The organism is Streptomyces sp. LUP47B, from assembly GCF_001746295.1.
GTDB lineage: Bacteria > Actinomycetota > Actinomycetes > Streptomycetales > Streptomycetaceae > Streptomyces.
In genome coordinates, this window is the sequence record NZ_MJAH01000015.1 from 1 (window position 1) to 112,618 (window position 112,618).

Annotated in this window: 101 protein-coding genes and 3 pseudogenes (1 of these 104 cut by a window edge); 59 read left to right on the forward strand and 45 right to left on the reverse strand. The window is 70.9% G+C overall.

The window, feature by feature from the left end; all coding sequences use genetic code 11:
* Positions 1-1,062: 2-oxoglutarate dehydrogenase, E2 component, dihydrolipoamide succinyltransferase (gene sucB, locus BFN33_RS35475; RefSeq protein WP_069764309.1), on the forward strand; the 1,062-nt coding region annotated here is incomplete at its 5' end.
* Positions 1,063-1,121: 59 nt separating this feature from the next.
* Here sucB and BFN33_RS35480 read toward each other — a convergent pair.
* The gene (locus BFN33_RS35480; protein ID WP_069764310.1) at positions 1,122-1,784 is read right to left on the reverse strand and encodes a hypothetical protein; all 663 of its coding nucleotides are present in this window, start codon (positions 1,782-1,784) and stop codon (positions 1,122-1,124) included.
* A 212-nt stretch (positions 1,785-1,996) separates the two neighbouring features.
* On the opposite strand from BFN33_RS35480, the gene BFN33_RS35485 reads away from it, so the two are divergent.
* The 4 genes from BFN33_RS35485 (at position 1,997) to BFN33_RS35500 (ending at position 7,233) form a co-directional block, all read left to right on the forward strand.
* Positions 1,997-2,620 (forward strand): GntR family transcriptional regulator, encoded by a 624-nt coding sequence (locus BFN33_RS35485; RefSeq protein ID WP_020115869.1) that lies wholly within the window; start codon positions 1,997-1,999, stop codon positions 2,618-2,620.
* 261 nt (positions 2,621-2,881) lie between these two features.
* On the forward strand, positions 2,882-5,584 hold the full coding sequence (gene aceE, locus BFN33_RS35490; RefSeq protein ID WP_069764311.1) for a pyruvate dehydrogenase (acetyl-transferring), homodimeric type: 2,703 nt from the start codon (positions 2,882-2,884) through the stop codon (positions 5,582-5,584).
* Between the two features lie 75 nt (positions 5,585-5,659).
* Positions 5,660-6,658 (forward strand): YafY family protein, encoded by a 999-nt coding sequence (locus BFN33_RS35495; protein ID WP_069764312.1) that lies wholly within the window; start codon positions 5,660-5,662, stop codon positions 6,656-6,658.
* Between the two features lie 56 nt (positions 6,659-6,714).
* Positions 6,715-7,233: a DUF4240 domain-containing protein gene (locus BFN33_RS35500; protein ID WP_069764313.1), complete on the forward strand. Its 519-nt coding sequence runs from the start codon at positions 6,715-6,717 to the stop codon at positions 7,231-7,233.
* A gap of 25 nt (positions 7,234-7,258) precedes the next feature.
* On the opposite strand, the gene BFN33_RS35505 is transcribed toward BFN33_RS35500, so the two are convergent.
* Positions 7,259-7,504 carry a hypothetical protein gene (locus BFN33_RS35505; protein WP_069764314.1) on the reverse strand — a complete coding sequence of 82 codons (246 nt, stop codon included), beginning with the start codon at positions 7,502-7,504 and terminating at the stop codon, positions 7,259-7,261.
* A 159-nt stretch (positions 7,505-7,663) separates the two neighbouring features.
* Between BFN33_RS35505 and BFN33_RS35510 the strand changes: the two genes are divergently transcribed.
* Positions 7,664-8,791, forward strand: coding sequence for a peptidoglycan bridge formation glycyltransferase FemA/FemB family protein (locus BFN33_RS35510; RefSeq protein WP_069764315.1), 1,128 nt, complete (start codon positions 7,664-7,666; stop codon positions 8,789-8,791).
* Positions 8,792-8,822: 31 nt separating this feature from the next.
* On the opposite strand, the gene BFN33_RS35515 is transcribed toward BFN33_RS35510, so the two are convergent.
* The gene (locus BFN33_RS35515; protein WP_370743348.1) at positions 8,823-9,488 is read right to left on the reverse strand and encodes a peptidoglycan recognition protein; all 666 of its coding nucleotides are present in this window, start codon (positions 9,486-9,488) and stop codon (positions 8,823-8,825) included.
* A 680-nt stretch (positions 9,489-10,168) separates the two neighbouring features.
* Here BFN33_RS35515 and BFN33_RS35520 point away from each other — a divergent pair.
* Positions 10,169-11,353, forward strand: coding sequence for a MarP family serine protease (locus tag BFN33_RS35520; protein ID WP_069764317.1), 1,185 nt, complete (start codon positions 10,169-10,171; stop codon positions 11,351-11,353).
* A gap of 181 nt (positions 11,354-11,534) precedes the next feature.
* Here the strand turns inward: BFN33_RS35520 and BFN33_RS35525 are convergent, their stop codons facing one another.
* Positions 11,535-12,023 (reverse strand): GNAT family N-acetyltransferase, encoded by a 489-nt coding sequence (locus BFN33_RS35525; RefSeq protein ID WP_069764318.1) that lies wholly within the window; start codon positions 12,021-12,023, stop codon positions 11,535-11,537.
* Positions 12,024-12,094: 71 nt separating this feature from the next.
* Between BFN33_RS35525 and BFN33_RS35530 the strand changes: the two genes are divergently transcribed.
* A complete protein-coding gene (locus tag BFN33_RS35530; RefSeq protein ID WP_176742537.1) occupies positions 12,095-12,988 on the forward strand; it encodes a TIGR01777 family oxidoreductase in 894 nt (297 codons plus the stop codon).
* 171 nt (positions 12,989-13,159) lie between these two features.
* Entirely contained in the window at positions 13,160-14,593 is a 1,434-nt protein-coding gene (locus BFN33_RS35535; protein ID WP_069764320.1) for an NAD(P)/FAD-dependent oxidoreductase, read from the forward strand.
* Between the two features lie 122 nt (positions 14,594-14,715).
* Here BFN33_RS35535 and BFN33_RS35540 read toward each other — a convergent pair whose 3' ends face one another.
* Complete coding sequence (locus BFN33_RS35540; protein WP_069764321.1) at positions 14,716-16,149, reverse strand: regulator; 1,434 nt, start codon at positions 16,147-16,149, stop codon at positions 14,716-14,718.
* A gap of 243 nt (positions 16,150-16,392) precedes the next feature.
* On the opposite strand from BFN33_RS35540, the gene lipB reads away from it, so the two are divergent.
* The 4 genes from lipB (at position 16,393) to BFN33_RS35560 (ending at position 19,490) form a co-directional block, all read left to right on the forward strand.
* On the forward strand, positions 16,393-17,193 hold the full coding sequence (lipB, locus tag BFN33_RS35545) for a lipoyl(octanoyl) transferase LipB (protein ID WP_069764322.1): 801 nt from the start codon (positions 16,393-16,395) through the stop codon (positions 17,191-17,193).
* Positions 17,194-17,266: 73 nt separating this feature from the next.
* A complete protein-coding gene (lipA, locus tag BFN33_RS35550; protein ID WP_069764323.1) occupies positions 17,267-18,232 on the forward strand; it encodes a lipoyl synthase in 966 nt (321 codons plus the stop codon).
* 278 nt (positions 18,233-18,510) lie between these two features.
* The gene (locus BFN33_RS35555; protein ID WP_062037662.1) at positions 18,511-18,723 is read left to right on the forward strand and encodes a hypothetical protein; all 213 of its coding nucleotides are present in this window, start codon (positions 18,511-18,513) and stop codon (positions 18,721-18,723) included.
* A gap of 65 nt (positions 18,724-18,788) precedes the next feature.
* Positions 18,789-19,490, forward strand: a complete 702-nt coding sequence (locus BFN33_RS35560; RefSeq protein ID WP_069764324.1) for a DUF4191 domain-containing protein — start codon at positions 18,789-18,791, stop codon at positions 19,488-19,490.
* Positions 19,491-19,568: 78 nt separating this feature from the next.
* Here BFN33_RS35560 and BFN33_RS35565 read toward each other — a convergent pair whose 3' ends face one another.
* Positions 19,569-20,039, reverse strand: a complete 471-nt coding sequence (locus BFN33_RS35565; protein WP_069764325.1) for an RDD family protein — start codon at positions 20,037-20,039, stop codon at positions 19,569-19,571.
* A gap of 200 nt (positions 20,040-20,239) precedes the next feature.
* On the opposite strand from BFN33_RS35565, the gene glnA (BFN33_RS35570) reads away from it, so the two are divergent.
* The 5 genes from glnA (BFN33_RS35570) (at position 20,240) to BFN33_RS35590 (ending at position 25,078) form a co-directional block, all read left to right on the forward strand.
* Positions 20,240-21,649, forward strand: a complete 1,410-nt coding sequence (gene glnA, locus BFN33_RS35570) for a type I glutamate--ammonia ligase (RefSeq protein WP_057611742.1) — start codon at positions 20,240-20,242, stop codon at positions 21,647-21,649.
* A gap of 122 nt (positions 21,650-21,771) precedes the next feature.
* Complete coding sequence (locus BFN33_RS35575) at positions 21,772-22,029, forward strand: hypothetical protein (RefSeq protein ID WP_069764326.1); 258 nt, start codon at positions 21,772-21,774, stop codon at positions 22,027-22,029.
* 97 nt (positions 22,030-22,126) lie between these two features.
* Positions 22,127-23,470, forward strand: coding sequence for a hypothetical protein (locus BFN33_RS35580; RefSeq protein ID WP_069764688.1), 1,344 nt, complete (start codon positions 22,127-22,129; stop codon positions 23,468-23,470).
* A gap of 97 nt (positions 23,471-23,567) precedes the next feature.
* Positions 23,568-24,491, forward strand: coding sequence for a zinc metalloprotease HtpX (htpX, locus tag BFN33_RS35585; protein WP_069764689.1), 924 nt, complete (start codon positions 23,568-23,570; stop codon positions 24,489-24,491).
* 2 nt (positions 24,492-24,493) lie between these two features.
* Entirely contained in the window at positions 24,494-25,078 is a 585-nt protein-coding gene (locus tag BFN33_RS35590) for a hypothetical protein (RefSeq protein WP_069764327.1), read from the forward strand.
* Between the two features lie 16 nt (positions 25,079-25,094).
* Here the strand turns inward: BFN33_RS35590 and BFN33_RS35595 are convergent, their stop codons facing one another.
* Positions 25,095-25,385 (reverse strand): hypothetical protein, encoded by a 291-nt coding sequence (locus tag BFN33_RS35595; protein ID WP_069764328.1) that lies wholly within the window; start codon positions 25,383-25,385, stop codon positions 25,095-25,097.
* A 94-nt stretch (positions 25,386-25,479) separates the two neighbouring features.
* On the reverse strand, positions 25,480-26,826 hold the full coding sequence (locus BFN33_RS35600) for a DUF2252 domain-containing protein (protein WP_069764329.1): 1,347 nt from the start codon (positions 26,824-26,826) through the stop codon (positions 25,480-25,482).
* A 210-nt stretch (positions 26,827-27,036) separates the two neighbouring features.
* Here BFN33_RS35600 and BFN33_RS35605 point away from each other — a divergent pair, with 210 nt between their 5' ends.
* Entirely contained in the window at positions 27,037-28,236 is a 1,200-nt protein-coding gene (locus BFN33_RS35605; protein WP_069764330.1) for a winged helix DNA-binding domain-containing protein, read from the forward strand.
* A gap of 3 nt (positions 28,237-28,239) precedes the next feature.
* Here BFN33_RS35605 and BFN33_RS54720 read toward each other — a convergent pair.
* Positions 28,240-28,417 (reverse strand): annotated as a pseudogene (locus BFN33_RS54720) (alpha-galactosidase); the annotation flags it as partial.
* Between the two features lie 45 nt (positions 28,418-28,462).
* Complete coding sequence (locus tag BFN33_RS35610) at positions 28,463-28,777, reverse strand: hypothetical protein (RefSeq protein WP_007381544.1); 315 nt, start codon at positions 28,775-28,777, stop codon at positions 28,463-28,465.
* Positions 28,778-28,942: 165 nt separating this feature from the next.
* On the opposite strand from BFN33_RS35610, the gene BFN33_RS35615 reads away from it, so the two are divergent.
* Together BFN33_RS35615 and BFN33_RS35620 are read left to right on the forward strand one after the other, a co-directional pair.
* Complete coding sequence (locus tag BFN33_RS35615) at positions 28,943-29,305, forward strand: arsenate reductase family protein (RefSeq protein ID WP_059206334.1); 363 nt, start codon at positions 28,943-28,945, stop codon at positions 29,303-29,305.
* Positions 29,306-29,412: 107 nt separating this feature from the next.
* On the forward strand, positions 29,413-30,078 hold the full coding sequence (locus tag BFN33_RS35620; protein ID WP_069764331.1) for a hypothetical protein: 666 nt from the start codon (positions 29,413-29,415) through the stop codon (positions 30,076-30,078).
* A gap of 2 nt (positions 30,079-30,080) precedes the next feature.
* Here BFN33_RS35620 and BFN33_RS35625 read toward each other — a convergent pair whose 3' ends face one another.
* Positions 30,081-30,947, reverse strand: a complete 867-nt coding sequence (locus BFN33_RS35625; RefSeq protein WP_069764332.1) for an alpha/beta fold hydrolase — start codon at positions 30,945-30,947, stop codon at positions 30,081-30,083.
* Between the two features lie 66 nt (positions 30,948-31,013).
* Between BFN33_RS35625 and BFN33_RS35630 the strand changes: the two genes are divergently transcribed.
* Positions 31,014-31,463: a MarR family winged helix-turn-helix transcriptional regulator gene (locus BFN33_RS35630; protein WP_069764333.1), complete on the forward strand. Its 450-nt coding sequence runs from the start codon at positions 31,014-31,016 to the stop codon at positions 31,461-31,463.
* Between the two features lie 21 nt (positions 31,464-31,484).
* On the opposite strand, the gene BFN33_RS35635 is transcribed toward BFN33_RS35630, so the two are convergent.
* The 3 genes from BFN33_RS35635 to glnII form a co-directional block, all read right to left on the reverse strand.
* A complete protein-coding gene (locus BFN33_RS35635) occupies positions 31,485-32,492 on the reverse strand; it encodes an SDR family oxidoreductase (RefSeq protein WP_176742539.1) in 1,008 nt (335 codons plus the stop codon).
* A gap of 60 nt (positions 32,493-32,552) precedes the next feature.
* A complete protein-coding gene (locus BFN33_RS35640) occupies positions 32,553-33,113 on the reverse strand; it encodes a winged helix-turn-helix domain-containing protein (protein WP_069764334.1) in 561 nt (186 codons plus the stop codon).
* A 344-nt stretch (positions 33,114-33,457) separates the two neighbouring features.
* Positions 33,458-34,486, reverse strand: coding sequence for a glutamine synthetase (gene glnII / locus BFN33_RS35645; RefSeq protein ID WP_069764335.1), 1,029 nt, complete (start codon positions 34,484-34,486; stop codon positions 33,458-33,460).
* A 257-nt stretch (positions 34,487-34,743) separates the two neighbouring features.
* Between glnII and BFN33_RS35650 the strand changes: the two genes are divergently transcribed.
* From BFN33_RS35650 to BFN33_RS35660, 3 genes are all read left to right on the forward strand, one after another.
* Positions 34,744-36,009 (forward strand): sensor histidine kinase, encoded by a 1,266-nt coding sequence (locus BFN33_RS35650; protein WP_069764336.1) that lies wholly within the window; start codon positions 34,744-34,746, stop codon positions 36,007-36,009.
* A complete protein-coding gene (locus BFN33_RS35655; RefSeq protein ID WP_069764337.1) occupies positions 36,000-36,653 on the forward strand; it encodes a response regulator transcription factor in 654 nt (217 codons plus the stop codon). The genes BFN33_RS35650 and BFN33_RS35655 overlap by 10 nt, the downstream gene beginning before the upstream one ends.
* A gap of 182 nt (positions 36,654-36,835) precedes the next feature.
* The gene (locus tag BFN33_RS35660; RefSeq protein ID WP_069764338.1) at positions 36,836-38,425 is read left to right on the forward strand and encodes a DUF1996 domain-containing protein; all 1,590 of its coding nucleotides are present in this window, start codon (positions 36,836-36,838) and stop codon (positions 38,423-38,425) included.
* A 61-nt stretch (positions 38,426-38,486) separates the two neighbouring features.
* Here the strand turns inward: BFN33_RS35660 and BFN33_RS35665 are convergent, their stop codons facing one another.
* Entirely contained in the window at positions 38,487-38,921 is a 435-nt protein-coding gene (locus tag BFN33_RS35665) for a hypothetical protein (protein ID WP_069764339.1), read from the reverse strand.
* Positions 38,922-39,049: 128 nt separating this feature from the next.
* Between BFN33_RS35665 and BFN33_RS35670 the strand changes: the two genes are divergently transcribed.
* The 3 genes from BFN33_RS35670 to BFN33_RS35680 all read left to right on the forward strand — a co-directional run bounded on the left by BFN33_RS35670 (position 39,050) and on the right by BFN33_RS35680 (position 42,319).
* On the forward strand, positions 39,050-39,559 hold the full coding sequence (locus BFN33_RS35670) for a tetratricopeptide repeat protein (protein WP_256122941.1): 510 nt from the start codon (positions 39,050-39,052) through the stop codon (positions 39,557-39,559).
* 49 nt (positions 39,560-39,608) lie between these two features.
* Complete coding sequence (locus tag BFN33_RS35675; RefSeq protein ID WP_069764340.1) at positions 39,609-41,534, forward strand: hypothetical protein; 1,926 nt, start codon at positions 39,609-39,611, stop codon at positions 41,532-41,534.
* A gap of 95 nt (positions 41,535-41,629) precedes the next feature.
* Positions 41,630-42,319: a TetR/AcrR family transcriptional regulator gene (locus tag BFN33_RS35680; RefSeq protein WP_088245462.1), complete on the forward strand. Its 690-nt coding sequence runs from the start codon at positions 41,630-41,632 to the stop codon at positions 42,317-42,319.
* On the opposite strand, the gene BFN33_RS35685 is transcribed toward BFN33_RS35680, so the two are convergent.
* From BFN33_RS35685 to BFN33_RS35725, 9 genes are all read right to left on the reverse strand, one after another.
* Positions 42,316-42,669, reverse strand: coding sequence for a 5-carboxymethyl-2-hydroxymuconate Delta-isomerase (locus BFN33_RS35685; protein ID WP_069764342.1), 354 nt, complete (start codon positions 42,667-42,669; stop codon positions 42,316-42,318). The genes BFN33_RS35680 and BFN33_RS35685 overlap by 4 nt on opposite strands.
* A 28-nt stretch (positions 42,670-42,697) precedes the next feature.
* Entirely contained in the window at positions 42,698-44,317 is a 1,620-nt protein-coding gene (locus tag BFN33_RS35690; protein WP_069764692.1) for a fused response regulator/phosphatase, read from the reverse strand.
* A 73-nt stretch (positions 44,318-44,390) separates the two neighbouring features.
* Positions 44,391-49,790 carry a pullulanase-type alpha-1,6-glucosidase gene (gene pulA, locus BFN33_RS35695; protein ID WP_069764343.1) on the reverse strand — a complete coding sequence of 1,800 codons (5,400 nt, stop codon included), beginning with the start codon at positions 49,788-49,790 and terminating at the stop codon, positions 44,391-44,393.
* Positions 49,791-49,915: 125 nt separating this feature from the next.
* On the reverse strand, positions 49,916-51,298 hold the full coding sequence (locus BFN33_RS35700; RefSeq protein WP_069764344.1) for an alpha-amylase family protein: 1,383 nt from the start codon (positions 51,296-51,298) through the stop codon (positions 49,916-49,918).
* Positions 51,299-51,420: 122 nt separating this feature from the next.
* Positions 51,421-51,987 (reverse strand): dihydrofolate reductase family protein, encoded by a 567-nt coding sequence (locus tag BFN33_RS35705; protein WP_069764345.1) that lies wholly within the window; start codon positions 51,985-51,987, stop codon positions 51,421-51,423.
* Positions 51,988-52,114: 127 nt separating this feature from the next.
* Entirely contained in the window at positions 52,115-53,776 is a 1,662-nt protein-coding gene (locus BFN33_RS35710) for a glycoside hydrolase family 13 protein (protein ID WP_069764346.1), read from the reverse strand.
* A 208-nt stretch (positions 53,777-53,984) separates the two neighbouring features.
* Complete coding sequence (locus tag BFN33_RS35715) at positions 53,985-54,893, reverse strand: sugar ABC transporter permease (protein WP_069764347.1); 909 nt, start codon at positions 54,891-54,893, stop codon at positions 53,985-53,987.
* 13 nt (positions 54,894-54,906) lie between these two features.
* The gene (locus BFN33_RS35720; RefSeq protein ID WP_069764348.1) at positions 54,907-55,911 is read right to left on the reverse strand and encodes a carbohydrate ABC transporter permease; all 1,005 of its coding nucleotides are present in this window, start codon (positions 55,909-55,911) and stop codon (positions 54,907-54,909) included.
* A 132-nt stretch (positions 55,912-56,043) separates the two neighbouring features.
* A complete protein-coding gene (locus tag BFN33_RS35725; protein ID WP_069764349.1) occupies positions 56,044-57,312 on the reverse strand; it encodes an extracellular solute-binding protein in 1,269 nt (422 codons plus the stop codon).
* Positions 57,313-57,671: 359 nt separating this feature from the next.
* Here BFN33_RS35725 and BFN33_RS35730 point away from each other — a divergent pair, with 359 nt between their 5' ends.
* A complete protein-coding gene (locus BFN33_RS35730; protein WP_305144239.1) occupies positions 57,672-58,706 on the forward strand; it encodes a LacI family DNA-binding transcriptional regulator in 1,035 nt (344 codons plus the stop codon).
* Positions 58,707-58,837: 131 nt separating this feature from the next.
* Entirely contained in the window at positions 58,838-59,698 is an 861-nt protein-coding gene (locus BFN33_RS35735) for a phosphatase PAP2 family protein (protein ID WP_069764351.1), read from the forward strand.
* Positions 59,699-60,208: 510 nt separating this feature from the next.
* Here BFN33_RS35735 and BFN33_RS35740 read toward each other — a convergent pair.
* Positions 60,209-61,090 (reverse strand): LysR family transcriptional regulator, encoded by an 882-nt coding sequence (locus BFN33_RS35740; RefSeq protein WP_069764352.1) that lies wholly within the window; start codon positions 61,088-61,090, stop codon positions 60,209-60,211.
* Positions 61,091-61,162: 72 nt separating this feature from the next.
* Here BFN33_RS35740 and BFN33_RS35745 point away from each other — a divergent pair, with 72 nt between their 5' ends.
* Complete coding sequence (locus tag BFN33_RS35745; protein ID WP_069764353.1) at positions 61,163-62,086, forward strand: DMT family transporter; 924 nt, start codon at positions 61,163-61,165, stop codon at positions 62,084-62,086.
* Here BFN33_RS35745 and BFN33_RS35750 read toward each other — a convergent pair.
* Both BFN33_RS35750 and BFN33_RS35755 read right to left on the reverse strand, forming a co-directional pair.
* Positions 62,074-65,061 (reverse strand): bifunctional [glutamine synthetase] adenylyltransferase/[glutamine synthetase]-adenylyl-L-tyrosine phosphorylase, encoded by a 2,988-nt coding sequence (locus BFN33_RS35750; protein ID WP_069764354.1) that lies wholly within the window; start codon positions 65,059-65,061, stop codon positions 62,074-62,076. The two genes, BFN33_RS35745 and BFN33_RS35750, sit on opposite strands and share 13 nt — an antisense overlap.
* A gap of 118 nt (positions 65,062-65,179) precedes the next feature.
* A complete protein-coding gene (locus BFN33_RS35755) occupies positions 65,180-65,815 on the reverse strand; it encodes a hypothetical protein (protein ID WP_069764355.1) in 636 nt (211 codons plus the stop codon).
* 321 nt (positions 65,816-66,136) lie between these two features.
* Between BFN33_RS35755 and BFN33_RS35760 the strand changes: the two genes are divergently transcribed.
* Together BFN33_RS35760 and BFN33_RS35765 are read left to right on the forward strand one after the other, a co-directional pair.
* Positions 66,137-66,646: a pyridoxamine 5'-phosphate oxidase family protein gene (locus tag BFN33_RS35760; protein ID WP_069764356.1), complete on the forward strand. Its 510-nt coding sequence runs from the start codon at positions 66,137-66,139 to the stop codon at positions 66,644-66,646.
* Positions 66,647-66,686: 40 nt separating this feature from the next.
* Positions 66,687-67,121 (forward strand): VOC family protein, encoded by a 435-nt coding sequence (locus tag BFN33_RS35765; RefSeq protein WP_057611706.1) that lies wholly within the window; start codon positions 66,687-66,689, stop codon positions 67,119-67,121.
* A gap of 49 nt (positions 67,122-67,170) precedes the next feature.
* On the opposite strand, the gene glnA (BFN33_RS35770) is transcribed toward BFN33_RS35765, so the two are convergent.
* Positions 67,171-68,532 (reverse strand): type I glutamate--ammonia ligase, encoded by a 1,362-nt coding sequence (gene glnA / locus BFN33_RS35770; RefSeq protein ID WP_057611816.1) that lies wholly within the window; start codon positions 68,530-68,532, stop codon positions 67,171-67,173.
* A gap of 338 nt (positions 68,533-68,870) precedes the next feature.
* Between glnA (BFN33_RS35770) and BFN33_RS35775 the strand changes: the two genes are divergently transcribed.
* The 3 genes from BFN33_RS35775 to BFN33_RS35785 all read left to right on the forward strand — a co-directional run bounded on the left by BFN33_RS35775 (position 68,871) and on the right by BFN33_RS35785 (position 72,256).
* Complete coding sequence (locus BFN33_RS35775; RefSeq protein WP_069764357.1) at positions 68,871-69,530, forward strand: DUF3105 domain-containing protein; 660 nt, start codon at positions 68,871-68,873, stop codon at positions 69,528-69,530.
* An 11-nt stretch (positions 69,531-69,541) separates the two neighbouring features.
* Positions 69,542-70,144, forward strand: a complete 603-nt coding sequence (locus BFN33_RS35780) for a DUF305 domain-containing protein (protein WP_176742540.1) — start codon at positions 69,542-69,544, stop codon at positions 70,142-70,144.
* 171 nt (positions 70,145-70,315) lie between these two features.
* A complete protein-coding gene (locus BFN33_RS35785; protein ID WP_069764359.1) occupies positions 70,316-72,256 on the forward strand; it encodes a protease pro-enzyme activation domain-containing protein in 1,941 nt (646 codons plus the stop codon).
* A 75-nt stretch (positions 72,257-72,331) separates the two neighbouring features.
* Here the strand turns inward: BFN33_RS35785 and BFN33_RS35790 are convergent, their stop codons facing one another.
* Positions 72,332-72,760, reverse strand: coding sequence for a hypothetical protein (locus BFN33_RS35790; RefSeq protein ID WP_256122943.1), 429 nt, complete (start codon positions 72,758-72,760; stop codon positions 72,332-72,334).
* A gap of 102 nt (positions 72,761-72,862) precedes the next feature.
* Here BFN33_RS35790 and BFN33_RS35795 point away from each other — a divergent pair, with 102 nt between their 5' ends.
* The gene (locus BFN33_RS35795) at positions 72,863-74,905 is read left to right on the forward strand and encodes an NAD(+) synthase (RefSeq protein WP_069764361.1); all 2,043 of its coding nucleotides are present in this window, start codon (positions 72,863-72,865) and stop codon (positions 74,903-74,905) included.
* A gap of 84 nt (positions 74,906-74,989) precedes the next feature.
* Here the strand turns inward: BFN33_RS35795 and panB are convergent, their stop codons facing one another.
* A complete protein-coding gene (gene panB, locus BFN33_RS35800; protein ID WP_069764362.1) occupies positions 74,990-75,856 on the reverse strand; it encodes a 3-methyl-2-oxobutanoate hydroxymethyltransferase in 867 nt (288 codons plus the stop codon).
* A 181-nt stretch (positions 75,857-76,037) separates the two neighbouring features.
* Between panB and BFN33_RS35805 the strand changes: the two genes are divergently transcribed.
* The 6 genes from BFN33_RS35805 (at position 76,038) to BFN33_RS35830 (ending at position 83,178) form a co-directional block, all read left to right on the forward strand.
* Positions 76,038-77,624, forward strand: a complete 1,587-nt coding sequence (locus BFN33_RS35805; RefSeq protein WP_069764363.1) for an MFS transporter — start codon at positions 76,038-76,040, stop codon at positions 77,622-77,624.
* A gap of 364 nt (positions 77,625-77,988) precedes the next feature.
* Complete coding sequence (locus tag BFN33_RS35810; protein ID WP_069764364.1) at positions 77,989-78,612, forward strand: TetR/AcrR family transcriptional regulator; 624 nt, start codon at positions 77,989-77,991, stop codon at positions 78,610-78,612.
* 224 nt (positions 78,613-78,836) lie between these two features.
* On the forward strand, positions 78,837-79,886 hold the full coding sequence (locus BFN33_RS35815) for an endonuclease/exonuclease/phosphatase family protein (RefSeq protein ID WP_069764365.1): 1,050 nt from the start codon (positions 78,837-78,839) through the stop codon (positions 79,884-79,886).
* A 103-nt stretch (positions 79,887-79,989) separates the two neighbouring features.
* Positions 79,990-81,210, forward strand: coding sequence for an MFS transporter (locus BFN33_RS35820; protein WP_069764366.1), 1,221 nt, complete (start codon positions 79,990-79,992; stop codon positions 81,208-81,210).
* A gap of 130 nt (positions 81,211-81,340) precedes the next feature.
* Positions 81,341-82,366 carry an ATP-binding cassette domain-containing protein gene (locus BFN33_RS35825; RefSeq protein WP_069764367.1) on the forward strand — a complete coding sequence of 342 codons (1,026 nt, stop codon included), beginning with the start codon at positions 81,341-81,343 and terminating at the stop codon, positions 82,364-82,366.
* A complete protein-coding gene (locus BFN33_RS35830) occupies positions 82,363-83,178 on the forward strand; it encodes an ABC transporter permease (protein WP_069764368.1) in 816 nt (271 codons plus the stop codon). The genes BFN33_RS35825 and BFN33_RS35830 overlap by 4 nt, the downstream gene beginning before the upstream one ends.
* 19 nt (positions 83,179-83,197) lie before the next feature.
* Here the strand turns inward: BFN33_RS35830 and BFN33_RS35835 are convergent, their stop codons facing one another.
* Positions 83,198-86,542 carry a BTAD domain-containing putative transcriptional regulator gene (locus tag BFN33_RS35835; protein ID WP_256122944.1) on the reverse strand — a complete coding sequence of 1,115 codons (3,345 nt, stop codon included), beginning with the start codon at positions 86,540-86,542 and terminating at the stop codon, positions 83,198-83,200.
* Between the two features lie 574 nt (positions 86,543-87,116).
* Entirely contained in the window at positions 87,117-87,740 is a 624-nt protein-coding gene (locus tag BFN33_RS35840) for a DUF6578 domain-containing protein (RefSeq protein ID WP_069764370.1), read from the reverse strand.
* A 106-nt stretch (positions 87,741-87,846) separates the two neighbouring features.
* Here BFN33_RS35840 and BFN33_RS35845 point away from each other — a divergent pair, with 106 nt between their 5' ends.
* Positions 87,847-88,614, forward strand: a complete 768-nt coding sequence (locus BFN33_RS35845; protein WP_069764371.1) for a site-2 protease family protein — start codon at positions 87,847-87,849, stop codon at positions 88,612-88,614.
* Here the strand turns inward: BFN33_RS35845 and BFN33_RS35850 are convergent.
* Positions 88,599-88,835, reverse strand: coding sequence for a hypothetical protein (locus tag BFN33_RS35850; protein WP_079141163.1), 237 nt, complete (start codon positions 88,833-88,835; stop codon positions 88,599-88,601). The two genes, BFN33_RS35845 and BFN33_RS35850, sit on opposite strands and share 16 nt — an antisense overlap.
* A 4-nt stretch (positions 88,836-88,839) precedes the next feature.
* A complete protein-coding gene (npdG, locus tag BFN33_RS35855; RefSeq protein WP_069764373.1) occupies positions 88,840-89,547 on the reverse strand; it encodes an NADPH-dependent F420 reductase in 708 nt (235 codons plus the stop codon).
* A 310-nt stretch (positions 89,548-89,857) separates the two neighbouring features.
* Between npdG and BFN33_RS35860 the strand changes: the two genes are divergently transcribed.
* Together BFN33_RS35860 and BFN33_RS35865 are read left to right on the forward strand one after the other, a co-directional pair.
* On the forward strand, positions 89,858-90,460 hold the full coding sequence (locus BFN33_RS35860; RefSeq protein WP_069764374.1) for a hypothetical protein: 603 nt from the start codon (positions 89,858-89,860) through the stop codon (positions 90,458-90,460).
* A gap of 51 nt (positions 90,461-90,511) precedes the next feature.
* Positions 90,512-91,810: an MFS transporter gene (locus BFN33_RS35865; RefSeq protein ID WP_069764375.1), complete on the forward strand. Its 1,299-nt coding sequence runs from the start codon at positions 90,512-90,514 to the stop codon at positions 91,808-91,810.
* Here the strand turns inward: BFN33_RS35865 and BFN33_RS35870 are convergent, their stop codons facing one another.
* A complete protein-coding gene (locus tag BFN33_RS35870) occupies positions 91,811-92,041 on the reverse strand; it encodes a hypothetical protein (RefSeq protein WP_069764376.1) in 231 nt (76 codons plus the stop codon). It lies immediately after the preceding gene.
* Between the two features lie 58 nt (positions 92,042-92,099).
* Between BFN33_RS35870 and map the strand changes: the two genes are divergently transcribed.
* On the forward strand, positions 92,100-92,957 hold the full coding sequence (gene map, locus BFN33_RS35875; protein WP_069764377.1) for a type I methionyl aminopeptidase: 858 nt from the start codon (positions 92,100-92,102) through the stop codon (positions 92,955-92,957).
* A 12-nt stretch (positions 92,958-92,969) separates the two neighbouring features.
* Here map and BFN33_RS35880 read toward each other — a convergent pair whose 3' ends face one another.
* The gene (locus BFN33_RS35880) at positions 92,970-93,614 is read right to left on the reverse strand and encodes a PhzF family phenazine biosynthesis protein (protein WP_069764693.1); all 645 of its coding nucleotides are present in this window, start codon (positions 93,612-93,614) and stop codon (positions 92,970-92,972) included.
* Between the two features lie 159 nt (positions 93,615-93,773).
* Here BFN33_RS35880 and efeO point away from each other — a divergent pair, with 159 nt between their 5' ends.
* From efeO to BFN33_RS35900, 4 genes are read left to right on the forward strand one after another with little or no spacing between them, the layout of a single operon-like run.
* Complete coding sequence (efeO, locus tag BFN33_RS35885) at positions 93,774-94,919, forward strand: iron uptake system protein EfeO (RefSeq protein WP_069764378.1); 1,146 nt, start codon at positions 93,774-93,776, stop codon at positions 94,917-94,919.
* Positions 94,920-94,929: 10 nt separating this feature from the next.
* Positions 94,930-96,189 (forward strand): iron uptake transporter deferrochelatase/peroxidase subunit, encoded by a 1,260-nt coding sequence (gene efeB / locus BFN33_RS35890; RefSeq protein WP_069764379.1) that lies wholly within the window; start codon positions 94,930-94,932, stop codon positions 96,187-96,189.
* 3 nt (positions 96,190-96,192) lie between these two features.
* Entirely contained in the window at positions 96,193-97,065 is an 873-nt protein-coding gene (gene efeU, locus BFN33_RS35895) for an iron uptake transporter permease EfeU (RefSeq protein WP_069764380.1), read from the forward strand.
* A complete protein-coding gene (locus BFN33_RS35900; RefSeq protein WP_079141165.1) occupies positions 97,025-98,023 on the forward strand; it encodes a hypothetical protein in 999 nt (332 codons plus the stop codon). Before efeU ends, BFN33_RS35900 begins: the two co-directional genes overlap by 41 nt.
* Positions 98,024-98,038: 15 nt before the next feature.
* Here BFN33_RS35900 and BFN33_RS35905 read toward each other — a convergent pair whose 3' ends face one another.
* Both BFN33_RS35905 and BFN33_RS35910 read right to left on the reverse strand, forming a co-directional pair.
* Positions 98,039-98,776: a bifunctional DNA primase/polymerase gene (locus BFN33_RS35905; RefSeq protein WP_069764382.1), complete on the reverse strand. Its 738-nt coding sequence runs from the start codon at positions 98,774-98,776 to the stop codon at positions 98,039-98,041.
* 90 nt (positions 98,777-98,866) lie between these two features.
* Entirely contained in the window at positions 98,867-99,499 is a 633-nt protein-coding gene (locus tag BFN33_RS35910) for a TetR/AcrR family transcriptional regulator (protein WP_069764383.1), read from the reverse strand.
* Between the two features lie 106 nt (positions 99,500-99,605).
* Between BFN33_RS35910 and BFN33_RS52760 the strand changes: the two genes are divergently transcribed.
* Positions 99,606-99,800 carry a DUF6243 family protein gene (locus BFN33_RS52760; RefSeq protein WP_141758019.1) on the forward strand — a complete coding sequence of 65 codons (195 nt, stop codon included), beginning with the start codon at positions 99,606-99,608 and terminating at the stop codon, positions 99,798-99,800.
* A 21-nt stretch (positions 99,801-99,821) separates the two neighbouring features.
* Here BFN33_RS52760 and BFN33_RS35915 read toward each other — a convergent pair whose 3' ends face one another.
* The 3 genes from BFN33_RS35915 to BFN33_RS35925 all read right to left on the reverse strand — a co-directional run bounded on the left by BFN33_RS35915 (position 99,822) and on the right by BFN33_RS35925 (position 103,449).
* Positions 99,822-100,814, reverse strand: coding sequence for a small ribosomal subunit Rsm22 family protein (locus BFN33_RS35915; protein ID WP_069764384.1), 993 nt, complete (start codon positions 100,812-100,814; stop codon positions 99,822-99,824).
* Positions 100,815-101,020: 206 nt separating this feature from the next.
* A complete protein-coding gene (locus BFN33_RS35920; protein ID WP_069764385.1) occupies positions 101,021-102,196 on the reverse strand; it encodes a serine hydrolase in 1,176 nt (391 codons plus the stop codon).
* Positions 102,148-103,449 carry a multidrug effflux MFS transporter gene (locus BFN33_RS35925; protein ID WP_069764386.1) on the reverse strand — a complete coding sequence of 434 codons (1,302 nt, stop codon included), beginning with the start codon at positions 103,447-103,449 and terminating at the stop codon, positions 102,148-102,150. Before BFN33_RS35925 ends, BFN33_RS35920 begins: the two co-directional genes overlap by 49 nt.
* A gap of 116 nt (positions 103,450-103,565) precedes the next feature.
* Between BFN33_RS35925 and BFN33_RS35930 the strand changes: the two genes are divergently transcribed.
* From BFN33_RS35930 to BFN33_RS35945, 4 genes are all read left to right on the forward strand, one after another.
* Positions 103,566-104,576, forward strand: a complete 1,011-nt coding sequence (locus BFN33_RS35930; protein ID WP_069764387.1) for a Gfo/Idh/MocA family protein — start codon at positions 103,566-103,568, stop codon at positions 104,574-104,576.
* 28 nt (positions 104,577-104,604) lie between these two features.
* Complete coding sequence (locus BFN33_RS35935) at positions 104,605-105,363, forward strand: SDR family oxidoreductase (RefSeq protein WP_069764388.1); 759 nt, start codon at positions 104,605-104,607, stop codon at positions 105,361-105,363.
* A 342-nt stretch (positions 105,364-105,705) separates the two neighbouring features.
* On the forward strand, positions 105,706-107,169 hold the full coding sequence (locus BFN33_RS35940) for an ABC transporter permease (RefSeq protein ID WP_069764389.1): 1,464 nt from the start codon (positions 105,706-105,708) through the stop codon (positions 107,167-107,169).
* Between the two features lie 41 nt (positions 107,170-107,210).
* A complete protein-coding gene (locus BFN33_RS35945) occupies positions 107,211-107,900 on the forward strand; it encodes an ABC transporter ATP-binding protein (RefSeq protein ID WP_069764390.1) in 690 nt (229 codons plus the stop codon).
* A gap of 22 nt (positions 107,901-107,922) precedes the next feature.
* Here BFN33_RS35945 and BFN33_RS35950 read toward each other — a convergent pair whose 3' ends face one another.
* Together BFN33_RS35950 and BFN33_RS35955 are read right to left on the reverse strand one after the other, a co-directional pair.
* The gene (locus tag BFN33_RS35950) at positions 107,923-108,903 is read right to left on the reverse strand and encodes an aldo/keto reductase (RefSeq protein WP_069764391.1); all 981 of its coding nucleotides are present in this window, start codon (positions 108,901-108,903) and stop codon (positions 107,923-107,925) included.
* A 56-nt stretch (positions 108,904-108,959) separates the two neighbouring features.
* Positions 108,960-109,286 (reverse strand): hypothetical protein, encoded by a 327-nt coding sequence (locus BFN33_RS35955; RefSeq protein ID WP_069764392.1) that lies wholly within the window; start codon positions 109,284-109,286, stop codon positions 108,960-108,962.
* A gap of 129 nt (positions 109,287-109,415) precedes the next feature.
* On the opposite strand from BFN33_RS35955, the gene BFN33_RS35960 reads away from it, so the two are divergent.
* The 3 genes and pseudogenes from BFN33_RS35960 to BFN33_RS50455 form a co-directional block, all read left to right on the forward strand.
* A complete protein-coding gene (locus BFN33_RS35960) occupies positions 109,416-109,991 on the forward strand; it encodes a DoxX family protein (protein ID WP_069764694.1) in 576 nt (191 codons plus the stop codon).
* 36 nt (positions 109,992-110,027) lie between these two features.
* A pseudogene (locus BFN33_RS35965) lies at positions 110,028-110,357 on the forward strand (MazG-like family protein); the annotation flags it as partial.
* 55 nt (positions 110,358-110,412) lie between these two features.
* Positions 110,413-110,723, forward strand: a pseudogene (locus BFN33_RS50455) (M24 family metallopeptidase); the annotation flags it as partial.
* A 22-nt stretch (positions 110,724-110,745) separates the two neighbouring features.
* Here BFN33_RS50455 and BFN33_RS35970 read toward each other — a convergent pair.
* Positions 110,746-112,035 (reverse strand): FAD-binding oxidoreductase, encoded by a 1,290-nt coding sequence (locus tag BFN33_RS35970; protein ID WP_256122945.1) that lies wholly within the window; start codon positions 112,033-112,035, stop codon positions 110,746-110,748.
* A protein-coding gene (locus BFN33_RS35975; RefSeq protein ID WP_069764393.1) for an amino acid ABC transporter ATP-binding protein crosses the window boundary here: on the reverse strand, positions 112,032-112,618 show its 3' portion. Its footprint extends 208 nt past the window's final position; 587 of the gene's 795 nt are visible here — the last part of the coding sequence; its start codon lies off the right edge, out of view — the gene reads right to left on this strand; its stop codon occupies positions 112,032-112,034. Before BFN33_RS35975 ends, BFN33_RS35970 begins: the two co-directional genes overlap by 4 nt.

The window sequence follows — 112,618 nt, forward strand, 5'->3', positions numbered from 1 at the left end:
GCCCCGCAGGCGCCCTCGGCTCCGGCCCCGCAGCAGCAGACGGCTCCGGCTCCCGACCCGGCGCCCGCCGCTCCGGCTCCCGCCCCCGTCACCCCGGCCCCGGCTCCCGCCGCGACCTCCGGTGACGACGGCGCCTACGTGACCCCGCTGGTGCGCAAGCTCGCCGCCGAGAACGGCGTCGACCTGGCAACCGTCAAGGGTACCGGCGTCGGCGGCCGGGTCCGCAAGCAGGACGTCATCGCCGCCGCCGAGGCCGCGAAGGCCGCTGCTGCCGCTCCGGCTCCCGCCGCTGCCGCCGCTCCGGCCGCCGCCAAGAAGGCGCCGACGCTGGAGGCCTCTCCCCTCCGTGGCCAGACCGTCAAGATGCCCCGCATCCGCAAGGTCATCGGCGACAACATGGTCAAGGCGCTGCACGAGCAGGCGCAGCTGTCCTCGGTCGTCGAGGTCGACGTCACCCGCCTGATGAAGCTGCGCGCCCGGGCCAAGGACGCGTTCGCGGCCCGCGAGGGCGTCAAGCTCTCCCCGATGCCGTTCTTCGTCAAGGCCGCGGCCCAGGCGCTGAAGGCGCACGCTCCCGTCAACGCGCGGATCAACGTGGACGAGGGCACGATCACCTACTTCGACACCGAGAACATCGGTATCGCGGTGGACTCGGAGAAGGGCCTGATGACCCCGGTCATCAAGCACGCCGGTGACCTCAACATCGCCGGTATCGCCAAGGCCACGGCCGACCTGGCGGGCAAGGTCCGCGCCAACAAGATCACGCCCGACGAGCTGTCCGGCGCGACCTTCACCATCTCCAACACCGGTTCGCGCGGTGCGCTCTTCGACACGATCATCGTGCCGCCGGGCCAGGTCGCGATCCTCGGTATCGGTGCCACGGTCAAGCGTCCGGCGGTCATCGAGACCGAGGAGGGCACGGTCATCGGCATCCGCGACATGACCTACCTGACCCTCTCCTACGACCACCGTCTGGTGGACGGCGCCGACGCGGCCCGTTACCTGACCGCGGTCAAGGCGATCCTTGAGGCGGGCGAGTTCGAGGTCGAGCTCGGTCTGTAAGCCTCAGCAGTGCCTGTACGGTGCCCCGTCCGGAGCTCTCCGGACGGGGCACCGTCGTCTCACCGGGGCGTCAGCGTCCGGTCCGACCAGCCCCACAGCTCCTCCACCCACACGTTGGGGACGGAGAGCTCGGGCGCGGGTGGGAGGTGCCTCGTGCGGTACGCCTTCAGGACGTCGTAGGTGGCGTCCAGGCAGTCGCGCGAGGTGAGCTTCCCGGTCCTCGGGTCGACCCCGACGAGGAAGCCGCGGGCTTCGACCCTGCGGATCATGGCGCGGGCGTTGTTGACGTCGTGGGACGAGGACCTGGTGCAGCGGTAGCGGCTGTAGGGGTGTTCGGAGGTGCCCGGGTAGTAGGCGTCGGTGGACATGTCGCTGAGCATGCGGTCGTACGAACCCTCCGCGTGCCAGGCCCCGATGTCCCCGCTCGGCGGGGTGTACAGCTTCGCGCTCGGGTTCTCGACGGCGCCGTAGACCCAGCGTCCGGTGCCCGGGACCTTGAAGCCCCAGCCGACGTGCCCGAACTTCTGCGCCCCGTCGGGCTTGACGAAGACGCAGGCGGCGCCGGTGCCGCGGGTGGCACCGGCCAGGTGGGCGATGGCCTCGGTACTGCTCGGTGTCACGTCGGCCGTCGCCCGTGTGACCGACTGGCCGCAGCCCGTCACGGCGACGACCGCCCCGATCACGGCCGCGAACGCCAGCCCGCGCTGTCCCCCGATGTTCATGCGCCCCCCTGTGGTGCGAAGGGGCGCCCCGCGCGGGAACCCCTGACCAACGCGACACTTCTCGCAGCCGTGGGGTTCCGTGCCTTGACAGAAGTCGTGCGGCTGGGAGCGTGTAAGCCTCGTCTCACCTGCATGAAAGCGCCCCCGTGCGCCCCTCCCGGACGGGCACTCGGCCTTATTGTCTAAACGTCAAACGCCCTTAAGGAGCTCTCATGACCGCGCCCGTCGTCCACTCGCTGCGCGAACAGATCCGCGAGCACATCGTGGAGGGGATCGTCAGCGGGCGCTGGCAGCCGGGCGAGCGGATCGTGGAGCGCCGTATCGCGACCGAGCTGGAGGTCAGCCAGACGCCGGTGCGGGAGGCGCTGCGCGAGCTGGAGTCGCTGCGGCTGATCGAGTCGGCGCCGAACAAGGGCGTACGGGTGCGGAATCTGACGGCGGCCGACCTGGAGGAGAGCTACCCCGTGCGGGCCGGTCTGGAGGCCATCGCGGCGGAGCTGGCGGCGGAGCGGCTGGCGCAGGACTGCTCGGCGCTGGAACCGCATGTCGCCGCACTCTACGAGGCCGACCGCGACTCGGACGGCACGGGGCAGGTGCGGCACACGGTGGGTTTCCACCGCGAGCTGGTGCGGGCGGCCGGCAACTCGGTGCTGCTGCACACCTGGGAGGGCCTGGGCATCGAGGTCTTCACCGCCCTGTCGATCCGCTGGCTTGGGACGGTCCAGCAGTCGTACGCGGAGGAGCACGAGGAGCTGGTGGCGGCGTTCAAGCGCCGGGACCCGCGGATCCCGGAGATCGTGAAGGCGCACGTCCTGGGCTGCGCGCCACGGGCCTGAGGCAGTCGAGCACACCCGCGCTCACCTGCGAAAACCCTTCAAAATCAAGGCACCCGGTGTCTCCGTCCGAGGCACCCCGTGCCTACTTTCTCGTCATCGAGAAGTTTTGCCTCTCAACCCTTTGATCGATCATCGATCAGCGAGTTACAGTCGTCGCAGGGCCCTTACCGGGGCCCTCCGCCCTGTCCTGCCAAAGACAAAGGGCACCCCCGAAACCCTGCCTGATTGAGGGAACCCCCTTCGACTGAGGAAGGCGGCGACATGACCGACCCCATCGCCATCCAGCCGAGCGAGCTCGACCAGCTCCCCGACCGGGACCCCGAGGAGACCGCCGAATGGCAGGCCTCCCTGGACGCGGTCGCCAAGGCGGCCGGCCCGCACCGAGCCGCGTACCTGATGCGCCGCACGCTGGAGAGGGCGGAGGGCAACGGCATCGCGCTGCCGAAGCTCCTCGAGACCGACTACGTCAACACCATCCCCACCGCCGCCGAGCCGTCCGCGCCCGGTGACGAGGAGATGGAGCGGAAGATCACCGCGTGGAACCGCTGGAACGCGGCCGCGATGGTCACCCGCGGCTCCAAGTACGGCGTCGGCGGCCACATCGCCACCTTCGCCTCCGCGGCCTGGCTCTACGAGACCGGCTTCAACCACTTCTTCAAGGGCAAGGAGGCCGACGGGTCCGGCGACCAGCTCTACATCCAGGGCCACGCCTCCCCCGGCATCTACGCCCGCGCCTTCCTCGACGGTCGGCTGGACGAGCAGCAGCTCGACAACTTCCGCCGCGAGTCGGGCGGCAACGGCCTCCCGTCGTACCCGCACCCCCGCCGGCTGCCCTGGCTGTGGGAGTTCCCGACGGTGTCGATGGGCCTCGGCCCGCTCTCCGCGATCTACCAGGCGCGCTTCAACCGCTACCTGACGGCCCGCGGCATCAAGGACGTCTCGGAATCCCACGTCTGGGCCTTCCTCGGCGACGGCGAGATGGACGAGCCGGAGTCCACGGCGGCACTCGCGCTCGCAAGCCGCGAGGGACTCGACAACCTCACCTTCGTCATCAACTGCAACCTGCAGCGCCTCGACGGCCCGGTCCGCGCGAACTTCAAGATCGTGCAGGAGCTGGAGGCCCAGTTCCGCGGCGCCGGCTGGAACGTCATCAAGTCGCTGTGGGGCAACGCCTGGGACGAGCTGTTCCGGCTCGACACCACGGGCGCGCTCGTACGACGGCTCCGCGAGGTACCCGACGCGCAGGTGCAGACGTACCAGACGCGCGACGCCGCCTACATCCGCCAGGACTTCTTCGGCAAGGACCCGGCCCTCGTCGAGATGGCGAAGCTGCTGTCCGACGACAAGATCCTCGAGTGTTTCCACTTCTCCCGCGGTGGCCACGAGGCGCGCAAGGTGTACGCCGCCTACAAGGCCGCCGTCGAGTTCAAGGGCGCGCCGACGGTCATCCTGGCCCAGACGGTCAAGGGCCACACCCTCGGCGAGGGCTTCGCGTCGAAGAACGCCAACCACCAGATGAAGAAGCTGACGGTGGACGAGTTCAAGACCATGCGTGACCTGCTTGAACTGCCCATCAGGGACAGTGACTTCGTCGACGGCGTGGTCCCTTACGGCCACCCGGGCGCCGACTCCCCCGAGGTCCGCTACCTCCAGGAGCGCCGCGCGGCCCTCGGCGGTCCGGCCCCGGCCCGCCGTGTGCACCCGGTGGCCCCGCTGCCGGCCCCGGCGGACAAGGCGTTCGCGTCCTTCGACAAGGGCTCGGGTACGCAGAACGTCGCGACGACGATGGCCTTCGTACGGCTCATCAAGGACCTGGTCCGCGACAAGGAGACCGGCAAGCGCTGGGTGCCGATCGTCCCCGACGAGGCGCGCACCTTCGGTATGGAGTCGCTGTTCCCGTCGCTCGGGATCTACTCCCCCAAGGGCCAGACGTACGAGCCGGTCGACCGCGACCAGCTGATGTACTACAAGGAGGCCCAGAACGGCCAGATCCTCAACGAGGGGATCACCGAGGCCGGTTCGATGGCCGACTTCATCGCCGCGTCCACCGCGTACGCGACGCACGGCGAGGCGATGATCCCGTTCTACATCTTCTACTCGATGTTCGGCTGGCAGCGCACGGCCGACCAGATGTGGCAGCTCGGCGACCAGCTGGGCCGCGGCTTCCTGGTCGGTGCCACCGCAGGCCGTACCACGCTGACGGGCGAGGGCCTGCAGCACGCGGACGGCCACTCGCCGGTGATCGCGGCGACGAACCCGGCGGCGCTGTCGTACGACCCGGCGTTCGCCTACGAGGTCGCCACGATCGTGCGCGACGGCATCCGCCGTATGTACGGCGAGGCGGCGCCCGGCGAGGACCCGAACGTCTTCTACTACCTGACGGTCTACAACGAGCCGCTTCCGCAGCCCGCCAAGCCGTCCGTTCCCGGCATCGACGAGGGCATCGTCAAGGGCCTGTACCGCTTCAACACGGCGGAGTCCGCGGGCCTCTCCCCGGTCGCCAACGCCCCGCGCATCCAGCTGCTGGGCTCCGGCACGGCGATCCACTGGGTGCTGAAGGCGCAGCGGATGCTGGCCGAGGAGTGGGGTGTGGCGGCCGACGTGTGGTCCGCGACGTCCTGGACGGAACTGCGCCGTGACGCGTTGGAGGCCGACGCCGGTCTGCTGCGCGGCGAGGAGCGGGTCCCGTACGTCCGTCAGGCGCTGCACGGCGCCGAGGGCCCGGTCCTCGCGGTCTCCGACTACATGCGCCAGGTCCCGGACCAGATCGCGCAGTGGGTCGAGCAGGACTGGTCCTCGCTCGGCGCGGACGGCTTCGGCCTCTCCGACACCCGCGAGGGCGCCCGCCGCCACTTCGGCGTCGACGCGGAGTCCGTCGTGGTCGCGGCTCTGGCCCAGCTCGCCCGGCGCGGTGAGGTGAAGGCAACGGCCGTGAAGGAAGCGCGGGAGAAGTACGGGCTGTGAGAGCCCGAGCGTGATGAAGGGGTACGGCGGCCGCCGTACCCCTTCGCTGTCAGTGGCCCCCGGCATCATGGCCCCATGCGTGCTGCCCGGCTCATCAAAATGGTGCTGCTCCTCCAATCCCGTCCCTCCATGACCGCCGCCGAGCTGGCGCGGGAGCTGGAGGTGTCGGAGCGAACGGTCACGCGGGACGCGCAGGCGTTGTCGGAGGCCGGGGTTCCGGTGTACGCGGACCGGGGCAGGGCGGGCGGCTACCGCCTCATCGGCGGCTACCGCACCCGCCTCACCGGGCTGGCCCGCGGCGAGGCGGAGGCGCTGTTCCTGTCCGGCGTGCCGGGCGCGCTGCGCGAGATGGGGCTCGAGGACGCCGCCTCCGCCGCCCGGCTGAAGGTGTCCGCCGCGCTGCTCCCCTCCCTCAGCGACGCCTCCCGTACGGCCGCTCAGCGGTTCCATCTCGACGCGCCCAACTGGTTCACCGAGCCGAAGTCCCCCGAGCTGCTGCCCGCCGTCGCCGACGCCGTGTGGGACGACAGAAGGGTCACCGCGCGCTACCGCGGCCGGGAGCGCGCGGTGGAGCGGGAGCTGGAGCCGTACGGGCTCGTGCTCAAGGCGGGCGTCTGGTACCTGTGCGCGCGGATCCCGGGGAACGGCTCCTTCCGCATGTACCGCATCGACCGGTTCATCGCGGTGACGGCCGCCGAGGAACGCTTCGTGCGCGACGAGGAGTTCGACCTGCCCGCCTTCTGGGAGGAGCGCGCCGAACAGTTCGCGCGCTCGATCCTGCGGGCCGAGGTCGTCGTACGACTGTCCGGAGCAGGGGCGCGTGGACTGCCGTACGTTTTCGACCCCGCCGGTCCCGCCCGGGAGGCACTGGCGGCCGCCGGACCGCCGGACGACGACGGGTGGGTGACGGTGACCCTGCCGGTGGAGTCCGAGGAGGTCGCCCACGCGCAGCTCGCGTCGCTGGGGCCGGAGGCCGAGGTGCTGGCTCCGGAGAGCCTGCGGGCGCGGTTCGCGAGTGACGCCGTACGTCTGGTGGGGCTCTACGGCAGGGACACGACCCTGTTCGGGACATAACAATCCGCCGCACTCCACGTGCGCCCCACCCCTCCAGGCCCGATGCTGGACCCGTGATGGACGAGACGGAGTTCTGGGAGCTGGTGGACGCCACCCGCGAGGCCGCCGAGGGAGACCCCGAGGACCAGGCCGACCTGCTCGTGGACCGGCTCCTGGCGCTGGACCCGGAGATGGTCCTCGACTTCGCCCGTCACTTCGAGGCCCGCTTCAACCGTGCGTACACCTGGGACCTGTGGGGCGCCGCCTGGATCCTGCTGGACGGGGTGAGCGACGACGCCTTCGACTCCTTCCGGTGCTGGCTGATCGGCCAGGGGCGCGAGGTGTACGAGGGTGGCGTGCACGATCCCGACTCGCTCGCCGATCTGCTGGCCGACTTCGACGAGGAGATCGACGGCGACGGCGAGGAACTGGGCTACGCGGCCGACGAGGCCTACGAGCAGCTCACCGGTACCGTCGCTCCCGATCTGGGCATCCCGCCCGCGACCTCGGAGCCGCTCGGCGCGCCGGTCGACCTGGAGAGCGACCGGGTGCTGGCGGAGCGGTATCCCAAGCTGTGGGAGCGGTTCAGGGGCTGAGTCCCGGTCAGGCCACTGGCGCTGTTCAGGCCGCCGCCGTGGCCCTGCGCCGGGTCGTGTCCGCCGGGATGTACGCCTGTGTCCGATCGGCCTTCACCGCGTGGTGCATCGGGGCCGCGTTGGCCTGGTCGAGCGCGGACGCGGTGACGGCGGCCGGGCCGAGGATCACGGCCGCGACGGCGCAGAGGACCGCCCAGGGGCCGCGGGCGGTCCGGGTCCAGCCGCCGCCCTTCTCCGTGGTGTCCGTCTTATTCGTGTGACTGCTGTTCATTTCTTCCCCACCTCCAGTCAGTGCGTGTGCATGACGATAGGGCGGCTGTTTCGGAGTGGTCCTTGAGTCGCCTACGAGAAACCTGTGAGGGCTGGGCCTCTTGACCCCTGCCGTGACTCCCGGCTTACCGTGGCCGCCCCGAACAGGAGCACCCCGCCTATGACCAGCCCGTACGTGCGCGAGATCACGCGCGAGGAACATCTCGCCCACCTGCGGCTGCACCCCGACGCGAGCCATCTCCAGATCCCCGAGTGGGCCGACGTGAAGCCCGACTGGCTGGCGGAGAGCGTCGGCTGGTTCGAGGGCGAGGCGAGCGTCGCGACGGCACTGGTCCTGTACCGGCCGCTGCCCGGCACCCGGCGCTGTCTGGCCTATCTCCCCGACGGGCCCGCGATCGACTGGCGCGACCCGCGACCGGAGCGCCTGCTGGACCCCCTGGTCGCCCACCTGGAGAAGCGCGGGGCGTTCTCGGTGCGGATCGGCCCGCCCGTCGTCGTGCGCCACTGGGACGCCGAGACGGTGACGGCGGGCATCGCCGACCCCGACGTACGCCATGTGCGCGAGGTGCCCGCGGCCGGCGTCGACGGGTTCGCGCTGGACGCCGGGGAGCGGCTGCGCGGGCTGGGGTGGCGGCGGTGCGCGCAGGACGAGGACAGCGGGTTCGGGCTCGGGCAGCCGCGCTACGGCTGTCACATCCCGCTCGCGGGCCGCTCGGTGGACGAGCTGCGCGAAGCCCTCGCACCGCACTTCGAGCAGTCCCTGCGCACGGCCGAGTCGGCGGGTGTCCGGGTCTCCTGGGGGACGGCCGCCGATCTGCCCGACTTCTACCGCCTCTATGCCTCGACGGCCGCCCGCGACGGCTTCCGGGCCCGCCCGCCGGTGTACTTCCGGCGCATGTGGGAGGCCATGAACGCCGAGGACTCCGACCGGCTGCGGCTCTATCTCGCCGAGTACGACGGCGAGGTGCTCTCCGCCGCGCTGATGATCAACGTGGGTTCCCGCGTCTGGCACTCCTACGCCGCGTCCGGTCGCCGGGGGCGGGAAGTGCGGCCCAGCAGCGCGCTGTTGTGGCGGATGCTGTGCGATGCGCGGGCGGCCGGTGCCGAGACGTACGACCTGCGTTCCGTGAACCCCTCCCTCGGCGAGGACCGACTGCTGGGCCGGCTCCGCTTCAAGACGGGGGCGGGCGGCCGGGTCGTGGAGTACCTCGGCGAGTGGGAACGGCCGGTGGGGCTCCAGGGCAGGGTGCTGCAGCGGGCGTTGGGGGTGTATCTGGGGCGCAGATGACCCGGCGACGGGACTCTGGGATGTCGGCGGCTCAGGTACGACCCTGGAGGCGGGCGGCCCTCTGCCTGATCTCCGGCAGGCGTGCCCGGAGGGCGGCGCCGGGGCAGGTCGTCATGTAGCCGTCGCCGTGGCCGGCGAGGGCGGGCAGCTTCGCGGTGGTGCCGGCGGCGTAGCGGCTGAGGCTGTTGCTGGAGGTGAGACGGACGGTGGTGCGCGGGTCGATGCCGGTGAGGCCGAGTTTCCAGGCGGCCAGTGCGGCGATCGCGTCGGTCATCGCCCGCGGGACGGACACGCCCGCGGTGAAGGTGCCGATGGCGGCGATGCCCGCCGTGCGGTGGTTGAAGCCCTGGGTGTGGGCACCGGTGACGGGCCGGTCGACGCCGCCCGCACGGCCCTCGTAGATGGTGCCGCAGCGGTCGACGAGGAAGTTGTAGCCGATGTCGTCCCAGTCCCGGGCGCCGGTCTGGCCGGCGGCGATATAGCGGATGATGCGGGGTACGTCGGCGCAGTCGTAGTCGTTGGGCGAGTCGGTGTGGTGCACGAAGACCGCGATCACCTTGTCGTCGTAGTGCGGGGGCGGTGGGGTGCGGGCGGCGGAGTTCGCCTCACCGGTGCCGGCGGCCCACACCGACCGCGGCACGATGTGCGGCTTGGCAGCGTGGTGCGCCACGAGCCCGTGCCGGGCCGGTTCGGCCACCCGGGCGGGCCCGGCGTCGACCGAGCGCTCGACGCCGCTGACACACAGCACAAGCCCGAGAACGGCACCGAGCCCGGGAACACACCCGAGCAACACACGCAGGGCAGACGGGCGCACCCGTACCGCCCGAACACGGCCGGCGGGAAGACTGCGGGTCTCGGGCTTGGCGGGGGCCGCCGGGTCGGCGGGAACGGCGGGTCGGACGGGGACCGCCGGGTCGGCAGGAACGGTGGGTCGGACGGGGACCGCCGGGTCAGCGGGGGCCGCGGGCTGTGGCCGCTGCTGGGGAGGGGGTGCCTGCCGGTCCTGCGGTCCCTTCACGTCCGGCGGCGGCCGATGGGCCTGCGGCGATGAGCGGTGTTTGTGGGGGAGGCGGTTTTGGAGCGCGAGGCTTGCGTGGCGTATTCGGGCGGCGAGTCCTGTCCGGCTCGCCTCACGTATTCGGGGCGTCCGCCGCCGTCGCACACCCCGCGCTCTTCGGACACGCATGGTTCCACTCTCGGCCCGATCCGCTCCGTCCGCGATGTGGGCTGTGCCACCCGGTGGAACCATCGTCCTGGTCCGCGACGTTTTTGCAGGTGCACGCGCGCGTACCGCCGGGAACCGGCCACGCGTGCGCGTAGCTGATCACTGGACGCCTCGCCTGCGTACTGAAGGTTCCGAGAGAGAAGGGCGGCTCCGTGGACGTGCTCGACATCCTGCTGTTGCTGGTGATCGCCGCCTATGCGGCCTCCGGCTACCGGCGCGGCCTGGTGGCCGGCTGCGTCTCGCTCGCCGGATTCGTCGGCGGCGCGATCGTGGGCGTGTGGGTGCTGCCGTGGATGATGGACCTGGTGGCCCCGGGCAGCACGGCCGCGACGGTGACCGCGGTGCTGACCGTGCTGGTCCCGGCCGCGGTGGGGCACGAGCTGGCGGGCCGGCTGGCGCTCAGGCTGCGCCGGGAGCTGGACCAGGGGCCGCTGAGGGTCGCGGACGGGGTCGGCGGGGCCGCCGCCAACTCCGTGGCCGTGCTCATCGTGGCCTGGGTCGCCGCAAGCGTGCTCGGCGCCTCCTCGTCCCCGCTGGTCACCACCGCCATCCGGGACTCCGCCCTGCTCGGCGCCGTCCAGGACTCCATGCCGGAGACCACACCGAACTGGTTCTCCCGGGCCACCTCCGCGCTGACCGAGGCGGGCTTCCCGCAGGTCTTCAACCCGTTCGAGAACGAGTCGACGGCCGAGGTCGCCAAGCCCACCGGCGACAGCGTCACGGCCGCCGCCACCAACGCGGCCAAGCTCAGCACCGTCAAGATCGAGGGCGCCTCCGGCACCCAGGGCCGCGAGGGCAGCGGCTTCGTGTACGCCCCGCAGCACGTGATGACCAACGCCCACGTCGTGGCCGGCATCGACGAGCCGAGCGTCCGGGTCGGCGGGGTCGGGCAGCCGTACAGGGCACGGGTGGTGCTGTTCGATCCGAACAGGGACGTGGCCGTGCTGTACGTCCCGGATCTCCGGGCGCCGGTGCTGCGCTTCGACGACAGCGCCTCGCGGGGCGACTCCGCGGTGGTCGCGGGCTATCCGCAGGACGGTGACCTGAACCTCCAGGCGGCCACGGTGGCCAACCGGGTCAAGGCGACCGGCCAGAACATCTACAGCGACGCCACCGTCACCCGCGAGATCTACTCGATCCGCTCGACCGTCCGCCCCGGCAACTCCGGCGGCCCGCTGCTGACCACATCCGGCCAGGTCTACGGCGTGGTCTTCGCCCGCTCCACCTCCGACGACGAGACGGGCTATGTCCTGACGGTCGACGAGGTCGCGGGCGACGCCCGGCAGGCGGCGGACGCCACGTCGCCGGTGGACACGGGCGAGCTGGTCACGTCGTAGCGCGGCGGCCTCCCGGATGATGGGGCGACGGTCTCGCACGGCACCGGTCCCGCACCGGTTCCGCATGGCACCCCGGAGGCTCCCGTGCCGGTGTTCTTCCTGATCTCGCTGCTCGTGGCGGGGGTCGCGCTCTGCCTCGTGGTGCGCAGACGCCGTACGACCGCCGCGGCCGACCAGGTCCTCAGAGACGGCGCCCCATGAGCACGTCGTCGACGTACTCCCCCGCCAGCAGGAACTCCTCGGGCAGCACGCCCTCGACCGCGAAGCCCTCGGACTCGTAGAGCGCCCGCGCGGGCGTGTTGTGCCCGAGGACGCGCAGGGTGAGACGGCGGGCGCCCCGGCGCCGGGCCTCCTCGGTGATCGCGCGGATCAGGGCCCGGCCGACACCGCGGCCCCGGGCCCGGGCGCTGACGACGAAGCCCTGGATCTGGCGCACATGGGCGCTCGCCTCGAGCCCGGTCGGGAAACCCAGACGGATGTATCCCAGGATGCGGCGGTCGGCCTCGGCGACCAGACAGTCGTCGGGGAGGTGCCGCTCGTCGAAGAACGGCCGGTAGGGCGGCTGTTGCTCGGGCAGGACGTCGTGCAGGGGCGACCATTCGGCACGCTCCAGGCGGGCCAGTTCCTCTTCGTCGTCGGGGAGGGCGAGGCGTATGGACAGCTGGGACATGACCGTCACCCTACGGTGGGTGTACCGGAACCAGACATCGCCCTTACGCACCCACCAGGCAGGATGAAGTCATGCAACTTTCAAGAATCGCGGTGGCCGGAGCATCCGGACTGATCGGCTCGGCCCTGACGCGGTCCCTGACCGCGGACGGGCACGAAGTGGTGCGGCTGGTGCGCCGGGAGCCCCGGGACGACACCGAGGTCCGGTGGGACCCCGAGGCCGGGCGGGTCGACACGGCCGGGCTCGCCGGATGCGACGCCGTGGTCAACCTCGCCGGGGCGGGGGTCGGTTCGCGCCGCTGGACGGACGCGTACAAGAAGCGGATCCACGACAGCCGGGTCAACGGCACGACCGCCCTCGCCAAGGCCGTCGCCTCCCTGGACAAGCCGCCCCGGGTCTTCGTGAACGGCAGCGCCATGGGCTACTACGGCGAGACCGGCGACCGGGTCGTCGACGAGAACTCCCCCGCAGGACAGGGCTTCCTGCCCGAGCTGTGCGTGGAGTGGGAGGGAGCGGCCGCGCCCGCACAACAGGCCGGCGTACGGACCGCGTTCACCCGCACCGGGCTCGTGGTGGGCCGCGGGGGCGGGGCCTGGGGCAAGCTGTTCCCGCTGTTCCAGGCGGGGCTCGGCGGGCGGATGGGCGACGGGCGGCAGTACTGGTCGTTCATCGCGCTGCACGACGAGGTGGCCGCGATCCGCCATCTCCTGGAGACCGACGGGCTGTCCGGACCCTTCAACCTCACCGCCCCAGAGCCCCTGACGAACCGTGAGATCACCGAGGCCATGGGCCGCGTGCTGCACCGGCCGACCCTTTTCGCCGTCCCCGCGCCGGTACTGCGGTCAGTCCTCGGCGAGATGGCCGGTGATGTGCTGGGCAGCGCACGGGTGCGTCCGACGCGGCTGCTGGAGTCGGGGTTCACGTTCGCGTTCCCGGACATCGAGGGGGCGATCCGGGCGGCGTGAGGGTGCCGGTGGCCGTGTGTGACGACATGCGACCGGTGTGCGACCGTGCTCTGTCGATGCGCGACTGTTCCTGACCGTTCACCGCCCTACCCTCGACCCGAACTCGGGTATCCCCGGAGCCTGTTGGGGGCATGACGTCTCCACCGGCCGCGCAACCTCGAGGAGGGGCACGTGCTTGAGCCCGCGTACCAGGCGGACGTCGTGATCGTGGGAGCCGGGGTCGCCGGACTCTCCGCGGCGCATCGGCTGACCAGCCAAGGAGTGACCGTCGCGGTGTTGGAGGCCGCCCCGTGTGTGGGCGGCCGGATGTCGACCGAGAAGGTCGACGGCTTCCGGCTCGACCGGATCGGACAGCTGCTGTCCACGGCGTATCCCGAACTCCGGCTCGCACCCGGGCTCGACGGGCTGGTGCTGCGGCCCTTCGCGCCGGGCGTCCTGCTGCACGGCGACGGACGTCATCACCGGGTGGACGCTCCGGCGGGCGCCCGGAGCGCAAGGGGCGCACTGCATGCGGTGCGCGCCCTGGCGAGCGCCCCTCGGGGGATGCCGGGGCCGAGGTTGGTGGCCGCGTCCCGGCGGGCCGCGTCCCGCAGGGCCACGTTCCGGGTGCTGCCAGGTCAGGGGACCGCGTCCAGGGCCGCCCGCGCGACCGCGCCACTCGGCGGTGCCGTCGACCAGGCCCGGCTCGGTGCCGCGCTCACCCGGTACTCCACCGTGCCCGTCGAACGCCTCCTCGCCCGTCCCGAGTTGCCGGCCGGGCAGGCGCTCGCGGCCCGGGGGCTGCCCGCGCGCACGATCGACGGCTTCCTGCGTCCCCTGCTTGCCGCACTGCTGTGCGACCCCGCGCTGACGACGTCCAGCCGATGCGCCGACCTCGCGCTGCGGGCCTTCGCGGGTGGGCGGCTGTGTGTGCCCGAGGGTGGCGCGGAGACGCTTCCTGAGCTGCTCGCGCAGACGCTGCCGGCGGGAACCGTGCACACAGGGGTGCGGGTCACGTCCGTCGCGACGACGTCGGTGACCACGGCCGAGCACGGCGAGATCCGGTGCCGGGCGGTGCTGCTGGCGACGGACGCCCGGGCCGCGGCCGAGCTGCTGCCGGGGCTGCGGGTGCCGGACTTCCACCCGGTCACGGTCGTCCACCACACGACGGAGGAACCGCCCCGCACGGGTACCGCGCTGCTGCTCGACGCCGACCGGGGTGGCCCGGTGGCCCACACGGCGGTGATCAGCGAGGTCGACCCGAGCCGGGCCCCGTCCGGCCGGGCCCTGATCTCCTCGACGGTCCTGGGCACGCCCCCCGCGGACCTGGAGACGGCCGTACGCACCCATCTGGCCCGCCTGTACGGCATCCCCACGCACCGCTGGGAGACCCTCGCGGTCCACCACACCCCGGAGGCGGTCCCGGCCATGCCCGCCCCGCACGACCTGCGCCGCACGGTACGCCTGCTGGCCGGCCTGTACGTCTGCGGCGACCACCGCGACACCAGCACGGTCCAGGGCGCCCTGCACTCGGCCCACAGGGCGGCCACGGCAATCCTGAAGGACCTGGGCGCGTCGGGCTCCATGCATCGAGCAGACCCGACTCCTACGGCTCAAGCAGCGTAAGGGTCACCCGCGCCCCTTCAGGGGCGCGGGGCTGTATCCATATGCGGCTCCGCCGCGTGGGCGCGACAAGCCACAGCGGACCGGCACTCAGCACACAACGGTACGGAGTTACGGCGAGACCCCTACCCCAGTGCCGCGACCTTGTCCCGATAACTCCGAACCGGCGCCGCATCCTTGTACGGCTCCAACCGCCGCTCGAAGTCCCGCACATACTCCACCGCCCGCACCGACCGCATCTCCGCCGCCTGCCCGGCTGCCTCCGCGGCCAGCGAACAGGCCTGGTCCAACTCCCCCAGCCCCAGCCGCGCAGAGGCAAGCACCACCCGGCAGAACAACCGGCTCCGCGCATACGCCGGCGCACGCAACTGCAGGGACCGCTCGGCGTGTTGCGCCGCCGCCCGGAACTGCTGCAGATCCCGGTGGCAGTGCCCGAACTCGTCCGCCAGCTGCGCCTCGTCGAAGAACCGCGCCCAGTGCGGGACCTCGTCGCCGGGACGCGCCGCCTCCAGGGCCCGCTCCGCGCGGACCAGTGACGCCGTGCACGCCCGCACCTCGCCCAGCACCCCGTGTCCCCGCGCCTCGGCCGAGTGCAGCAGTGCCTGCACGACCGGCGGGGCCGTCGTACCGACGCCCTGCTGGGCCACCCGCGCGAGCTGGATCGCCTCCCGGCCGTGCCCCAGATACACGGCCTGCCGGCTCATCGTGACCAGCACATACGCCCCGTACGCCCGGTCCCCCGCCGACTGCGCGAGCCGCAGCGCCTGCACGAAGTACCGCTGCGCGAGCCCGTGCGCCGCGATGTCGTACGACGTCCAGCCCGCGAGCCGGGTCAGGTCCGCCGCCGCGGCGAACAGCCTGCGGCCGGTCGTCTCCCCGTAGGTGCCGCGCAGCATCGGCTCGCACTCGTGCTCCAGATAGCGCACCAGGGCCTGCCGGGCGTGGCCGCCGCCGTACTGGTCGTCGAGGGTGCGGAAGAGCTCGCCGACCGAGCCGAGCGCGGCGATGTCGCCCCCGGTGACCTTCTGACCGGGCGCGCGCTCGGCCTGGCCGCGCTGCCGTGGCACCACCGGGCGTCCCTGGGGAGGGATCCGGACCGGCTCGCCGCGGGCGACCCGGTCGTCGGGGCGGCCGATCAGCCAGTCACGGCTCGGCACGACCAGTCCGGCGGGGGTGAAGGCGATCTTGCGCAGTTCGGCGTGGCTGCCGGAGTCCTTGCGCCACAGCCCGCTGACGATGTCGACGGCCTCCTCGGGACCCGCGGCGAACTCCAGGCCGGCATAGACCGGCGCGCAGGCGTCGAGGCCCAGGTCCTGCGCCGAGAGCCGGCGGCCGAGACGCCGGGTGAAGACCTCCGCGATGAGGGCGGGCGTGGTGCCGCGGGGCTGTTGCCCGCGCAGCCACCGGGTCACGGACGTCTTGTCGTATCTGAGATCCAGCCCGTGTTCGAGACCGAGCTGGTCCACGCGTCGGGCGAGACCCGCGTTGGAGAACCCCGCTTCTGCGATGAGCGCGGCGAGCTGTCGGTTGGGAGTGCGCTGCGCGGGTCGTTCCGTCATCTGCGGTGCGGTCTCCTGCCTTTCGGGCCGTCACGTGGTCACGTGGTGCCCGGATTCCCTGTGAGCAGCCCCTATGGCCTGCGCGAACGGCGAATGTAGCGGAGAGTGAGCAGACGATCGCACGCTTCGACGTTCGTTCATCCGATCGTGTGAGGATTGCCCCCGGAGCTGACGCCCGCGGGCCGGACGTACAGTGGCGTGGGCACCGTTCGTGCCTTACGACCTTCTAGGGAGGCGCTTGCCGTGAGTGGGTTGCGGTTCGTCCGTATGGGCTTCGGTGCGGACGCGGTCGAGTACCAGGAGGCGTGGGACGAGCAGCGCCGGGTGCACGCGGCGCGGTTCGAGGACGAGATCCCCGACACGGTCCTGCTGCTCGAACACCCCCCTGTGTATACGGCGGGCCGGCGCACCGCGGACAGCGAGCGCCCCCTCGACGGCACCCCCGTCATCGACGTGGACCGCGGCGGCAAGATCACCTGGCACGGTCCGGGCCAGCTCGTGGGCTACCCGATCCAGAAGCTCCCGCGTCCGGTGGACGTGGTGGCGCACGTACGGCGCCTGGAAGAGGCCCTGATCCGCACGTGCGCGGAGTTCGGCCTGGAGACCAGCCGGGTCGAGGGCCGCAGTGGTGTATGGGTGCTGGGCGACCCGGTCGAGACGCGTCCGGCGATCGGCGGGCTGTCCCTGGACTTCGACCCCCGGCTCATGGACGAGGAGTTCGACCCGCGCATGAACGGCCCGGAGTACGCCCCGTCCAACGCCGGGCAGCGCCGCGAGGACCGCAAGATCGCGGCGATCGGCATCCGGGTCGCCAAGGGCGTGACCATGCACGGCTTCGCGCTGAACGTGAACCCGGACAACAAGTGGTTCGACCGGATCATCCCCTGCGGCATCCGTGACGCGGGGGTCGCCTCCCTCGCGGGCGAGCTCGGCCGGGACGTGACCATCGGCGAGGTCCTGCCGGTCGTCGAGCGGCATCTGAAGGACGTACTCGAGAACGCGGAACTGAAGCCGAGAGTGATCGAGAAGACACCGGCAGCCTGAACACCGCCTCGGGCTTTCAAATCCACGGGCGTACCCTTGAGCACGCCGAAGAATCAACGCTAGGGAGCCGGTCGTGTCCGCAATCGCACCCGACGGACGCAAGATGCTGCGCCTGGAGGTCCGCAACGCCCAGACCCCCATCGAGCGCAAGCCCGAGTGGATCAAGACCCGGGCGAAAATGGGTCCCGAGTACACCGCGATGCAGAAACTCGTGAAGAGCGAGGGCCTGCACACGGTCTGCCAGGAAGCCGGCTGCCCCAACATCTACGAGTGCTGGGAGGACCGCGAGGCGACCTTCCTCATCGGCGGCGACCAGTGCACCCGGCGTTGCGACTTCTGCCAGATCGACACCGGCAAGCCCGAGGCGCTGGACCGTGACGAGCCGCGCCGCGTCGGCGAGTCCGTGGTCACCATGGACCTGAACTACGCCACCATCACCGGCGTCGCGCGTGACGACCTGGAGGACGGCGGCGCGTGGCTGTACGCCGAGACCGTTCGGCAGATCCACGAGCAGACCGCGGGCCGTGAGGCCGGACGGACCAAGGTCGAGCTGCTGGCTCCCGACTTCAACGCCGTGCCGGAGCTGCTCCAGCAGGTCTTCGAGTCCCGCCCCGAGGTCTTCGCGCACAACGTCGAGACGGTCCCCCGGATCTTCAAGCGCATCCGCCCCGGCTTCCGCTACGAGCGCTCCCTGAAGGTCATCACCGAGGCCCGCGACTTCGGCCTGGTGACCAAGTCCAACCTGATCCTCGGCATGGGCGAGACCCGCGAGGAGGTCAGCGAGGCGCTCCAGCAGCTGCACGACGCCGGCTGCGAGCTCGTCACCATCACCCAGTACCTGCGTCCGTCCGTGCGCCACCACCCCGTGGAACGCTGGGTCAAGCCGCAGGAGTTCGTGGAGCTGAAGGACGAGGCCGAGCAGATCGGCTTCTCCGGTGTGATGTCCGGGCCGCTCGTCCGTTCCTCCTACCGGGCGGGCCGGCTCTACCAGATGGCCGTAGAGAAGCGTGGTTCTTACGTCGCTTCGCAGGCCGTCTGAGCACCGGCTGAGCACCTCCGGATGGCACGGAGTGCCACTCCAAACGTGTGAATCCAAGCACAAGCAACTACCGCTCGGTAGTGGCCGATTGACGCGGTCCCGGACATCCCCGCAGATAGGGGGGTCTTAGGGGCCGCGTCTGTGTTTTCGGGCGGCACATCAAGGCTTCATGGGCGTTTGACCGGTCGGTCACGCCCTGGTAACACCATTCAGTGACCCTGGCTGTACAGCCCGTGCACCAATCACCAGAGCCGCCACTCCCGAGGGGGACCCCCATCATGCAGGCCGCGCCGGTTCGCGCCACCGCCATCCCGTCGTTCACCGATGCACTCCGTGCCGTCGAGTCCGTGCTCATGAGCAGCGGTCAGCGGACCGCCCGCCGCAATGCCTGGACGTCGGTCCTGGAGGACCGCCGTCGCGCCAAGGACAGGGTCGAGGCGCAGCGTGTCCTGGAGCAGACGCTCACCGAGACGGTCATCGCCCGCTCCTGAACCGTCCCCTTCGACGGCGGACACTGCCGTCGTCGGCGCCCGCGGGGCCACGTAGACTTCGGGGCATGGCGAGAAGTGACAGTGCGGCGGATGCCGCGAACCCCGGGCGACTGAAGCAGATCGCCCTGACGTACAAGATGACCCGCAAGGCCGACAAGAAGATCGGCCTGGTACTCGCGGGTGTCTTCATCCTCATCCTCGGTGTCTTTCTCGCGATCGGTTTCCTGATCGGTCACCCGGTCTACCTCGGCATCCTGGGCCTCCTGCTCGCCTTCCTCGGGACGGCGATCATCTTCGGACGCCGGGCCGAGCGGGCCGCGTTCGGGCAGATGGAGGGGCAGCCTGGCGCCGCGGCGGCCGTGCTGGACAACATCGGCCGGGGCTGGACGACGACCCCCGCGGTGGCGATGAACCGCAGTCAGGACGTGGTGCACCGGGCCGTCGGCAAGGCCGGCATCGTCCTGGTCGCCGAGGGCAACCCGAACCGGGTCAAGAGCCTGCTGGCCGCCGAGAAGAAGAAGATGAACCGCATCGTCGCGGATGTGCCGGTGCACGACATCGTCGTGGGCACGGGTGAGGGCCAGGTCCCGCTCAAGAAGGTGCGGACCGCCATGCTCAAGCTGCCGCGCGTGCTGACCGGCCCCCAGGTGACCGCCACGAACGACCGCCTGCGGGCGTTGGGCGACCTGATGAGCAACATGCCGTTGCCGAAGGGCCCCATGCCCAAGGGCATGAAACTCCCGAAGGGTGGGCCCAAGGCCCGCTGAATCCTCTCCTACGACGATGGGGGCGCCCGGTGTGACACCGGGCGCCCCCATCGTCGTAACGGATGCGGATCGGCCTCGTCAGATACGTACTTCCACGGTCTTCGCCAGCCGGTCGTGCAGGCCCCTGCCGTCGCGGTCCCAGATCAGGGCCGGCAGGGCGAGGCAGAGCAGGACCGTGCGCAGGAGGGCGCGCGCCGGGTTCACGCGACCGGTGTCGAGGGCGATCACCCGCAGGCCGAAGAGGCGCTTGCCGGGGGTGAAGCCGATGGTGCCGACGGTGAGGACGCCCATCACGAAGAAGACGAGCAGCGACCAGTTCGAGGTCGACGGGCCGCCGTAGCTCTGAGTGATCAACTGGGATGCAATCAGGACGCTCATCGCCCAGTCCACGGCGAGTGCGCCCAGCCGCCGTCCGGGGCGGGCGATCGAGCCCGGCCCCTCCTCCGGCAAACCGAGCTGCTGTCCGCGGTATCCGAAGTCGACACCGGCATCCTCGGCGGCCGCGCGGGGCCCCGAGAGCCACGATCCGATTGCATCCCTCTTGTCCACGCGTCCACGGTACCGCCGGCGTTTCGGGATACGGACAGGTGGGGCGGGACCCACGATGTCCGGTTAACTTGTGCGAAACAAATGGGTCACGCCCGAGAAACCACCCGTCCCTAGGGTCGTGGACAGCGTGTGCCACCGCACTGGCCGCACGAACGAACTACCACCCCGGTCCAGGAACGGTCGGGAGTAGGAGGAGCTGGATGTTCCAGAACGCCGACGAGGCCAAGAAGTTCATCGCGGACGAGGACGTCAAGTTCGTCGACGTCCGCTTCTGCGACCTGCCGGGCGTCATGCAGCACTTCACGCTGCCCGTCGAGGCGTTCGACCCGGACGAGGAGCTCGCGTTCGACGGCTCGTCCATCCGTGGCTTCCAGGCCATCCACGAGTCCGACATGGCGCTGCGCGCGGACCTGTCGACCGCCCGGGTCGACTCCTTCCGCCGCGACAAGACGCTGAACATCAACTTCTTCATCCACGACCCGATCACCGGCGAGCAGTACAGCCGTGACCCGCGCAACGTGGCGAAGAAGGCCGAGGCGTACCTCGCGTCGACGGGCATCGCCGACACGGCCTACTTCGGCCCCGAGGCGGAGTTCTACGTCTTCGACAGCGTGCGCTTCGCCACCTCGTCGAACGAGTCCTTCTACCACATCGACTCCGAGGCGGGCGCCTGGAACACCGGTGCGCTGGAGGACAACCGCGGTTACAAGGTCCGCTACAAGGGCGGCTACTTCCCGGTTCCGCCGGTCGACCACTTCGCCGACCTGCGTGCCGAGATCTCCCTCGAGCTGGCCAAGTCCGGTCTCCAGGTCGAGCGCCAGCACCACGAGGTGGGCACCGCCGGCCAGGCCGAGATCAACTACAAGTTCAACACGCTGCTCGCCGCGGCCGACGACCTCCAGCTCTTCAAGTACATCGTGAAGAACGTCGCCTGGCGCAACGGCAAGACCGCGACCTTCATGCCGAAGCCGATCTTCGGTGACAACGGCTCGGGCATGCACGTCCACCAGTCGCTGTGGACCGGCGGCCAGCCGCTCTTCTACGACGAGGCCGGTTACGCGGGCCTGTCGGACACCGCCCGCTACTACATCGGCGGCATCCTCAAGCACGCCCCGTCGCTGCTGGCCTTCACCAACCCGACGGTGAACTCGTACCACCGTCTGGTGCCGGGCTTCGAGGCGCCGATCAACCTGGTGTACTCGCAGCGCAACCGCTCCGCGGCCATGCGTATCCCGATCACGGGCTCCAACCCGAAGGCCAAGCGCGTCGAGTTCCGTGCGCCCGACTCCTCCGGCAACCCGTACCTGGCCTTCTCGGCGCTGCTGCTCGCGGGCCTCGACGGCATCAAGAACAAGATCGAGCCGGCCGAGCCGATCGACAAGGACCTGTACGAGCTGGCTCCCGAGGAGCACGCGAACGTCGCCCAGGTCCCGACCTCCCTCCCGGCCGTCCTCGACCGCCTCGAGGCCGACCACGAGTTCCTCCTCCAGGGCGACGTCTTCACGCCGGACCTGATCGAGACGTGGATCGACTTCAAGCGGACGAACGAGATCGCCCCGCTCCAGCTGCGTCCGCACCCGCACGAGTTCGAGCTGTACTTCGACGTGTGACCGGCCCGTAGGCCAGTCCTACGGCGGCTTCGCGGCGCCCCCGTTCCCGTTTCCCGGGACGGGGGCGCCGTCGTATCGTTTCCTGCACAGCTGTTCGACAGGCGACGACGGGGGATACGGGGATGTCCGCGCAGGACGAGCACGGCGAGCGGGAGTTCGACATCAAGTGGGCCGACGGGGCCGAGCTCAAGGAGCCCTCTGCCCGGGCCCGGATGCTCGCCGCCCGCTGGAAGGAGAACCCGCCGAAGCCGCAGCCGTTCCGTGCCGACCCGGAGCCGAGGACACCGAGCCGCTCGTCCTGGAGGTCGACGGCCATCGTCCTCGGGACCGTGGCAGTGATCATTCTGGTGCTGGGCTATGCGGACTTCCGTCCGTTCTAGCGCGCTGAGCAGGCAAGGGGCGGACGTGCGGGACAGTATCTGGAACGGGGAGCAGGCGGCGGCACGCCTCGCGAAGGGGGCCGTACTCAGGGAGGCCATGTTCGACGTGGCCGACCCGGCTGTCTGGATCGCGCTGGACGAGGCGGTGCGGCACAGTGCCTGGTCCTCGGCCGACGGCACCTGGCTGCCGGCCTGGCAGCGGACCGAACAGGGGTGGACGCTGACCGACGGCCAGATCGCGCTCGGCCTGTGCCAACGGGACGGCAGGATCCGCGAGTGGGCCCTGGGAGAGGTCGCGGGGCGGCCGGAGTTGTTGCCGTTGGTCGTGATCCGGTGCGCGGACTGGGCCGAACCGGTGCGGGACCGGGCCCGGACGCGGTGGGCCGAGGCGGTCACCGTGGAGACCGCGGTCGCGCTGGCCCCGCTCGCCCTGCGCATCGGCATCCGGCACCGGGGTGACTTCGCCCTCGGCCTGATCGACAAGGTGCTGCGCTCGGCGGACCGTGAGGCGCTGCTTCCGCTCCTCACCCATGCCGACCGCACCGTGCGCCGCTTCGCCCACCGGCTCGCCGTCGAGGAGGGTTTCCTCTCCCCCGTCGAGCTGGCCCGCAGCGCCGCCCGGGACAGCGACACGGTCGTCCAAGGGCTCTGCGCGGAGGCCGTCCTGGCCGCCTTGGCGGAGGGCGACGCGGACGACGACGTACTCGAACCGCTGCTCGCCGCCCGCAATCCGCGGGTGCGGTCGGCCGGGGTGACCGCGTTGCGGCGGGCCGGGCGCGGGCAGCGGGCGGTCGGGTTTCTTGACGACCGGGCCCCGGTGGTGCGGGCCTGTGCGCGGTATGTCGTACGGCAGTGCGGGGGCGAGCCGGTGGAGTGGTACCGGCGGCGGTGTGCCGAGGCCGGCGATGCCGCGCTGTCGGCGGGCGCAGTGAGCGGGCTCGCGGAGTGCGGGGACCGGCGGGACGCCGAGGCGCTGTGGGCGCTGACCTCGTATCCGGATCCGGTGGTCAGGGCGCGCGCCGTGGGCGGGTTGCGGGCGCTGGACGTCCTGGACGTACGGCGGCTGCGGGCGCTGCTCGACGATCCCGCGCCCGGTGTGGTGCGGGAGGCGACCCTGGCGCTGGTGCCGTCCGCGCGGATGCTGGACGACGGGTGGCTGCTGGAGCGGCTGGCGGTGGAGCGGGCCCGGGAGACGCGGGTCTCCGCGTTCCGGCTGCTCAACGCGCACGGCGGGCTCGTGAGGCTGCGGGCCGCCGTCGCGCTGGTCGACGATCGGGACGACAAGTTGCGGCAGTGGGCCCGGCAGTCCGTACTGCGCTGGCATCCGACGGCGGAGGTGCCGCGCGGGTCGGCGGAGGTGGGTGAGCTGCTGGACCGGGCGGGTCTGTTCGACGCGTACGGGTTGAGGACGCTCAAGTGGGAGGCCGGTCTCAAGGTCTGAGCCTTTGCCGGCCCCAGGGCTGATCGCGACCGCTTCATGGGCCGGGCCGGGTGCACACTGGACGATGGGACGAGTGCCTGACTGCGGGGTGGTGCAGATGCGGAGTCGTTTCCGGAGCGACCGGCGCTTGACCGTGCGGATGACGGTCACCATGTTCCTGCTCGGACTGCTGTACGTGGCCTTCTTCGCCGCGTTGATCGTGTTGCTGAAGTCCTGGCTGCTGGTCGTGGCCCTGATCGCCGTGATGTTCGTGGCGCAATTCTGGTTCTCCGACAAGATCGCGATGTTCGCGATGCGCGGGAAGGTCGTGGGGCGCGAGGAGTATCCCGAGCTGCATGCGGTGGTCGACCGGCTGTGTGCCATCGCGGACATGCCCAAGCCCGTGATCGCGGTGTCCACGATGGACATGCCCAACGCGTTCGCCACCGGCCGGAACCCGGACAACGCCGTGGTGTGTGTGACCACGGGGCTGCTGCGGCGGCTGGATCCCGCCGAGCTGGAGGGTGTGCTCGCACACGAGCTGTCGCACGTGGCGCACAAGGACGTCGCCGTGATCACCATCGCCTCGTTCCTGGGCGTGATCGCCGGGCTGATCGTGCGGTTCGCGTTCTACAGCCAGCTGTTCGGCGGGCGGAAGGACCAGAACACCGCCGTGATCTTCGCCGCCGTGATGGGTGTCTCGGCGGCCGTGTACGCACTCAGCTTCCTGCTGATCAGGGCCCTGTCCCGGTACCGGGAGCTGGCGGCGGACCGGGCGGCGGCCCTCCTCACCGGCCGGCCCTCGGCACTCGCCTCCGCGCTCACCAAGGTCTCCGGCGAGATCGCCCGTATCCCCACCAAGGACCTGCGCACCGCCCAGGCCTTCAACGCCTTCTACTTCACCCCCGCCACCGGCAAGGAGCCCGGCATCGAGCGGATCTTCTCGACCCACCCGTCCCTGGAACAGCGGCTGGAGCAACTGGGGCGGATCTCCACGGAGTTGGGTGAGGCGGCGACGCCCGGGAAAGGTGAGGCGGGCTGAGGATGGGGCTGCTGGACATCCTGCTCGGGCGCACGAAGCCCGTCGCGCCCGATCTCGACCAGCTCTTCGCGCTGCCGTCGGCGGCCATCACGCTGGAGGCGGCCGCGTCCTTCACGCCGACCGGACGCGGGGCGGTGTGCTTCGCCACGGTCGAGGGGGCGGCCTTCGAGCAGACGCACCGGGAGGTCCAGGCACTGCTGGACGCGGACGCCGACCGGGACGGCCCGCCGGTGGAACTGCGGCGGGACGACTTCGGGTACTCCTGGCTGGTCTCCGAGCGCACCCCGGACCAGTTGCCGCAACTGGTCAACGACCTGCATGCGGTGAACAGTTCGATGGAGGTCAACGGCTTCGGGCCGCAACTGCTGTGCTCGCTCGCCGGGTTCCAGGACAGCGAGGGCCGCTCTCTCGCGCTGGTCTACCTCTACAAGCGCGGCAGCTTCTACCCCTTCGCGCCGCTCCCCGGCGAGGCACAGCGGCGCGACAACTCGCTGGAACTGCGGGTGAAGGCCGCGCTGACGAACGATCTGCGCATCGAACAGGACCTGAACCGCTGGTTCCCCCTGTGGGGCGCCCCCGGCCTCTGAGGCCCCGGCTCCTGTCTCACGAGCTCTTTCTCTCGCGTGCCTGCCGACGGGACTCCAGGGGGTGCTCGCGGCGGTAACGGCGGTCCCACCGGGCCTGCTTGTCACGGCGGTCGCGGTACGCCCGGTAGCTGCCGGGCGCGGCCCCCGAGGCGCCGCCGGACGAGCCGCCCGGCGAGGACGCCGAGGTACCGCCCCGGCCGTACTGCATGTACGCGAAGAGCAGGGCGACGGCTACGAGCCACCAGATGTGGTTCCCGAAGCCCAGGATGACCAGGACGACGGTCCCGGAAATGACGATGGTGCCCATGACGGGCCTCCGTGTGCGTGGGTGTGGTGTAGAAGAGTAGCCGCGGAGGGGCGGCGTGATGCCTGCCCTGCGCGAAGCTCTTTCCCGCCGGGGGTCACTCGCCCGGGGCCGCCGTGACGACGCCTGCCGCGATGGCGGCGGAGAGGGCCGCGTGGTCGCTCGTGGTCCGGTCGGCGTAGGTGAGCGCGAAGTCGGCGACCGACTGGTCGAAGGTGTCGGCGGTGCCCAGGTACGCGGCGATGGCGATGCGGTCGCCGGAGCGGGCGTGCGCGCGGGCCAGGGTGGTGCCGCACAGGCGGGCGTAGGCCCTGAGGTCGGCCGGGGGCATGCCGGCCACGTCCGCGGAGCTCTTCATGTCACGCAGCCGGCGCCAGTAGAAGGCGCGCCCCTGCGGCCCGCTCATCCAGCCCAGGAAGATGTCGCTCGCAGCCTGGAGCAGACGCTGGCCCACGACCACACGGCGGCCGGCATGGTCGTAGGGGCCATGCGGCAGATGTTCCTCCAGTACGGATTCCCGCGCCTCCTTGATCTGCAGGAACAGCGGATCGTCGACGTCCCGCCCCTCCAGCAGCACGATGAAGCAGCGCAGGCCGACGCTCCCGACGCCGACGACCTTGCGGGCCGCGTCGACGAAGCGGTAGCGGTCCAGGAGCAGCCGGCGTTCCTCGGAGAGCGTGGAGCGGTAGTCGCTGAAGATCTTGCGCAGGCTGGCCATGTCGGACGCGCCGGCCGGTTCGAGGAGTGGCGGGTCGTGGACGATGCGGCGGCGGCCTTCGACGACCTCCGTGAGCTTGCCGAGCGCCTGGATGCTGGTGCGGCGGCGGGCCCGGGTGAGGCTGGACTCCACGTGCCGGCGGTGACGGGCGGAACGCACGAGGGGCAGCAGGCTGTCGGCGTCGGCGCTCGCGTACCAGACCTCCAGCTCGCCCAGGCGGGCCAGCCGGCGCATGGCCGTGCGGTACGCGGTGACGGCCTCCCCCGCCGCCCGGTGGGCCTTGGCCTCGCTGTGGCCGTTCTCGCGGGCGGCCACGGCGACGCTCGCGGCGAGCCGTTTGACGTCCCACTCGAAGGGGCCGAGGAAGGTCTCGTCGAAGTCGTTGAGGTCGAAGTGGAGGGAGCGGGAGCGTTCCGGGGAGGCGTACAGGCCGAAGTTGAGCAGGTGGGCGTCGCCGCAGAGCTGCACGGTGAGGCCGGTGTGGGGCTGGGCGGCGAGATCGGCGGCCATCACGGCGGCCGCGCCGCGCAGGAAGGCGAGGGGGGAGGCGGACATCCTGCCGTAGCGGATCGGCAGCAGCTCCGGGAGCCGGTCGCGGCCCTGCCGTTCCAGTACGGCGACGGGGTCGGGGCGGTCGACGGACGGGATCCAGACGGCGTGGGCGGAACGGGGGACGAGCTTGCGGGCGGTGCGGCCGCGCTCCGCGCGGGTGGCGGGGGTGTTCATGTGCCCTGTCTCCGGGTCACGCTCGCCTCCTGGTCGCCGGTGTCGTTCACCTCCTCATCGCAGTGAAGGGCCGGAGGGGGAGGGTGCGCATGCGGGGTACGGCGATCGGGTGACGTGTGCGTCGGGGTGCGGTGTGTCGTCGTGGCTGGTCGCGCCGGTCCCGCGCCCCTTTGGGGCGCGTTGTCAGTGGCCTGCGTCAAGATGGGCCGTATGGCTACGGGTGGCGGGGAGCGGTACATCGGGGTGGATGAGCGGCGGGCTCGGCTGGGCTTGCGGCAGCAGCTTGCCGGGGCGGCTCGGGTGAGGAGTCCCGAGGAGGTGGCCGACGCTCTGGTCGCGCTGCACGGGTCCGATCCCGCGACCGTGTATCTGGCGATCGGCGCGCGGCTCGTGGATCCTTCGGGGACCGTCGCCGAGACCGAGCGGGCGTTGTACGAGGACCGGTCGTTGGTGCGGATGCACGGGATGCGGCACACCGTGTTCGCGTTCCCGACCGAGCTCACCGCCGTCGTGCACGCCTCGACCGGCCTCACGGTCGCCGCGCGGGAACGGGCCGCGCTGCTCAAGGACATGGCGAAGGCCGGGGCCCCGGACGCAACCTGGCTGAAGGAGGTCGAGGAGTCGACGCTGGCCGCACTCGCCCGGCGCGGCCAGGCGACGGCGACGGAGCTCACCCAGGACGAGCCGAGGCTGCGCGAGCAGTTCGTGTACGCGGCCGGGAAGAGCTACGAGGGCGTCCACTCCGTCTCGAGCCGTCTGCTGAGGGTGCTCGGCGTGGAGGGCAAGGTGGTCCGCGGCCGGCCGCTCGGCTCCTGGATCTCCACGCAGTTCCGCTGGGCGGTGGCGCCCCCGCATCCCGAACTCGACGTGGCCGAGGCCCAGGCCGCGTTGCTGCGGCGGTGGCTCACCGTGTGCGGCCCCGCCACCGAGGCCGACCTGAAGTGGTGGACGGGCTGGAAGGTGACCGACGTCCGCCGCGCGCTCACGGCGATCCGCGCGGTCCGGGTGTCCGTCGACGAGGGCCCGGCGTACGTCGTCGACGGCGACGCCGACCCGGTCGCGGGACCCGTGGAGCCCTGGGCGGCGTTGCTGCCCGGCCTCGATCCGACGGCGATGGGCTGGCAGCAGCGGGACTGGTATCTGGCACCGGCGCTGCGGCCCGCGCTGTTCGACCGCAGCGGCAACGTGGGACCGACGGTGTGGTGGAACGGGCGGGTGGTGGGGGGTTGGGGACAGCAGCCCGACGGGGAGATCGTCTGGCGGTTGCTGGACACGGAGGGCGTGGGAAGCGAGGCCGAGGCGGCCATCGCGGTGGAGGCCGCCCGGTTGCGGGACTGGGTGGGGGCGACTCGGGTGCGGCCCCGGTTCCAGACGCCGTTGGAGAAGGAACTGGCCGAACTCGCGGGCTGACCGGAACGCGGGGTGCTCGGCGGCCGGGTCACTGGCCGGGTCGACCCGGAAGGGGCCGTCCAGATCCCGGCGCGGCGGCCCCGCGCCCGGATCGCGTCGGCGATGCCCGCGCGGGAGCGGAAGCGGCCGGAGAGGGTGAGCCAGTCGCCGAGGGCTTGCGGTAGCCATCGCCGATCTGGACGAACGCCGGGCGCCCTGAGGGATCAGGGACACCCGGCGCCACGGCCTATCGCGAGTAACGCATCAGCGCCCGCACCATGTGGCACGTCGTGTCCGACGGTGGGTGGACGCCGATCATCTCCGCCGCGTCCCGGATCGTCTCGTTGCGGGCCTGGTTCGGCACGTAGACGCCGGAGTCGAGCAGGGCGATCGCCAGCCGCATCGCCTTGAGGCGGCGGTTGTGGGTGACATACCACTCGCGGGGACGGCCCGGCGGCAACGGGCGCTTCTCCACGGGGGTGTACGGCAGGTCGAGCAGCACGGGGTGCTTCGCGGTGGACTGGGTCGGGAACGGCTTCGGCTTCAGTGCGGCAGCGGGCACAGGCATCCTCCTGTCGCGGTAAGGACGACCACCGGATGACCCGGCGACGCCCTCGAACACTGGTTTTATTCTACCGTCCGCCACTGACAAAAGCCCCTGGCCACAAGGGCTTTCGGGGGTGCTGTGACGCAGGTGGAAGACGGGTTTTCGCGTACCGTGGAGACCATGGAGATCTGGATCAATCCGGCCTGTTCGAAGTGCCGCAGCGCGATCAGTCTGCTCGACGCGGAGGGTGCCGAGTACACCGTCCGCCGCTATCTGGAGGACGTCCCGAGCGAGGACGAGATCCGTGAGGTGCTCGACCGGCTCGGGCTCGAACCGTGGGACATCACCCGCACCCAGGAAGCCGCCGCCAAGGAGCTCGGCCTCAAGGAGTGGGCCCGGGACGACAGTTCACGCGATCGCTGGATCACCGCGCTCGCCGAACATCCGAAGCTGATCCAGCGGCCCCTCATCACGGCGGACGACGGCTCCGCGGTGGTCGGGCGCACCGAGGACGCCGTACGGGACGCCTTGGCCAGGAAATAGCGGGGTGTGACGCAGGTTACGTCAGCTGACTCCTGTAACCGCTGAGTAACCTCGTTCGGTATCTCGTACATAGCGGCGTACGCTCCCCTAGCTCTCAGGAGGCGCGGATGTCGCGCAGGAGAACACTCGGTACGAAGAAGAAGGTCGCGCTGCTGGTGAGCGCGGCGGCGGTGGCGGGTGGTGGGGCCTTCGTGATGGCCTCCACCTCGAACGCCGCGACCCCGCAGACGGCGGCGGAGTCGACGGTCTGCCAGGGCCTCGCCACCGCGCTCGGCAACAACCAGCGGTTCATCGAGGGACAACGCTCCGCTCCCGACGCCCAGTCGGCGGCCCGGATCGCCAACCGGGAAGCGGTGATCGCACAGATCAAGGTGCAGCAGGAGGCGTCCGGTTGCGCGGTCGGGGAGTCGGCTCAGGGCTCCCAGGCCGCCGCGGGACAGCCCTCACAGGCCGCGTCGGCGTCTGCGCCTGCATCCACGTCCCCGCCCGCCGCTCAGGCTCCCCCTGCCGGGAACGCCGCCTCCGGGCAGCAGGTCTGCAACGGCTCTACCGTCACGCTCTCCGGTGAGGCCGGCGCGCCCGCCGCGTCCAGCAACCAGTTCCCGGCCGGCACGAAGCTGAAGGTCACCAACCTGGACAACAACAAGTCCACGACGGTGGAGGTCACTTCGGTCTCCGGCAGCTGTGCCCTGCTCAACAACGCGGCCTTCGAACAGGTGCGGGAGCCCGGCAAGTTCCTCATCCGCCGGGCTCTGATCGAGAAGGTGGGCTGAGGTCATTCGGGGCGTTCGCCCAGGAACTCGCTGAGGCGGCGGGCCAGTTCGGGAGGTGCGGACTGCGGCAGCGCGTGGTGGGAGACGCCGGGGACGACGTCGATCTCCGCCCGCGGCAGCAGTTCGCCGGCCCGGGCCGTCACCTTGTAGGGGTCGTGGGCAATGCTGTTCGCGGCCACGAGCAGCAGGACCGGCGTGTTCAGGACGCGCAGTGCGTCCGGGGCGAGGCGGGGACCGGTGACCGGTCGGGCGGCGGGGAAACCGGCGGCGGCCTCCTGGAGGCGGAGCCAGTCGGGGTCCAGGCCGGCCGCTCCCCCGGTCTCCCAGTCCAGGAAGGCGCGCACCCGGGCCGGCGTGGGTCGCAGCAGCATCGGCAGGGCGTGCAGCAGATACGCCGCCTTGAACCCGGCGAAGCACTGGGTCGGGTCCAGGAGGAACAGGCGGCGCATCCGGTCGGGGGCGCGCACGGCGTGGTGCAGGGCGATCCAGGCACCGTACGAGTGTCCGCCGAAGTCGGCCTCCGTGACGCCGAGTCCGTCGAGGAGGGCGTCCAGCCAGGCGGCCAGGTCGGCGACCGTACGAGGGTGACGGTCGGCGGCCGGTTCGCTGCGGCCGGGGGCTCCGATCAGGTCGACGGCGAGGACCCGGTGGGTGCGGGCGAGGTGGGCGGCCTGGGCGTACCAGGACGTGGAGGTCGCTCCACCGCCGCCCGGCAGCAGGACGAGCGGGGGCGCGTCGGCCGGGCCGCACGCGTTGACGTGAGTGGTGCCGAACGGGGTCGGCACCCGGAGCGCCTCCCGGTCGGCGGGCCACTTGGACAGCACCTTGTCGTAGGCGGCCTGGAACGCGTCGCCGTCGTATCTGCCCATCGATCCCTCCCGTATTATCTCGCTCAGCAAGATACTCGATGAGCGAGATAATACGGGAGGGTGCACATGTCGTCCCCGGGACCTGAGATGGAGATCGTCCATCTCCTGCGCGCGGTGGCCGTCGAACTCGGCCTGCACAGTGCCCGGTTCGCCCAGCGCAACGCCATGCATCCGACGGACGTCCGTGCTCTGATCGCCCTGATGGACGCCTCCCGCGCGGGCGAGGAGATGACGGCGGGGCGGCTCGGCACGGAGCTCGGGCTCAACTCGGCGGGGACGACCTCGCTGCTCGACCGGTTGGAGCGGGCCGGTCATGTGCGGCGGGTGCGGGGGCGGGAGGACCGGCGCAAGGTGGTCGTCGAGGTGGACGAACGCGCGGTGGAGCTGGGGCAGGCCTTCTTCGGACCGCTGATCGGGCGGGCGGTGGAGCTGCTCCAGGGGTACGACGAGGGGGAGCGGGCGGCCATCCGTGGCTTCTTGGCGGGCGTGCGGGACGCGGCGGCCGAGGAGGCCTGACGCGCGGACCGGCCGCTCCACTCAGTGGCGTTCGCCGGCCGCGAGTGCCTTCGCCTCCGTCTCCTCGTCGATTCCCAGTACCGGCCGGTCCGGGCGCTGCGGCGCCACCCCGCCGATCTCCCGCAGCCAGCGCCAGGTGTCGGACACCGTCTCGGTGACCGGACGGCAGCGCAGGCCGGCCGCGGCGGCCCGGGAGGTGTCCCCGCCATGGAGGCTGGTGTGCAGGTCGGTACCGGGCGGGACCCACACCGGCAGGCCGGTCCAGGGTTCGATGCCCGCGCCGAGGACGACGTCCGGGTCGGTCCACCGCAGTTCGGCGTCCGACCCGGTCACGGCCACGCAAGCGCCGAGGAGTTCGGCCATGGTGGTGTGGCCGGGCGGGCCGACCAGGTTGTACGGGCCGTTCAGCTCCGCCTCGGCGGCGCTCAGCGTCCACCGCGCCAGGTCGCGGACGTCGACGTACTGGAGAGGGAGGTCCTGTGGCCCCGGTGCGAGGACCTGCCCGCCGCGGGCGATACGGCCCAGCCACCACGGGAGCCGGCCGATGTTCTCGTACGGGCCGAGGATCAGCCCGGCCCGTACGAGCAGGGAGCGGTCCGTGCCGAACGCCTCGACGGCGGCCAGTTCTCCGCCCCGTTTGTCCCGGGCGTAGTCGGTCTGCTCCGCGTCGGCCGCGGCGCCCTCGACCAGGGGCGCGTCCTCGGTGTGTCCGGCCGGCTGCGGCCACGCGTACACCGAGCGACTCGACACGTACGCGTACCGGTCGGCGCGGCCCCGCAGCAGCCGCGCCGCGTCCCGGACCGCGCGGGGCGCCGCCGACCAGGTGTCGACGACCAGGTCCCAGGGGCCCCCGTCGGCCAGGGCCGTGAGTCCGTCGGGCGCGGTGCGGTCGCCGTGCAGCGACCGCACCCCGGCCACGGGCGCGTGCCGTCCCCGGTGGAAGACGGTCACGTCCCAGCCGCGTTCCAGGGCCGCCTCGGCGACGGCCCGGCCGACGAACTCCGTACCACCCAGCAGAAGAAGTCTCATGCCCGTGACTGTGCCCGCCGGAGCGCCGCGGGGGAACCCGGATCTGCCCTGGGCAGACGGTCAGCCGCCGGTCGGCGGGGTGTACTTGTAACCGACCCGGCGCACGGTCTGGATCGCGCCCCGGAACTCCGCGCCCAGCTTGCGGCGCAGCCGGGCGATGTGGACGTCGACGGTACGGCCGTCGCCCACGTGACCGTAGCCCCAGACCGTGGTGACCAGCTGGTCGCGGGTGTGCACCCGGTGGGGGTTCTGGACGAGGTGGGCGAGGAGCTCGAACTCCAGGTAGGTGAGGTCGAGTTGACTGCCGTTCACCTCGGCGGTGCGCTGCACGGTGTCGATCCGTACGAGGGGGGCGCCGGCGTCCGCGTCGGTGACCGTGGGGTGCGGCCGGAAGGGCTGGTGCTGGTCGGCCGGGACGAGCACCAGGTAGCCGATCATCGGGGGCCGGCCCGGCAGGACGGGCAGGGTGTGCTGGGGAGCGGGAAGCCAGGTGGCGCCCGGAGGAAGGAACTCCGGCGCTTCGGGGACCTCGTCGGGGCGGACGGCTCGGAGTCGGTGCCGTGCGCCGTTCTCGGACGGGGTGGCGAGGGGAGCGGTGGAGAGAGAACGAGTGGTCGCCATGAGATCAGCTCTTTCGCGCGAGAGGGTCGTCGGGAGACGTACGTCTGCGCGCTGGCCGAAGGCCGGGGTATACGGCTTTAGAGGGCCTGCGCGTTCATCGCGCGGCAACACACCCGGTCGAAGTCGTGGTGCTGACGGGAAGGCCAGAAGGGCTCGAGGTCATGGCGACCCGTCGCGCTGCACTTCCGGAAGATGGCCATGAGCCCATTGAAGCAGACACGGGCCCGCGACAGGAGCCTTCTCTCACTGCTCGGACACTTCCCCGGCGGGCCCGCCCACCGACAACACGCCGAGGGGCGCCCACCGTGGCCGGTGGGCGCCCCTCGGGAAGCTGAAGGCGGGGATCAGACCTGGCCGGCCTTCTCCAGCGCGGAGCAGCAGGTGTCGACGATCAGCCGCGTCACCACGTACGGGTCGACATTGGCGTTCGGACGGCGGTCCTCGATGTAGCCCTTGCCGTCCTTCTCGACCTGCCACGGGATACGCACCGAGGCACCACGGTTGGAGACACCGTAGGAGTACTCGTTCCACGGGGCGGTCTCGTGCAGGCCGGTCAGGCGGTCGTCGATGCCGGCGCCGTAGTTCTTGACGTGGTCGAGCGGCTTGGAGCCCTCACCGAGCGACTCGGCGGCGGTGATGATCGCGTCGTAGGTCTCGCGCATCGCCTTGGTGGAGAAGTTGGTGTGCGCGCCGGCGCCGTTCCAGTCGCCCTTGACCGGCTTGGGGTCGAGGGTCGCGGCGACACCGAAGTCCTCGGCGGTGCGGTAGAGCAGCCAGCGGGCCACCCACAGGTGGTCGGAGACCTCCAGCGGGGAGACCGGGCCGACCTGGAACTCCCACTGGCCGGGCATGACCTCGGCGTTGATGCCGGAGATGGCCAGACCCGCCTTGAGGCAGTTCTCCAGGTGGGCCTCGACGATGTCACGGCCGAAGATCTCGTCGGCGCCGACACCGCAGTAGTAGCCGCCCTGCGGGGCCGGGAAGCCGCCCTTGGGGAAGCCGAGCGGGTAGCCGTCCTTGAAGAAGGTGTACTCCTGCTCGATGCCGAAGATCGGCTCCTGGGCGGCGAACTTCTCGGCGACCTCGGTGAGCGCGGCACGGGTGTTGGACTCGTGCGGCGTCATGTCGATGTTGAGGACCTCGCACAGGACGAGGATGTCGTCGCCGCCGCGGATCGGGTCCGGGCAGGAGAAGACCGGCTTGAGGACACGGTCCGAGGAGTGGCCTTCGGCCTGGTTCGTGGACGACCCGTCGAAGCCCCAGATACCCAGCTCGGCGCCCTTGGCGTCGTCCGCCAGGATCTTCGTCTTGGAACGGAGCTTGGCGGTCGGCTGGGTGCCGTCGATCCAGATGTACTCAGCCTTGAAGGTCACGGGCCACTTCCTTCGGGGATGTGTCTACGCACTGCGGGTGCTGCGGCGCTGCGGCACTGAAACGCCGCCTCTTTGATGCCCGCGAGCCTGTCAACAGGCGATTTCCCGGTCATTGCTCGAATGTGAACCCCGTGTTACCGGGTGGTGCTGTGGCGCGATTCACGGTGTGAGCGCGGGAGCGGGTGTATCTGGCACCACTCCCGGACAGGGCGGCCAGGCCCAGTGACCCGCGTCGCCCCCTCGGCGAGACTGACCGTATGACCATGCAGACGGGGAACGGCAGCTGGGGTACGAGGGCGCGGGGCATCGGGCTCGCGGCCGTGCGGGGGCTCGCGCTGGCACTGGTGACGCTGCCGGGCGCGCTGCTCGGATTCACGCTCGGCCTGGTGTCCATCTCCCTCGTCCCGGTCGGGATCGGGGTCGTCACGACCCCCTGGGTGCTGACGGGCGTGCGTGCCTTCGCGGACTGGCGGCGGGTGCTCGCAGCCGAGTGGTACGGGGTGCGGATCCCGTCGGCGTACCGGCCGACACCGAAGAACGCCAACCCCTGGGCCCGCACCTACGCGATGCTGCTCGACCCGGCGACCTGGCGGGATCTGCGGTGGCTGCAGGTGGACATGACGGCGGGGTTCGTGACGGCGCTGTTGTCGGCGGTGCTCGTCCTCTACCCCCTGGAGGGACTGGCGGTCGCGGCCGGGCTGTGGCGGCCGCTCGTGGAGCTGGGCGGCGGCTACTGGTACGGCTTCGTGCATGTCACCGACCAGGCCTCCGCGCTGGCCGCCGGCGCCCTGGGTATCGCCCTGCTGCCCCTCGCCTTGCTCGCCCCGCGAATGCTGACCGCCCACTTCCGGCTCACCCGCGTCGTACTCGGCGCCGGTCAGGGCGAGTTGGCCGAACGCGTCCGCGTCCTGACCGAGACCCGGCGGGACGCCGTGGACACCTCCGCTGCCGAACTGCGGCGCATCGAGCGGGACCTGCACGACGGGGCGCAGGCCCGTCTGGTCGCCATGGGCATGGACCTCGGCACCATCGAGATGCTCCTCGACAAGGACCCCGAGCAGGCGAAGCGACTCCTGGCACAGGCCCGTCAGTCCTCGGTGGACGCCCTGACCGAACTGCGCGACCTGGTTCGCGGCATCCATCCGCCGGTGCTGGCCGAGCGCGGACTGGGCGACGCCGTACGGGCGTTGGCGCTGCGGCTGCCGGTACCGACCGAGGTGACCGTGGAGCTGGACGGCCGGCCGGACGCGCCCGTGGAGTCGGCCGCCTACTTCGCGGTCAGCGAGGTCCTCACCAACGCGGTCAAGCACTCCGGCGCCGACCGGATCTGGATCGACCTGCATCGGACCGAGGGGATGCTGCGGATCACCGTCACCGACAACGGCCGGGGCGGCGCGCTGATCACGGCCGGTTCGGGACTGGCCGGAGTGGAGCGGCGGCTGGGTACATTCGACGGCGTCCTGGCCGTCGGCTCACCCGCGGGCGGTCCCACCATGGTGACCATGGAGATCCCTTGCGCGTAGTCCTGGCCGAAGACCTCTTCCTGCTGCGCGACGGTCTCGTTCGGCTCCTTCAGGCGCACGACTTCGAGATCGCCGCGGCCGTCGAGAGCGGGCCCGAGCTGGCCCGGGCGCTGGCCGAACTGGAACCGGACGTCGCCGTGGTCGACGTCCGGCTGCCGCCGACGCACACCGACGAGGGGCTGCAGTGCGCGCTGAACGCCCGGCGGGACAGACCCGGGCTGCCGGTGCTGGTGCTGTCGCAGCACGTGGAGCAGCTGTACGCGCGCGAGTTGCTGGCCGACGGCACCGGCGGGGTGGGCTATCTGCTCAAGGACCGGGTGTTCGACGCGGAACAGTTCGTGGATGCCGTACGACGGGTCGCGGCGGGCGGTACGGCGATGGACCCGCAGGTGATCCAGCAGCTGCTGACCCGGCGGGCGGCCGACGACCAGCCGCTCGCCCGGATCACGCCCCGCGAGCGGGAGGTGCTGGAACTGATGGCACAGGGGCGGTCGAACGCGGCGATCGCCGGCAAGCTCGTCGTCACAGAACGGGCCATTGCCAAGCACACCGCCAACATCTTCGCCAAACTGGGTCTTGAGGTGTCGGACGATGACAATCGGCGCGTGCTGGCGGTGCTCGCGTATCTCGACCAGGGCCGGTGAGCGACCCCTCATTCTCTGTAACTCCTGCTGCTCAACGGGCTGTTGTCGGCCCGGTTCCCGGTAAACCTCTGATTTGTTTGTGGGACGGCTGAACACCCCTGGGACGGCATCCGTAAGCAAGGGAGCCGCTTCACTCCTGTCGGGCGCCTCGATGGCCCGGAAAAGGAAGTCAGAGGAGTTCCATGGGACGCAATACACGTAAACGCCGCTCGTCGATGGCCAGCAAGGCCATAGCCGCGTCGGCGGCCCTAGCGCTCGGTGGGGGCGGGCTGATCTGGGCGAACTTCTACGCCTCGGCGCACGAGTCCAACAACAACGGCTGGTCTCAGAACCAGACCAAGGCCGCCGCCGCGCAGGTGGCGACCATCTCCTGCCCCGATGTCGGCCAGAAGCTGACGAATGTGCCTCAGCAGGCGCGTCAGGGTGTGGCCACCGAGCTGGCCAATCTGGACAAGCAGATCACCGAGGCCTACGCCAGGCTCGCCTCGACGCGACAGGCTCAGGCGGGTGACTCGGGCTTCGTCCAGAACGCCATCGTCGGCCCCCTGAAGGAGAAGCGGGCGGCCACGATCGACCGGATCCGCATCGACGTCCAGCGGGTCGGTGGCCAGTTCAACACGGCGCTCAGCCAGTTGGCCGCCTGCACCACGCAGAACGCGGCCCCGCAGACCAACGCCGGCGGGAACGGCGGCCAGCAGAACGGTGGCCAGCAGAACAACGGCGGTCAGCAGCAGAACGGCGGCCAGCAAAACAACGGCGGTCAGCAGCAGAACGGTGGCCAGCAGAACGGCGGTCAGCAGCAGGGCGGCCAGCAGCAGGGCAACGGCGGTCAGGGCGGCAACGGCCCGGTGGCGGCCGACTTCGTGGACATCACCAAGGTCCAGGGCAACGCCCAGCTCGGCGTGGGAGCCAACGGCCTTCCGGCCAACGGCAACTCGGGCTCGAAGGGCAGCTTCACCACCAAGTGCGGCACCAACGCGAACAAGAACCACAACACGGACAACGTGATCGTGGCTCCCGGTGTCGCCAACGGTGCCCACCACCTGCACGACTACGTCGGCAACCAGAGCAACGACGCCTTCGCGAGCGACCAGGAGCTGGCGGCGGCCACGACCACCTGCCAGAACCAGGGCGACAAGTCCTCGTACTTCTGGCCGGTGCTGCGCCTCCAGGACGGTTCGCAGGACTTCGACCAGAACAACGACGGCGGTGGCAAGGAAGGCAACGTCGGCAAGATCCTGCAGGCCTCCCAGGCGCAGATCAAGTTCGTCGGCAACAAGAAGGGCAACGTCGTCGCGATGCCGACCGCCCTGCGCATCATCACCGGTGACGCGAAGGCCTTCGTCAACGGCAACGCCAACGCCAACGTGAACTGGTCCTGCACCGGCTTCGAGAACAAGGTGCAGCTGCACGACAAGTACCCGATCTGCCCGCAGGGCAGCCAGGTGGTGCGCACGACCGACTTCCAGAGCTGCTGGGACGGTCAGAACATCGACAGCGCCAACCACCGCACCCACGTGGCGTTCGCCGCGGCCGACGGCAGTTGCGCCAACGGCTTCAAGGCAATCCCGCAGCTCCAGGTCCGGCTCGTCTACAACGTCCCGGCCCCGAAGCTGCAGAACGGCACGGTCGTCAACCCCTACGCGGTGGACACCTTCCCGGAGAACCTGCACAAGCCGATCACCGACCACAACGACTTCATCAACTTCTTCTCGCAGAACACGATGAACCAGATGGTCAACTGCATCAACACCGGCAAGAAGTGCCAGTGACGCACTGAGAAAGCCGGCGGTGAGAATCTCTCACCGCCGGCTTTCTCGTGTTCGCGCTTCCTCAGTGGGCCGAATGCGTGGCGCCCATCTTCGAGTGGTCCGTGCCCTCCTCGATGTCCCCGCCGAGCGTCTTGCGCAGCACCGTCACCGTCTTGGTGGTGTCACCGACGGCGACCCATTTGCGGCCGACCAGGAAGTGCCCGCCGTAGTCCTTGGCGCCGTTGATCCACTCGCGCTGGCCGCGGTCGGTGGCGAAGGTGGCGATGATGAACTTGCCGTCGGCGTCCTTGGACTTCTTGCACACCGCCTGGCGCAGTTCGTCGGCGTCGATCTGGATGTTGGGCGTGCACTTCACCTCGGCGGCCAGGTGCTCCAGACTGCCGGTGGCCGCGGAGGGCACCGCGGCGGCCTTCGCGTCACCGCCGGATCCGCAGCCCGCCAGCGCCAGCACCGCGGCCGCGCCGGTCAGCGCGAGCATCGGTCGGGTCAACCTCATCTGTTCCTCCGGTCACGGGTCACCTCGGACGGGCCCCGGCGGGGGTCCGTCTCCTCCCATACGGCTGCGAGGCGCGGGACGCTCAAATTCTGGTGTCACCACGGGTACGGCTGTGCGAAAGTGTGCCGGTGAACGAGGACTGGGAACAGCGCGTGGTCGCCGCCTGGGCGACGTTGGACGAGTATCCGGAGGAACGGGCGGCCGAGTTCCGGGCCCTGATCGACGCGCTCGTGGCCGAGCTGCCGGACGGCAGTCCGCTCGGTCTGTTCGAGCAGGCCTCCGCCTGGGACTCGACGGGGCACTCGGACAAGGCGGTCCCGCTGTACCGGGAGGCGCTCGCGCGGGGGCTCAGCCGGGAGAGCGGCTACAAGGGGCGGCGCGCCAAGATCCAGCTGTCCAGTTCGCTCCGGAACACGGGGCAGGCGGAGGAGGGCGTCAAGCTGCTCACTCCCGAACTGGACGGCCCGTCCGACGAGTTGGACGATGCCGTACGGGCCACCTTGGCGCTGTGCCTGTCCAGCCTCGGCCGGGACCGCGAGGGACTGTCGCTGGTCCTGGGTGCGCTCGCCCCGCATCTGCCGCGCTACCAGCGCTCGATGGCCCGCTACGCCCGCGCGCTGGTCGAACCGGAGGACTGATTCACCCGGGGGGCGGTGACCAACCAACGATTCGCTCGTTCTGCTGAACGTGCAGTCACAGGATGTCGCCCCGCGCCCCGCACCCGCTTCCGGCTCCGCCTCCGACCCCGTCGTCGACGTCGAACAGGCCGAGGCCGCGCTCGTCGAGCACTATCCCCGGCTGGTCCGGCTCGCCTATCTGGTGCTGCCGCCGGGCCTCGGCCGCAACCGGCGGGTCCTGACCGCGCACGCCCTCACCCAGCGTGCCCTGCCCCGGGGCCGCACGGCGACACCCGTGATCCCGGCCCAGTCGGACGGCCGCGAGGGCGACCCCGGCTACGCCTTCGTCCGCCTCCAGGTGGTGCGTACGGCCCTGGAGGCGGGCCTGCCGCTCCGGCGCAGGGCGTGGCCCAAGCGTTCCCAGCTCCCGCCGCTGCTCCCCCAGGTGTGGGGCCTGCGGCTCTTCCCGCGCTCCGGGGGCGCCGACGAACTCGCCCTGGACCAGCGCCTGTCGGCCCTGACGGGACCGGCCCGTGCCGCCTACGTCCTGCGCGGCCTGGAGAAGCTTCCCGACAGCGACGTACGCGGTCTGCTGACGGCGGCGGGCGTGGCGGACGCGGACGCGGCCCTCGACGAGGCCGACTCCGCGCAGGCCGAGTACGCCCTGCTCGACTCCCCCGAGTTCGACCCCTGCTCGCTCCAGGCCCGGCCCACCGACCTGATGCGGCGCAGGCAGCACATGAAGGCCGCGCTCGCCGCCGCGGCGGCCGTCGCCGTGTGCGGGGCGCTGCTCGGCATGCCGGGCGACGGCTGGGGACCGGACGGCGCGGCCGCACCCCCTTACGCGCAGAACCCCGCCGCCAAGGCAGCCCTGGACCCGGCCCTGCTGCTGAAGGTCCCGGCCGCCGCGTGGGAGTCCTCCGCCCGCACCGACTTCTCCGTGTGGCCCGCGCGCGGCGACCTCACCGGCGACTCGGCCCTCCTGCGCCGCGCTCTCGCTGTCTGGGCCCGCCCCGGCGAGACCGTCCAGGTCTCCGCGACCCCCGGCACCCCCTCGGGCGGCCCCTCCGGCCCGCCGCAGCTGCTGTACGCCGGAACCGTTGACAACGCGCGCGTGGTGATCCTCTACGACGGTCTGCGCATCGTCCGCTACGCCGAACCGCGGGACAACGCGAAGGGCGCCGCCCTCGACTTCGCGCGGGTCGACGGCGCCGACCGGGCGGAGGCGAGCGCGGTCGTTCTGGGCCGGGCCGACGGCAACGTCCGCTATCTGACGGCCCCTTGGGTGACCAAGGCCGCCGACCGGGACCTGCTGAAGCCGGGCTCCGACGCCACGGGCCTCGCGCTGACCGGCGGCACCACCGCGCCGATGGCGGGCCCCGCGCAGAGCGGCCCCTGCACCTCCTGGAACGTGCTCCAGCTGACGGACGCCTCCGGCACCCGGCTGCTGACCGACCTCGGCGAACTGGTCCCGGCCCGCCTCACCACCGGCCGTCCCGGGTCCGTGAAGGACGCGTCAGGCGCGGGCGCGCTGCGCGCCTGGGCGCCGTACGCCTGCTCGCTGGGCGCGATGCGCTCCGCGGGCGTGCGCAGTGTGAACACCTGGACGTACGCGGCGCAGCCGCTGCCCGACGCGAGCGGGACGGCCGACTGGGTGTGCACCCGGGCCGAGACCTGGCAGGGCGGCGGGGAGCGGGTGCTGGCCCAGTTCCACACGCCCGGCGGACGGTACGCGGCGGTCGCGGCGAAGGCCGAGAACGTGCCGGCGTGCGGGGCGAAGGATCCGCAGGTGCTGGCCGGGGTGCTGTGGAAGTCGGGGACCGGTACCTGGTACCTGCTGGCGGCGGGGAGCCGGGGCACGTCCTCGGTCAACGCGTCGGGCGGGATCCGTGCGACGGCGAACGGCAATCTGCTGGCCGCGAAGGCGAAGCAGGGGGCCCAGGCCGAGCTGAAGGGGACCCTGGTGGACGGGCGGGCGGTCAGCGGGCTCCGGTAGAGCTGGTCGATGTGCCCGCAGTGGCGTGCGTGTATGTGAAAGCCGCTGGTCGATCCAGCCCGTTCCAGGCCGGATCCGATCGGTAAGGTGTTCGTATGACTACCGGGGTCCGTCGAAGAATGGGCGTCGAGGAACGGCGTCAGCAGTTGATCGGCGTCGCCCTCGAACTGTTCGCCCGCCGCTCGCCCGACGAGGTCTCCATCGACGAGATAGCCGCGGCGGCCGGTATCTCGCGGCCACTGGTCTATCACTACTTCCCCGGCAAACTCAGCCTGTACGAGGCCGCGTTGAAGCGCGCGGCGCAGGACCTGGCGAGCCGGTTCGAGGAACCGCACGAGGGGTCGCTGGGCGGTCGACTGCTGCGCGTGATGCGCCGGTTCTTCGACTTCGTGGACGAACACGGCCCGGGTTTCTCGGCGTTGATGCGCGGCGGGCCCGCGGTCGGCTCCTCGGCGACGAACGCGCTCATCGACTCCGTACGGCAGGTCGCCTATGAGCAGATCCTGTCGCATCTGCGGGTGACGGACCCGCCCGCCCGGCTGGAACTGCTCATCCGCTCGTGGATCTCGCTCGTCGAGTCGACGGCCCTGATCTGGCTGGACGGCCGGCGCATCCCGCGCGCCGAACTGGAGACACAGCTCGTCCACGGCTTCGCCGCGCTGGCCGCGGTGAGCGCGGCCTACGACGAGGAGATGACCGCGCTGCTGCGCCACATGCTCAGGGACGAGCCGGCCGACGGCCCGTTCACCGACCTCGCCGCCCGGCTGATCGCGCTGGCCTCCTAGAGGACGGCCTTGGTGTAGGAGGGGTCCAGGTCGCGTACCTCGGCGGAGAGGTGCACGGTGAGGCCTTCCGCGGGGCCGACGTGCTTGCGCAGCAGTTCCACGACGGCCTCGGTGAGCTTCGCCTTGGTCTCCTCGGACCGTCCGGCGAGCAGGGCGAGCGTGACGTTCACGATCGCGTGGTTCCTGATCTCGCCGCCGACCGCCTCGTCCTCGGTGCGCAGGACGCGGGTCTTGCACGCCTCGAGCTTCGCGGCCGCCGTCTCGACGACGACCGGGTGCAGCGCCAGGGCGAACTCCTCCCAGTCGACATGGTCGAGATACGGGGAGTGTTCGACGGTGATCTGCGGCATGAGGACTCCTGTTCTACGACGGCACAGGTCACCCTAGCCGCAGCGCCAGCATGGCGATGTCGTCCTCCCGGTCGTGGCCGAAGGTGTCCAGGAGGGTGTCGCACAGGGCGTCCAGGCCGGGCAGGGCGCCGGAGGAGGCCGCGCGCAGGTGTTCCAGGGAGGCCGAGAGGTCGGTCCCCCGGGTCTCGATGAGGCCGTCGGTGACCATGAGGAGCCGGTCGGTGGGTTCGAGGAACAGCTCGGTGGCCGGCGGATGGGGCAGGCCGACCCCGAGCAACGGTCCCGCCGCCTTGGCGTAGTCGGCGGTGCCGGTGTCGCGGACGATCAGCGGCGGGATGTGGCCGGCGTTGGCGATCCGGGTGCGCCCGGTGTCCGGGTCGATCAGGGCCAGGCAGACGGTGGCGGTGGTGTCGGGGTGGTAGCGCTGGAGCGTCCGGTCCAGGCGCTCGGCGAGCACGGCCGGATCGCTCTCGTCCACGGCGTAGGCGCGCAGCGCGTGCCGGAGCTCGACCATGACGGTCGCCGCGTCCAGCGAGTGCCCGACGACGTCGCCGACCGCGGTGAGCACTCCCTCGTCCACGCGCAGGGCGGCGTAGAAGTCGCCGCCGATCTCGGTCTGCCGGGAGGCGGGGACATAGCGGACCACGACGTCGATGCCCGGCAGTTCCGGCAGCCGGTGCGGCTGGGGCAGGAAGCTGTGCTGGAGGGTGAGGGCGACATGCCGCTCGACCTTGTACATGAGCAGCGGCTGGGCGGCGAGCGCGGTGGCCTGCGCCAGCTGGGCCAGCAGGGTCTCGCCTTCCAGGCCCACCCTGCGCATCCCGCGCGCGGGCGCGGCCAGGCACACCGGTGCCCGGCCGTCCTGGGTGACGACGAGCGCGAGCCGGGCGTCGTGCTCGACGCCGGGCCGGAAGAACCCGGCGGGCCACAGCGGCGCGGGCACGGTGGTGAGCTGCACCCCGGCCTGCCCCCGGGTGAGCCGGCGCAGCAGGGCGGCCACGGCCCGGTCGGCGTCCTCGTCGGGCAGGGCGACGGGGATGCGGTCGCGGGACAGGCCGCGGTAGAGCATGTCCTCCTGGTCGAGGACGAAGACGGCGCCGGGGGTGCCGGTGAGCCGCGAGAGGCCCTCGGCGGCCGCGTCGGAGAGCTCCTGCAGGGTGCGCGCCGACTGGATGGTGACGATCGTCTCGGACAGCAGGGTGAGCCGTCGTACCAACGCCCGGTCACCGGCCCGCAGTTGCGCGTTGCGTACGGCGGCCCTGACGACCGCCTCGATCTCCAGGGGCTCGGCGGGCACCTTCAGATAGGCCTCGACCCCCATGTCCATGCCCGCGCAGTGCACGGCCGGGGGCACCGCGGAGGCCGAGAAGTGGACCACGGGCATCCGGGCCGTGTGCGGGCGTTCCTTGAACAGCCGGCACAGGTCGAAGCCGCTCATGTCGGGCAGCCCCACGTCGACGAGGGCCACGTCCGGCAGGGTGCCCTTGCGCAGCCGTGTGTCGAGTTCGGCCAGGGCCTCGCCGCCGGTGGCGACGGGTATGACGCGATGGCCTGCCCGGCTCAGCACGGTGCCCATGGCGTACCGGCTGGCCTCCGCGTCGTCCACGACCATCACGGTCGTGCCTGTCAGCTTGCCTTTTGCATCCATCTGTCCGCCCTCGGGCAACACCGGTGGAGCAGAGCGGGGTTCGGGCTCTGCTCCACCAAGGTAATGCCTTCAGCTACGGATGGCGGATGAAAACGGCCACGGTCCGTCCCGGAACGGCGAACGTGCCCGATTTCCGCTCGTAGGACGCGCCCTTGACGGTAGAGTCCGCGCCCGCCACCTGCACGGGATGCAGTTGGTATGTGCTCCCGGCAAGAGCCTCGACCCGCTGGCTCTGCGCGTTCGGCGTCGCGTTGAACACGACGACGAGGTCACCCAGTTCCATCGTGATCACACCGGGCGTCTCGTCCTTCCCGGACAGCGGGAAGGACAGCCTCGACTGCACCTGCTGCGCCGTGCCGAGCGAGAACGCCTTCTCCGTCGTACGGATCCGCAGCAGGTCCCGGTAGGCGGCCGAGGCCCCCTGGATCTGTGCGCAGCCGACCTTCACCGAGCCCAACAGCGGCTTGGCGTACGGCCACTTGGACGCGTTGTCGGCTGCCATGGGCAGTCCGCGGCCGAACCCGTTGCCGTCCTGGCAGTTCCAGTGGATCGCGTTGAACCAGTCGCCGCTGTCGAAGGAGTTGCGGTCGAGGGACTTGGAGCGCAGCAGGTCGGTGCCGGCCTGGGAGAGCGACGGGCCCTGCGAGAGGGCTGCCGTGGCCATGGCGAGGACCTGCATCCGGGCCCGGTCGGCGGCGTTGGTGCCGGCGGGCAGCTTGTACGTCAGCGCGTCGAACAGCGACTCGTTGTCGTGCGCGTCGGCGTAGGCGAGGGCGTCGCCGGGGGTGTCCGCGTATCCGGCCGGCTGGCCGTTGTAGTCGACCTGGGCGCCGGTGACCTCCTTGCCTTCGGTGCTGGTGAAGGTGAACTGCTTGAGGTTGCCGGACAGGCCCACCTTGATGAGGTCCTGGTAGTGGAGCAGGCGGGCCTTCTGTTCCTGCGCGGTCCCGTTCGCGGTGGACGAGTTGGGGTCGGTGTACAGCCCGGACGCGAAACCCTGGACGCCGGGGTCCTCGTCGAAGGGCCCGCCGCCGCGTACGGCGTCACGGGCGCGGTCGGAGAAGGTCGCGATGCCCGTGCCGGCCATGTTCTTCTGCGTGGCCTGCACGAAGCGTGCGTCGTCGGCGACCTCGCCGAAGTTCCAGCCCTCGCCGTAGAGAATGATCTTCTTGCCGTCGACGCCGTCCTTCTTGAGGGTCAGCGCGTCGAGGGCCTTGCGCACGGCCAGAATGTTGGCCTTGGGGTGGTGGCCCATGAGGTCGAAGCGGAAGCCGTCGACCTTGTACTCCTTGGCCCAGGTGACGATCGAGTCGACGACCAGCTTGCCCATCATGGCGTTCTCGGTGGCCGTGTTCGCGCAGCAGGTGCTGTTGGCCACCGAACCGTCGGCGAGGAGCCGCTGGTAGTAGCCGGGGACGATCCGGTCGAGGACGCTGGTGGCGGCCTGTCCGCTCGCCGCGGTGTGGTTGTAGACGACGTCCATCACGACCCTCAGGCCGTCGTCGTTGAGGGACTTGACCATCTTGCGGAACTCGACCGTACGGCCGGTGCCGTCCGGGTCGGTGGCGTACGAGCCCTCCGGGACCGTGTAGTGGTACGGGTCGTAGCCCCAGTTGTAGGCGTCCTTCGCGGCGGCCGCGGAGACGCACTCCTGCTGTTTGTCGGAGTCGGCCGGGTAGGAGGCGAGGTCGCAGGCGGGGGTCGCCTGATCGGACTTCTTCTCGGGGACGGTCGCGATGTCGAAGACCGGCAGCAGGTGGACGTAGCTCGTCCCCGCCTTCGCGAGTTCGCGCAGGTGCGCGGAGCCGTCGCCGTCCTTGTCGGTGAAGGCGAGGTAGGTGCCCCGGTCCTTGGACGGCACGGTCTTGTCCGCCACCGAGAAGTCCCGGACGTGCAGCTCCTGGATCTCGGCGTCCTTGAGGGGCACGGCCTTCGGCTTGGTGTACGTCGACCAGCCGCGCGGCGCCAGGGACCTGTCGTCCAGGTCGACGACGAGGCTGCGCTCGGAGTCCGTGGTGAGGGCGACCGAGTAGGGGTCGGTCACCTTGTTGGTGACGACCTTCCGGACGCTGGGCGCCCAGACCTTCACGACGTACCGATAGGGCTTGCCCTTCCAGGACCTGGGGCCGGTGACGGACCACACGCCGGTGGTGGGGTCGCGTCGCATGTCCTTCAGGGTCCCGTCGAGCTCCAGTTTCACCGACTGTGCGGTGGGCGCCCAGACGGACAGCGTGGGGCGGCCGTTGTGGAAGGCCGGGCCCAGGTCCGCCTTCGTCGCGGCGGGATACAGGTCGTCGAGCACGCCGGCGATCTGGACGCCGGTCGCTGCCAGCGCAGCGCCGTTCCCGGCTCGTTGGGAGGCGACGAGCTGACCGTCGAGGGCCTCTCTCACGCGGTCGCGGTCACGGGGGTCGACGGACCAGGCCGCGTAGTCCTTCAGGTGCGGGAATTCGGCCTTCTGGGCGTCCGTGAGGGTCGTCCTGGTGAGCCGCAGCCACCTTTCGTCGTCGCTGGTCAGGGTTCCTCCGTCGACGGCGATCGAGCCGTCGTGGGAGTACAGCAGCTGGGTGGAGGCGGCCGCCTCGGAGCCGTTCCAGGCGACCGTGTTCCGGTCGATCCAGACGGCCTTGGAGGTGGTCAGGTCGAGCGCGGCGGCGGACCCGGCGGGCTGCGGGAGCAGATACTTCTCCTGGCCGTTCAGCAGCCACACCTCGTGGCCGTTCGCCGTGAGGTCCAGGGACTGGTCGGTGGGCAGGTCCTTCTCGTCACCCTTGTGGATGATGTAGCTCAGGCTGGAGGCCCCTTCGGCCAGCGGTACCTCGAAGACCGCGCCATAGGCGTCGGTCCGCACCGGCTCCAGCGGCTTCGACCAGTCCGTGGGGTGCGCGGCACCCGTCCAGGTGTGCAGACCCCAGCCGTCGTAGTTCCCGTCGGCGCGGTGGTAGTGGATGACGGCCTTGGTTTTGTCCTGCGCCGGGTAGTCGGGCCGCTGCGTCCGTACGGCGTCCTTGCCCTGCTCGATCCACACCTCGCCGGTCCTGGTGACGTCGATCGTGCGGTCGGCGGAGACGTCCTTGTCGCCGTCCTTGTCGATGACGAGGAAGCCGACGTTCGAGGCGCCCGGCTTCAGCTTGACGTAGGCGAAGGCGCCGTACGCGTCCCGGCCGGCGAACGGGTGGCTGTCGGGCCAGGTGGTGGACTCGCCGTCGGCGAGGTCGCCCCAGGCGTACAGACCCCAGTCGTCGTAGTCGCCGTCGGCGCGCCGGTAGTGGACGACCGCGTAGTCGCGGGAGGAGGCGGTGGGGGGCTCCTCGGCGGGCGCGGTGCCGGTGACGGACTGCGCCGTCGCCGAAGCGGTGCGTCCCGTCGAGTCGACGACAACGGCCTTGTAGCGCAGGGCCGTTCCGGCCGGAACCGTCTTGCCGATGGTCTGGGTGACCTTGTACGGCGCGTGGTCGGCGGAGCCGAGCGTCTGCCACTTGCCGCCTCCCACCTGGGCGGCGAAGACGACCCGGTTGAGCTGTCCGCCGTCCACGTCGGCGGTGAGCTCGACGGTGCCGGTGGCACCGGCGGCCGGGGCCTTGAGGGTGACCGTCGGCCTGGTGGCGGGCGGTGCGAGCTCGCCGGCCGCCTTCAGGACGATCGCCGAGCCGGCGGGGACGGTGACGGTGATCTTCTTGTCGGCGTCGGAGGTGACGCTCGAGGCACCGCCGTAGATCCCCTTGAACGCCATGTTCGCCGAGCCGGTCGCGAACGTCGCCGACTTGGCCTCGCTCGCGTTGTTGAAGGCGACGACGTACTCGGACTTCCCCTGCGTACGGGAGAAGGCGCAGACCCCGGCCCCGTCAGCCGCGTACCGCTCCTCCTGGACCCCGTCCGTGAGTGCCGGGTTGGCCCTGCGGAGCTTGGACAGAGCGCTGATCTGCGCGTACAGCGGGGCGCTGGTGTCGTAGGCGTCGCTCGCGTGCGTGCGGTCGGTGCCGATCTCGTCGTCGTCCAGGTAGTCGGCCGTCCTGGACGCGAACATCGTCTGGCGGGCGTCCTTGTCGCCGCCGGCGCCGGTGAAGCCCTGTTCGTCGCCGTAGTAGACGACGGGGTTGCCGCGGCTGAGGAACATCAGCTCGTTGGCGAGCCTGTCCTTGGCGAGGAGCTCGGCGTCGGTGGCCTTCGGGTTGTCCTGGTTCAGGAAGTACCCGATGCGGCCCATGTCGTGGTTGCCGAGGAAGGTGACCTGTTCGTAGGCGTTGGCCTTGTCGGTCGTGTACTTGTAGTCGTCGCCGAAGACACCCGCGAGTTTCTGCGCGCTGCCGCCCTGGGAGGCGTACTGCCGTGCGGCCTCCTGGAAGGGGAAGTCCAGCGTGGCGTCGAGACGGCCCTGGGTGACGTAGGGCGAGGTGATCGACGTGTCGGCGGAGTACACCTCGCCGAACATGAAGAAGTCCTTGCGGCCCTGTCTGGCGGCGTAGGCGTCGAGGGCCGTGGCCCACTGGGTCCAGAACTCCATGTTCACGTGCTTCACGGTGTCGATCCGGAAGCCGTCGATGTCGAAGTCCCTGACCCAGCGCTGGTAGATCTTCTCCATGCCGGAGACGACCTCGGGACGCTCGGTCCACAGGTCGTCGAGGCCGGAGAAGTCGCCGTAGGTCGTCGACTCACCGGCATAGGTCGAGTCGCCGCGGTTGTGGTACATCGTCGGGTCGTTGAGCCAGGACGGGACCTTGGCGCCCGCGCCGGTGACCGTCGGCGTGCGCGGGAAGGAGTCGGCGTCCACGGACGGGAAGGCCCGGGAGCCGTCGGCGTAGTCGGCGTCGTCGAAGGGTTCCCCGTCCTTCGTCAGATACGGGAAGGCGCCCTTGGAGAGGTAGTCGTAGGACTTCTCCTCGTAGTCGACGACATCGGCGGTGTGGTTGGTGATGACGTCGAAGAAGACCTTCATGCCCTTGGCGTGGGCCTTGGAGATGAGGGTCTCCAGGTCCTTGTTGGTGCCGAAGTGCGGGTCGACCTGGGTGAAGTCCGTGATCCAGTAGCCGTGGTAGCCGGCGGAGGCGTTGGCTCCCGTGCCCTGGACGGGCCGGTTCTTGAAGATCGGGGCCATCCAGATGGACGTGGTGCCCAGGCCCTTGATGTAGTCGAGCTTCCGGGTCAGGCCCTTGAGGTCACCGCCCTGGTAGAAGCCCTTGTCTGTGGGGTCGTAGCCGGTGCTCAGCCGTGAACCGGTGAGCCCGCCCCGGTCGTTCGAGGTGTCGCCGTTGGCGAAACGGTCCGGCAGGACGAAGTAGAACTGCTCACGGGTGTCGTCGTGCCGGGCCGGTTCCGCGGCGAGCTTCGCGTCGGAGGGCGGTGGCGGCGGGGTGTCCGCCCGGGCGGAGAGCGGCTGGACGAGCGCTGCGGCCAGCGCGGTCACGGTGACCGCGGCGACCCGTCCTGCGTGTGCGGTACGGCGCCTCGCCGGCACCGGCCATCTCGGTATCACTGACGTGGACTCCTTGCGATGACGGCTCTGTGGGTCCGACCCCGCGCGACCGTATCGCCGCCGTAAGCCTTACAGCAATAGTCCTGAAACAGCCGGTAAGAATTTTCAGTGTTTCCGTGAGTCGCTCAGCAGGTGGACTTGCCCGCGTAGATCGCCAGTGCTGTGTTGGACCCGAGCGTGGCCGTGAACTGACCGTTGGCGCCGACCGTCACGCTCGTGTTGTTCTGCACGTTGCAGTACGTCCCGGCGGGCAGCGAGGTCTGGTAGGTCCGGCTCAGGCTGCCGGACTCGTGGTTGATGGCGACGTAGCCCTTGGCGCCCCGCCCGAAGGCGATCGCGTCGCCGCCGTTGTCCCACCAGTTGGTGACCGACTCACCGCGGGTGGCGTTGCGGAAGGCGACCATGCGCAGGATCTCCGGCCAGGCGTGCTGGCACTTCCAGCCGTCCTGCCAACAGGCGTTCACGGAACCGTTGTTGGGCGGCCCCGCGTCCGTGGCGGACCATTCGTAGCCGGAGTTGATGTCCGGGGCGCCGTAGGGGTAGGCGAGCATGAAGACGTTGGCGAGGGTGTAGTTCGCGCCGTCCTTGTAGTTGAGCGTGGAGCCGTTGCGCTCGGTGTCGTGGTTGTCGACGAAGACGCCGGCCACCGAGCTGCTCAGGTACCCCCAGCCCTCGCCGTAGTTCTTCAGGTAGGCGAGGTTCTCGTTGTTGAAGACGCGCTTGAGGTCGTAGGCGTAGCGGAACTCCTGGACGTCCCCGTTGCCCGTGTACTCGGTGGGCTGGACGGCCTCCCCGCTGCCGTAGATGACCTCCTGCTTCCAGTAGACGGAGGGGTTCGACAGACGCGACTTGATGTTGGCGAGGTCGGCGGCCGGGATGTGCTTGGCCGCGTCGATGCGGAAGCCGTCGACGCCGTAGCCGAGCAGGGAGTTCATATAGCCGGCGATGGTGGCGCGGACGTACTCCTCGCCGGTGTCCAGGTCGGCGAGGCCGACGAGTTCGCAGTTCTGGACGTTGGCGCGGTTGGTGTAGTCGGTGATGCTCGACGTGCAGTCGTCCATGTCGTACGAGGAGTACAGGCCGGGGTAGTTGTACTTCGTGTACGACGATCCGCCGGTACCGGTGCCGCTGCCCGCGGACATGTGGTTGACGACGGTGTCGACGACGACCTTCACACCGGCCGCGTGGCACGTACTGACCATGTTCTTGAAGGCGGTGGCGTCACCGAGGCGCCCCGCGATCCGGTAGCTCACCGGCTGGTACGAGGTCCACCACTGCGAGCCCTGGATGTGCTCGGCGGGCGGGGAGACCTGCACGGAGCCGTATCCGGCGGGGCCGAGGGTGTTGGTGCACTCCTTGGCGACGGAGGCGAAGTTCCATTCGAAGAGGACGGCGGTGACGTCCTTGGTGCCGGGCGGGGAGGCATGGGCGGCCTGGGGGGCCAGCACGGCCGCCGCGGCGAACGCGGTGGCCGTGGCGACAGCGGATGCGGTCCATCTCGATATCACGTGGGGGTTCTCCTTGCCTGACGGCCAGGCGTCTTTGCCTGGCGCCGGCGAGAACGTACCGCTGGCGAAATGTTTACAGCAAGACTCTTGAAAGCAGAAGAAAGAACTTTCACCTACTCTGCTCAGCGCTGGCTGGCGGGCTTGCCCGGCAGGTCGCCGCGACTGCCCCGGCAGGAGTAGACGATCTCCACCGCCCCTCCGGGCAGGGCGCGTTGGCTCTGGAAGGTCAGTCCGGTCTCGGGGCTGAGCGCGGGGGTCAGCTGCATGCCGCCGCCGAACAGCATGGGCAGGACGACCAGTTCGAGGCGGTCGAGCGCGCCGAGGGCGTGGAAGGTGCCGATCGTGCGCGGGCCGCCGATGAGATGGACGTCGCCGCCCCGGTTGGCCGCGCGGAGCTTCTCCAGCAGCCGTACCGGGTCGCTGTCGGTGGTGACGTGGTCCGGGGTACCGTCCGGGCGGTGCGAGCCGAGGACGAACACGTCGAGGTCGGGCCACGGCCAGCGGCTGTTGGTCAGCGCGGGCTCGAAGGTCGTACGGCCCATGAGCGCGGCCTCGCAGTCGGCCAGGAACTCCCGGATGCCGTGGCTCTGGCCGGAGACGAACGAGGGGTCGGCGGTCAGTGCGGGCCAGCCGCTCGGCGTGGTCACGTAGCCGTCGGCACTCATGCTCAGGCGGGCGCGGATCTGCATGGTCTCTCCTCGGATGCGGGGCGCTGTTCGCCCTTCCACCCAAGCGTCGATCGCGGGTCCCGCCGATCGACACGCCCGACAAAAAATCACCGGGCCCCCGTGTGGGCCCGGTGATCCCTGCCTGTGCTCAGGCCGTCGTCCACCACACCGTCGTGTCGGCCGGCACCTTCGCGTCGCCGTCGGCCTCGGCCACCTCGCCGCTCGCGAGGAGCAGACGGCCGTACGCCGGAGTCGTCACCGCTTCACCACCGGTGTTCGCGACGCAGACGAACTCGCCGCGCCGGAAGGCGAGAACGCCCTCGGGCGCCCGCAGCCACTCCACCGCGTCGCCGGCCCCCAGGTCGGGCTGGGCGCGGCGGACGGCGAGGGCCGTGCGGTACAGCTCCAGGGTGGAGTCGGGGTCGCCGGTCTGCGCCTCCACGCTCAGGTCCGCCCAGTCCGACGGCTGGGGCAGCCAGCTGCCGCCCGCGCCGAAGCCGTACGACGATCCCTCGCGCGTCCAGGGGATCGGCACCCGGCAGCCGTCGCGGAAGCCGTCCTGGCCGGCGCCGCGGAAGTACGCCGGGTCCTGGCGGACCTCGTCGGCCAGGTCGACGACGTCCGGGAGGCCGAGCTCCTCGCCCTGGTAGATGTACGCCGATCCCGGCAGGGCCAGCATCAGCAGCGTGGCGGCGCGGGCCCGGCGCAGGCCGAGGTCCCGGTCGCCCGCCGTGCGGATCTGGGTGCCGAGGCCGGGCGGGTTGGCGAAGCGGGTGGCGTGGCGGGTGACGTCGTGGTTGGACAGCACCCAGGTGGCCGGGGCGCCGACCGGACGCATCGCCTCCAGCGTGCGGTCGATGACCCCGCGCAGTGCCTCGGCGTCCCAAGCGGTGCTCAGGTACTGGAAGTTGAAGGCCTGGTGCAGCTCGTCGGGGCGGACGTAGTTCGCGGTGCGCTCGATGGTCGGGGTCCAGGCCTCGGCGACGAAGATCCGCTCGCCGGAGTACTCGTCGAGGATCAGTCGCCACTGGCGGTAGATCTCGTGGACGCCGTCCTGGTCGAAGAACGGCATGACATCGTTGCCCAGCAGCTTCACCTGGTCGTGGGATCCAAGGTCGGGAAGCCCCTCCGCCTTCACCAGGCCGTGTGCCACGTCGATACGGAAGCCGTCCACGCCCATGTCGAGCCAGAAGCGCAGGATCGAGCGGAACTCGTCACCGACGGCCGGGTGGTCCCAGTTGAAGTCGGGCTGCTCGGGGGCGAAGAGGTGCAGGTACCACTCCCCGTCCGCGACACGGGTCCAGGCCGGACCGCCGAAGATCGACTCCCAGTCGTTGGGCGGGAGTTCGCCGTTCGCGCCCTTGCCGGGGCGGAAGTGGTAGCGGTCTCGCAGCGGCGATCCCGGGCCCTCGGCGACCGCCCGCTTGAACCACTCGTGCTGGTCGGAGGAGTGGTTGGGCACCAGGTCGACGATGGTCCTGAGGCCCAGTCCGCGGGCGTCGCGGATCAGCGCGTCGGCGTCCAGGAGGTTGCCGAACATGGGGTCCACGGCCCGGTAGTCGGCCACGTCGTAGCCGGCGTCGGCCTGCGGGGAGGCATAGAAGGGGCTGAGCCACACGGCGTCCACGCCCAGGTCGCGCAGGTACGGAAGCCGGGTGCGGATGCCCTCCAGGTCGCCCATGCCGTCACCGTTGCTGTCGGCGAAGCTGCGCGGATAGACCTGGTAGATCACCGCGTCCCGCCACCAGTCGCTGCGCTGGGCTTTGGCGGAGGTCGATGCCGGGGCGGTGGCGTAGTACTGCTGGCTCATGGCGTCCTTGAAACGTAAGGGGGTCATGGGGGTCGTCAAGTGGCGAGGCGGCCGCAGTGACAGCGGGGTCGGATGGACACTACGGCCGCCTCGGGTATGGGGGTGTGGGGGCTTGCCCCCACAGGGGCGCGGGCCTGTATTCGATTTGCGGCTACCGCCGCGTGGGCGCGACCAGCCACGGCGGCGCCGCAGCCGAACGACGGTCGAGCTACCCCTTCGTGCCGCCCGCGGTGAGGCCGGTCACCAGGTTCTTCTGCACCAGGTAGAAGAACACGGACACCGGTATCGCGATCAGCACGGCCGTCGCGGCCATCAGGTTCCGCTGGGCGTCGTGCTCGCTCACGAAGCTCTGCAGACCGACCGCGAACGTGTACTTCGTGTCGGAGAGCATGAACGTCGAGGCGAACGCGACCTCACCGAACGCGGTGAGGAAGCTGTAGAACGCGGCGACCGCGAGCCCCGGCTTGGCGAGCGGCAGGATCAGCCGCGCGAACGTGCCGAAGGGGGTCAGCCCGTCGACGCGTCCGGCCTCGTCGATCTCGAACGGGATGGTGTCGAAGTAGCCCTTCAGCAACCACGCACAGTACGGCACCGCCGTCGAGCAGTACACGAGGACGAGTCCAAGGTAGGTGTCGATGAGCTGGAGGTCCGACAGCATCTGGTACATCGGCACCATGAGTACGGCCACCGGGAACATCTGCGTGACCAGGAGCACCCACATGAACTTCCGGTAGCCCGGAAAGCGCATACGGGACACGGCGTACCCGGTGGTCGCGGCGATCAGCACGCCGATCACGGTGGTGCCGAGCGAGACGATCAGCGAGCTCTTCAGCCAGTCGAAGAACGCGGTGTGCTGGAGGACGAACGAGTAGTTGTCGAACGTCATCTTCTTCCAGATGCCGCCCGGGTGGAGGTAGTCGTCCTTGTCCGGGCCGAGGGACAGGAAGACCAGCCAGAGGATCGGGAAGAGCGCGATCAGGCTCGCGACGGTCAGGATGCCGTGCGAGACGAGGGAGCCGGCGAGGCTCTTGTCACCGCGGCGGCGGATCCGTCCGGGTGCCTGCGCGGGCGCGGGCGGGGACAGCTCGGCGGAGCTCTCGACTGTGGTCGTACTCATGGGGACTCCTGCCTCAGATCGCGAGCTGCTGGTCATTGCGGTTGAGCCAGCGGCGGTAGAAGGAGGTGAAGACGATCAGGATGGCCAGCAGCAGGATGCCGTACGCGGCCGACTGGGCGAAGTCACGCGGCTGCTGTCCGAAGCCCAGGTAGTAGGCCCAGGTGACGAGGATCTGCGCGTCCGGCGCGGTGTTGCCGAACAGCAGGAAGATCACGGCGAACTGGTTGAACGTCCAGATGATGCCGAGCAGTACGACGGTGGAGCTGACGCTCCTGAGTCCCGGCAGGGTGACGTACCGGAACCGCTGCCAGGCGCTCGCGCCGTCCATCTCGGCGGCCTCGTAGAGGGAGGCGTCGATGGACTGGAGTCCGCCGAGCAGCGAGACCATCATGAACGGCACACCGCACCAGGTGTTGACCATGATCGCGGCGAACCGCTGCCAGAAGGTGTCCTCCAGCCAGGCCGGACTCGGCAGGTGGAGGGCGTCCAGCGCGGTGTTGATGACGCCGCCGTCGGCGAGCATGAAACGCCAGCCGAAGACGGTGACGAAGGTCGGCACGGCCCAGGGCAGCACCAGGATCAGCCGGTACAGCGTCCGTCCCCGCAGCTTCTGGTTGAGCAGCAGCGCGAGGCCGAGGCCGATGCAGTAGTGGAGGGCGACGCACACTGCCGTCCAGACGATCGTCCAGATGAAGTGCGACCAGAAACGGTCGTAGGCGGTGTCCCCCCACAGGATGTCGGCGTAGTTGTGCAGGCCGATGAACTTGTAGGTGGCGTCGATGTGGTTGACGCCGATGGTGCGGGCCGTGTTGAGGCTGTTGGCGTCGGTGAGCGTGAGGTAGACGCCGTAGACCAGGGGGTAGAGCACGAGGACGCCGAGGACGACCGCCACCGGGGTGATCATCGCGTAGGCGTACCAGTGCTTCTGGTAGCTCTGCTTCAGGCGTTGGCCCCGCCCGGGCCGCGGCGCGCGGTCACCGTGGCGTTTGCCGGTGGCGCGGTCGATGGCGACTGTCATGTTCGACACCTTCTGAAAGTTCTGCGGCTCTGAGAAGTGGCTGGGCCGAGCGGCCGGTCGGTGTGGCCGGCACAGGCCGGTGGCCGCCGGATCTGTCCTCCCGTGACCGGGAGATCCGGCGGCCACACGGGCTCACTTGCTGAAGTCCGGCACCAGCTTGGCCAGGGCGGTCTCCGCGTTGCCCAGGCCCTTGTCCAGGGACTCCTTGCCACCGGCGATCTTGAGCAACTCGGTGTCCAGCGGGGTCAGCAGCGAGCTGTACTCCGGCAGGGCCACGCGCGGCTGGGCGGAGGAGAGGACCGACTGGTATCCGGCGATGCCCGGGTCGGCCTTGACCTCGGCCGTGTAGGCGTCGTCGCGGGTGGGCAGCGTGGAGTTCTTCAGCGCGATCTGCGTCTGCGACTTCGCGGAGGTCATGAAGCCCACGAACTTCTCGGCCGCCTTCTGGTGCGCGGAGTCCGAGCCGGCGTAGACCGAGAGGTTGTGGCCGCCGGTCGGGGCGCCCGCCTTGCCGCTGGAGCCGGCCGGGACGGTGGCGATGCCGAGGTTGCTCTTGTCCGTGAAGGCCGAGCCCTTGTAGAAGTTGGTGATCTCCCACGGGCCCTGGATGATCGCGGCGACCTTGCCGTTGACGAACGCGTCCTGGATGTGGGCGTAGGCGTCGGCGGTGGTGTCGGCCTTGTGCAGGCCCTTGCCGGAGAAGAGGCTCAGCCAGGTGCCGTAGCCCTTCTTGGCGGCGTCCGAGTTCACCGTGATCTTCTTGGCGGCGGCGTCGACGGTGTCGGTGCCCTCGCCGTAGAGGAAGGTCTGGGCGTAGTAGGCCGCGGTGGAGCCCCAGTAGCCGTCGACGCCGGTCTTCGACTTGATCGTGGCGGCGGCGGCCTTCAGGTCGTCCCAGGTCTTGGGGGCCTCGACGCCGGCCTTCTCGAAGAGCTGCTTGTTGTAGACCAGGGCGAGGGTGTCGGTGACGAACGGCACGCCGTAGGTCTTGCCGTCGTACTGGGCCTGCTTGATCAGGTTCGGCTTGAACTTGGCCTGGTCGGCGAGGGCCTCGGTGCCGTCGAGGGGCAGGAAGTAGCCCTTCTTGGCGAAGGCGGGGGTCCAGCCGACGTCGGAGCGCAGCACGTCGGGGGCGCCACTCGCGCCGGCGGCCGTGTCGAACTTGTTCTGCGCCTGGTCGAACGGCACGTTGACGTACTTGACCTTGATGTCCTTGTTGGCGGCCTCGAAGTCCTTGATCAGGGCCTGGTACGTCGGCGCCTCATTGGTGGCGTTGGAGGTGTCCCACCAGGTGATGGTCACCGGACCGTCGGCCTTGTCGCCGCTGTCACTTCCGCCGCAGGCCGTCGCCGCGAGGGCGAAAGACGCCACCAGCGCGGTGGCCGCTATGCCACGCCGCATGAGTTCTCCTTGAGGGTGAAAGCCCGTGTGCTGCGGGGAGAGGTCCCGTGCCCTCCCCGTCTGCCGACTGCGCCTTTGCGGCCGCCGGGCGAGTGGGAACGTAACAGCGATGCAAGGCTTGCGAAAGAGCTTGCAGCAAAAAAGTGCAAGAGACTGCGGAAGTTACCCCCTCGTGATCCCTCGTCGACCGTCACGAGACCCTTGTTTTACGGGGCTGAGCGGGACGATTACCGGGTGTGCAAGACTCTGCAAGCTCTTGCCATCCTCCTCTCGGACGGGAATCATCCCCTTACGGGACAAGGGGCGCCGACCAGAACAGAGGGACCGCGATGACGATACGGCCGGTACAGTCCGGTGCCGTGACCACACGGCTAGCCGACATCGCTGCTCAGGCCGGGGTGAGCGAGGCGACCGTCAGCCGCGTCCTCAACGGGAAGCCGGGCGTCGCCGCCACCACCCGCCAGACCGTGCTCGCCGCACTCGACGTGCTGGGCTACGAACGCCCGGTCCGGCTGCGGCAGCGCAGCGAGGGCCTGGTGGGCCTGATCACCCCGGAGCTGGAGAACCCGATATTCCCGGCCCTGGCCCAGGTGATCGGCCAGGCGCTGACCCGGCAGGGCTACACCCCGGTGCTCGCCACCCAGACCCCGGGCGGTTCCACGGAGGACGAGCTCACGGAGATGCTCGTCGACCGGGGCGTGGCGGGCATCATCTTCGTCTCCGGGCTGCACGCGGACACCTCCGCGGACATGCAGCGCTATGAGCAGCTGCGGGCGCAGGGCGTGCCGTACGTGCTCGTGGACGGGTTCTCGCCGAAGGTGCAGGCGCCGTTCATCTCCCCCGACGACCGCGCGGCGATGGCGCTGGCGGTGACGCACCTGGTGTCGCTGGGGCACAAGCGGATCGGCCTCGCCCTCGGACCGAAGCGCTTCGTGCCGGTCCAGCGCAAGATCGAGGGCTTCGTCCGCACCATGCAGGACCTGCTCGGACTCCCCGCCGCGACCGTCGAGGAGGACCTCGTCCAGCACTCGCTCTACACCCTGGAGGGCGGCCAGGCGGCCGCGACGGCGCTCATCGACCGGGACTGCACAGCGGTGGTGTGCGCGAGCGACATGATGGCGCTGGGCGCGATACGGGCGGCCCGGCAGCGGGGTCTTGAAGTACCGCGGGACGTCTCGGTCGTGGGTTTCGACGACTCCCCGCTGATCGCCTTCACCGACCCGCCGTTGACGACGATCCGCAAGCCCGTGCCGGCCATGGGGCAGGCGGCGGTAAGGACGTTGCTGGAGGAGATCGGCGGAACTCCCGCGCCGCACAGCGAGTTCGTGTTCATGCCGGAGCTGGTGGTACGGGGTTCGACGGCTTCGGCACCCGGGGATCGCACTCGTCCGTAGGATGGAGACGCCGGGCTTTCACCAGTGCGCTGGTAGGAGAACGGGACACTCTTCCCGTCGTAGGACATGCGACCCGAACCCGACCGCGGGATGATCGGTGGGGTAAGGCATTTCTGGCAGACTTTAGGTCTATGGGTGACTCGACCGTGACCAGCCTGGAAGACCGCGAGACCGCGGCCGCTCCGGACTCCCTCACGGCCGCGGACCGGCCGGGTCTCCTCCGCCGCCTGCGCACTCCGCGCCGCCCGCGCCTCTGGTTCGAGATCCTGCTGATCGCGGTGAGTTACTGGACGTATTCACAGATCCGCAACGCGGTGCCGGAGCAGCGGACGGAGGCGCTGCGCAACGCCGACTGGATCTGGCGGATGGAGCACCATCTGGGCATCGCGGTCGAGGAGTCCGTCAACCACGCGGTGAACTCCGTGACTTGGCTCGTCGTCGGCATGAACTACTACTACGCGACACTGCACTTCATCGTGACGCTGAGCGTCCTGGTGTGGCTCTACCGCTGTCATCCCGGCCGCTATGCGGCGACGCGTCTGGTGCTCTTCGCGACCACGGGTGTGGCGCTGGTCGGTTACTACCTGTATCCGCTGGCACCCCCGCGGTTGATGAACGGCAGCCACTTCGTCGACACGGTCATGGTCCACCAGACCTGGGGCTCGATGGCCTCCGGCGATCTGAAGCACATGTCCAACCAGTACGCCGCGATGCCGTCCATGCACATCGGCTGGTCCGTGTGGTGCGGCCTGACGATCTTCGCGCTGGCGTCGGTGCCGTGGGTACGCGTCCTGGGCCTCCTCTACCCGACGGCCACGCTCCTGGTCATCGTCGCCACCGCCAACCACTTCTGGCTCGACGCGGTCGGCGGCATCCTGTGCCTGCTGTTCGGCTTCATGCTGGCGTGGATCTTGTACGGAGCACTGCCGTACGCATTGCCGAAGGCGGTACCGCCGAAGGCGAAGGCCACGCCGCACCCCGTCAAGACCTAGCCGCCGCTCCGGCAGGCACCGCGCGCCCCGGGCCTACGCCGGGGGGCTCCCCCCAGAACGCGCGGTGCTCCCAGTGCCCCAACCGGCACGGTGCGCCCCGTTGCACGCCCGGCACGCTCCCCCGCAGGCGGTGCCCCCATTCGCCGCACCGCGCGCCGCTCCCCCACCGGCCGCACGCCACGGCCCGTGAATGCCTGGCAGTCCCCTGGCCGGCGTCGCGCGCCCCGTGTCTACGCCGGGGGGCTCCCCCAGAACGCCCGGTGCTCCCAGTGCCCCGGCTGGCAGCGTGCGCCCCGTCGCGACGCCCGGCACGCTCCCCCGCAGGCGGTGCCCCCACTCACCGCACCGCGCGCCGCTCCCCCACCGGCCGCACGCCACGGCCCGTCAATGCCTGGCCAGTGCCCTGGCCGACGTCGCGCGCCCCGTCGCGGCGCCCGGCACGCTCCACCAGGGCGCGGCGCTCCCACTCGCCGCACCGCCCCCCACGGGCAAGCGCCGGCCGCCGGGGCACTAGCCTGCGGCCGCTTCGCGCAGTGCCTCGATGAAGGCCTCGAGTGCCGGTTGCGGCAGCGCGGTCTCGCGTACAGCCGCGTGGATCGCCCGCGACGGCTCCGGGGCCCGGATCTGCCGCACCGCCACGTCCGGATGCCGGCCCCCGAGCCCCAGCCGCGGGATCAGGGTCACCCCGAGTCCCGCCGCCACGAAGCCCTGTGCCGTGGCGTAGTCCTCGCTGTCCACGACGAAGCGCGGCTGGAATCCTGCCGTGGCACAGGCGGTGAGCTGGGCCTCGAGGCAGGGGCCGGGCCACTCGCTGCCGACCCAGGGTTCGTCGGCCAGGTCGGTTAGGTGAATCGATCGGCGGGCCGCGAGGGGATGCGCCGCGGGAAGCACGGCCAGGTACGGGTCGTCGAGCAGGTGCAGCAGTCGTACGCCGTCCTCGTCAGACGGTCCCACCACCAGCGCCAGGTCCGCCCGCCCCTCCCGTACGTCCGGCAGCGGGTCGGGGCCCGTCAGCTTCAGATCGATCTGCAGGCCGGGTTGTTCGGCCCGTAGCCGCGCCACCGCGGGGGCGACCAGATGGGCTCCGGCCGTGGCGAAGTAACGCACCGAGAGCCGGCCCGTGCGGCCCGCGAGAAGGTCCCCGAGGGCCGTCTCCGCCTCGGCGACCTGCCGGCCGATCGCGTCCGCGTACTCCGTGAGCAACAGCCCGGCGGCCGTGGGCCGCACACCCCGCCCGACCCGTTCGAGGAGCGCGGTCCCGGCCTCCTTCTCCAGTGCGGCCACCTGCTGGCTGATCGCGGAGGGCGTGTAGCCGAGGCGGGCCGCGGCGGCCGTCACGGAGCCGTTGCTCACCACGGCCGCCAGCATCTGCATACGTCGCACATCAAGCATGTACTCCAGCTTAATGATGCATCCAGGATCTTTCACTTGTCCTGATGGGTTGGGCCAGGGACCGTGGAGGGCATGTCCCCCGCCTCGACTCTGCGTATGGCCGTCCTCGCCCTCCTCTGGGGATCCGGCTTCCTCTGGATCAAGCTCGCCCTCGACCACGGCCTCTCCCCCGCCCAGATCACGATCGCGCGGTGTGTGCTGGGCACGGCTGTGCTGTTCCTCCTGGCCCGCGCGGCCGGCCAGCGGCTGCCCCGCTCCCGCTCCACCTGGGCTCATCTGGTCGTCGCCGCCCTGTTCTGCAACGCCATCCCCTTCGCCCTGTTCGCGATCGGCGAGCAGAGTGTCGACTCCGGCGTCGCGGGCGTCCTGAACGCGACGACCCCGCTGTGGTCCCTGCTGATCGGCGTCCTGCTCGGCACCGACCGCGGTCTGCGCCCCCTGCGGCTGACCGGCCTGCTCCTCGGCTTCGCAGGCACCGTGCTGATCTTCGCCCCGTGGCACCGCTCGGGTCTGCTGACCTGGGGCGCCCTGGCCCTCCTGGCCGCCGCCGCGAGCTACGCCGTGGCCTTCGCGTACATGGCCCGCAAACTCACCTCGGGGCAGGCCCCGTTGGCGTACTCGGCCGCCCAACTCCTCATGGCGACGGCGTGGACCACGCTGTCGGTGCCGGTGGCCGGCCCGGTAGACACCGACCTCATCGGGCTGGGGGCAGTGACGGCCCTGGGGGTGCTGGGCACGGGGGTGACCTTCTACCTCAACTACCGCCTGATCGCGGACGAGGGCCCGGTCACGGCGGCGACGGTCGGCTACCTGCTGCCGGTCGTGTCGGTAGCTCTTGGCGCGATGGTTCTGGACGAGCGGCTCGATTCGAGGGTGCTGACAGGCATGGCGATCGTACTGATGGGGATCGCGCTGACCCAGCTAGGTGCGCGGGGAACTGCGCGACAAGCCCCCACCTGCCCGCAGCCGAGCAACAAACCCCACTACGCCCCGTAGAACAACTCCTCCACCACACTCCGAGCCCGCCGAGCCGTACGCCGATAGTCGTCCAGCATGTCCCCCACATGCCCCGCCTCATACCCCAAGTACCGCCCCACCGCGGCAAGTTCCCGCGTCTCGGACGGAAACGTGTCCCCGGCCCGCCCCCGCACCAGCATCACCGCGTTCCGCACCCGCGTGGCCAGCACCCACGCCTCGTCGAGCACCTGGGTGTCCTCCGCGGAGATCAGCCCGGCCGCCCGCGCGGCGGAAAGTGCCGCACGGGTGCGAGTCGTCCGCAGCCCCGGCTCACCGGCACCGTGCCGCATCTGCAGGAGCTGGACCGTCCACTCGACGTCGGACAGCCCGCCGGGCCCGAGCTTGGTGTGCAGCTTGGGGTCGGCGCCGCGAGGCATCCGTTCGGACTCCATGCGCGCCTTGAGCCGCCGGATCTCGCGTACGGCGTCGTCGCCGAGGCCCGCCGTCGGGTAACGCAGGGGATCGATCAGTTCGACGAACCGGCGGCCCAACTCCTCGTCCCCGGCGACCGGTTCGGCCCGCAGCAGGGCCTGCGACTCCCAGACCAGCGACCAGCGGCGGTAGTAGGCCGCGTACGACGTCAACGTGCGCACCAGCGGCCCGGACTTGCCCTCCGGGCGCAGGCCGGCGTCGATGAGCAGCGGTGGGTCGGCGCTCGGGATCTGGAGCAGGCGGCGCATCTCGGAGACGACCTTGTTGGCGGCCTCGGAGGCCTCCCGTTCCTCGACGCCCTCGCGCGGCTCGTGGACGAACAGGACGTCCGCGTCGGAGCCGTAGCCGAGCTCGTGACCGCCGAAGCGGCCCATGCCGATGACGGCGAACCGGGTGGGCAGGGTGTCGCCCCAGCCCTGCCGGACGACCGCGCGCAGGGTGCCGGCGAGGGTCGCGGCGGTCAGGTCGGACACGGCGGCGCCGACGCGCTCCACCAGGGCGCCCTGGTCCGGCTCGGCCGGCTGGGTCTCGGTGCCGTAGGAGCCGACGATGTCCGCCGCGGCCGTACGGAAGAGTTCGCGGCGGCGGACGCCACGGGCCGCCGTGACGCCCTGGACGGCGCCGTCAGCGCGGCCGACCGCGGAGAGTATCTCCTGTTCGAGACCGGCCCGTCCGCGCGGAGCGAGGCCGCCGCCGTCGCCGTCCCCGAGGAGGGCGACGGCTTCGGGTGCGCGCATCAGCAGGTCGGGGGCGAGGCGTCCGGCGGACAGGACGCGTGCGAGGTTCTCGGCGGCGGCGCCCTCGTCCCTCAACAGCCGCAGGTACCAAGGGGTTTTTCCCAACGCGTCCGACACCTTGCGGAAGTTGAGCAGTCCGGCGTCCGGGTCGGCGGACTCGGCGAACCAGCCCAGCAGGACCGGCAGGAGCGTGCGCTGGATGGCGGCTTTGCGGCTGACGCCGGAGGCCAGGGCCTCCAGGTGCCGCAGGGCGGAGGCCGGGTCGGCGTACCCGAGCGCGACCAGCCGCTCGCGCGCCGCTCCGGCGCTCAACCTTATTTCGCCGGGGCCGAGTTGGGCCACGGCGTCCAGCAGCGGCCGGTAGAAGAGCTTCTCGTGCAGGCGTCGTACGACGGAGGTGTGCCGCTTCCACTCGCGGTTCAGCTCGGTCACCGGGTCGGCGCGCAGGCCGAGGGAACGGCCGAGGCGGCGCTGGTCGGTCTCGTCCACGGGGACCAGGTGGGTGCGGCGCAGCCGGTAGAGCTGGATGCGGTGCTCCATGGAGCGCAGGAAGCGGTAGGCCTCGTCGAGCTGTGCCGCGTCGGCACGGCCGACGTAGCCGCCGGCGACGAGGGCCTGCAGGGCGTCGAGGGTGGTGCCGCTGCGCAGTGAACGGTCCTCGCGGCCGTGCACCAACTGCAGGAGCTGGACGGCGAATTCGACGTCCCTGAGCCCGCCGGGGCCGAGCTTCAGTTGCCGGTCCAGCTCGGCGACGGGGATGTTCTCCACGACCCGGCGCCGCATCTTCTGCACGTCGGCGACGAAGTTCTCGCGCTCGGCGGCCTTCCAGACCAGGGGTTCGAGGGCGGCGACGTACTCCTCGCCCAGTTCGAGGTCGCCGGCGACCGGGCGGGCCTTGAGGAGGGCCTGGAACTCCCAGGTCTTGGCCCAGCGCTGGTAGTAGGCGAGGTGGCTGGCGAGGGTGCGCACGAGCGGGCCGTTCCTGCCCTCGGGCCGCAGGTTGGCGTCCACGGGCCAGATGGACCCCTCGACGGTGGTCTCGGAGCAGATGCGCATCATGTGCGAGGCGAGCTTGGTGGCGGCGCGCAGGGCCTTGCCCTCGTCGGCCCCGTCGACGGCTTCACCGACGAAGATCACGTCCACGTCGGAGACGTAATTCAGCTCGTGGCCCCCGCACTTGCCCATCGCGATCACCGCGAGCCGGCACAGCGCGGCGTCGTCGGGTGCGGCCGCCCGCGCTATGGCGAGCGCGGCGCGCAGGGTCGCGGTGGCGAGGTCGGCGAGTTCGGCGGCTGTCTCGGCGAGGTCGGTGGTGCCGCACACGTCTCGGGCGGCGATCGACAGCAGACAGCGGCGGTAGGCGACGCGCAGGGCGACGGGGTCGGTGGCCTCGGCGAGCCCGCGTTGGAACTCCTCGACGCCGGGGTGCAGATCGCGCGGCTCGTAGGTGACGAGGGCGTGCCAGTCACCCGGGTGCCGGGCGAGATGCTCGGCGAGCGCGGCGGACGCGCCGAGCACCCCGAGCAGCCGGTCGCGCAACGGCTTCGCCGCTATCACGGTGTCGAGCAGCTCCCGGTCGGGCTGCGCCTCCAGGAGCCGTACGAGACCGTGCAGGGCGAGGTCGGGGTCGGCGGTCGCGCCGAGCGCCTCCAGCAGTACCGGGTCATTGCGTACGCCGCTCAGCTCGCCGCTGTCCAGCAGCCGCTCGGCGGCCGACGGATCGGTGAAACCGTGCCGCAGAAGCCGCGTGAAGGTACTGCTCCTGCGCCCCGGCGCCGCCGTCATCCCCGGCCTCCCGTCCGATCAAGGTCGTATCGATTGAGCGTAACCGGAGAGCCGGGGATGAGCGCCGGGGAGCGGGCGGGTGGATTTCGGGCCGGTCTGCCGGTCCGGGCGGGGCGCGTCAGCGGATCACCATCACCGTGGCGGGCCGGGAGGGGTCCGTCAGGACCTTGTCGCCCGGCAGGTGCCCCTGGGCGGGCTCGGGGTCGGTGGGTGGTAGCTCGGCCGCCGGGGCCGTGTGGCCGGCGATCGGTATCTCGATCGACCGCACGGTGCCGCGGTGCCCGCCGCCGGGCATGGAGACGTACTGGACGTCGAGGCACCGCTCGCGCAGCCGCGCCAGGACCTCCGGGACGGCCGCGCCCGACTCGACCTCCGGTGGGACGACGTACCGGTTCACGGCCGGGTCGACGCCCTCGCACGCGCCGTCGTCCGGCGGGGGCGTGATCTGACCGGGGCGCCTCCCGCGCGGTCCGGACAGGGTGAGGCGGGTGCGTCCCACGGCGCCCGCCTTCGTCGCGTCGACGCGGATCGTGTCGCGGCGCAGCCACCGCAGCGGGTGACCGTCGAGCTCGGCCGGCGCCCAGTCGCCGGTGTCGACGAGGTAGGCGCTCTCGATCGCGACGTCGTCCGGCGGCGGCAGCAGGCGCACCACGTCGCGTGCGGCCCGCTGCCTCGACGGCGACGGCCAGTGCCGCAACACCACGAGCAGCTTGCCCGGGGGCCGGTCGAAGGGGTACGCCCGGCCGCCGGTCACCGCGCGGTCCCCGGCCCGGGTGACCGCCGTACGGGACGTGCCGGCGACCTGGATGCCTCCGCGGGCGCCAGCGTGAACGGCGCTGCGCCCGTCTCGTCCACCGCAGACGCCAGTGTGAACGACCCTCCGCCCGCCCCGTCCAGGCCCCGGGCTACGAGCTCTACGGGGGCCCGCCCGCCGCCGCAGGCAGCCCGTCCGCCTCACCCACCGCCAACGGGACGTGCTGCGCTGTGTGGCCCTCGGCATGAGCGCGGGCAGACTGGGAGTGTCGAGCCGGACCGCCGCGGTGGCCCGGGTGTTCCCCGAGCCGGAGGCTCTGTGATGACCGAGCAGGAACCCGAGACCCATCTCGACCCCCGCTACAGCGACCCCGACGCGACGGCGCACTCCTGGGCCGACGCCGAGTCGCTGCTGGCCGCCGCCGAACTGTTCTGGATCTCGACGGTACGACCGGACGGGCGCCCGCACGTCACGCCGTTGCCGGGCGTGTGGGCGCACGGGGCGCTGCACTTCTGTACCGGCCCCGAGGAGCGCAAGGCGAAGAACCTCGCGCACAACGCGCACGTGTCGCTGACGACCGGCACCAACATCTGGGACAAGGGCTACGACCTGGTGGTGGAGGGCGAGGCGGTGCGGGTGTCCGACGACACCCGTCTGCGGGAGCTGGCCGCCGCGTGGGAGGCGAAGTACGGCGACTTCTGGCGTTTCGAGGTCAGGGAGGGCTACTTCCATCACGGACCGGGACACGCCGTTGTCTATGCGGTGGCGCCGCGCACGGTTTTCGGCTTCGGTAAGGGACAGCCGTTCAGCCAGACGCGGTGGCGCTTCTGAGAACGGCCCTCTGTACTGACGTCGACAAGGGAGTCACGCCATGGACATGAGCCTCGAAGTCATCCTGCTGCCGGTCACGGACGTCGACCGTGCCAAGGAGTTCTACCGCGACAAGGTCGGCTTCCACGTGGATCTGGACGGCGAGGTGATGGAGGGCGTCCGCATCTGCCAGCTGACCCCGCCCGGCTCCGGCTGTTCCATCGCCCTGGTGGACGGCCTCCAGGTCCCGACGGGAGCCCCGCAGCCCGGGACGTACCACGGCATGCAACTGTGTGTGACGGACGCGAAGGCGGCGTACGAGGAACTCACCTCCCGCGGTCTGGACGTGAGCGAACCGGTCCAGTTCGCCCCACAGGACGGCGCCACCTTCATGTACTTCAAGGACCCGGACGGCAACGGCTGGGCCATCCAGGAGTACAAGCGTCGCGAGACGGAGCCGCTGCACCAGGTACTGGCCCAGCAGGCGGCGCAGTAGCAACGCCGGAGGGGGCGCGGTCCTCCGCGCCCCCTCCGGCAGGAAATCCCTACAGCACCGGCAGGTTCTTCCGCAGCTCGAAGGCCGTGACCTCGCTGCGGTACTCCTCCCACTCCTGCCGCTTGTTGCGCAGGAAGAAGTCGAAGACGTGCTCGCCCAGGGTCTCGGCCACCAGGTCGCTGCGCTCCATCAGGGTGAGGGCCTCGCCCAGGTTCTGGGGCAGGGGCTCGATGCCCATGGCGCGGCGCTCGGAGTTGGAGAGGGCCCAGACGTCGTCCTCGGCGCCCGGCGGGAGCTCGTAGCCCTCCTCGACGCCCTTGAGGCCGGCGGCCAGGAGCAGGGCGTACGCCAGGTACGGGTTGGCGCCGGAGTCGATGGAGCGGACCTCGATACGGGCCGAGCCGGTCTTGCCGGGCTTGTACATCGGGACCCGGACCAGGGCGGAGCGGTTGTTGTGGCCCCAGCAGATGTAGGAGGGGGCCTCGCCGCCGGCGCCCGCGGTGCGCTCGGAGCCGCCCCAGATGCGCTTGTACGAGTTCACCCACTGGTTGGTGACCGCCGCGATCTCCGCCGCGTGCTTGAGCAGGCCCGCGATGAAGGAGCGGCCGACCTTGGAGAGCTGGTACTCCGCGCCCGACTCGTAGAACGCGTTGCGGTCGCCCTCGAAGAGGGAGAGGTGCGTGTGCATGCCGCTACCGGGGTGCTCGGAGAACGGCTTCGGCATGAAGGTCGCCTGGACGCCCTGCTCCAGCGCCACCTGCTTCATGACCAGGCGGAACGTCATGATGTTGTCCGCCGTGGAGAGGGCGTCGGCGTAGCGGAGGTCGATCTCCTGCTGGCCGGGGGCGCCCTCGTGGTGGGAGAACTCGACCGAGATGCCCATCGACTCCAGCATGGTGATCGCCTGGCGGCGGAAGTCCATGCCGATGTTCTGGGGGGTGTGGTCGAAGTAGCCGGAGTTGTCGGCCGGGGTGGGGCGTGAGCCGTCCAGCGGGCGGTCCTTCAGCAGGAAGAACTCGATCTCCGGGTGGGTGTAGAACGTGAAGCCCAGGTCGGAGGTGCGGGCCAGGGCGCGCTTCAGTACGTACCTGGGGTCCGCGAAGGACGGGGAGCCGTCCGGCATGAGGATGTCGCAGAACATCCGGGCCGTACCGGGGGCCTCGGCCCGCCACGGCAGGACCTGGAAGGTCGACGGGTCCGGCTTGGCGATCATGTCGGACTCGTATACGCGGGCGAAGCCCTCGATCGCGGAGCCGTCGAAACCGATTCCCTCGTCGAAGGCCTGCTCCAGCTCCGCCGGGGCCACGGCCACGGACTTGAGGAAGCCCAGCACATCCGTGAACCACAGACGTACGAACCGGATGTCGCGTTCCTCCAAGGTCCGGAGCACGAACTCCTGCTGCTTGTCCATCTTCCGCTTCCCCATCCTTGCTGGTCAGGCCGCCTGTCTCCGTGTCCCGCAGGAGGCGGTCGGGCACCTGAGCATCACACCACAGCAGCATTTCGTGCGCGTTGCCGACCTTGATCGTCCCGGCGACCCGGGAATGAACGCCTCACGTGCGGCGGATGTACTGCTCTGCCGCCCATCTTGCCTGCTCGGACCGTCATACGTAATGCCCGGCCCTTCCCGTCTCACCCCGCGCCCGGGTTTCCTGTGGGCTCCCTGCGAGAAGTCACCCCCGCCCCACTACGATCAGCAGACCGATCGTCACCATCCGACCGCCCTTTCCCCCCAGAAGGACACACCTCATGGGTTCCGCCAAGAAGAGCACCGCCTCGGCACGCAAGGCGCGTATAGAGGAGATGCGGCGCGCCGAACAGGCCAGAGAGCGCCGCAACCGGATCCTCACGATCGCCGCGAGCGTGGTCGTCGTCGCCGGTCTGGTCGTCGGCGGCATCGTGCTGGTGCAGTCACAGTCCGACGACAGCACGGCGGCCGACGGCAAGGGGAAGGGGCACTTCGTCACGGGCTCGGACGGTGTGAAGACCTGGAAGGGCACGCTGGGCCGCAACCATGTCGCCAAGACGGTGGCCTACCCGATGGAGCCGCCGGTCGGCGGTGACCACAACCAGGTCTGGATGAACTGCAACGGCGACGTCTACACCAAGGCGCTCAACAACATGAACGCCGTGCACTCGCTGGAGCACGGCGCGGTCTGGGTGACGTACACCGACAAGGCCAAGAAGTCCGACGTCGAGGCGCTCGCGGCGAAGGTGAAGAAGACCCCGTACACGCTGATGAGTCCCGACGACAAGCAGAAGGACCCGATCATGCTGTCGGCGTGGGGCCACCAGCGGACGGTGACGGGGGCGAACGACCCGAACGTCGGCAAGTTCTTCGAGAAGTTCGTGCAGGGCGAGCAGACGCCCGAGCCGGGCGCGGCGTGCACGAACGGTCTGTCGCAGTGAGGTTCGCGGGGGTGGCCGTGGCCGTGGCGGGCGTGCTCGTCGCGGCCGGTGCGATCACCTACGCGGTGGCCGAGGACGGCGGCTCGGCCGACACCCCGTCCGCCGGGTCCGCGGACGCCGGTTTCGCGCGTGACATGGCCGTGCACCACCAGCAGGCCGTCGAGATGTCGTACATCGTGCGCGACCACACCAAGGACGTCGAGGTGCGGCGGCTCGCCTACGACATCGCGCAGACGCAGGCCAACCAGCGCGGCATGCTGCTGGGCTGGCTGGATCTGTGGGCGCTGCCGAAGGTGTCGGCGGACCCGCCGATGACGTGGATGGGCATGGGTGACATGCCGTCGGCGGGCGAGGGTTCGCTGATGCCGGGCATGGCGACCGACAGCGAGATGAAGAAGCTGGGCACGCTGAACGGCAAGCAGGCCGAGATCTTCTATCTGCAGTTGATGACGGACCATCACAAGGGCGGCATCCACATGGCCAAAGGCTGTGTCGAGAGGTGCACGGTCGGTGTGGAGAAGCGACTCGCGCAGGGGATGGTCGACGCGCAGCAGTCGGAGATCGACCTGATGGCGGGCATGTTGAAGGAGCGCGGCGCGAAAGCGCGTTCCTAGAGGGTCACTGAGGGTTATCCCTCGGTCTTCGAAGCGTTTTAATCCTCAAATGGCTTTGTCATTAGGTTAATTGGGCTCTTCTTGGGATTCGCATTCCCCTGACATGAACCGTTCATCGAAAGAGTGACGACGGTCGAGTGATCACTCGCGACGAACCGCACAGGGGGTTCCATGAGATCCAATCGCGCCAAGGTGCGCGCCGGAGTGAGCATGGCGGCGACACTGCCGATGCTCGCGGGCGCGCTGGCGCTCGGCATACCCGCGGCACACGCCGCGGACAGCCCGAACCGGGACACGCTGGCCGGGACCAAGCCCGCGTGGGCCACGGCCAAGGCCGACAAGGGCGCCACCGCCGACAGTTCCAAGGTCGCCGCCCGGGTCTACCTCGCCGGCAAGGACGCCACCGGGCTCGCCGCCTACGCCAAGGCCGTGGCCGACCCGAGCTCGGCGTCGTACGGCAAGTACCTGAGCGCCCGGCAGGCGAAGCAGCGTTTCGGCGCCACCGCCGCCCAGGTCTCGGCGGTCAAGTCCTGGCTGACGTCCGCCGGACTGAAGGTCACGGACGTGACCGAGCACTACGTCGCCGTCAGCGGTGACGTGGCCGCCGTCGAGAAGGCCTTCGGGACCCAGCTGCACAACTACAGCAAGGGCTCGAAGACCTACCACGCCCCGGCCAAGGCCGCCTCCGCGCCGGCCGCCCTCGACGGTGCCGTCCTGACCGTCACGGGCCTGGACAACGCGCCGCACAAGGCGAGCAGCAAGGAACAACTGCCGCCGCCGGACGCCGTGTTCAAGAACGCCGGGCCGTTCTCCTCGTACTACGGCTCGAACACCGCGAGCACGCTGCCCTCGGCCTACGGCTCGAAGATCCCGTACGCGATCAAGGGCTACACGGGCAAGCAGCTGCGCGCCGCCTACGGCGCGGGCACGTACACCGGTAAGGGAGTGCGCGTCGCCATCACGGACGCCTACGCCTCCCCGACCATCGCCTTCGACGCGGCCACGTACGCGAAGAAGAACGGCGACGCGGCCTACGCCAGCAGCCAGCTGAAGCAGGTCCTGCCGAAGAACTACACGAAGACCGAGGAGTGCGGGGCGTCCGGCTGGTACGGCGAGGAGACCCTCGACGTCGAGGCCGTGCACGCGGTCGCGCCGGACGCGAACATCACGTACGTGGGTGCCGCGTCCTGCTACGACGACGATCTGCTCGACTCGCTCAGCAAGGTCGTCGACAACCACCTGGCCGACCTCGTCTCCAACTCGTGGGGCGACATCGAGGCCAACCAGACGCCGGATCTCGCGGCCGCCTACGACCAGGTCTTCCAGTTCGGCGCGGTCGAGGGCATCGGCTTCTACTTCTCCTCCGGTGACAACGGCGACGAGGTCGCCAACACCGGTACGAAGCAGGTCGACACCCCGGCCAACTCGGCGTGGGTGACGGCGGTCGGCGGTACCTCCCTCGCTGTCGGCAAGGGCGACAAGTACCTGTGGGAGACCGGCTGGGGCACCGAGAAGGCCCTGCTGTCCGCGGACGGCAAGAGCTGGACCAACTTCCCCGGCGCGTTCACCTCCGGTGCGGGCGGCGGCACCAGCAAGACGGTCGCCGAGCCCTTCTACCAGAAGGGTGTCGTCCCGAACGCGCTCGCCACGGCCAACAACGCCGCGGGCAACCGTGTCGTCCCGGACATCTCCGCGATCGCCGACCCCAACACCGGTTTCCTGGTGGGGCAGACGCAGACCTTCCCCGACGGCTCGCAGCAGTACAGCGAGTACCGCATCGGCGGCACGTCGCTGGCCTCGCCGGTGATCGCGGCCGTGCAGGCGCTCGCCCAGCAGGCGCGGGGCGGCAAGGCGATCGGGTTCGCGAACCCGTCGATCTACGCGAAGTACGGCTCGAAGGCCTTCCACGACGTCACGGACAACCCCACGGGGTCCGGACTCGCGGTGGCCCGCACCGACTTCGTCAACGGCTCCGACGCCAGCGGTGGTCTGGTCGTCTCGGTCCGCAGCCTCGGCAAGGACAGCTCGCTGTCCGCGGTCAAGGGATACGACGACGTCACCGGCGTGGGTACGCCCGCGAACGGTTACGTGCAGTCGTTCGGCCGGCACTGATCCGGACGCGCGTCCACAGGGGTCCGGTCCCGAAGGTGAGAACCTCCGGGGCCGGGCCCTCGCGCGTGTCCGGCCCTAGCTCCCCGGCATGCGGCGCGCTGGCCTGCGGCGGCCGGCCATCGCGTGGATCACGCAACCCGCCACCAGTACGAGCGCCCCGGCGACGAGGAACGGAACGGGCGTGTACTCGTCGGTGCAGGCCTGCCCGCCCGGCACCGCGTGGCACACCTCCCCCGGACCGCCCCGGTTCAGGTACGCCAGGTAGAACAGCGGCAGGGCCACTCCCGAGACGCCGCCCACGACAGCGCGTCCGGGCCCGGTGCGGAGAAGGAACACCGCGGCCACAGCGGCGAGTACGACGAAGACCACGCCCACCGTCAGGATCGCCGCGAGGCCGACGCCGGCGCACGCTCCCACCAGGAGCCAGGCCAGGAACCAGCCCCATCCGGCCGCACGGCCCGGGCCGTCATCTCGCGCGCTGCTCATACCACTTATGCCGCTCATGCCGCTCATTGAAGGCAAGGTCACGACAATCCGGCAAGGGGCGGGGCACGACCCCCTCCCCTATCGCGTCGCTCTGACGATTACACTGATCGCGTGTCTGCCTTGAACTTCTGGTCGATCTATCAGCACGGGTTCGCACGCGTCGCCGCGTGCACGGGTCACACCGTCATCGCGGACCCGCCCGCCAACGCCGAGGCGGTTCTGCGTCACGCGCGCCGGTGCGGCGACGAGGGGGTCGCCGTCGCCGTCTTCCCGGAGATGGGGCTGTGCGGCTACTCCATCGAGGACCTGCTGCTGCAGGACGCGCTGCTCGACGAGGTCGAGGCGGCGCTCGCTCAGGTGGTGGCCGGGTCGGCCGACCTGCTCCCGGTGCTGGTCGTCGGCGCTCCGCTGCGCCACCGCAACCGGGTCTACAACTGCGCGGTGATCGTGCACCGCGGCCGGGTCCTCGGTGTCGTACCGAAGTCGTACCCGCCCAACTACCGGGAGTTCTACGAGCGTCGGCAGATCGGTGACGGCGCCGACGAGCGCGGCGGGTCGATCCGGGTCGGCGGCGAGAGCGTGCCGTTCGGCGTGGACCTGCTGTTCGCCGCCGAGGACGTGTCCGGGCTCGTGCTGCACGCGGAGATCTGCGAGGACATGTGGGTGCCGGTGCCGCCCAGCGCGGAGGCGGCCCTCGCCGGTGCGACCGTCCTGGTCAACCTCTCCGGCAGCCCGATCACCGTCGGGCGGGCCGAGGACCGCAAGCTGCTGTGCCGCTCGGCGTCCTCCCGCTGCCTCGCCGCCTATGTGTACGCGGCGGCCGGTCTCGGCGAGTCGACCACCGACCTGTCCTGGGACGGCCAGGCCATGGTCTACGAGAACGGCGTGCTGCTGGCCGAGACGACCCGGTTCCCGCTCGGCGACGAGTACGCGGTGGCCGACGTGGACCTGGACCTGCTGCGGCAGGAGCGGATGCGGATGGGCACGTTCGACGAGAACCGGCGTACCCATCGGGAGCGGACCGGTGACTTCCGGACGGTGTCGTTCGAGCTCGACCCGCCGTCGGGCGACCTGGGCCTCAGGCGCCGCCTGGAACGCTTCCCGTTCGTGCCGGCCGACGCCGACCGGCTCGCCCAGGACTGCTACGAGGCCTACAACATCCAGGTCGCGGGCCTCCAGCAGCGGCTCGCGGCGATCGGCGGCCCGAAGGTCGTCATCGGGGTGTCCGGCGGCCTCGACTCCACGCACGCGCTGATCGTCGCTGCTCGCGCGATGGACCGCGCGGGCCGCCCGCGCAGCGACATCCTGGCCTGGACGCTGCCCGGTTTCGCCACCAGCGACCACACCAAGGGCAACGCCCACAGGCTGATGCGGGCCCTCGGTGTCACCGCGGCCGAGCTGGACATCACGCCGACCGCACGGCTGATGCTCCAGGAGATGGGCCACCCCTTCGCCTCCGGCGAGCCGGTCTACGACGTCACCTTCGAGAACGTCCAGGCGGGCCTGCGCACCGACTACCTGTTCCGGCTGGCCAACCAGCGCGGTGGCATCGTGCTCGGCACCGGCGACCTGTCCGAGCTGGCGCTCGGCTGGTCCACGTACGGCGTGGGCGACCAGATGAGCCACTACAACGTCAACTCCGGTGTGCCGAAGACGCTGATACAGCATCTGATCCGCTGGGTCATCAGCAGCGAGCAGTTCGACGAGGAGACCGGCGACATCCTCGCCGCGATCCTCGACACCGAGATCAGCCCGGAGCTCGTACCGGGCGAGGAGATGCAGTCCACCGAGTCCAGGATCGGCCCGTACGCACTGCACGACTTCACGCTCTTCCATGTGCTTCGCTACGGCTTCCGGCCGTCGAAGATCGCCTTCCTCGCCTGGCACGCCTGGCACGACGTCGATGCCGGTGCCTGGCCTCCCGGCTTCCCCGAGGCCAAGCGCGGGGCGTACGACCTGCCCGAGATCCGGCGGTGGCTGGAGGTGTTCTGCAAGCGCTTCTTCGCGTTCGCGCAGTTCAAGCGGTCGGCGATGCCCAACGGGCCGAAGGTCTCGGCCGGCGGTTCGCTGTCGCCCCGCGGTGACTGGCGGGCCCCGTCGGACAGTTCGGCGAGGGCCTGGCTGCGCGATCTGGAGCGGTTCGACCAGGCCGGGTCCAGGTAGTCCTCCTGAACGGAGGGCGCCCCGCCGACGGGGGAAGATCGGCGGGGCGCGTGGTGCCACTGTGGCTCTGACGGGCCTTCGGCCCTAGTGGACGGAGTGCTCCTCCAGCGGGAACGTGCCGCCGACGACATCTACCGCGAAGGCCTTCACGGCGTTGCCCATGACCTCGCGCAGGTTGGCGTACTGCTTCACGAACTTCGGCACGCGGCCGCCGGTGAGTCCCAGCATGTCGGTCCAGACGAGGACCTGTGCGTCGGTCTCGGGGCCCGCGCCGATACCGACGGTCGGGATGTGCAGGACCCGGGTGACCTCGGCCGCGAGCTCCGCCGGGACCAGCTCCAGGACGACGGCGAACGCGCCCGCGTCCTGGACGGCCTTGGCGTCGCGCAGCAGCTGCTGGGCCGCCTCCTCGCCGCGGCCCTGGACGCGGTAGCCCATGGAGTTGACGGACTGGGGGGTCAGGCCGATGTGGGCCATGACCGGGATGCCGGACTCCACCAGGAGCCGGATCTGCTCGTGGGAGCGCTCGCCGCCCTCGAGCTTCACGGCGCCGACGCCCGCGTCCTTGACCAGCCGGGTCGCCGAGCGCAGCGCCTGCACCGGGCCCTCCTGGTACGAACCGAAGGGCAGGTCGCCGACGATCAGGGCGCGCGAGGTGCCCCGTACGACGGCTGCCGACAGCATGGTCATCTCGTCCATCGTGACGGGCACGGTGGTCTCGTATCCGAGATGGCAGTTGCCCGCCGAGTCACCGACGAGCATGACCGGGATGCCGGCCTCGTCGAAGACGGACGCGGTCGCCGCGTCGTAGGCGGTGAGCATGGGCCACTTCTCGCCGCGCTCCTTGGCGAGGGCGATGTCCCGAACAGTGATGCGGCGGGTGCCCTTCCCCCCGTACAGCGCCTTGCTGCCGTCGGAGGGCTTGGTGTGGGCAGCCGAAAGCTGCGTCATTGCAACGGCTCCTTACGTCATCTCGAGGCGCCCTCACGGCGTCCCCGGATCACCCCCATGGTGGCACCTCGTGCCAGTCAGGGCCAGAGGGAGTGGATGTGACCGTTCAGGCACGTAAGGTCTCGGTAAAGACTTACGATACGAGACGGTCCCGTATCGTAATGGCGCTAAGCTCGTCGGCATGACTACCGCAGTCCCTGACTCCCGGGTACCGGAAGCGGTGCACCGGCGCCGCTGGGCGATCCTCGGCGTGCTGATGCTGAGCCTGTTGATCGTGGTGCTCGACAACTCGATCCTGAACGTCGCGATCAAGACGATCTCGACTCCCGCGCCGACCGGCCTGGGCGCCACCCAGAGTGAGCTGGAGTGGGCGATCAACGCCTACACCCTGGTCTTCGCGGGCCTCCTGTTCACCGCGGGCCTGCTCGGCGACCGGCTCGGCCGCAAGAAGGTGCTGCTGGGCGGTCTGGTCGTGTTCGGCGCCGGCTCCGCCCTCGCCGCCTTCTCCGGATCGCCGGTCCAGCTGATCACCTTCCGCGCGCTGATGGGCCTCGGCGCGGCGTTCGTCATGCCGGCCACGCTCGCCGTCCTGATGAACGTCTTCGAGCGCGACGAGCAGCCCAAGGCCATCGGCATCTGGGCGGGTGGCGTCGGACTCGCCATCGCCATCGGGCCGATCACCGGCGGTGTGCTCCTCGACCACTTCTGGTGGGGCTCCGTCTTCCTCATCAACGTGCCGATCGTGGTGCTCGCCCTCGGGCTGATGCTGTGGCTGGTGCCCGACTCCCGTGACCCGAATCCCGGGCGGATCGATCCCGTCGGTGTCGTGCTGTCGGTCATCGGCCTGGTCCTGCTCGTCTACGGCATCATCAAGGGCGGTCAGCTCGCCGACTTCACGGACGCGACCGTGCTGGCGACCATCGGCGCCGGTCTCGCCGTACTCGTCGCCTTCGTGGTGTTCGAGAAGCGCAGCGACCATCCGTCGATCGATGTCACCTACTTCAAGAACAAGGTCTTCTCGGCCGCGATCGGCGCCATAGGGCTGGTGTTCTTCGCGCTGATGGGCGTGACGTTCTTCTCGGTCTTCTACACCCAGAGCGTGCGCGGCTACTCGCCGCTGCAGACCGGTCTGCTGATGCTGCCGCTGGCCGCCGCGCAGCTGATCTTCGCGCCGCGCGCCCGGCTGGTCGTCGACCGCTTCGGCAACCGGGCGACGACCACGGGGGGCATGCTGCTGATCGCCGCGATGCTGGTCGCGTTCGCCACGCTGGAGGCGGACACGCCGATCTGGCTCCTCGAGGTGATCTTCTTCCTCATGGGCACCGGCATGGCGCACATCATGACGCCGACCAGCGTCGTCATCATGCAGGCGCTGCCGCGCGAGAAGGCCGGCTCCGCGTCCGCGCTCAGCAACACCTTCCGGCAGGTCGGCGGCGCGCTCGGCATCGCCGTCCTCGGCTCGGTGCTCTCCACGGCCTACCGCAACGGCATCGAGCCCCATCTCGGGGCGGTTCCGGCAGGCGTACGGCACACCGCGGGCGAGTCCATCGAGGCCACCCTCGGCGTCGCCACGAAGCTCGGCCCCCGGGGCGACGCCCTGGTCGGCCCGGCCAACGACGCCTTCCTGCACGCGATGCACGTCACCGCGCTGTGCGGAGCGGGCGTGGCCCTGGTCGGCGCCGTCGTGGTGGCCCTGTTCCTGCCGGGCCGGCCGGCGGAGCCTCAGCAGGGACAGGAGGAACAGGAGTTGGTACCGGCGAGCGAGTGACCCCGGCCGGGGCGGAGGCGGGACGGTGGCGTCCGGGCCGGGTGACCGGGCCGGGCGGAAGCCGGACGGCAGCCACAGGACAGGGCGCCCCGACCGGACGGAAGCAGGAAGCCGGCAGCAGCCGGACGCGGCGGCACGGACGGAACACCCCCAGGGGCCCGCGCGGCCCCAGGAAGTCGACCGGCCGGGCAGGTGCGCGGCAGGGATACGGGGCCGCCGGCCCAACGCGTCGGGGCCGGGAAACGAGGAGGTCACCGGCGCGGGCTCGGACCGGTGACGTCCTGGACAACGGCCGAACCCCGCCCCGCCGCGCCGCCGTAGGGCAGGGAGAATCATCCTCATCCCACAGAGAGGACCCAGCGACGTGAGCGGCCTCGCCGAGAGTCAGCGCAGGCAGACGGGGCCCGTACGGGGCCGACCCCGCAGTGAGGCCGTGGAGCGGTCCATCGTCGAGGCCGTCATCAAGCTGCTCGAGGACGGCGTGCCGCTCGCCGAACTGTCGATCGAGCGCATCGCCCGTACCGCGGGCGTCGGCAAGGCCACCATCTACCGCCGCTGGAACGGCAAGGAAGAGCTCTTCGTCGACGTCGTGCGCACCGCCGAGCCCCCGGACGCGGAACTGCCCGGCACCTCGATGCGCGACGATCTCGTGGCGCTGCTCGAACAGTTGCGCCAGCGCGGGCTGATGGCCCGTTCCTCGGCGCTGCTGCACAGTGTCTTCGCCCAGATGAAGAGCAGCCCGAAGCTGTGGGACGCCTACCACACGATCGTCATCGCGCCCCGGCGGCGCAAGCAGGTCGCCATCCTGCGCCGGGGGCAGGCCAACGGCGAACTCCGCACGGACATCGACGTCGAGCTGGTCAACGACCTGTTCATCGGCCCCATGCTCTTCCGCACCATCATGCAGCCCAACGCCGCGCTGCCGGAGGGCCTCTCGGAACAGATCGTCGACACCGTCCTCGAAGGCCTACGCCCCGTCAGTTCCTAGAGCCTGTCCAGGCCCCTGCGGCCCGCGTGTGCGCGTTTCGTCACAGAGGGCGCTTTCACCGCCGGGACTTGGAACTCGGGAAGGCGACTTGTACGTCATCGCCCCCGTACGGTCGTCATGGGACGACGAGACGGAGGCCGATCATCCCCTAGGGTCGTACGGGGTGTCTGAGACCCCACGGCAACGGGGCGAACGGCGTGCACGGCAGGTAGTGAGGCGACGGTATGGCGCAGCAGGCATACGTGACGGAAACGGCGGAAGGCGGCTCGGGACCCGAGCGCCGGAGAGTCCGGTTCCGGCGCCTGCTCGAACGGCTGGTCTCCGGCTGGCGCGGTGACCGGGGCATCTGGCGCCGCGGTGCCGTCCTGGCCGCCCTCGCGGTGCTCATCGCCCTGGTGATGCTGCTGCACGCGCAGATCCCCAACGCCATCGGCAACCTCGGCAGTCTCATCGAGACCTTCCTGCCCTGGCTGGGCGTGTTCGTCCCGGTGCTGCTGCTGCTCGGTCTCCTCCGCAAATCCGCGACCGCCCTGATCGCGGTGCTGCTCCCGGCGGCCGTGTGGCTGAACCTCTTCGGCGGGCTGATCTCCGACAAGTCCGCCACCGGCGGCGACCTCACGGTGGCCACCCACAACGTCAACGCCGACAATCCCGACCCGTCCGGCACCGCCCGGGCCGTGGCTGCCTCCGGTGCGGACGTGGTCGCCCTGGAGGAGCTGACGACCTCGGCGGTGCCGGTGTACGAGAAGGCGCTGGCGTCGACGTACAAGCACCACGCAGTCGAGGGCACCGTGGGGCTGTGGAGCAAGTACCCGCTGACCGGTGTGAAGGCCGTCGACATCAAGCTGGGCTGGACCCGGGCCATGCGGGCCACGGTGGCCGCCCCGGACGGGCCGGTCGCCGTCTACGTCGCCCACCTGCCGTCCGTGCGGGTGAAGATGGAGGCCGGGTTCACCGCCCGGCAGCGCGACAAGAGCGCCGACGCGCTGGGCGAGGCCATCGCCGACGAGAAGCTCCCCCGCAAGATCCTGCTCGGCGACCTCAACGGCACGATGAACGACCGCGCGCTCAACGCCGTCACCTCGCAGATGCGGTCCACGCAGGGCGCGGCGGGCAGCGGCTTCGGGTTCAGCTGGCCGGCGTCGTTCCCGATGGCGCGGATCGACCAGATCATGGTGCAGGGCGTGGAGCCGGTGAGCTCGTGGACGCTGCCCGAGACCGGCAGCGACCATCTGCCGGTGGCGGCTCGGGTGAACCTCGCCACCTCGTCGTAACCCGCCGGAAGCCCCTTGGAATACCGGGCCCGGGAGTATTTGTTCCGTACTTGAACATACACTGGTACGGAACTCCGCTCTCCCCTGAAAGGCTCGGCTCTTCATGCCCTTGGCCCTGCTCGCACTGGCCGTCGGCGCTTTCGGTCTCGGCACCACCGAATTCGTGATGATGGGCCTGCTGCCCGACGTCGCCGACGACCTCGGCATCTCGATCCCCACGGCCGGTCATCTGGTCTCCGCGTACGCGCTGGGCGTGGTGATCGGCGCCCCGCTGCTCGCCGCGGTCACCGCCCGGATGTCCCGCCGTACGGTCCTCATCGGCCTGATGGGTCTGTTCGTGGCCGGCAACGCGCTCTCCGCCCTCGCCCCCGGCGAACACTGGCTGCTCGCGGCCCGCTTCCTGAGCGGTCTGCCGCACGGTGCCTTCTTCGGGGTGGGCGCGGTCGTCGCCACCGGCATGGTGGCGCCGGAGCGCAAGGCGCGTTCGGTGTCCCTGATGTTCCTCGGCCTGACCCTCGCCAACATCGCGGGCGTGCCCGTCGCCACGCTCATGGGCCAGCACCTGGGCTGGCGGGCGACGTTCCTCGGCGTCAGCGCGATCGGCCTGGCGGCGATAGCCTCCCTGGCCCTCCTCATCCCGCACGACCACGCGCACGCCCCCGCGATGGGCCTGCGCCGCGAACTGGTCGCACTGAAGTCGGTCCCCGTCTGGCTGGCGCTCGGCACGACGGTCGCGGGCTTCGGCGCGCTGTTCTCCGCGTACAGCTACATCACGCCGATGCTCACGGACTCCGCCGGCTACGCCGACTCCAGCGTGACGCTGCTGCTCGCGCTGTTCGGCGTGGGCGCGACGGCGGGCAACCTGGTCGGCGGACGGCTCGCCGACCACTCGCTGCGTGGCACCCTCTTCGGCGGTCTGACCTCGCTGGTCGTGGTCCTGGCCCTGTTCCCGGTGCTGATGTCGACGCAGTGGAGCGCGGCGGTGGCGGTCGTGCTGCTGGGCACGGCGGCCTTCGTGACCGGCTCCCCGCTCCAGCTGATGGTCATGGAGAAGGCCTCGGCGGCCCCCTCCCTTGCCTCCTCCGCCAACCAGGCCGCCTTCAACCTGGCCAACGCCGGCGGCGCCTGGATCGGCGGCCTCGCCCTGGCCGCGGGCCTCGGCGTGACGTCCCCGGCCCTGACGGGGGCGGCCCTGGCCGTGCTGGGCCTCGGCGTCGCCGCGGTGGCCGCGGTCGTGGACCGGCGGCGCGTGGACGCGTCGCCCGCACGGAAGCGTGTGGTCGCGACCCATCTGCCGGAGCAGGCGGAAGCCGTACGGTACTGAGCGGTCGTACGACGAGAAGGGGCGCCCGGTGAACGCCGGGCGCCCCCCTTTTTTGTTCTGTCGGCGACCTGTAGGCCCGTGTAGGCGGCCTGTCGGTGGTTTGTCGGTGGGGGCTGGCACTGTCCTCGGTATGACGCGAATCGACAAGAACCCCCAGAGCGGGGACTCCGCCGTTTCCGTGCGGGGGCTGGTCAAGCACTACGGCGAGACCAAGGCGCTGGACGGCGTCGACCTGGACGTGCGCGAGGGCACCGTGATGGGTGTGCTCGGGCCGAACGGCGCCGGCAAGACCACCCTCGTGCGCATTCTGTCCACCCTCCTGGCCCCGGACGCCGGACAGGCCACCGTCGCCGGGTACGACGCCGTGCGGCAGCCCCGTCAGCTGCGGCGGGTCATCGGGCTCACCGGGCAGTACGCCTCGGTGGACGAGAAGCTGCCGGGCTGGGAGAACCTCTACATGATCGGGCGGCTGCTCGACCTGCCCCGCAAGGAGGCCCGCACCCGGGCCGACGAGCTGCTGGAGCGCTTCTCGCTCACGGACGCGGCGAAGCGGCCGGCGAGCACCTACTCCGGCGGTATGCGGCGCCGGCTCGACCTCGCCGCCTCGATGATCGGCCGGCCCCAGGTGCTCTTCCTGGACGAGCCGACCACCGGTCTCGACCCGCGCACCCGCAACGAGGTGTGGGACGAGGTCAAGCGGATGGTCGGGGACGGGGTCACCGTCCTGCTGACCACCCAGTACATGGAGGAGGCCGAGCAGCTCGCCTCCGAGCTGACCGTGGTGGACCACGGCAAGGTCATCGCCGCCGGCGCCATCGAGGAGCTCAAGGCGAAGGTCGGCGGCCGCTCGCTGCGGGTACGGCCCGTCGATCCGCTGCAGCTGCAGCCGCTCGCCGGGTGGATCGACGAGCTCGGCATCACCGGGCTCGCCACCAGCACCGTGGACACCGAGAGTGGCACCGTCATCGTCCCGATCCTCAGCGACGAGCAGCTGACCGCCGTGGTCGGCGCGGTCACCGCGCGTGGCATCACCCTCTCCTCCATCAGCACCGAACTGCCCAGCCTGGACGAGGTGTTCCTGTCCCTCACCGGCCACCGCGCCAGTGCCCCGCAGGACACCGTTCCCACCGACACCCGCGAGGAGGTCGCCGTATGAGCGCCGCAACCGCCACCACGATCGACGCCGACGCCCGGATCCCCCTGCGCGGGCATCTCCGGCACACCGGCGCCCTCGTCCGCCGCAACCTGCTGTGGATCCGGCAGGACCCGGAGTCGATGTTCGACGCCATCCTGATGCCGGTCGTCTTCACCCTGCTGTTCGTCTACGTCTTCGGCGGCTCGATCGGGCAGGCCCTGGGCGGCGGGCAGGACGGATACGTCCAGTACGTCATCCCGGGCATGATCGCGATGATGAGCATGACCCTGTCCCAGGGCGTGGGCACCGGCTTCAGCCAGGACTTCAACTCCGGTGTCATGGACCGCTTCCGGTCCCTGCCGATTGGGCGCGGCTCGGTGCTGTTCGCGAAGATCTCCGTGGAACTGCTGCGGATGCTGTTCGCGACCACCGTGCTGATGATCGTCGCCGTCCTGGTCGGCTTCGACATCAACCACTGGGCCGGGCTGTTCGCGGCGGTCGGTCTGTCCGCCGTGTTCGCCTCCTCGATCATGTGGGTGTTCCTCACCCTGGGCGTGATCCTGAAGAACGCGCAGTCCGTGCAGGCGATGGGCTTCCTGGTGCTGTTCCCGCTCCAGTTCGGCTCCTCGATCTTCGCACCGACGAACTCCATGCCGGGCTGGCTCCAGCACTTCACCGACTACAACCCGCTGTCCACGCTCGCCGACGCGGCCCGCGGGCTGATGGTGGGCGGCCCGGTCGCCCACGACCTGTGGGTGACGCTCGGCTGGTCGGCGGCGATCACGGCGGTGGCGGCACCGTACGCGATCCACAAGTTCCGTACGAAGAACTGAAGTTCGGCGTCGGTGCGCGTCACACCAGGGCGGCGGCCTCCTCCGGGGAGAGGTCGTCGCCCTCGGCGTACGCCGACTCGTAGGCCGCGTCACCGAGCACCGCGCGCAGCTTCCGCTCGGCGTCGCCCCGCACGGTGCGCTCGACGGACGTCGGGAAGTGGCTGGGCGGCAGCAGGGCGTCCCCGGCCCTGAGGCAGCGGGCCCCGTCGCGGGCGCGGGCGCCGCCGTCGGCCCCGGCGAGGGCGAGGGCGGCGGTGTGCAGGTACATGGTGCGCATGTGCGGGGCGATGGTCAGGGCCAGCGGGTCCCCGGACTTCTCCAGCGCCCGGCGGGTCAGCGTCAGGCACTCCTCGTAGCAGCCGTCGACCGCTTCCAGCCAGGCCTCCGAGCCGAGGATGAAGGCGTCGAAGATGACGAAGTGGGCGATGCCGAACTGCTGCCGCAGCAGCCGTAGTTGCTCGCGCGCCTCGGGAATGCGGCCGGTCAGGCCGAGCCGGCCGGCGAGGAACATCCGGGAGGCGGGCATCGCCTCGTTGCGGGCGCCGTCCTGGTCCGCGATCACCTCACGCAGCAGCAGTTCGCCGCGCTCGGCCTCCCCCGCCTCCAGCAGCACGCTGCCCAGCCGGGCGTTGAGCACGGACTTCTGGGCGCGGGCACCGAGTTGTTCGGCCCGCTCGATCGCGCTCTCGTAGTCGTCGGCGGCCGCACGCCACTCGCCCTTGCGCTCATGGGCCTCGGCACGTGCGGAGAGCGCCTCGGCGGTGCCCCACAGATCGCCGAGCCGCTCGTAGATCTCCAGCGCCTCCTCGGCGTCCTGGATGGCGTCGCCGGCCCAGTCGGAGCGGTTGGCGAGCAGGTTGGCCCGCCACTGGAGGGCCGCGGCGAGCTCCCAGTCGTAGCCCGGGGTGGCCCGGCAGGTGTCGACGGTCGCCTGGATGACCTTGCGCAGCCGCTCCATGTCCCCGGTGAGCATGATGGCGAAGAACCACAGGGAGCCCGGCATCCGGCAGGTCTGCGCCATGCCGGGCTCGTAGGTGGCGGCGATGGACCGCAGCTTCGCCTGCGCGTGCTGGTTCTGCCAGGCGTCCAACTCGGTGTCCATACAGGCGAGATGGACGAGGTGCGCGCCGCGCCGGGCCTCTTCCAGAACCTCGCCGGTCCACGGCGGCGGGGTGTCCGTGCAGCGCTCCCACACCGGCGCGGCAGGGCGGACCGGCTCGGTGAAGGGGTCGGCGCCGAGGCCCTGGACCTCGCGGGACCAGTTGCGGGCCTCGATGCGCAGGTCGCGCATCTGCCAGTACCAGGCCAGCGACAGCACCAGGCACAGCCCCTCCTGCTCGTCGCGGTCGGCGACGGCCCGGCGCAGGGCGGTGCGGAGGTTCTCGTACTCGCGCTCCAGGCGCTCGATGGCGGCGAGTTGGCGCGGGCCGCGCAGCAACGGGTCGGTGGTGCGCGCGAGTTCGCGGTAGTACGCCAGATGCGCGCGCTCCGCCTCGGCGCGCGAGCCGTCGGTCTCGTCGAGGCGCTCGCCGGCGTATTCGGCGACGGTCTCAAGCAGCCGGTAGCGCATCTCGCCGTCCCCCGAAGGAGCGGCCACCACAAGGGACTTGTCGACGAGCGAGCCGAGCGCGTCCAGCGCGGCGGGCCCGCACACGGCCTCGGCGGCGGCCAGATCACAGCCGCCGGCGAACACCGACAGCCGCCGCAGGACGTCCCGTTCCTCGCCGTCGAGCAGGTCCCACGACCAGTCGACGACGGCCCGCAGGGTCTGCTGGCGGGGCAGCACGGTACGACTGCCGGAGGTCAGCAGCCGGAAGCGGTCGTCGAGCCGGTCGGCGATCTGACGTGGCGTCAGCATCCTTAGCCGGGCGGCGGCGAGCTCGATACCGAGGGGCAGCCCGTCGAGCCGCCGGCAGATCTCCGCACAGGCCTCCGCGGTCCCCTCGTCGCCGTCGACCCGGAATCCGGGCCGGGCCGCGGCCCCCCGGTCGGCGAGCAGCCGCAGCGCGACCGGCTCGGGCAGGGGCTCCACGGGCCGCAGCAACTCCCCCGGCACTCCCAGCGGTTCGCGGCTGGTGGCCAGGACGGTCAGCCCGGGGCAGCGCTCCAGGAGCGTCTCCGCCAGACGGGCGGCCGCGTCGACCACGTGCTCGCAGTTGTCGAGGATCAGCAGCATGCTGCGCCGGCCGCAGTGCTCGGCGAGCCGCTCGACGGGGTCGTCCAGCCGCTCGCTCCCTGCGGCTCGCATCGCCTCGGCACCGGCGCCGTACAGCACGGTCTCGCGAGCACCGACGGCGGTGAGCACGGCCTCGGGCACGGCGTCCGGGTCGTCGACCGGCGCGAGTTCGGCCAGCCACACCCCGTCCCGCACCACGTCCCCCACGGCCTCGGCGGCCTCCTGCGAAAGCCGCGTCTTCCCGGCCCCGCCGGGCCCGAGCAGCGTGACGAGCCGCGCGGCCGCGAGGTCCTGACGGATGGCATCGATGTCGGCTTCCCGGCCGACGAAGGAGGTGAGACGGGCACGGAGGTTGCCGGAGGGAGCTGAGGCCGGACGAGCGGATGCGCGATCGCCCGCTGCGCCGGACCCGGTCTCCCGACGGCCGCCCCGTCCGTCCTGGCCGCCCCGTCCGTCCGCGGCGGACGGCTCCGGTCGCAGCAACTCACCGTGCAGTGCCCGCAGTTCGGCTCCCGGGTCCGCTCCCAGCCGGTCCGCGAGCAGCTGTCGTACGGACTCGTACGCGGCCAGTGCCTCCGCCGTGCGGCCCGTGTCGCGCAGGGCGCGCAGTCGCAGGGACTGGAGGGGTTCGTCGAGGGGGTGGGTGTCGCAGAGGGCGGTCAGTTCGGGGAGGGACTGGTCGGCGTGGCCGAGGGCGAGCGCGGCGGCGTGGCGGGCGCGCAGTGCGTCCAGACGGCGGGCCTCCGCGCGTGCCGCCTCGGCCGTACGGTCGGGCAGATCGGCCAGGGCCGGACCCCGCCACAGAGCGAGGGCGTCGTCCAGGACGACGGCCGCCTTCGCGGGGTCGCCGTCGGTCAGCGCCCGCATGCCGTCACTGGCGAGCCGCTCGAAACGGTGCAGGTCGATGTCGTCCGGCCCCGCCGTCAGCCGGTAGCCGCCCTCCACCGAGGCGACCGCGTCCGCCCCGACCGCGCGCCTGAGCCGCCCGACCAGAGCCTGCAGCGCACCGGTGGCGTCGGCCGGCGGGTCGTCACCCCACACCTCGTCCACGAGCAGGCTCACGGGGACGGTACGGCCCGGCCGCAGAGCGAGAACGGTCAGCAGCGCGCGCAGCCGCGTGCCGCCGACCGGGACGGACGTACCGTCGGGACGGAGTGCCTGGGTGGTGCCGAGGATGCGATAGCGCACGGGTCCATTGTCTCCGGTGTGGTCGGGGCCGGTCACGGGGTTCCGCTCACGGGGTGTTGACGGGCCGTACGCCCTCGGACGGTGGGACCAGGTCCCGGCAGTCGCGGTGAGCGCGGCGGCCCGGACCCCCACCACCGCGGGCTCACGCCCTGCTCAGCCCCGCCCGCTCGCCGGCCGACAGGCCCTCGGTCTGCCTTGACGGGGTGACGTGCCGGTCGCCCCCGGACGGACGCGCCGGACCCGGGCAGCCTCCGAGAGCACGGCCCGGTCCCCCACCCCCACGGACTCACACCCTGCCCAGCCCCGCCAGCTCGCCGGCCGGCAGGCCCTCGGTCTCCCTTGGCAGCATGACGGGCCGGTCGCCTCCGGACAGACGCGCCGGACCCCGACAGCCGCCGAGAGCACGGCTCAGACCCCCACTCCCACGGACTCACGCCCCGCTCAGCCTCATCACCTCGCCGGCCGAGAGGCCCACAGTCTCCCTTCACGGGGCGACGGCCCGATCGCCCCCGTACACACGCGCCGGACCGGGGCAGTCGCCGAGAGCACGGACCAGTCCCCCACCCCCGCGAACTCACGCCCCGCTCAGCCCCGCCAGCAGCTCGGTGAGTTCGTCGGCCGGCAGGCCCTCGGTCTCCGTTCCGGGCGGTGCGCCGGGCGGGATGCCCCGGGTCCTGCGGACCGTGTGCGACAGTCCCGAGTCCGTGTCCGGGACCTCCAGGGTGACCATGAGCCCTGCCTCGGACCGCGGGCCCCCGCCGCCGGCGAACCACTTCGGGCTCGCGTCCACCGACCGCAAGGACCGGCGGCCCGGCAGCGGCTCCCAGGTGCTCGAACCCGGCACCGTCTCGCCGTACTCCTGTGTCACGACCTGCACGCACCGCACCCGGCCGCGGACCTCGGGCAGCCGGCCCCCGTGCGTCTCGACCGTGAGCAGTCCGACGAGCCGGTCCGTGCCGCCCGGTGCCGCAGCGATCTCCCCGACCCCGACGACCAGGCCGTCCCTGTCCCGCAGCACCCGCTCGGCGCCCTGTTCCACCGGACCCGCGAGCTCGGTGAGCTGGTCCCGCCAGCCGCCCCCGAGGACGTCGTCGGCGGCATGGAACAGCAGCGGCCAGCACACCTCCTCGCCCACCGGGAACGGCGTACCGCAGCACTCCATCTGCCAGTCCGCGTAGAACACGTGCCACAGCCCCATGCCCCCCACCCTTCCATGGAACCTCCGCCCCACCCCAAGACGTTTTCACCTGTGCCCGGTACCGTCGGGCCGTCCCACCGCGCGCAGGTCCAGTTCAGGGAGCCCCATGACCACCGCCACCACCCGCCACAGCGACCGGCGGATCAGCCCGGTCTTCCTCGGGATCGTCGCCGTGACGGCGGTGACGGGCTGGGCCACCTGGACCGGATTCGCCGAGCGGACCGACATCGCCGTCTTCCTGTTCGTGACCGGCGCCTGGGTCGTGTCCCTCTGCCTGCACGAGTACGCCCACGCCCGCACCGCACTGCACAGTGGCGATGTCTCGATAGGGGCGAAGGGGTACTTGACCCTCAATCCTCTCGCCTATACCCACGCCCTGCTCAGCATCGTGCTCCCCGTCATCTTCGTGATCATGGGCGGCATCGGCCTGCCCGGCGGCGCGGTGTTCATCGAACGCGACAGGATCCGCGGCCGCTGGCGGCACAGCCTGATCTCCGCGGCGGGCCCCCTCACGAACGTCCTGTTCGCGATCGCCTGCACGGCCCCGTTCTGGCTGGACGCCCTCGACGGCGTACCCGCGGAGTTCCTCTTCGCGCTGGCCTTCCTCGCCCTGCTCCAGGTCTCCGCCGCGATCCTGAACTTCCTGCCGGTACCGGGCCTGGACGGCTACGGCATCATCGAGCCCTGGCTCTCGCACGACGTCAAGCGCCAGATCGAGCCCTTCGCCCCCTTCGGCCTGCTGTTCGTGTTCGCGCTGCTGTGGGTGCCGCAGGTCAACGCCGTGTTCTTCGACCTGGTCCACACGGTCCTGAACGGGCTCGGGGTCAGCGAGGTGGAGGCGTCGATCGGCTGGAGCCTCTACCGCTTCTGGTAGGCGTCGGTCTTGCCGCGCTTGAGGTAGTACCAGCACATGTTGGACGACAGCCCCGCCAGCAGCACCCACACGATTCCCAGCCAGCTGCCCTGGGTGAAGGAGACGACCGCCGCCGCGACGGCGAGGAGGCAGACGGCGAGGGCGTAGAGGGCGAGGCGGGGCATGTCGACGGGCTCCTGTCGGGGGGACACTGCTGTGCTACGCCGACCAGTGTCCCCCATCGGCTCACACGTCCGTGACCCGCAGCCCCGCGTGCGCCTTGTAGCGCCGGTTGACCGAGATCAGGTTGGCGACCAGCGACTCGACCTGGTGGGCGTTGCGCAGCCGGCCCGCGAAGATGCCACGCATGCCGGGGATACGGCCGGCCAGCGCCTGCACGATCTCCACGTCGGCCCGCTCCTCTCCGAGCACCATGACGTCGGTGTCGATCTCCTCGACCTCCGGGTCCTCGAGCAGCACGGCCGACAGATGGTGGAAGGCGGCGGTGACCCGCGAGTCCGGGAGCAGGACCGCCGCCTGTTCCGCGGCACTGCCCTCCTCAGGCTTCAGCGCGTAGGCGCCCTTCTTGTCGAAGCCGAGCGGGTTGACGCAGTCGACGACGAGCTTGCCGACGAGTTCCTCCCGCAGCGACTCCAGCGTCTTGCCGTGGCCGTCCCACGGCACGGCGACGATCACGATGTCGCTGCGGCGCGCGGTCTCGGCGTTGTCGGCGCCCTCGACACCGTGCCCGAGTTCGTCGGCGGCGGCCTGCGCGCGGTCGGCGGCCCGGGATCCGATGATCACCTTCTGCCCGGCGCGGGCGAGCCGGTAGGCGAGGCCCTTGCCCTGCGGCCCGGTCCCGCCGAGCACGCCGACGACGAGTCCGGAGACGTCGGGAAGGTCCCAGGGGTCCTTGGCGGGAGCCTTCTGTGCAGCACTGTCGGTAGAGGTCATGGGCCCGACTTTACGTCCGCCCCGCTCGCCCCGGCCGGTGACCCGGGTCACGGGCGCCCTCCCGAAGGTGATCCGGTCACGGGCGCGAGGTCCCCGGCCTCGTCGCGGCGCCCGACGGGCGAGGCGTCTACCCGGGCCAGGTTGGATCCCCCCCCCGATCCGGACCGGCTCGCAGCAGGCGGCGGACAGGCCGTCGGCGGTGCCGGCCGGCGCCGGCGGGCCGTCGTCCTCGGTGCCTCTCTGCCCGGTTCGGGCGAATTCGGGGTGAACGGCCGGTCACGGAGGTCCGCTTGCGGCAGGATGCGACCCCATGGACGCCGTACGGGTCGCGCTGCTGCGCGAAGTGCTCGCCGGGACCGAGTGGCTGGGGGCCACGCGACGCTTCGCGGGCGTACTGCGGGGGTCGGTGGTCTCGCACGGGGGCGGGCTGCTCCTGGTCGGCACGCCGGAGTACGAACCGTGGCACCTGGCGGCCCATCTGGTCGACGAGGCCGCCTGGTCGGGGACACCGGAGCTGGCCCCCACTCTCGTACGCCACGACGCGCGCCCCACCGACCCCGCGCACCTGTCGGTCGGCCCGGGTCGGCTCGCGGCGGCGCGGCGGGGCGAGACCCTGCTTGTGGTGTCCCCGGACCGGCCGGGCGCCCCGCTTCTGGAGCACGTGAACGACGCCCGGCGGGCCGGCGCGACGGTCCTCTCCCTCGGCCCCGGCGAGGGCGAACTCGCGGCGATGGCCCACGAGTCGCTGGCCGTACCGGAGGGCACGGACCTCGACCTGGACACCGTGCAGCACCTGGTGAGCGCGGCGGCCGGAGAGAACGCCGTCCCCACCCCCAGGGGCCGGCGGCGGTTCCGGGACCGGCTGTCGAGACTGGCCGACCAGCTGACCGCGCCGCCTCCCGCCCGCTGGTAGCGGCGAAAAGCGGTTGCCGGACCGGGAGGCCTCCGCCGACCATGACCGGTCGTGACCGACGACGCCCCTGAACCCCCCTCTGGCCTTCGCGCCATGCTTCCCGACCTCGCCCCCTGGCGGGCCTCCCTGGACTTCCGGCGGCTGTGGTACGCGGGGCTGATCTCGAACTTCGGCAGCTTCCTGACCTTCGTGGCGCTGCCGGTGCAGCTGAAGGACCTGACCGGTTCGGCCGCGGCGGTGGGCGCGATCGGGGCCGTGGAGCTGCTTCCCCTTCTCGTCTTCGGGCTGTACGGGGGCGCGCTCGCGGACGCGTGGGACAAGCGGAAGCTGATCGTGTGGACCGAGGCCGGGCAGGGCCTGCTGAGCGCGGCCCTGCTGCTCAACGCCCTGTTTCCGCACCCCGCCGTCTGGCCGCTGTACGTCGTCGCGGCCCTGTCCTCCGCCCTGGTCTCGGTGCAGCGTCCGGCGCTGGACTCCCTCTGGCCCCGGATCGTGGCCCATGACCACCTCCCGGCGGCGGCCTCGCTGAACTCCTTCCGCTGGACGGTCGGCGGGGTCGCGGGCCCGGCGCTGGCGGGCGCGGTGGTGGCCTACGCGGGTCTCGGCTGGGCATACGGCGCGGACCTGCTGACCTTCGTGGTCTCCGTCGCCCTCGTCGTACGGATCGCGGCCTCCCCCGCCTCCCACGAGGCGGCCAAGCCGTCGCTGAAGGCCATCGCGGAGGGTGCGCGGTATGCCTGGGGCCGCAAGGAACTCCTCGGCACCTACGCCGTCGACCTCGCGGCGATGTTCCTGGCGATGCCGCTGGCCCTGCTGCCGTTCCTCGCGGACGAGCTGGGCGCGGAGTGGTCGCTGGGCCTGATGTATGCGAGCGTTCCGCTCGGCGCGCTGCTGGTGAGCCTGGTCAGTGGCTGGACCGCGCGGATCCACCGGCATGGGCGGATGGTGGTCCTCGCGGCGGCTCTGTGGGGCCTGGCGATCGCGGCGGCCGGGACCATGAGCAACGTCTGGCTGGTGCTGTTGTTCCTGACTGTGGCCGGAGGATGCGACATGGTCAGCGGGATCTTCCGGGGGATCATGTGGAACCAGACGATCCCGGACGAGCTGCGCGGTCGGCTCGCCGGGATCGAACTGCTGTCGTACTCGGTGGGCCCGACCGTCGGCCAGGTCAGGGCCGGTGGTTTCGCCGCGTGGTGGGGCGTACGGACGTCCGTCTGGTCGGGCGGGGTGCTGTGCGCGGGGGCGGTGGGCCTGCTGGCCCTGTGTCTGCCGAAGCTGATGACGTACGACGCCCGCACGGACGAGCACGCGGCCCAGGTACGGGAACAGAGGACCGCGGCCCAGGTGTGATCAGTCGTCCTCCCGGCCCGCCGCCGAGGCGTCGTGCCACTTGGGGTCGTTCTCCCACTCGAGGTTGCGCTCGCGGGCCGTCTCCATCGCCTGCTCGGCCTCCTTGCGGCTCGCGTAGGGCCCGAACCGGTCCTTGGCCGGGCACTGGGGCCCTTCCTCGACCTTCTTGTGCTCCAGGCAGTAGTACCACTCGCCCGGCTTGCCACCCGCGCGCTTCTTGAACAAGGGCATGTCCTGCTCCTCTCGCCTCCGCAATGTTCCCCCATTGCCGCTGGATAGACTCGTCGGCATGTCTGGCCAGTCGCTGCTCGTGCCCGGGGAACTGTCCCCCATCCGTTCCGTGCCCGGAAACATCCGTCGCCCCGAGTACGTCGGCAAGCCCGCGCCGACGCCGTACAAGGGTCCGGAGGTGCAGACTCCGGAGACCGTCGAGGCGATGCGCATCGCCGGCCGTATCGCGGCCCGGGCGATGGCGGAGGCCGCGAAGCTGATCGCCCCCGGGGTGACCACCGACGAACTGGACAAGGTGGCGCACGAGTACATGTGCGACCACGGCGCCTACCCGTCGACGCTCGGCTACCGGGGCTTCCCGAAGTCCCTGTGCACCAGCCTCAACGAGGTGATCTGCCACGGCATTCCGGACTCCACCGTGCTCCGGGACGGCGACATCATCAACCTCGACGTGACGGCGTACATCGGCGGGGTGCACGGCGACAACAACGCGACGTACCTGGTGGGTGACGTCGACGAGGAGAGCCGGCTGCTGGTCGAGCGCACCCGGGAGTCCCTGGCGCGCGCGATCAAGGCGGTCAGGCCGGGCCGTCAGATCAACATCATCGGCCGGGTCATCGAGTCGTACGCCAAGCGCTTCGGCTACGGAGTCGTCCGGGACTTCACGGGCCACGGCATCAACTCCTCCTTCCACAGCGGCCTGATCATCCCGCACTACGACAGCCCGCACGCGACGACGGTCATCCAGCCCGGCATGACGTTCACGATCGAGCCGATGCTGACGCTCGGGACGCACGAGTACGACATGTGGGACGACGGGTGGACGGTCGTCACCAAGGACCGGAAGCGGACGGCCCAGTTCGAGCACACGCTGGTGGTGACGGAGACGGGTGCGGAGATCCTGACGCTGCCGTAGTCGGCGTGGGCCTCAGCGCTCCAGGAAGACCCGGCCGCCCACCTCGACCCATCCGCCCGGCTGCGGAGCCGTGAGGATCTGGGAGCCGGCGCCCTGGACGATGTTCAGGGCCCGGCCGAGTTCGGCGGTGAGCTGGAGAGCCGCGGCGCCCGTGGCCTCGTCCTCCTCGACACCGTCGCCCCGGCCGGGGAAGCCACGGGCCCGGATGCGTCCGGCGGCCTCGTCCTCCCAGGCCCAGGCGTAAGTCCACTCCCCTGCCGCCGGGATGCTCAGATCGTCCACCTCGGCGGCGGTGCCGTACTGGCGGAAGGTCCGCGGGGCCGCCCATTCGGCCCGCGCCTCGATCCAGCTGAACTCCCCGTCGAGCCGGGTACCGACGACCCCGGCGGGCGTGACGAGTTCGGGCACGTCGAGCAACCAGGCCGCCCCGACGCACGGGTAGCCGGCGAAGGCGAGCCGGACGGAGGGCGTGTAGATGTCGATGACCCCTCGCTCGGGATCGTCGACGAAGACGGTCTCGCTGAACCCGAGCTTCGCGGCGAACGCCTGCCGCTCGTCCCGGTCCGGCATCACGGATCCCTCGCGGACGACGCCCAGCTCATTGCCGTAGCCGCCGTTGGGCGCGCAGAAGACGCGCAGCACGTCGTAGTCACTCACGGGGAAATTGAAGCATCCGAGCACGTCCCGCAACTCCACGCGCCCTCGGAGCCAAGTCTTTGAATCTCCCTTGACCTTTACTTGGCAATTACTTTGAGCCATACATAGCTAAGCCTCAGATAAGTTAGGCGAGCCTATCCAACCCTCTCAGGAGCTCGTATGCGCGCCGCCAGACTGTCCGTCCTCACCTTCACCGCCGTGGCAGCCCTGACCGCCGTCACGGGGTGCACGGAGAAGGGAAGCTCGGGCGACAGCGACCGCGTGATCGACGTGACCGCGACCGACAGCAAGTGCGAGGTCTCCAAGAAGGCGTTCCCGGCCGGCCACGTGGAGCTCGCCATCGAGAACAAGGGATCCAAGGTCACCGAGGTCTACGTCCTCTTCCCGGACGACCGGATCGTCGCCGAGCGCGAGAACATCGGCCCCGGCACCAGGCAGAAGGTCACCGCCGAGGTGAAGGCCGGCGACTACACGATCGCCTGCAAGCCCGGCATGAAGGGCGACGGCATCCGGCAGGAGGTCAAGGCCACCGGCGGGACCGTGGCCCAGCGCGACCCGCGCCTCGACTCGGCCGTCGCCGCGTACCGCAAGTACGCGCAGGAGCAGGCCGACGCCACCCTGCCGCTCGCGAAGACCTTCGCCGCCGCGGTCAAGGCCGGCGACCTCAAGGCCGCCAAGAAGGCCTACGCCCCCTCCCGGATCGGCTGGGAGCGCACCGAGCCGGTCGCCGAGTCCTTCGGGGACATCGACCCGAAGGTCGATGTGCGGGCCGACGGGCTGGAGGGCGGGCAGAAGTGGACCGGCTGGCACCGGCTCGAGAAGTCCCTCTGGCAGGACAAGAAGATCACCGCCGAGGACAAGACCCTCGCCGACCAGCTGATCACCGACCTCACCGACTGGCAGAACCGGGTCGGCAAGGCGGACATCACCCCGACCTCGATGGCCAACGGCGCCAAGGAGCTCCTCGACGAGGTCGCCACCGGCAAGGTCACCGGCGAGGAGGAGCGCTACTCGCACACCGACCTCGTCGACTTCAAGGCCAACGTCGAGGGCGCGGAGAAGTCGTACGAGCTGCTGAAGCCGGTCGCCGAGGAGAACGACGCGGCCCTGGTCACCGAGCTCGACAAGCAGTTCGCCGCGCTGAACACGCTGCTAGACAAGTACCGCGCCGACAAGACGTCCTACGACTTCACCTCGTACGACAAGGTCGGTGACGGCGATCGCAAGCAGCTGTCGGACGGTGTGAACGCGCTCGCTGAGCCGCTGTCCAAGCTCGCCGCCGCCGTCGTCACCAAGTCTTCCTGAGGCGGGCGCCATGACGGACGAAGAAAAGACCACGGCTCCCTCGCGCCGCGCGCTCATCGGCTGGGGCGGGGCCGGGCTCGCGCTCGGTGCCGCCGCTGCCGGTGGCGCGGTCGCGATGACCCGTACCGGCGACGACATCGAACCGACCGCGGCCGAGGCCGGTGCCGCCGTCGAGTTCCACGGCGCCCACCAGGCGGGCATCGCCACGCCTGTGCAGGACCGGCTGCACTTCGCCGCGTTCGACGTGACGACCGAGGACCGCGCCGCGTTCGTGCAGATGCTCAAGGAGTGGACGGCGGCCGCGTGGCGGATGACCGCGGGCAAGGCGGTCGGCGAAGGGGCGTACGGCGGTCTCGCCGAGGCGCCGCCGGACGACACCGGGGAGGCGCTCGGGCTCAAGCCGTCGCGGCTGACGCTGACGATCGGCTTCGGGCCGTCCCTCTTCGAGAAGTTCGACCTGGCCGACCGGCGGCCCGAGGCGCTCGTCGACCTCCCCCAGTTCGCCGGGGACAACCTCGACAAGAACCGCAGCGGCGGCGACCTGTGCGTCCAGGCCTGCTCGGACGACCCGCAGGTCGCCGTGCACGCGATCCGCAACCTCGCCCGGATCGGCTTCGGCAAGGTCGTCATCAAGTGGTCGCAGCTCGGCTTCGGCAAGACGTCCTCGACGACGCCCGACGCGCAGACCCCGCGCAACCTGATGGGCTTCAAGGACGGCACCCGCAACATCGCCGGCACGGAGACGGACCGGCTGAAGAAGTTCGTGTGGGTGGACTCCGCCAAGGACGCCAAGGACGCCCCGTGGATGGACGGCGGGTCCTATCTCGTCGCCCGCCGCATCCGCATGCACATCGAGACGTGGGACCGCACCTCGCTGCAGGAGCAGGAGGACGTCTTCGGCCGCGACAAGGGCGAGGGCGCCCCGGTCGGCAAGGCCAAGGAGCGCGACAAGCCGTTCCTGCCCGCGATGAAGCCCGACGCGCACGTCCGGCTCGCGCACCCCGACTCCAACCACGGGGCGACGATCCTGCGCCGCGGCTACTCCTTCACCGACGGCACCGACGGCCTCGGCCGGCTGGAGGCGGGCCTGTTCTTCCTCGCGTACCAGAAGGACGTCCGCGAGGGCTTCATCCGGATCCAGCGCCATCTGGCCACGGACGCGCTCAACGAGTACATCCAGCATGTGGGTTCGGCGGTCTTCGCCGTCCCGCCCGGCGTCCGTGACAAGGACGACTGGTGGGGCAGCACGCTGTTCTCCAAGGAGGCCTGACCCGTGTTCTCCAACTACCTGATCGGTCTGCGCGAGGGGCTGGAAGCCAGCCTGGTCGTCTGCATCCTCATCGCCTACCTGGTGAAGACGGGCCGCCGGGACGCCCTGAGGCCCATCTGGATCGGCATCGGCGTCGCGGTCGCGCTCGCCCTCGGTTTCGGGTGCGCGCTCGAATTCGGCTCCCAGGAGCTGACGTTCGAGGCGCAGGAGGCCCTCGGCGGTTCCCTGTCGGTGCTCGCGGTCGGCCTGGTGACGTGGATGGTCTTCTGGATGCGGCGCACCGCCCGGCATCTGAAGTCCGAGCTGCACGGCAAGCTGGACGCCGCCCTGCAGATGGGCACCGCCGCCCTGGTCGCCACCGCGTTCCTCGCGGTGGGCCGGGAGGGTCTGGAGACCGCCCTGTTCGTGTGGGCGTCGGTGCACGCGGCCGGCGACGGCACCCCACGCCCGCTTATCGGCGCGGCCCTCGGTATCGCCACGGCGGTCCTGCTGGGCTGGCTGTTCTACCGCGGCGCCCTGCGCATCAACCTGGCCAAGTTCTTCACCTGGACCGGCGGGATGCTGGTCGTCGTGGCGGCGGGCGTGCTGGCGTACGGCTTCCACGACCTCCAGGAGGCCGACTGGCTGCCGGGCCTCACCAACAAGGCCTTCGACATCAGCGACACCATCCCGCCGGACAGCTGGTACGGCACGCTCCTCAAGGGCGTGTTCAACTTCCAGCCGGACCCGACCGTCCTTCAGGTCACGGTGTGGCTGCTGTACTTGATCCCGACACTCGCGCTGTTCCTCGTCCCGGTAGGGTTCGCCTCCGGGAAGGGGAAGGTGAAGGCACCTGATGAGCAGGGATCGCGGCCCTCGAAGGCTCCGCAGGCTTGACCGGAGCGCACTGATAGCAGCCTCTGTGACCGCTTTGTCGTTGACGGCGAGCGGATGCATGGTGGTGCACGGCGAGCGGGAGGTGCTTCCCGCGACCACCAAGGCGGAGGCCGCCAAGGCGCTTCAGCAGTTCACGAACGCGTACAACGCGGCGGACAAGGCGTACGACAGCTCGCTGGACGCAGGCCACGTCACCGGGGCACTCGGCGCCATCGACGCGGCACGGCTGAAGGCCGGCAAGGCCAACAGCCCGAGCGGCAACGCCACGCACACTCCGCTGAAGTTGTCGGACGTCACGTACACCATCCCGAAGAAGGCGGGCTGGCCGCGCTGGTTCGTCGCCGACGCGGCCGGCAACAAGGGCGGCACCGCGCGCTGGCTCCTCGTGTTCACCCGCAACGGCCTGAACGAGCCGTTCCAGGCGGCGTATCTGACGCTGGTGGCCGAGGGCAAGGTGCCGCAGTTCAAGAAGGACGCGGACGGCTGGGCCGAGACCGTGCCGGTGAACTCGGCCGAACTGGCCGTCCCGCCCGGCGAGGTGGGCCAGGAGTACGCGACCTACCTCAAGAACGGCAGCGACACCTTCGCGGACGGCGCGTACACCAGCACATGGCGTGCGGCCCGCGCGAAGGACGGCAAGCGGCCGGGCCTGGTCACCCAGTACATCGACGAACCGATGACGAGCGGCGACTACCAACCGCTGGCCCTGCGCACCACGGACGGCGGGGCGCTGGTGTTCTTCGCCACGCACCTCTACACGAAGCAGACGGCCGCCCCGGGCACCTCGATCCCCACCAACGATGCCGTGCGGGCCCTGACGACCGGCGAGATCAAGCAGTCCCTGACGATGGAGATCGTCTCCAACTCGGTGGCCGTCGATCCCCCGAAGGGCGCGGGCGGGCAGAAGGTCACCGTGCTCGGCCGGATCCAGGGACTGACGTCCGCGAAGGGTTCGTAGCGATCGGCCCGCCCGCTACCGGCGCAGGGGCCAGGCCGCGTTCTCGTGGTCCGGCTCCTCGCCGACGTAGCGGGAGCAGGCGTCGGTGAGGACTTCCAGGAGGCTCAGCGGGTCGGGCAGCGGGTGTTCGAGGCCGCGGACCCAGTGCACGGCCTGGTCGCCGGGGAGCCGGGCGGGCGGTACGAGGACGTAGGAACCCCGGCAGTGCCAGCGCAGGCCGGGGTGTTCGTCGGCCGTCTCGGGGTGGCAGTCCAGTTCGCACGGCCACCACTCGTCCTCGTCCTCGGGGGTGCCGCGGGTGAGGGTGAAGAACAGGAGCCGGCCGTCGTCGCTCTCGGCGACGGGTCCGACCTCGATCCCGGAGCCGAGGAGCCGCTCCAGCGCTTCCAGCCCGGCCTCCAGGGGGACGTCGAGGACGTCGTGGACCATGCCGGTCGCGGTGATGAAGTTGGCCTGCGGCTGGTGCCGGGCCCAGCGCTCGATCTGGGAGCGGTCGGTGGTCGACTGGGTCTGCCAGGCGAAGGACACGGGATGCCGGGCGGGCGTGGGACATCCGACCCGGTCGCAGGAACACCGGTACCCGGGGGCGGGATGCGCGGCGGGCGCGAGCGGGAGTCCCGCTGAGGCAGCGGCCAGCAGCAGGGCCTCACGACCGCCTTCGTTCCCGGCGGCGGCCTCCTTCGGCCGGCGTCCGCGCAGCCATTGGGAGAATTTGCCCTGCAGGCCGGTCCGGCCTCCCGACTCCGCGCTCATCTATCACCCTCGCCTCGCTGTCGTGCGGAACAGCATGCCTTATGGTCCCACTTTCCTCGGCTTCGGGGGGCCGGAAGCGAGGTGAGCCACTCAGCGGGGTGCGATGCCGTGGAGGGCGTAGTCGACGAGGGTGTCGGTGTAGTCGTAGGTGATCGGGCCGGTGTGCTGGAGCCAGCGCTGGGCGAGGGGGGAGACCCAGAGTTCGAGGGCGATGCGCGGGTCGATCTCGGGGCGCACCTGGCCGGCCTCCTGGGCGGCGCGCACCCGGTCGACGTAGAGCTGGAGCGACGGTTCGAGGAGCTTTGTCATGAAGGCCCGGCCGACCTCTTCGTTGACGACGCCCTCGGCGGCCAGGGCGCGGGAGGGGGCCTCGAAGCGGGGGTCCTTGAGCTGGTCGACGGTGAGTCGCAGTACGGCCTTGAGGTCGGCGGCGAGGTCCCCGGTGTCCGGAATGGTGTACGTCTCCTCGGGACCGGCCTCCCGTGCCGCCTGCTCGCTCAGGTCGAGGAAGGCCTCCATCAGCACCTCCGCCTTCGACGACCACCAGCGGTAGATCGTCTGCTTGCCGACTCCGGCACGGGCGGCGATGCCCTCGATCGTGGTCTTGGGATAGCCGACCTCGGCGACGAGATCGAGGGCGGCGTCGTAGATGGCGCGGCGGGACTTCTCGCTGCGACGGGTGGTGTCGGGGGCGGCGGGCTGCTTGGAGTTGCGGGTGGCCATGGGGCGAACCTACCAGGTTGACAAGACGGTCCGTCTCGCCGGAGAGTGAAGGCATCGAGCGAGACGAGACGTCTCGTTATGAGTCGGATGAGTGAAGGAGCAGGTCATGGCACGAGGTGGATCGGGCGGCATGCTCGGAGTCGGCGGCACACGCAACAACATCGGCCGCAAGGCCCTGCGCGGCGGCGACCGCGACGGCCGGATCGGCGGCGCACGGGACCCGCGGGCGGACAAGCGTGAGCTGCTGCGGAAACTCCAGGAGAAGCGGGAGGGGGAAGCGGCGGGGGAAGCTTCGTCGTGACCGGGCCACCCCTGACCGGGGCTACGGCCTGTCCGACGGGGGCCAGGGGTCGCCCCACGCCGCGTCCCGCGCCGCCTTGTACAGGTCGCCGTGCCGCTTCGTGACCGTGCGGCGGGTCAGCTGCTCGTCGGGCTCGCACAGGTCGAGGAGGACCTGGCCCTTGCGGATCTGGGGGCGGCGGATCACGCGGGCCGGGGCCGGGGTGGCCGGGAGCCGGGTCGCCGCCACGTAGCTGAACTTCTCGTCCTCGTACGGCAGTGAGCCGCCCTTGACCTGGCGGTGGAGGGACGACCGGCTGACCCTCGCCGAGAAGTGGCACCAGTCCTCGCCGGCGACGATCGGGCACGCCGCGCTGTGCGGGCAGGGCGCGGCGACCCGGAAACCGGCGGCGATCAGCCGGTCGCGGGCCTCGATGACGCGGGCGTACCCGGCGGGGGTGCCGGCCTCGACGATCACGACGGTCTGTGCCGACGCCGCCGCGGTGTCCACGAGGGCGGTGCGGTCGGCGGGGGTGAGCTCGTTGAGGACGTACGAGACGGTGACCAGATCCGTGGCGGGCAGGGTGAGGTCCGTGCCGATCCTGGTGCGCTGCCAGTGGGCGTCGCGCAGGGCCGGGTTCGCGGTGGCGATCTCGCGGCCGAGGGCGAGCGCGGGCTCTGACCAGTCGAGGACGGTGACCGCGCGGTCGCCCGGCCAGGTGGCGTTGACGGCCCAGGTGGCGGCGCCGGTCCCGCCGCCGACGTCGGTGTGACTCGTGGGGGTCCAGTCGGGGGTCGCCTCGGCGAATGCCTCCAGGGCCGCGTGGACCGCCTCGAAGGTGGCCGGCATGCGGTACGCGGCGTAGGCGGCCACGTCCGCCCGGTCGCGGAGGATCGGGGTGTCGGTGGGGGTGGTTCCGCGGTAGTTGGCGATCAGGCGGTCCACCGCCTGGGCCGCCTGCTTCGGGGGGAGGCCGTGGAGGAGGCCGGCGAGGGCGGCGCGGAGGGTTTCGGACGGGGGTGCGGGGGCGGTCACCCGAGGATTCTATGGGCGGCGGGTGTGGGTGGGGCTCGCCGGTTTTCTCGCCCCCGCCGCCCCTACCCGTCCCGTCCCCAGGGGCGCTGCCCCTTCGACCCCGCTGGGGGCTGCGCCCCCAGACCCCCGTCGGCCCTGAAGGGGCCTCGTCCTCAAACGCCGGACAGGCTGAAAAACCTCTCGAACGCCGGACGGCTGCACAGAGCTCACGCCCCTCTCACCGCCCGTGCCACCCTCGTCGCCGCCTGCGCCCTCGGTCTGTTGTCCGGGGGGCGTCTTCGGGGGTGGACCGTGTTGGCCAGGAGGACCACGAAGGTGTCCGTCGCCGGGTCCAGGACCAGGGACGTGCCCGTGAAGCCCGTGTGGCCCGCCGCGCCCCGTCCCGCGAGCTCGCCCATGAACCACTTCTGGTCGATGGCGAAGCCCAGCCCCGGTGGGGTCAGCAGCAGCTCCACGAAGTCCGGGCCGAGGATGCGGGCCGGGCCGTACGCGCCGCCCGCCAGCAGCGTCCGGCAGAAGACCGCGAGGTCGCGGGCGGTCGAGAAGAGGCCCGCGTGGCCCGCCACTCCGCCCAGCGACCACGCGTTCTCGTCGTGGACCAGGCCCCGCAGCATCCCCCGGTCCGCCTTGGCCCACGGCCGGCGCTGGTCCTCCGTGGCCGCCGCCCCCGGGCATGGGCCGAAGCGCGTGGACGTCATGCCGAGGGGGCGGGTGATGCCCTCGTGGACGAGGACGTCGAGGGGGCGGCCGGTGATGCGTTCGAGGACGTGCTGGAGGAGGAGCGGGTTGAGGTCGGAGTAGGTGTAGGTGCCGGGGACTCCGACGGGCGGCTCGGCACGCAGCAGGTTCAGGCGCTCCTCGTCGCTGTCGCAGTCGTGAAGAGGGAGTTCGGGGCGCAGTCCGGAGGTGTGGGTGAGCAGCTCCCGGACGGTGACGGAGTGCGTCGCGGCCGCCGTGAAGTCGGGCAGGTAGGCCCCCACGCGCGCGTCGATGCCCAGCGTGCCGCGCTCGATCTGCTGGACCGCGGCCACGGCCGTGAACAGCTTGGTGAGCGACGCCAGGTCGAAGGGGGTGTCGATACGGACGGGGACGCGCTCGTCCCGGGGCAGTTCCACGCCCGCGTCGGCTTCGGGGTCGTAGGACGCGTAGCGGACGGCCCAGCCCGACGCCTCCTCCACGGCGATCACCGGGCCGCGCCCCGCGACCAGGACGGCGCCGGGGGCCCAGGGGTGTGCGCCGGTGGTCAGGGCGTGGAACTCCCGGACGAGATGCCTGAGTTCCCCGGGATCGAGCCCGGCCCGTTCCGGTGTGTCGGTGCGCAGTCTCGGTGCGCTCAGCTCCCCGCTCCCTCCGTAGTCGCACGCCTGTTCCAAGGACGGCACATTGCCATGAAACAGGTGAGCGCTACCAGTGCAGCCGCCAGTTGGACGACCGCCATTGGGACGGCGGTGTCCTCTCCGGCCATCCCGACCAGCGGGGAGGCGATCGCACCGATGAGGAAGGAGGACGTGCCGAGCAGGGCGGAGGCGGAGCCGGCGGAGTGCTTGGTGCGCAGGAGGGCGAGGGACTGGGCGTTGGGCAGGGTGACGCCCATCGCCGACATCAGCACGAAGAGCGCGGCGGCGACGGGCGCCAGGCCCACCTCACCGAAGGTCCCCGTCGCCATCAGCAGCAACGCCGCGGCCGCCGCCGTCACGACCAGCAGACCCACGCCCAGGACCCGGTCCAGGCTCACCCTGCCGACCAGCAGCTTGCCGTTGATCTGGCCGACGATGACCAGCCCGACGGAGTTCACGCCGAACAGCAGGCTGAAGGTCTGCGGGGAGGCGCCGTAGATCTCCTGGATCACGAACGGGGACGCCGAGATGTAGGCGAACAGCGCGGCGAACGCGAAGCCGCCGGTGAGCAGGTAGCCGGTGAAGGGCAGGTCGGCGAGGAGACGGCGCATCGAGTGCAGGGCCTCGCCGACGCCGCCGGTGTGGCGCTCGGCCGTCGGCAGGGTCTCGGGCAGCCGCGCCCAGACCAGGGCGGCGAGCAGCGCGCCGATGACGGTGAGGACCACGAACACGCCCCGCCAGTCCGTCACCCGCAGGATCTGCCCGCCGATCAGCGGCGCGACGATCGGCGCGACCCCGCCGATCAGCATGAGGGTGGAGAAGAAGCGGGCCATCGCCACGCCGTCGTACAGGTCCCGGACCACGGCCCGGGCGATCACTATGCCCGCCGCGCCCGCGAGCCCCTGCGCCAGCCGGAAGCCGACCAGGAACTCCACCGTCGGCGCGAGAGCACACAGCGCGGTGGCGACGACGTAGACGACGAGACCGGCGAGCAGGGGGCGTCTGCGGCCCCAGCGGTCGCTCATCGGGCCGACCACCAGCTGCCCGAGGGCCATGCCGAGCAGACAGGCGGTGAGGGTGAGCTGGACGGTGGCGGCGGGCGCGTGCAGGGCGTCGGTGACCTCCGGCAGCGAGGGGAGGTACATGTCCATCGCCAGCGGTGGGGTGGCGGTGAGGCCGCCGAGGAGCAGGGTGACGAGCAGGCCGGTGCGGCGGACGGCGGCCGCCGGGGGTTCCGCCTCCGGTACGTCCGCCCGCTCGACGCCCGTCCGCTGCCCAAGGTGCCCGTGCTCGGGCATGCGCCCCTCCCTCTCCCGGTACCGCACTGTCCCGGGGGCAACCCCCGGCCCCCGGCCACCTATGCTCTCAGCTCGTACAGAGTGGCGAGGGTCACGTGAGCGAGGGTGGAGCCGGGATGACGGAGCAGAGCGTGCGCTGGGGGATTCTGGCGACGGGCGGGATCGCGGCGGCGTTCACCGCGGACCTGGTCGATCTGCCGGACGCGGAGGTGGTCGCGGTGGCCTCGCGGTCCGAGGCCTCGGCGAAGGCGTTCGCGGAGCGGTTCGGGATCGAGCGGGCGTACGGCGAGTGGGGCGCCCTGGCCGAGGACGCGGACATCGATGTCGTGTACGTCGCCACCCCGCACTCGGCGCATCGCGCGGCCGCCGGGCTGTGCCTGTCGGCCGGCCGCCATGTGCTGTGCGAGAAGGCGTTCACGCTGAACGCGCGGGAGGCCGAGGAGCTCGTCGCGCTCGCGAAGGAGCACGACCGCTTCCTCATGGAGGCCATGTGGATGTACTGCAACCCGCTGATCCGGCGGCTCAAGGCCCTCGTCGACGCCGGCGCGATCGGCGAGATCCGCACGGTGCAGGCCGACTTCGGGCTCGCCGGGCCCTTCCCGCCCGCGCACCGGCTGCGGGACCCGGCACAGGGCGGGGGCGCACTCCTCGACCTCGGGGTGTACCCGGTGTCGTTCGCGCATCTGCTGCTCGGAGAGCCCTCGGACGTCACGGCGAAGGCGGTGCTCTCCGAGGAGGGCGTGGACCTGCAGACGGGCGCACTGCTGTCCTGGGACAGCGGGGCGCTCGCCTCCCTGCACTGCTCCCTGACCGGCGGCACCGCCACGATCGCGTCGGTCACCGGCTCGCTGGGCCGGATCGACATCCCGAACGGCTTCTTCCACCCCGACCGCTTCGTCCTGCACCGTGACGGACGCGACCCCGAGGAGTTCGTCGCCGACCCGGCCGACGGGCCCCGCAACAGCCTCAAGCACGAGGCCCGCGAGGTCATGCGGGCGCTGCGGGCCGGTGAGAGCCAGTCGCCGCTGGTGCCGCTGGAGGGCACCCTCACGGTGATGCGGACGCTCGACGCGGTACGGGACCGGATCGGTGTCCGCTACCCGGGAGAGCTCCTCACGCCGGCGTGATCCCCCGCCTCACCTACGCTGCGGGTTCATGGACACCAAGAACGTGAAGACCGCCGTGGTGACCGGAGCGGGCTCCGGGATCGGCCGTGCGGTCGCCGTGGAACTGCTGCGTACGGGCTGGTCGGTGGCGCTGGCGGGGCGGCGGACCGAGACCCTGGAGGAGACGGCGGCGCTGGTGCCCGAGGGCGCCGGTCTCGCCGTACGGACGGACGTCTCGCGGCCCGATGACGTGGCCGCGCTGTTCGCCGCCGCCGTGGAGCGGTTCGGGCGGGTGGATCTGCTGTTCAACAACGCGGGGACGTTCGGTCCCGGCGGGGTGCCGGTGGAGGAGCTGCCGTACGACGCCTGGCGGCATGTGGTGGACACCAACCTCAACGGGGCGTTCCTGTGCGCGCAGGCGGCGTACCGGCAGATGAAGGAGCAGGACCCGCAGGGCGGGCGGATCATCAACAACGGTTCGATCTCCGCGCACACACCGCGGCCGCACTCCGTCGCCTACACCGCGACCAAGCACGCGCTCACCGGCCTCACCAAGTCGCTGTCGCTGGACGGGCGGCCGTACGGCATCGCGGTGGGGCAGATCGACATCGGGAACGCGGCGACGGACATGACCGCGCGGATGGGGACCGGGGCGTTGCAGGCCAACGGGGAGGTCGCGCCGGAACCTGTGATGGACGTGGCCGATGTGGCGCGCACGGTGCGGCACATGGCGGAGCTTCCGCTGGGGGCGAACGTGCAGTTCGCGACCGTACTGGCGACGGCGATGCCGTATGTGGGGCGTGGCTGAGCAGCCGATCTCCCCAAGCGGAATATGTTCTTCCACCCCCACCGTGGCCGGTTGGCGGCTTATGCTCATCACGCGTCCTCCACAAGAGCTTCACACTTGGGGGGTGGCGTTCCGTCGACCGCATCCGAGGGGGAGCGCGGCGGCCATCCATGGACCGGGTGGGGGTGGATCTCGCGTGGGACCGCGAGGTACGCACCGGTCCATGGACGGCCGCCGCGCACATTCTCAGCTCGCGCACATCCCTTCTCAGCCCGCGCATATCCCTTCCTCACGGCGCCGCAATGCTGCGTCCCTACCTTGAGGGCGCGCCCACAGCGGGCGCCAAGAACCTCGAGGAACGGGATGTTTGGCATCTATCTCAAGCGCGAGCTGGGCCGGCGCAAGAAGGCGGCCCTGGTCATCGCTCTGGGTCTGGCGCTCGGTATCGCGCTGGTCATCACCGTCAACTCGGTGTCGGCCGGCATGACTCAGGCTCAGGACAAGGTCCTGAAGTCGCTCTACGGGCTCGGCACCGACATGACCGTCACCAAGACCAGGTCGGCCCCGACGTCGGGAAGTTCGGGCAGACCGAACTTCCAGTTCGACGCCAACTCCAACGACAGCGACGACACGCAGAGCTCCGACCGCGTGACGACCCAGGGCGGTCAGGCCCTGGCGGCCGGCGTGGTCACCAAGGTCTCGAAGCAGACCGGCGTGGCGAGCGCGGTGGGCGCGCTGACCCTGAACGTCACCAAGGTCGACGGCTCCTTCACCCAGGGCAAGGCACAGAGTTCGGGTGGAAACACCGGGAACGGCGGCCAGGGCGGTCCGGGCGGCGGCAGCAGTGGCAGCACCGCCGCGCCCCAGGTCCAGGGCGGCGGCGCCAACTTCGACGTGAACTCCTACTCGGTCGCCGGGGTGGACGTCACCGACCAGACGCTCGGCCCGCTGGCCGGCTCCAAGGTCACCACCGGCAAGACCTTCACCGCAGCGCAGACCGACGCGAAGGTCGCCGTCGTCAGCAAGGCGTACGCCAAGGAGAACTCCCTCAAGGTCGGCGGGACCCTGAAGATCTCCGGCACCAAGTACACGATCATCGGCATCGCGACGCCCGACAGCAGTGAGTCCACCACCGACGTCTACCTGCCCCTGAAGCAGGCCCAGACGCTGGCCGACGCCAAGAACCAGGTCACCACGATCTACGTCAAGGCGAGCGACTCGAAGCAGATCGACTCCGTCAAGTCGGCGATCCAGAAGAACATCTCCGGTACGACCGTCACCACCTCCGCCGATCTCGCGGAGACCGTCTCCGGGTCCCTGTCCACCGCCTCCGACCTCGCGACCAGCGTGGGCAAGTGGCTGTCGATCGCCGTGCTCGTCGCCGCCTTCCTGGTCGCCGCGCTGCTGACCTCCTCGGCGGTCTCCCGCCGGGTGCGCGAGTTCGGCACCCTGAAGGCGCTCGGCTGGCCGAGTCGCCGGGTCACCCGGCAGGTCGTCGGCGAGTCGATGGTGAACGGCCTGCTCGGCGGCGCCCTCGGGATCGGCCTCGGCCTCGCGGCCGCGTACGCCGTGACCATGATCAGCCCCAAGCTGACCGCCCAGCTCGGCAACACCGGCGGCGGTGCGGGCGGCCCCGGCGGTGGCGGTGGCCCCGGCCGGCAGGCCACCCAGAACACCATGGAGATCGCGCTGTCCGCGCCCGTCTCGATGACCACCATCGCGCTCGCGGTGGGCCTGGCGGTGACCGGCGGGCTGATCGCCGGGGCGATGGGCGGGTGGCGGGCCTCGCGGATGCGGCCCGCGGACGCGCTGCGCAGCGTGTCGTAACCGCTGTCGCCTTCCCACTTCTTCTTCTCTACGGAGTTCCCATGTACAGACTCACCGGCGTCACCAAGCGCTACTCGCGCGGCAAGGAATCGGTGGAGGCGCTGCGGGGCGTCGACCTCACCATCGAGGACGGCGACCAGTTGGTCATCCAGGGCCCCACCGGTGGCGGCAAGTCCACGCTGCTGCAGATGATCGGCGGCCTGGACCGCCCGACCGAGGGCAGCGTCGAACTGGACGGCGTCGACCTGGCGAAGATCAGCGAGGCCAGGCTGACCCGGCTGCGGGCCGAGAAGATCGGCATCATCTTCCAGTCGTTCAACCTCATCCCGACCCTGACCGCGCAGGAGAACGTCGAGACGGCGCTGGTCCCGCTGGGAGTGAAGCCGGCGGAACGGCGTGAGCGGGCGGCGGAGGCGCTCCGCTCGGTGGGGCTGGGCGAGCGGCTCACCCACGCGCCCTCCGAGCTGTCCGGCGGCCAGCAGCAGCGCGTGGCCATCGCGCGTGCGCTGGTCAAGAAGCCGAAGGTGCTGCTCGCCGACGAGCCCACCGGCAACCTCGACGAGTCGATGCGCGACGAGATCATGGCGTTGCTGGAGGGGCTGTGGCACGAGTACGGGCTGACGTTCATCCTGGTCACCCATGACTCGTCGATCGCTCGTCGGGCACCCCGCCTCGCGACCATCAAGGCGGGACAGCTCACGTTGACCGAACAGTCGTTGGCTCAGGGGTAGGAGCCGTTCGAGGCGGGGCCGCTCACCGTTGCAGAAGGCTGTCGATCTCGGTCAGCTGCTCGGCGGTGAGCGGCCCCTTCTCCATCGCCCCCGCGTTCTGTTCCGCCTGGGCCACCGACCGGAAGCCGGGGATCGGGATCGTCTTCGGGCTGCGGGCCCAGATCCAGGCCAGGGCGCCCTGGGCGAGCGTACGGCCGTTGCTCGTCAGGATCTCCTTGAGCGCGTCGATCCTCGCCAGCCACTCCGGGTCGGCCGCCGCGCCGTCGCCGAAGCCCTGGAGCCAGGCCGGGGGCCTGCTGCGGATGTCGCCGGCGTCCTTGGGCCCTTGGCGCTTACCGGCCAGCAACCCCATCGCGAGAGGGCTGCGGTTGATGCCGGCCAGGTCCAACTCCTCGCACAGGGAAAGCATTTCGGGCGCGTCCTGCAGCACGTTGAGGGCGTGCTGTACGGCCGTGCAGTGCTCCCCCTGCGCGAACACCGCGGCGCGGGCGGGGTCGTCGGTGCTCCAGGCGTAGGCGCGGATCAGCCCTTCGCCCACGAACTCCTCGCACAGGTCCCGGAGTTCGGCCGCGCGCTCGGGGTCCAGGTCGTTCAGGTGCAGCTGGTACAGGTCGACATGGTCGGTGCCGAGCCGGCCGAGGGACGCCGTGAGGGCGCGGCGGGCGTGGGCCGGGGTGTCGTCGACGCCGGTGCGGGTGCGGGTCTCCTCGTCGAAGACGTTGCCCCACTTGGTGGCGAGAACCACGTCGTCCCGCCGCTTGCCGAGAGCGCGGCCGAGGACGCGTTCGCTGTGCCCGGCGCCATAGGTGTCCGCCGTGTCGAAGAAGGTGACGCCGAGGTCGAGGGCGCGGTGCACCGCCCGTACGGACTCCTCGTCGTCGACCTTGCCCCAGCCGAGGGGCTGTCCGTCCGCGTCCTGCCATTCGCCGCCGATCGCCCAGCAGCCGAAGCCGACTGCGCTGACCTCGATGCCGGAGCGGCCGAGAGTGCGTGTGATCTCCATGGGTGAGAACGCTAGGAGTTGGAGCGCACACGAGCGCAAGGGGCCGTACGGGAAACTTAGGCCTGGCCGGTCTCGAAGCGGGAGATCCTGCCGTCCTCCTCGACCGTGAAGTCCCAGCGGGTGCGCATCTCGCCCCAGGTGTCGTTGCTGTAGTGGGCGAGGAGGGAACGGCCGCCGTTGGACTCGTTGTCGACGTCGATGTGGCCGTGGGAGGAGAAGATCTCCCGGTCGATCCACTCGTCGAGGTCACGGTCGCTGCCGTCGTCCGCCATGGTCGCGCCGGGCGCGAGCAGGGACAGAAACGCCTCGCGGTCATGGGCGTTGACGGCGGAGACGAAGGCGCGGACGGCCGGGTCGCTGAGTCTGGCGGTCTGAATCGTCATGCCAGCCAGACTCACACCGCGCCCCCGGGGCCGCCACCCGAACGGCCGCGCGAGTATTCCGGACAGGTGTGAGCGATGCGACGGTGGAAACGCGAGGGGGGTCTCGTTCCACTTCTGCTGGGAGTCATCGTGACCGCTTACGACCGACGTGATCTGGGCCTGCTGCTCCTCCGGCTGGGAGCCGGAGGTGTGCTGGCCGCCCACGGCGCACAGAAACTGCTCGGCTGGTTCGGCGGGGGCGGCATCGAGGGAACCGGCCAGTTCATGGAGTCCGTCGGCTACGCGCCGGGCCGGGCGAGCGCCACGGCGGCGGGGCTGGCCGAGGCGGGCGGCGGCACCCTGCTGGCCCTGGGCCTGGCAACCCCGGCGGCGGGCGCGGCGGCGGCCGGCGCGATGGCAGGCGCGGCCGCGGTACACGCCCCCAACGGCTTCTTCAACGCGGGCGGCGGCTACGAGTACGCGGCCACGCTGGGGCTCACGGCGGCGGGCCTGGCGGTGACGGGGCCGGGCCGGATCTCCCTGGACCACGCCCTCGGCCACACGGTCAACCGCGGATGGATGGTGCCGGTGGCCCTCGCGGCGACGGGGCTGGCGACCGCGGCGGTGGTGGGGACGCGGGCGCGTCGGCTGCGGGGCAAGGACGACGGGGGCGACGACGCGCAGACGGCGCTGTTCAACGAGGAGGAGGCGTTGTTCGAGGAGTAGCCGACCCGAATCCGACGCCGTGGCAAGCTGCTCCGCATGAGTGATCACGGCATGCCCTCTCCGGACCTCTGGAAGTCCGTCGACGCCCTGTGGACCTGGCTGGAGACGGACCAGCCCGTGAGCGGCCGCGAAGGCCTCCTCCTGCGGATACTGAAGCTGTCCGAAGAGGTCGGCGAGGTCTCCGAGGCCGTCATCGGGGCGATCGGCCAGAACCCCCGCAAGGGCGTCAGCCACACCTGGGAGGACGTGCAGGGTGAGCTGTGCGACGTGGTGATCACCGCGTTGGTGGCGCTGCGCACGCTGACCCCGGACACTCGCGAGGTCTTCCACCGGCATCTGAGCCGGGTGACGGAGCGTTCACTCGGCCCGAGAGTGTCTGACCCCTCACCCGGTCGGGCTACGCCCCCGGGGCACCGCGGCCTACGAGGCAGTCGCCCCCAGAGCGACCTGCCAAGAGATCGACGGCATGGCACGCCGACCGACCGAGGACTCGGGTAGGGCGAATACGCCGCCGAACGCACCGGCCACGGCATCGGAGTCACCGCACACGAGCCGCCGTACCTCACCGAGGGCGAGGAGCCCTTCCCCGTCCCCGGCATGTGCTTCTCGATCGGGTCGGGTGTGTATCTGCCGGGCCGCTTCGGCGTACAGGTCGAGGACGTCGTGACATGTACGGCGGACGGGGAAAGGCGGCTCAACGCCACGGATCGGGGGATGGCGATCGTGGCGTGAGAGCGCCGGCCGCCGTGCCTCCTCAGCCGCGCAGCCGGTCGAAGCCGAACGGGGCGAGGACCTCGGGGCGGCGGCCGGTGCGGATGTACTCGGCGAGCCGGTGGCCGGTGGCGGGACCCAGGGTGACGCCGAGCATGCCGTGGCCGGTGGCCGCGAAGACGTTCTCCCGGCCTGGCAGACGGTCGATCACCGGGAGGCCGTCCGGCAGGAAGGGCCGGCCGCCGACCCAGGGGTCGCGGATCAGGCTCACCAGGTCGTCGGGGTCGTCGAACCACCGGCCCAGGTAGTGTCGGCTGGCGAGCGCCACCGCGACGATCCGGCGCCAGTCGAGGCGGTTGTTGTTGCCGCTCAGCTCCATCGTGCCGCCGATCCGGGTGGTGGTGCCGATCGGTGAGGCGACGGCCCTGCGCTCGCCGAAGTACAGGGTGTGCCGGGGCGCCGGGTCCAGGTCGACCGCGAAGCTGTAGCCCTTCCCGGCCTGGAGCGGCAGCCGGTGTCCGAGCTCGCGCAGCAGCGCGGGGGACCGCATTCCGGCGGCGACGACGACGGCGGAACAGGGGATCTCGCCCCGGTCGGTCCGGAGTGCGGTCACCCGCCCTGCCCCGGACCGGAATCCGGTGACCTCCGCGTTCTCGTGGACCTTCACACCCGCGGCGGCGAGCGCCTCGCCGAGCCCGCGGGCGAACCCCTCCGGATCGACCACGCCCTCGCCCTCGACGAGGTAGGCCGCGCGCACCTTGGACGAGAGCGCGCCGTCCAGCAGACGGGCCTCGTCGCCCGTGGTGATGTCGTCGGGCATCGGGTAGTGGCCCTCCGCCATCTCCCGCTGGATCGCGAGGTGATGACGGGCCTCGGCCGCCGACAGGAACGCGTGCACCATGCCGGGCCGGGTCAGGGTGGTGGCCACCCCGGCCTCGCGCAGCCCGTCGAAGAGGTCGAAGGTGTCGTGGTTCAGGTCGGCGATCGCCGCGTAGCCCCGCCGGAAGGCGGCCGGTGCACTGCTGCGCCAGAACCGCCACAGCCAGCGCAGGAACGCCGGGTCGGGAAGGGGCCGCAGATAGAGCGGCGAGTCCGGACGGCCCACCGAGCGCAGGGCGTAGCGCAGCACTCCGGGGGACGGAACGGGCGTCGAGTGGCTGAGGCAGACCCAGCCCGCGTTGCCCCGGGACACCCCCGAGCCCAGCCCGCGCCGCTCGACGACCTCCACCGGAAGTCCGGCCGCCGCCAGGTAGTACGCGGTGCACAGTCCTACGACACCGCCCCCGACGACCACCACGGGTCCGTCGCCGGTGAGCGCCGGTGTACCGGTCACGACGCGCTTCCGTACGAGGCGAGGAACTCCCGGGTGCGGGCCTGGGAGGGGTTGTCGAGCACGTCCTCGGGCCTGCCCTCCTCCACGATCCGGCCGCCGTCGACGAAGACGACGTGGTCGGACACCTCGCGGGCGAAGGGCAGTTCGTGGGTGACCAGCAGCATCGTCATCCCGTCCGCGGCGAGTTCGCGCATCACGCTCAGTACCTCCCGGGTCGCCTCGGGGTCCAGGGAGGATGTGGGCTCGTCGAAGAGCAGCAGTTCGGGCTTGAGGGCGAGGGCCCGCGCGATGGCGACGCGTTGCTGTTCGCCGCCGGACAGCTGCTCGGGCCGGCCGAGGGCACGGTGCGCGACGCCGACCCGGCGCAGCAGCGTGACGGCACGTTCCAGCGCCTCCTGCTCCGGGATGCCCGCCTTGCGCTGGGCCAGGACGACGTTCTCCACGGCGGTCAGGTGCGGGAAGAGGTTGAACCGCTGGAAGACCATGCCGACGGTACGGCGCAGCCGGGGCAGGTCGCGGCAGACCGTGCGGCCGTCGCTGTGCACCACCTCTCCGGCGACCTCGATCGTGCCGCGGTCGGGCC

Bases quoted from the DNA above. Each gene is read 5' to 3' on its own strand.
- BFN33_RS35640 (WP_069764334.1), bottom strand. From the start codon at position 33,113: ATGGCGACCACTCGTTCTCTCTCCACCGCTCCCCTCGCCACCCCGTCC.
- BFN33_RS35690 (WP_069764692.1), bottom strand. From the start codon at position 44,317: ATGGATGCAAAAGGCAAGCTGACAGGCACGACCGTGATGGTCGTGGAC.
- BFN33_RS35710 (WP_069764346.1), bottom strand. From the start codon at position 53,776: ATGAGCCAGCAGTACTACGCCACCGCCCCGGCATCGACCTCCGCCAAA.
- BFN33_RS35635 (WP_176742539.1), bottom strand. From the start codon at position 32,492: ATGAGACTTCTTCTGCTGGGTGGTACGGAGTTCGTCGGCCGGGCCGTC.
- BFN33_RS35625 (WP_069764332.1), bottom strand. From the start codon at position 30,947: ATGGGCAGATACGACGGCGACGCGTTCCAGGCCGCCTACGACAAGGTG.
- BFN33_RS35925 (WP_069764386.1), bottom strand. From the start codon at position 103,449: ATGCCCGAGCACGGGCACCTTGGGCAGCGGACGGGCGTCGAGCGGGCG.
- BFN33_RS35825 (WP_069764367.1), top strand. From the start codon at position 81,341: ATGACGCGAATCGACAAGAACCCCCAGAGCGGGGACTCCGCCGTTTCC.
- BFN33_RS35740 (WP_069764352.1), bottom strand. From the start codon at position 61,090: ATGCTTGATGTGCGACGTATGCAGATGCTGGCGGCCGTGGTGAGCAAC.
- BFN33_RS35660 (WP_069764338.1), top strand. From the start codon at position 36,836: ATGGGACGCAATACACGTAAACGCCGCTCGTCGATGGCCAGCAAGGCC.
- glnA (WP_057611816.1), bottom strand. From the start codon at position 68,532: ATGGACAAGCAGCAGGAGTTCGTGCTCCGGACCTTGGAGGAACGCGAC.
- aceE (WP_069764311.1), top strand. From the start codon at position 2,882: ATGACCGACCCCATCGCCATCCAGCCGAGCGAGCTCGACCAGCTCCCC.
- BFN33_RS35580 (WP_069764688.1), top strand. From the start codon at position 22,127: ATGTTCGACGTGGCCGACCCGGCTGTCTGGATCGCGCTGGACGAGGCG.
- BFN33_RS52760 (WP_141758019.1), top strand. From the start codon at position 99,606: ATGGCACGAGGTGGATCGGGCGGCATGCTCGGAGTCGGCGGCACACGC.
- BFN33_RS35860 (WP_069764374.1), top strand. From the start codon at position 89,858: ATGGACGCCGTACGGGTCGCGCTGCTGCGCGAAGTGCTCGCCGGGACC.
- glnA (WP_057611742.1), top strand. From the start codon at position 20,240: ATGTTCCAGAACGCCGACGAGGCCAAGAAGTTCATCGCGGACGAGGAC.
- BFN33_RS35905 (WP_069764382.1), bottom strand. From the start codon at position 98,776: ATGAGCGCGGAGTCGGGAGGCCGGACCGGCCTGCAGGGCAAATTCTCC.
- BFN33_RS35870 (WP_069764376.1), bottom strand. From the start codon at position 92,041: ATGCCCTTGTTCAAGAAGCGCGCGGGTGGCAAGCCGGGCGAGTGGTAC.
- BFN33_RS35605 (WP_069764330.1), top strand. From the start codon at position 27,037: ATGGCTACGGGTGGCGGGGAGCGGTACATCGGGGTGGATGAGCGGCGG.
- BFN33_RS35485 (WP_020115869.1), top strand. From the start codon at position 1,997: ATGACCGCGCCCGTCGTCCACTCGCTGCGCGAACAGATCCGCGAGCAC.
- BFN33_RS35775 (WP_069764357.1), top strand. From the start codon at position 68,871: ATGGGTTCCGCCAAGAAGAGCACCGCCTCGGCACGCAAGGCGCGTATA.
- BFN33_RS35575 (WP_069764326.1), top strand. From the start codon at position 21,772: ATGTCCGCGCAGGACGAGCACGGCGAGCGGGAGTTCGACATCAAGTGG.
- efeB (WP_069764379.1), top strand. From the start codon at position 94,930: ATGACGGACGAAGAAAAGACCACGGCTCCCTCGCGCCGCGCGCTCATC.
- BFN33_RS35790 (WP_256122943.1), bottom strand. From the start codon at position 72,760: ATGAGCGGCATAAGTGGTATGAGCAGCGCGCGAGATGACGGCCCGGGC.
- BFN33_RS35505 (WP_069764314.1), bottom strand. From the start codon at position 7,504: ATGAACAGCAGTCACACGAATAAGACGGACACCACGGAGAAGGGCGGC.
- BFN33_RS35720 (WP_069764348.1), bottom strand. From the start codon at position 55,911: ATGACAGTCGCCATCGACCGCGCCACCGGCAAACGCCACGGTGACCGC.
- BFN33_RS35760 (WP_069764356.1), top strand. From the start codon at position 66,137: ATGACCGAGCAGGAACCCGAGACCCATCTCGACCCCCGCTACAGCGAC.
- htpX (WP_069764689.1), top strand. From the start codon at position 23,568: ATGCGGAGTCGTTTCCGGAGCGACCGGCGCTTGACCGTGCGGATGACG.
- BFN33_RS35620 (WP_069764331.1), top strand. From the start codon at position 29,413: ATGTCGCGCAGGAGAACACTCGGTACGAAGAAGAAGGTCGCGCTGCTG.
- BFN33_RS35590 (WP_069764327.1), top strand. From the start codon at position 24,494: ATGGGGCTGCTGGACATCCTGCTCGGGCGCACGAAGCCCGTCGCGCCC.
- BFN33_RS35935 (WP_069764388.1), top strand. From the start codon at position 104,605: ATGGACACCAAGAACGTGAAGACCGCCGTGGTGACCGGAGCGGGCTCC.
- BFN33_RS35555 (WP_062037662.1), top strand. From the start codon at position 18,511: ATGCAGGCCGCGCCGGTTCGCGCCACCGCCATCCCGTCGTTCACCGAT.
- BFN33_RS35525 (WP_069764318.1), bottom strand. From the start codon at position 12,023: ATGTCCCAGCTGTCCATACGCCTCGCCCTCCCCGACGACGAAGAGGAA.
- BFN33_RS35830 (WP_069764368.1), top strand. From the start codon at position 82,363: ATGAGCGCCGCAACCGCCACCACGATCGACGCCGACGCCCGGATCCCC.
- BFN33_RS35650 (WP_069764336.1), top strand. From the start codon at position 34,744: ATGACCATGCAGACGGGGAACGGCAGCTGGGGTACGAGGGCGCGGGGC.
- BFN33_RS35480 (WP_069764310.1), bottom strand. From the start codon at position 1,784: ATGAACATCGGGGGACAGCGCGGGCTGGCGTTCGCGGCCGTGATCGGG.
- BFN33_RS35840 (WP_069764370.1), bottom strand. From the start codon at position 87,740: ATGGGGCTGTGGCACGTGTTCTACGCGGACTGGCAGATGGAGTGCTGC.
- BFN33_RS35685 (WP_069764342.1), bottom strand. From the start codon at position 42,669: ATGCCGCAGATCACCGTCGAACACTCCCCGTATCTCGACCATGTCGAC.
- BFN33_RS35630 (WP_069764333.1), top strand. From the start codon at position 31,014: ATGTCGTCCCCGGGACCTGAGATGGAGATCGTCCATCTCCTGCGCGCG.
- efeO (WP_069764378.1), top strand. From the start codon at position 93,774: ATGCGCGCCGCCAGACTGTCCGTCCTCACCTTCACCGCCGTGGCAGCC.
- BFN33_RS35725 (WP_069764349.1), bottom strand. From the start codon at position 57,312: ATGCGGCGTGGCATAGCGGCCACCGCGCTGGTGGCGTCTTTCGCCCTC.
- BFN33_RS35955 (WP_069764392.1), bottom strand. From the start codon at position 109,286: ATGACGATTCAGACCGCCAGACTCAGCGACCCGGCCGTCCGCGCCTTC.
- BFN33_RS35745 (WP_069764353.1), top strand. From the start codon at position 61,163: ATGTCCCCCGCCTCGACTCTGCGTATGGCCGTCCTCGCCCTCCTCTGG.
- BFN33_RS35765 (WP_057611706.1), top strand. From the start codon at position 66,687: ATGGACATGAGCCTCGAAGTCATCCTGCTGCCGGTCACGGACGTCGAC.
- BFN33_RS35785 (WP_069764359.1), top strand. From the start codon at position 70,316: ATGAGATCCAATCGCGCCAAGGTGCGCGCCGGAGTGAGCATGGCGGCG.
- BFN33_RS35680 (WP_088245462.1), top strand. From the start codon at position 41,630: ATGACTACCGGGGTCCGTCGAAGAATGGGCGTCGAGGAACGGCGTCAG.
- BFN33_RS35750 (WP_069764354.1), bottom strand. From the start codon at position 65,061: ATGACGGCGGCGCCGGGGCGCAGGAGCAGTACCTTCACGCGGCTTCTG.
- BFN33_RS35715 (WP_069764347.1), bottom strand. From the start codon at position 54,893: ATGAGTACGACCACAGTCGAGAGCTCCGCCGAGCTGTCCCCGCCCGCG.
- BFN33_RS35940 (WP_069764389.1), top strand. From the start codon at position 105,706: ATGTTTGGCATCTATCTCAAGCGCGAGCTGGGCCGGCGCAAGAAGGCG.
- map (WP_069764377.1), top strand. From the start codon at position 92,100: ATGTCTGGCCAGTCGCTGCTCGTGCCCGGGGAACTGTCCCCCATCCGT.
- BFN33_RS35845 (WP_069764371.1), top strand. From the start codon at position 87,847: ATGACCACCGCCACCACCCGCCACAGCGACCGGCGGATCAGCCCGGTC.
- BFN33_RS35495 (WP_069764312.1), top strand. From the start codon at position 5,660: ATGCGTGCTGCCCGGCTCATCAAAATGGTGCTGCTCCTCCAATCCCGT.
- BFN33_RS35930 (WP_069764387.1), top strand. From the start codon at position 103,566: ATGACGGAGCAGAGCGTGCGCTGGGGGATTCTGGCGACGGGCGGGATC.
- BFN33_RS35820 (WP_069764366.1), top strand. From the start codon at position 79,990: ATGCCCTTGGCCCTGCTCGCACTGGCCGTCGGCGCTTTCGGTCTCGGC.
- BFN33_RS35805 (WP_069764363.1), top strand. From the start codon at position 76,038: ATGACTACCGCAGTCCCTGACTCCCGGGTACCGGAAGCGGTGCACCGG.
- BFN33_RS35600 (WP_069764329.1), bottom strand. From the start codon at position 26,826: ATGAACACCCCCGCCACCCGCGCGGAGCGCGGCCGCACCGCCCGCAAG.
- panB (WP_069764362.1), bottom strand. From the start codon at position 75,856: ATGACGCAGCTTTCGGCTGCCCACACCAAGCCCTCCGACGGCAGCAAG.
- BFN33_RS35530 (WP_176742537.1), top strand. From the start codon at position 12,095: ATGCAACTTTCAAGAATCGCGGTGGCCGGAGCATCCGGACTGATCGGC.
- BFN33_RS35595 (WP_069764328.1), bottom strand. From the start codon at position 25,385: ATGGGCACCATCGTCATTTCCGGGACCGTCGTCCTGGTCATCCTGGGC.
- BFN33_RS35665 (WP_069764339.1), bottom strand. From the start codon at position 38,921: ATGAGGTTGACCCGACCGATGCTCGCGCTGACCGGCGCGGCCGCGGTG.
- BFN33_RS35900 (WP_079141165.1), top strand. From the start codon at position 97,025: ATGAGCAGGGATCGCGGCCCTCGAAGGCTCCGCAGGCTTGACCGGAGC.
- BFN33_RS35705 (WP_069764345.1), bottom strand. From the start codon at position 51,987: ATGCAGATCCGCGCCCGCCTGAGCATGAGTGCCGACGGCTACGTGACC.
- BFN33_RS35500 (WP_069764313.1), top strand. From the start codon at position 6,715: ATGGACGAGACGGAGTTCTGGGAGCTGGTGGACGCCACCCGCGAGGCC.
- BFN33_RS35615 (WP_059206334.1), top strand. From the start codon at position 28,943: ATGGAGATCTGGATCAATCCGGCCTGTTCGAAGTGCCGCAGCGCGATC.
- BFN33_RS35950 (WP_069764391.1), bottom strand. From the start codon at position 108,903: ATGGAGATCACACGCACTCTCGGCCGCTCCGGCATCGAGGTCAGCGCA.
- BFN33_RS35510 (WP_069764315.1), top strand. From the start codon at position 7,664: ATGACCAGCCCGTACGTGCGCGAGATCACGCGCGAGGAACATCTCGCC.
- BFN33_RS35540 (WP_069764321.1), bottom strand. From the start codon at position 16,149: ATGACGGAACGACCCGCGCAGCGCACTCCCAACCGACAGCTCGCCGCG.
- BFN33_RS35850 (WP_079141163.1), bottom strand. From the start codon at position 88,835: ATGGGGGACACTGGTCGGCGTAGCACAGCAGTGTCCCCCCGACAGGAG.
- BFN33_RS35735 (WP_069764351.1), top strand. From the start codon at position 58,838: ATGGGTGACTCGACCGTGACCAGCCTGGAAGACCGCGAGACCGCGGCC.
- BFN33_RS35560 (WP_069764324.1), top strand. From the start codon at position 18,789: ATGGCGAGAAGTGACAGTGCGGCGGATGCCGCGAACCCCGGGCGACTG.
- npdG (WP_069764373.1), bottom strand. From the start codon at position 89,547: ATGACCTCTACCGACAGTGCTGCACAGAAGGCTCCCGCCAAGGACCCC.
- BFN33_RS35815 (WP_069764365.1), top strand. From the start codon at position 78,837: ATGGCGCAGCAGGCATACGTGACGGAAACGGCGGAAGGCGGCTCGGGA.
- BFN33_RS35945 (WP_069764390.1), top strand. From the start codon at position 107,211: ATGTACAGACTCACCGGCGTCACCAAGCGCTACTCGCGCGGCAAGGAA.
- BFN33_RS35910 (WP_069764383.1), bottom strand. From the start codon at position 99,499: ATGGCCACCCGCAACTCCAAGCAGCCCGCCGCCCCCGACACCACCCGT.